Origin of the sequence: Actinoplanes flavus, assembly GCF_017592555.1 — a bacterium.
In the GTDB taxonomy this organism is placed as follows: Bacteria; Actinomycetota; Actinomycetes; order Mycobacteriales; family Micromonosporaceae; genus Actinoplanes; species Actinoplanes flavus.
In genome coordinates this window covers 1-112,056 of record NZ_JAGFNS010000013.1, presented here as the reverse complement: position 1 = coordinate 112,056, position 112,056 = coordinate 1, and the positions used below count along the sequence as shown (strand labels likewise).

Here is a 112,056-nt window from a genome sequence, read left to right as displayed (position 1 = left end):
GGCGGTCGCTGGGCGGCGAGAACAAGTACGCCGTCGCCAAGAACACGCTCGCGAAGCGTGCCGCGGCTGACGCGGGTATCGAGGGCCTCGACGCGCTGTTCACCGGTCCTACCGCGCTCGCCTTCGTGAACGGTGACGTGGTCGAGGCGGCCAAGGGCCTCCGTGCCTTCGCCAAGGCCCACCCCGTTCTCGTCATCAAGGGCGGTGTCTTCGAGGGCAAGGCCATCACGGCGGACGAGGTCAACAAGCTTGCTGACCTCGAGTCCCGTGAGGTTCTGCTGGCCAAGCTGGCCGGCGCCATGAAGGCCAACCTGAGCAAGGCCGCTGCCACCTTCCAGGCGCCCCTCACCAAGACGGTGCGCACGGTCGAGGCTCTGCGGGCGCAGCGCGAGCAGGCCGGTTCCACCGAGGCCTGATGCCTCGCGTGAACCGTTAAACGTCAGAAAACTTAGGAAAGGTTGCCTCACATGGCGAAGATCAGCACCGAAGACCTGCTCGAGGCCTTCAAGGAGATGACCCTCATCGAGCTCTCCGAGTTCGTGAAGGAGTTCGAGACCGTCTTCGACGTCAAGGCTGCCGCTCCGGTCGCCGTTGCCGCCGCCCCGGGTGCCGCCCCGGCCGAGGCCGAGGCCGAGAAGGACTCCTTCGACGTCGTCCTCGAGTCGGACGGTGGCAAGAAGATCCAGGTCATCAAGGTCGTGCGTGAGCTGACCGGCCTGGGCCTCAAGGAGGCCAAGGACGCCGTCGAGGGTGCCCCGAAGGCGATCCTCGAGGGTGTCAACAAGGAGAAGGCCGAGGCCGCCAAGGCCAAGCTCGAGGGTGAGGGCGCCAAGGTCACCCTCAAGTGATCTAACGCTCCACAGTGTCATCGGTCGATGGCGGGGATCCGTTCCGGGTCCCCGCCATCGCTGTTTCTCCAGCCGTCCGGGCAGCTCAACGGTGTGCCGTCGAGCCGCCTTCGCAGCGAGTGGCAAAGCCTGTCAAAGTTCGCCATCCGCGCGTCGAGGCCCCCTCGGTGCGCCGGGCGGATGACCGCGGCCGTCCGACCCGCGGCACAGCCCTTGACTGTGTGTCGGCGGACAGGCACGCTGACATCAGCAAGTTTCCGCGCTTGCGACAGCCGCCCGCTGGGTAACGGATCTACTGCCGATACCTGTCGGACTGGCACCAGAGGGGTAGTTGCCGCGTTTCTGAGCGGCCCCGTCCCGGCCCTGACCGTAGAGGTCCAGGTCAGCCGTGACGGTGGCATGTTCCGCAGGCCACCTCAGGTGTGGGCTGGACAGCGGTTAGCCAAGCGGCTACACTGCTAGTTTGCGCTGCCTTCTGTCTTGATGCCTCTCGGGATATCCATGTGGATAACTTCCCGGGGGCTCATTGGAGTGCACGCAGACCAGTTGCATCAGCAACTCAGCCGCATAGCAGCACCGGTCCTCGGAAGGACGCATCTTGGCAGCTTCCCGCCCTGCGAAGACCAGCCGTACGTCGAGCGCTTACGCACCCCGCCGGGTCTCTTTCGGCCGGATCACCGAGCAGCTAGAGGTCCCCAACCTCCTCGCACTCCAGACCGAGTCCTTCGACTGGCTGGTCGGCAATGAGGCTTGGCAGGCCCGGACGACGGACGACCCGCACGCCCACTCGGGCCTCGCAGAGATCCTCGAAGAGATCAGTCCCATTGAGGACTTCTCCGGCACCATGTCGCTGTCCTTCTCGTCTCCGCGCTTCGACGAGGTGAAGGCCTCGATCGAGGAGTGCAAAGAGAAGGACCTGACCTACTGTGCCCCGCTGTTCGTGACCGCGGAGTTCACCAACAACACGACTGGCGAGATCAAGAGCCAGACCGTGTTCATGGGTGACTTCCCGATGATGACCCCCAAGGGGACGTTCGTCATCAACGGCACCGAGCGGGTCGTGGTGAGTCAGCTCGTCCGTTCGCCGGGCGTGTACTTCACCAAGGAGCCGGACAAGACCTCCGACCGCGACCTCACCAGCGTCAAGGTCATCCCGAGCCGGGGTGCCTGGCTGGAGTTCGACATCGACAAGCGCGACACGGTCGGTGTCCGTATCGACCGCAAGCGCCGGCAGGCCGTCACCGTCCTGCTGAAGGCGATCGGCTGGTCCGCCGACCAGATCCGCGAGCGCTTCGGCTGGTCCGAGCTGCTCATGACGACGCTGGAGAAGGACCACATCGCCGGGCAGGACGAGGCCCTGCTCGACATCTACCGCAAGCTGCGCCCGGGCGAGCCCCCCACCCGGGAGAACGCGCAGACCCTGCTCGACAACCTCTTCTTCAACCCGAAGAGGTATGACGTCGCCAAGGTCGGCCGGTACAAGTTCAACAAGAAGCTCGAGATCGACGTGCCGATCGTCCGTGGCACGCTGACCGAGGAAGACGTCGTCCGCACCGTCGAGTACCTCTGCCGGCTGCACGCCGGTGAGGACGGTTACGAGGCCGACGACATCGACCACTTCGGCAACCGGCGCCTGCGTACGGTCGGCGAGCTCATCCAGAACCAGGTCCGCGTGGGCCTCTCCCGGATGGAGCGGGTCGTCCGCGAGCGGATGACGACCCAGGACGTCGAGGCGATCACGCCGCAGACCCTGATCAACATCCGGCCGGTCGTGGCCGCGATCAAGGAGTTCTTCGGCACCTCGCAGCTGTCGCAGTTCATGGACCAGACGAACCCGCTCGCGGGTCTGACCCACCGTCGCCGTCTGTCGGCGCTCGGCCCGGGTGGTCTGAGCCGTGAGCGGGCCGGCTTCGAGGTTCGCGACGTGCACCCGTCCCACTACGGCCGGATGTGCCCGATCGAGACCCCTGAGGGCCCGAACATCGGTCTGATCGGCGCGCTCTCGACGTTCGCGCGGGTCAACCCGTTCGGCTTCATCGAGACGCCGTACCGGAAGGTCGAGAACGGTGTCGTCAGCGACGAGGTGCACTACCTCACCGCCGACGAGGAAGACCGGTTCATCAAGGCCCAGGCGAACGCCGTGCTGTCCAGCGACGGCACCTTCGCCGAGGACCGCGTCCTGGTCCGCCGTAAGGGCGGTGAGGTCGACTACGTGCCCGGCACCGAGGTCGACTACATGGACGTCTCGCCGCGGCAGATGACCTCGGTCGCGACCGCGATGATCCCCTTCCTCGAGCACGACGACGCGAACCGTGCCCTCATGGGCGCGAACATGCAGCGTCAGGCCGTGCCGCTGGTCAAGGCGGAGTCGCCGCTGGTCGGCACCGGCATGGAGTACCGCGCCGCGGTCGACGCCGGTGACGTGGTCGTCGCCGAGGTCGGCGGTGTCGTCGAGGACCTGTGCGCCGACTACGTGACGGTGCACCAGGACGACGGCCACCGGCGTACCTACCTGCTGCACAAGTTCCGCCGGTCGAACGCGGGCTCCTGCGTCAACCAGAAGCCGATCGTGTTCGAGGGCGACCGCGTCGAGGCCGGCCAGGTCATCGCCGACGGTCCCTGCACCGACGAGGGCGAGATGGCGCTCGGGCGCAACCTGCTCGTCGCCTTCATGTGCTGGGAGGGCCACAACTACGAGGACGCGATCATCCTGTCGCAGCGCCTCGTGCAGCAGGACGTCCTCACCTCGATCCACATCGAGGAGCACGAGGTCGACGCCCGCGACACCAAGCTGGGCCCGGAGGAGATCACCCGCGACATCCCCAACGTCAGCGAGGAGATGCTCGCTGACCTGGACGAGCGCGGCATCATCCGGATCGGCGCCGAGGTCGTCCCCGGCGACATCCTGGTCGGCAAGGTCACCCCGAAGGGCGAGACCGAGCTGACCCCGGAGGAGCGCCTGCTCCGCGCCATCTTCGGTGAGAAGGCCCGGGAGGTCCGGGACACCTCGCTGAAGGTTCCGCACGGCGAGACCGGCACGGTCATCGGCGTCCGGACGTTCTCCCGCGAGGACGGCGACGAGCTGCCCCCGGGTGTCAACGAGCTGGTCCGGGTCTACGTCGCCCAGAAGCGGAAGATCCAGGACGGCGACAAGCTCGCCGGCCGGCACGGCAACAAGGGCGTCATCTCCAAGATCCTGCCGGTCGAGGACATGCCGTTCCTGGAGGACGGCACCCCGGTCGACATCGTGCTCAACCCGCTGGGTGTGCCCTCGCGTATGAACATCGGCCAGGTCCTGGAGACCCACCTCGGGTGGATCGCCAAGACCGGTTGGTCGGTCGAGGGTGAGGACGAGGACTGGAAGCGTCAGCTCCGCTCGATCGAGGCTCACGAGTCTCCCGCCGACAGCAACGTCGCGACTCCGGTCTTCGACGGCGCCCAGGAGGAGGAGATCAAGGGTCTGCTCGAGTCGACGCTGGTCAACCGCGACGGCAAGCGGCTGGTCAACGGCGACGGTAAGGCGCAGCTGTTCGACGGTCGCTCCGGTGAGCCGCTGCCGGACCCGATCTCGGTCGGCTACGTCTACATCCTCAAGCTGAACCACCTGGTCGACGACAAGATCCACGCTCGGTCGACCGGCCCGTACTCGATGATCACGCAGCAGCCGCTGGGTGGTAAGGCGCAGTTCGGTGGCCAGCGGTTCGGCGAGATGGAGTGCTGGGCCATGCAGGCCTACGGGGCGGCCTACGCCCTGCAGGAGCTGCTCACCATCAAGTCCGACGACGTCCTGGGCCGAGTGAAGGTCTACGAGGCCATCGTCAAGGGCGAGAACATCCCGGAGCCGGGAATCCCGGAGTCGTTCAAGGTGCTTCTCAAGGAGCTCCAGTCGCTGTGCCTGAACGTTGAGGTGCTGTCCAGCGACGGTGTGGCGCTCGAGATGCGTGAGACCGACGACGAGGTCTTCCGGGCCGCGGAGGAACTCGGCATCGACCTGTCCCGTCGCCCGAACGAGGGCGTCAGCAGCGTCGAAGAGATCTGACGGAGAGCGTCCTCGGCCGGCCCCGATCACTCGGGGCCGGCCGGGGACGCCCCCGCCGGCCTTGAATTCACCCGAGCAACGAAACACGAGGGATAGTCCAAGTGCTCGACGTCAACTTCTTCGACGAGTTGCGCATCGGCCTTGCTACCGCTGACGACATCCGGCAGTGGTCGCACGGCGAGGTCAAGAAGCCCGAGACGATCAACTACCGCACCCTCAAGCCCGAGAAGGACGGACTCTTCTGCGAGAAGATCTTCGGTCCGCAGCGGGACTGGGAGTGCTACTGCGGTAAGTACAAGCGCGTCCGGTTCAAGGGCATCATCTGTGAGCGCTGTGGCGTCGAGGTGACCCGCTCCAAGGTCCGGCGTGAGCGCATGGGCCACATCGAGCTGGCCGCTTCCGTCACCCACATCTGGTATTTCAAGGGCGTCCCGAGCCGGCTGGGCTACCTGCTCGACCTGGCTCCCAAGGACCTCGAGAAGATCATCTACTTCGCCTCGTACGTGGTGACGAGCGTGGACGCCGAGGCGCGTCACCGCGACATGTCCACGATCGAGAACGAGATCTTCGCCGAGAAGCGCCAGTCCGAGAACGGCCGCGACTCCGAGATCGAGAAGCGTGCCGCCAAGCTGGAGCAGGATCTCGCCGAGCTCGAGGCCGAGGGTGCCAAGGCCGACGTGCGCCGCAAGGTCAAGGAGGCCGGCGAGCGCGAGATGCGCCAGATCCGCGACAAGGCGCAGCGCGAGATCGACCGCCTCGACGAGGTGCTCGACACCTTCCGCAAGCTCGACTCCAAGCAGCTGGTCACCGACGAGCTGCTCTACCGCGAGCTGCGCGACCGCTTCGGTGAGTACTTCACCGGTGGCATGGGCGCCGAGGCGATCAAGGCCCTGCTCGAGAACATGGACCTGGACGCCGAGGCGGAGAACCTTCGGGAGATCATCCGCACCGGTAAGGGACAGCGGAAGATCCGGGCGCTCAAGCGGCTCAAGGTCGTCGCGGCGTTCCTGAACACCCGCAACTCGCCGCTCGGCATGGTCCTGGACTGCGTCCCGGTCATCCCGCCGGACCTGCGCCCGATGGTGCAGCTCGACGGTGGCCGTTTCGCGACCTCCGACCTGAACGACCTGTACCGCCGGGTCATCAACCGGAACAACCGCCTCAAGCGACTGATCGACCTGGGCGCGCCCGAGATCATCGTGAACAACGAGAAGCGGATGCTCCAGGAGGCCGTCGACGCGCTGTTCGACAACGGCCGTCGTGGCCGGCCGGTCACCGGTCCGGGTAACCGCCCGCTCAAGTCGCTGTCCGACATGCTCAAGGGCAAGCAGGGCCGGTTCCGTCAGAACCTGCTCGGCAAGCGGGTCGACTACTCCGGTCGTTCCGTCATCGTCGTCGGCCCGCGGCTCAAGCTGCACCAGTGCGGCCTGCCGAAGCAGATGGCGCTGGAGCTGTTCAAGCCGTTCGTGATGAAGCGCCTGGTGGACCTCAACCACGCGCAGAACATCAAGTCCGCCAAGCGGATGGTCGAGCGGCAGCGCCCGGTCGTGTGGGACGTCCTCGAAGAGGTCATCTCCGAGCACCCGGTCCTGCTGAACCGTGCGCCGACCCTGCACCGTCTGGGCATCCAGGCCTTCGAGCCGCAGCTGGTCGAGGGCAAGGCGATCCAGATCCACCCGCTCGTCTGCACCGCGTTCAACGCGGACTTCGACGGTGACCAGATGGCGGTCCACGTGCCGCTGTCGGCCGAGGCGCAGGCCGAGGCCCGGATCCTGATGCTGTCGTCGAACAACATCCTCAAGCCGGCCGACGGCAAGCCGGTCACCATGCCCACCCAGGACATGGTCATCGGTCTGTACCACCTGACCCACCTCACGCCCGGCGCCAAGGGTGAGGGCCGGGTGTTCAGCTCGGACGCCGAGGCTCGGATGGCGTACGACAACGGTGAGCTGCACCTGCAGGCGCCGGTGAAGATCCGCCTCCGGGACGTCGTCGGGGTGGACAACGGCGCCAAGGGCGAGGCCTGGGTCGCGCCGGAGGAGTGGGTCGAGGGTGACCCGGTGCTGGTCGAGACCACGCTGGGCCGCGTCATCTTCAACGAGACGCTGCCCCCGGGCTACCGGTACGTGAACTACGAGATCCGCAAGGGTCAGCTGTCGGCGATCGTCAACGACCTCGCCGAGCGCTTCCCCAAGGTCGCCCTGGCCGCGACCCTGGACGCGCTCAAGGAGGCCGGCTTCCACTGGGCCACCTGGTCCGGTGTGACGATCGGCATGGGCGACGTCATCGGTCCTCCGCGCAAGCCGGAGATCCTCGCTCGGTACCAGGTCGAGGCGGACCGCATCGACAAGCAGTACCAGCGTGGTCTGATGACCGGTGAGGAGCGCCGCGGCGAGCTCATCGAGATCTGGACCAAGGCGACCAACGAGATCTCCAAGGAGATGGAGACCGCGCTGCCGCAGGAGAACCCGCTCTGGGTCATGATCAACTCCGGCGCCCGCGGTAACCTCCTCCAGCTCCGGCAGATCGCCGCGATCCGTGGTCTGGTGGCCAACCCCAAGGGCGAGATCATCCCGCGTCCGATCACCTCGTCGTACCGTGAGGGTCTGACCGTTCTGGAGTACTTCATCTCCACGCACGGTGCCCGTAAGGGTCTGGCTGACACCGCCCTGCGTACCGCCGACTCGGGTTACCTGACCCGTCGTCTGGTGGACGTCTCGCAGGACGTCATCATCCGCGAGGAGGACTGCGGCACCGAGCGCGCGATCCCGATGCAGGTGGGCGAGCGCGAGGCGGACGGCACCCTGGTCGTGCACGTGCACGCCGAGACCGGTGTGCACGCCCGTACGCTGGCCGACAACATCGACGACGCCGACGGCAACCGCGTGGTGTCGCGTGGTGACGACCTCAACTCGATCCTGGTCGACAAGCTGGTCGCGGCCGGCGTCGAGACGGTCCGGGTGCGCAGCGTCCTCACCTGTGAGTCGAAGCTCGGCGTGTGCGCGGCCTGCTACGGCCGTTCGCTGCCGACCGGCAAGTCGGTCGACATCGGCGAGGCCGTCGGCATCATCGCGGCCCAGTCCATCGGTGAGCCCGGCACGCAGCTGACCATGCGTACCTTCCACACCGGTGGTGTCGCGGGTGAGGACATCACCCAGGGTCTGCCGCGTGTGCAGGAGATCTTCGAGGCCCGTGTGCCCAAGGGCAAGGCGCCCATCGCCGACACCCCGGGACGCGTCCGCATCGAGGACGGCGAGCGCTCGCGGAAGATCATCGTGGTGCCGGACGACGGCAGCGACGAGATCGTCTACGACAAGATCTCGAAGCGGGTCAAGCTCCGCGCCCACGACGGCGACCACGTCAACGTCGGCGAGAAGCTCACCGAGGGCACCATCGACCCGCACGAGCTGCTCCGCATCATGGGCCCGCGCGCGGTCCAGGTCCACCTGACCAGTGAGGTCCAGGAGGTCTACCGCTCGCAGGGTGTGCTCATCCACGACAAGCACATCGAGATCATCATCCGCCAGATGCTCAAGCGGGTGACGGTCATCGACTCCGGCGCGACCGAGTTCCTGCCGGGTGTGCTGGTCGACCGGGCGCTCTTCGAGTCGGAGAACCGCCGGCTCGTGGGCGAGGGTGGCGAGCCCGCCGCCGGCCGTCCGGTGCTGATGGGTATCACCAAGGCCTCGCTGGCGACCGACTCCTGGCTGTCGGCGGCCTCCTTCCAGGAGACCACCCGGGTGCTCACCGACGCTGCGATCAACTCGCGCAGCGACTCGCTGGTGGGCCTCAAGGAGAACGTCATCATCGGTAAGCTCATCCCGGCCGGTACCGGTATCTCCAAGTACCGCAACATCCGGGTCGAGCCGACCGAGGAGGCCAAGGCGAAGGTGTACTCGATGACCGGGTACCCGGAGACCGACTACGGCTTCGGGCCGGCCAGCGGGCAGGCTGTGCCGCTGGACGACTTCGACTTCGGGTCGTACCGCTAAGGGTTTCTCCGCATGGGGCGGTCGCGCGATGCGCGGCCGCCCCATGGGCGTTTCTAGGATGGTGGCGTGACGCTTCCCGTTGTTCCCACCCGTCACCCGATGGACCCCGAGCCGGTGCCGATGACGAAGGCCCGGGCGGTCTTCGCGCTGGGCCTGGTGGGACTGCTCACCGGACCGCTGGTGGGTGGGGTGATCCCGGCCACGCTGGCGTTGCTCCTGGCTCGCCAGTCGGCTCGTCAGGCGTACGCGGCGGGGGGTTATCTGACCGGCTCGGCCTGGATCCGGCGGGGTCGTCAGCTCGCCTGGACCGGCCTCGTGCTGGCCGCGACGGCCCTGGTGGCGGCCCTGATCGCGGGGCTGTTGCACCTGGCGGCGGCGCCCGGTGGGCAGGATTTCGCGCCCGGCACCGATTGACCGGCACGGTTCGGAGGGGCTCGGGTGGGCTGCACGGCCGCCCGTACGGGTGACATGCTTGGTCATATGACGCAGCCCCCGGGTCAGCCCTACCAGCCGTCCTACGGCCCCTCGTACGGTCCTGGGCCCGGCTACGGGGCGCCGTCGCCGTACGGATCTCCCTATGCCCTCCAGCCGCCTCCGCCGCCGGTCTCGGCGGGCTGGCAGCCGGAGCGGCTGGAGCAGGTGACCGGGACCGAATTCGGTCTGGTCCATCTTCGCGTCGCGCCGATCACATCGGGGCCGGCCATCGGCTCGCTGGCCGCCGGCATCGCCGCGATCGTGGTCTCCTTCGCGGCCCTCTGCTTCGGCGTCTCCGGTGCCGAGGCGGGCTGGGGCGGTTGGGTCGCCGGAGCGTTTGCGCTGCTCAGCGTCCTGGCGTGCGGGGGAGCGGTGGGTGCCGCGGTGATCGCCAGGCGGCAGATCGCGGGCACCGGCGAGCCGTGGCGGGTCCGTTTCACCGGCCGTGGCCTGACCACCGGCGGGATCATCTGCGGCCTGATCGGCGCTTCCCTGGCGTTGCTGTCGTTGACGCTGGGGCTGACGTTGCAGTTGTCATGAGCGGACAGCGGCTCTCGTGGCCGTGGCCGGGCCCGGATCCGGCACCGCGGCGATGGTGCGCCGAGCGACCCGGTACACTGGTATACGGAGATGTCCATCGTGGGAGCCTGGGCTCATTTTGACCTGGGTGCGCAGGGTGGGTAGTCTTTCCCCTCGTGCCCGGGCTCGCCCGGGCAACTCGTGCGTGCACCCGTTTCGGAACGTGCGACGGGTTAGAGCACCACGACGGGCAGGGTCGGTGAAGGCCCTGCTCACACAGACAACATCCGGAACGCGTGAACCTTCACGCGCGATGGGACCGTGAGCCGGACGACACGCCCGACCGCGGGTGCCGGACGCTTCCTCAGGGAAGTGGCCGGCACACAGAGGCAGAAATACACGGTGCGGCCGTAAACAGGAAGCGGCCGAAGGGAGCGGAGAAACCCGGTGCCCACGATCCAGCAGCTGGTCCGCAAGGGCCGCCAGGCGAAGACGAGCAAGACGAAGACGCCGGCGCTGAAGGGAAGTCCTCAGCGGCGCGGCGTGTGCACGCGCGTGTACACCACTACCCCCAAGAAGCCCAACTCTGCGCTGCGCAAGGTCGCTCGTGTGAAGCTCAGCAGCCAGATCGAGGTCACGGCGTACATCCCGGGCGTCGGTCACAACCTGCAGGAGCACTCGATCGTGCTCGTGCGTGGTGGCCGTGTGAAGGACCTTCCGGGCGTCCGCTACAAGATCGTTCGTGGTTCGCTGGACACCCAGGGTGTCCGCAACCGCAAGCAGGCCCGCAGCCGTTACGGCGCGAAGAAGGAGAAGAGCTGACATGCCGCGTAAGGGACCCGCTCCGCGCCACCCTGTGGTCGCTGACCCGGTGTACAACTCCCCGCTGGTAACGCAGCTGGTCAACAAGATCCTCATCGGCGGCAAGCGTCAGCTCGCCGAGCGCATCGTGTACGGAGCTCTCGAGGGCTGCCGCGAGAAGAGCGGTGGCACCGACCCGGTGGTCATCCTCAAGCGCGCCATGGACAACGTGAAGCCGACCCTCGAGGTCCGCAGCCGCCGCGTCGGTGGCGCGACCTACCAGGTTCCGGTCGAGGTCCGCACCCCGCGTCAGACCACCCTCGGTCTGCGCTGGCTGGTCCAGTACTCCAAGGCCCGCCGCGAGAAGACCATGATCGAGCGCCTGCAGAACGAGCTGCTCGACGCCAGCAACGGCCTCGGCGCCGCGGTCAAGCGTCGCGAGGACACTCACAAGATGGCGGAGTCCAACAAGGCCTTCGCGCACTACCGCTGGTAAGACCCTGCTGCGGGCCCGGCTTCCGGCCGGGCCACGGCAGTCGTACCGGTCCTAGAGACGACGACGAAGAAAAGTAGGGATGGAAGTGGCCGCCGCAGACGCGCTCGCCAAGGTACGCAACATCGGCATCATGGCGCACATCGACGCTGGTAAGACCACGACGACCGAGCGAATCCTGTTCTACACCGGCATCACGTACAAGATCGGCGAGGTCCACGAGGGCGCCGCCGTCATGGACTGGATGGAGCAGGAGCAGGAGCGCGGTATCACCATCACTTCCGCCGCCACCAAGTGCGAGTGGAAGGGTCACACGATCCAGATCATCGACACGCCCGGCCACGTCGACTTCACGGTCGAGGTCGAGCGGTCGCTGCGCGTGCTCGACGGCGCGGTGGCGGTCTACGACGGCGTTGCCGGCGTGGAGCCCCAGACCGAGAACGTCTGGCGTCAGGCCGACAAGTACAACGTCCCGCGGATGTGCTTCGTCAACAAGCTGGACCGGACCGGCGCGGACTTCTTCCGCTGCGTGCAGATGATGATCGACCGGCTGAACGCGACGCCGCTCGTGCTCCAGATCCCGATCGGGCTCGAGGGTGACCACATCGGTGTCGTCGACCTGATCGAGATGCGTGCCCTCACCTGGCGTGGTGAGACCCAGAAGGGTGAGGACTACGCGATCGAGGAGATCCCGGCCGACCTCGCCGACCAGGCCGCCGAGTGGCGCGAGAAGCTGCTCGAGACCCTGGCCGACGTCGACGACGCGGTGATGGAGAAGTACCTCGAGGGCGAGGAGCTCTCGGTCGAGGAGATCCGGTCCGCCATCCGGCGTGCCACGATCGCCAGCAAGGCGAACCCGGTCCTCTGCGGTTCGGCCTTCAAGAACAAGGGTGTGCAGCCGATGCTGGACGCCGTCGTCGAGTTCCTGCCGTCGCCGCTGGACATCCCGGCCATCGAGGGCACCGCGACCGACGGCGAGACCCCGATGCAGCGGAAGCCGTCGAACGACGAGCCCTTCTCGGCGCTGGCCTTCAAGATCCAGACCGACAAGCACCTCGGCAAGCTCACGTACGTCCGGGTCTACTCCGGCACGCTCGAAACCGGTACCCAGGTGATCAACTCCACCAAGGACCGCAAGGAGCGCATCGGCAAGATCTACCAGATGCACGCGAACAAGCGTGAGGAGCGCACCACCGCGCAGGCCGGCGACATCATCGCCGTCCAGGGTCTGAAGCAGACCACCACCGGTGACACGCTCTGCGACCCGGCCAAGCCGGTCATCCTGGAGTCGATGACCTTCCCGGAGCCGGTCATCCAGGTCGCCATCGAGCCGAAGACCAAGTCGGACCAGGAGAAGCTGGGCACCGCGATCCAGCGTCTGGCCGAGGAGGACCCGACCTTCCGCGTCTTCAACGACGAGGAGACCGGGCAGACCATCATCGCCGGCATGGGCGAGCTCCACCTCGACATCCTCGTCGACCGTATGCGGCGCGAGTTCAACGTCGAGGCGAACATCGGTAAGCCGCAGGTGGCGTACCGCGAGACGATCCGCGGCACCGTGGAGAAGCTCGACTACGTGCACAAGAAGCAGACCGGTGGTTCGGGTCAGTACGCGAAGGTCATCGTCAAGGTCGAGCCGCTGTCGCTCGACGCCGACGGCCCGACGTACGAGTTCGTCAACGCCGTGACCGGTGGCCGCGTGCCCAAGGAGTTCATCCCGTCGGTCGACGCCGGTGCGCAGGACTCCCTCCAGTACGGCGTTCTCGCCGGCTACCCGCTGGTGGGCGTCAAGTTCACGCTGCTGGACGGTCAGTACCACGAGGTCGACTCGTCCGAGATGGCGTTCAAGATCGCCGGCTCCATGGCGATGAAGGAAGCGGCCCGCAAGGCCGACCCGGCTCTCCTCGAGCCGATGATGTCCGTCGAGGTCACCACCCCTGAGGACAACATGGGTGACGTCATCGGCGACCTCAACTCCCGGCGTGGCATGATCCAGTCGATGGAGGAGCGCCACGGCGCCCGCGTCGTCAAGGCTCTGGTCCCGCTTTCGGAGATGTTCGGCTACGTCGGCGACCTCCGGTCGAAGACTGCGGGCCGGGCGAGCTACAGCATGCAGTTCGACTCCTACGCCGAGGTTCCCGCGAACGTGGCTAAGGAGATCATCGCTAAGGCCACCGGCGCCTGACGCGTTGAGGCACGTGCGGCCTGTCGAGGGCCGCACGTGCACGAGCAGTCGACAGAGTCCTGAGCGCCTTATCGGCGTGCCGGGCGAAAAGTAATGATCAGTCCACAGGAGGACACCAGTGGCGAAGGCGAAGTTCGAGCGGACTAAGCCGCACGTCAACATCGGCACCATTGGTCACATCGACCACGGTAAGACGACGCTGACTGCGGCCATCACGAAGGTCCTGCACGACGAGTTCCCGGACCTGAACCCGTACACCCCGTTCGACGAGATCGACAAGGCGCCGGAGGAGAAGGCCCGCGGCATCACGATCTCGATCGCGCACGTCGAGTACCAGACCGCGGCGCGCCACTACGCGCACGTGGACTGCCCCGGCCACGCCGACTACATCAAGAACATGATCACCGGTGCGGCGCAGATGGACGGCGCCATCCTGGTGGTCGCCGCCACCGACGGCCCGATGCCGCAGACCAAGGAGCACGTGCTCCTGGCCCGCCAGGTCGGCGTTCCGTACATCGTCGTCGCCCTGAACAAGAGCGACATGGTCGAGGACGAGGAGCTCCTGGAGCTCGTCGAGCTCGAGGTCCGCGAGCTGCTCAGCACCTACGAGTTCCCGGGCGACGACCTGCCGGTCGTGCGCGTGTCGGCGCTCAAGGCGCTCGAGGGCGACCCGGAGTGGACCGGCAAGCTCATGGAGCTGATGAACGCGGTCGACACCGCGATCCCGCAGCCCGAGCGTGAGACCGAGAAGCCGTTCCTCATGCCGATCGAGGACGTCTTCACGATCACCGGCCGTGGCACCGTGGTGACCGGTCGCGCCGAGCGTGGCATCCTCAAGCCGAACGAGGAGGTCGAGATCGTCGGTATCCGCGAGAAGTCGACCAAGACCGTCTGCACCGGCATCGAGATGTTCCGCAAGCTGCTCGACGAGGCCCGCGCGGGTGAGAACGTCGGTCTGCTGCTCCGCGGCATCAAGCGCGAGGACGTCGAGCGCGGCATGGTCGTCGTGAAGCCGGGCACCACGACTCCGCACACGGAGTTCGAGGGCCAGGTCTACATCCTCTCCAAGGAGGAGGGCGGCCGGCACACCCCGTTCTTCCAGAACTACCGCCCGCAGTTCTACTTCCGTACCACGGACGTCACCGGCGTCGTCACGCTGCCCGAGGGCACCGAGATGGTCATGCCCGGCGACTCCACCTCGATGGCCGTGAAGCTGATCCAGCCGATCGCCATGGAGCAGGGCCTGAAGTTCGCGATCCGTGAGGGTGGCCGCACCGTCGGCGCCGGAACGGTCACGAAGATCATCAAGTGATAGCGGGGGTTGTTCACGTTGCGTTTTGTCGTGAGCAACCCTCACTGGTGACCCCGATTAGCATTGCCGGATTGAATCCGGCATACTAGTCAGGTTGCGTCCGCGCGGGGTGGGTGCCGCTCAGCAGTTAGCGCTGCTTGATCAGGTACCCACCCTCGCCGGGTGTCCGGGTGTGTTCCTCTGCCACCCAGTGACACCTCAGATCCCCGTGATCGACTGGAGTGCCAGCACTCCGCGTGGGCTCCTTATGCCGAGGGGCGCGACACGCCCGACCGCGGGGGTCGGACAACGCAGGATCAACCGTCCTGCGGGCATGCGGAGGTCAACCCGCTTCCGCAGGTAGCGGCATCGAGAGAAGGAAACAGAAGCCACCATGGCGGGACAGAAGATCCGCATCCGGCTCAAGGCCTATGACCACGAGGTCGTCGACTCCTCGGCGCGGAAGATCGTCGAGACGGTGACGCGTACCGGGGCGCAGGTCGCGGGCCCGGTGCCGCTGCCCACGGAGATCAACCGTTTCTGCGTGATCCGTTCGCCGCACAAGTACAAGGACTCGCGCGAGCACTTCGAGATGCGCACGCACAAGCGTCTGATCGACATCATCGACCCGACTCCGAAGACGGTCGACTCGCTCATGCGCCTCGACCTGCCGGCTGGCGTCGACATCGAGATCAAGCTGTAGGGATCGCGACTAATGGACAGGCAAGTTAAGGGGATCCTGGGCGCCAAGCTCGGCATGACCCAGGTCTGGGACAACAACAAGGTCGTCCCGGTGACCGTGGTTCAGGCCGGCCCGTGCGTCGTGACCCAGGTCCGCACCGATGAGAAGGACGGCTACTCGGCTGTCCAGCTGGCGTACGGCGCCATCGACCCGCGCAAGGTCAACAAGCCGGAGAGCGGCCACTTCGAGAAGGCGGGCGTCTCGCCGCGCCGTCACGTGGTGGAGCTCCGGACGGTGGACGCCGGCGAGTACGAGCTCGGCCAGGAGGTCACCGTCGACACGTTCGCGGTCGGCCAGCCGATCGACGTGACCGGCAAGACCAAGGGCAAGGGCTACGCCGGTGTCATGAAGCGGCACGGCTTCCACGGTCTGCGCGCGAGCCACGGTGTCGAGCGCAAGCACCGCTCCCCGGGTTCGATCGGCGCCTGCGCCACCCCGGGTCGTGTCTTCAAGGGCGTCAAGATGGCCGGTCGCATGGGTGGCAAGCGCTTCACCGTGCAGAACCTGGTCATCCAGGCCGTCGACACCGAGCGCAACCTGATCCTGGTCCGCGGCGCGGTGCCCGGTCCCAAGGGCGCGCTGATCCTGGTCCGTTCCGCGGCGAAGAAGAAGGGCGGTGCCAAGTGAGCTCGGTTGACGTGATCAACGCTGAGGGCGCGAAGGCCGGCTCGGTCGAGCTTCCCGGCAACGTCTTCGGCGTGGAGCCGAACATCCCGCTGATGCACCAGGTCGTCGTGGCGCAGCTGGCCGCGGCCCGCCAGGGTACGCACAAGGCGAAGACGCGCGGTGAGGTCGCCGGCGGCGGCAAGAAGCCGTACAAGCAGAAGGGCACCGGCCGCGCCCGTCAGGGCTCGATCCGGGCGCCGCAGTTCACCGGTGGTGGCGTCGTGCACGGCCCCGTGCCGCGCGACTACAGCCAGCGGACCCCCAAGAAGATGAAGGCCGCCGCACTGCGTGGCGCCCTCTCGGACCGGGCCAGTGAGAACCGCGTGCACGTGGTCGAGTCGTTCGTCACCGGCGAGAAGCCGTCGACGAAGACCGCGATCGCGACGCTGCGCAAGGTCGCCCAGACCACCAAGGTGCTGGTCGTCCTGGACAGCCAGGACGAGCTGAACTGGGTGTCGCTGCGGAACGAGCCGACCGTCCACCTCATCGAGGCCGGCCAGCTCAACACCTACGACGTGCTGGTCGCCGACGAGGTGGTCTTCACGAAGGCCGCGCTCGACGAGTTCCTGGGCGGCTCCGAGAAGTCCGAGGAGGGCGACAAGTGAGCACGATCGCCGACCCGCGCGACATCATCGTCGCCCCGGTGGTCTCCGAGAAGAGCTACAGCGTTCTCGACCAGAACTGGTACACGTTCGAGGTCCGCCCGGACGCGAACAAGACCCAGATCAAGATCGCGATCCAGCAGATCTTCAACGTCCGCGTGCTGACCGTGAACACCGCGAACCGCGAGGGCAAGCGCAAGCGCACCCGCAGCGGCTGGGGCCAGCGTAAGGCCACCAAGCGCGCGATGGTGAAGCTGGCTGACGGTGACCGTATCGAGGCCTTCGGCGGCCCGGTCAGCTAAGGGGTTTGTGAATCATGGCAATCCGTAAGTACAAGCCGACCACGCCGGGCCGTCGCGGCTCCAGCGTCGCCGACTTCGCCGAGATCACCCGGTCCACGCCGGAGAAGTCTCTGCTGGTTCCGCTGCCCAAGAAGGGTGGCCGCAACGTCCACGGTCGCATCACCACGCGGCACCAGGGCGGTGGCCACAAGCGGCAGTACCGGCTGATCGACTTCAAGCGGAACGACAAGGACGGCGTGCCGGCCAAGGTCGCTCACATCGAGTACGACCCCAACCGCACCTCCCGCATCGCTCTGCTGCACTACGCCGACGGTGAGAAGCGCTACATCCTCGCGCCGAAGGACCTCAAGCAGGGCGACCGCGTCGAGTCCGGCGTGGGCGCGGACATCAAGCCGGGCAACAACCTGCCCCTGCGCAACATCCCGGTCGGTACGACGATCCACGGTGTGGAGCTTCGTCCCGGCGGTGGCGCCAAGCTGGCCCGTTCGGCCGGCGTCGGCATCCAGCTGCTCGGCCGTGAGGGTGTGTACGCCACGCTGCGTATGCCCTCCGGTGAGATCCGTCGCGTCGACGTCCGCTGCCGCGCGACGATCGGCGAGATCGGCAACGCCGAGCAGTCGAACATCAACTGGGGTAAGGCCGGCCGTATGCGGTGGAAGGGCAAGCGCCCGACCGTCCGTGGTGTCGCCATGAACCCTGTCGACCACCCGCACGGTGGTGGTGAGGGTAAGACCTCCGGTGGTCGTCACCCGGTCAACCCGGCTGGTAAGCCGGAGGGCCGTACCCGCCGCAAGGGCCAGGAGAGCGACAAGCTGATCGTTCGCCGCCGCTACGCCACCCGCAAGCGCGGGTAACGGGAGTTAAAGATGCCTCGCAGCCTCAAAAAGGGCCCGTTCGTCGATGACCACCTGCTCAAGAAGGTGGAAGTCCAGAACGAGAAGAACTCGAAGAACGTCATCAAGACCTGGTCGCGGCGTTCGACGATCATCCCCGACATGCTCGGGCACACGATCGCCGTGCACGACGGGCGCAAGCACGTCCCGGTGTTCGTCACCGAGGCGATGGTCGGGCACAAGCTCGGCGAGTTCGCTCTGACCCGCACGTTCAAGGGTCACGAGAAGGACGACCGCAAGAGCCGTCGTCGCTAAGCAGATACACGGATCTGAGGAATTAGGAGCTACAGCGATGCCAGTCAAGGGCGACGCTCCGGTGCTTCCGGGCGCGCGGGCGGTTGCGCGGCACGTGCGCATCTCGCCGAACAAGGCGCGCCGGGTGGTCAACCTCGTCCGCGGTCTGCCCGCGAAGGAGGCGCTCACCGTCCTGCAGTTCGCGCCGCAGGCCGCCAGCGAGCAGGTCTACAAGGTCCTCGCCAGCGCCGTCGCGAACGCTGAGAACAACGAGCGGCTCGACCCCGACGCTCTCCTCGTGAGCGAGGCGTTCGTCGACGAGGGTCCGACCCTCAAGCGGTTCCGTCCGCGGGCGCAGGGCCGGGCGTACCGGATCCGCAAGCGCACGTGTCACATCACCATCGCGGTCGAGGCGGTCCAGGCGGCCCGCCCGGCGAAGAAGGCCGCGGCCAAGAAGGCTGCGCCGAAGGCCGAGTCCCAGAGCACGGAGGGTGCCGAGTAATGGGTCAGAAGGTTCACCCCACCGGGTTCCGCCTCGGCATTTCCACCGACTGGAAGAGCCGCTGGTTCGCGGACAAGCTCTACAAGGACTACATCGGCGAGGACGTCAAGATCCGCCGCATGATGTCCCAGGGCCTCGAGCGTGCCGGCATCTCCAAGGTGGACATCGAGCGCACCCGGGACCGGGTCCGCGTCGACATCCACACCGCCCGGCCGGGCATCGTCATCGGCCGTAAGGGTGCGGAGGCCGACAAGATCCGCGGGAAGCTCGAGAAGCTCACCGGCAAGCAGGTCCAGCTGAACATCCTCGAGGTGAAGAGCCCCGAGTCGGATGCCCAGCTGGTCGCGCAGGGTGTCGCCGAGCAGCTGTCCTCCCGGGTCAGCTTCCGGCGGGCGATGCGCAAGGCGATGCAGTCGGCCATGAAGAACCCGATCTGCAAGGGCATCCGGGTGCAGGTCTCCGGCCGTCTCGGCGGCGCGGAGATGAGCCGCACGGAGTTCTACCGTGAGGGTCGCGTTCCGCTTCACACGCTGCGTGCCAACATCGAGTACGGCTTCTTCGAGGCCCGTACCACGTTCGGCCGCATCGGCGTGAAGGTCTGGATCTACAAGGGCGACGCCGTTCCGGGTCGTGAGGTCGTCACCGAGGCGCCGGCTCGTCCGCGCCGGGACCGTGCCGACCGTGCCGAGCGTCCGCGTCGTGGCCGTTCCGGTTCGTCCGGCACGACCGCGGGCGGCACCGAGGCCGGCCGGGCCGCTCAGGCCCAGGCGTCCGCCGACAACACCGCCGCTGCTCCGGCTGCGGCTGAAACGCAGCAGGAGGGCTGAGCCATGCTGATGCCGCGTAAGCCCCCGAAGGGCTTCCGCAAGCCGCACCACCCGGACCGCAGTGGCGCGTCCAAGGGCGGCAACCGGGTCGTCTTCGGCGAGTTCGGTATCCAGGCGCTGGAGCCCGCGTACGTGACGAACCGGCAGATCGAGTCGGCGCGTATCGCGATGACCCGCCACATCAAGCGTGGTGGCAAGGTCTGGATCTCGATTTTCCCGGACCAGGCTCTGACCAAGAAGCCGGCCGAGACCCGGATGGGTTCCGGTAAGGGTTCTCCGGAGTGGTGGGTCGCGAACGTCAAGCCGGGTCGCATCCTCTTCGAGATGTCCTTCCCGAACGAGACGGTCGCGCGTGAGGCGATGCGCCGCGCGATCCACAAGCTCCCGATGAAGTGCCGCATCGTGACGCGCGAAGTGGGTGAAAGCTGATGGCAGCGGGCGTTAAGGCAGCCGAGCTGCGCGAGCTTCCTGAAGAGGAGCTGGTCGCGAAGCTGCGGGAGGCCAAGGCGGAGCTGTTCAACCTTCGTGTGCAGCGCGCGACCGGGCAGCTCGACAATCACCGTCGACTGCAGGTCGTCCGCAAGGACATCGCGAAGATCTACACGATCATGCGTGAGCGCGAGCTTGGGCTCTCGGTCGCGCCGGATGAGGTGACGGCATGAGTGAGAACACCACCACCGCTCCGCGCGCTCAGCGCAAGGTGCGTGAGGGTCTCGTGGTCAGCGACAAGATGGACAAGACCGTCGTCGTCGAGGTCGAGGACCGCGTCAAGCACGCGCTGTACGGCAAGGTCATCCGCCGTACCCGCAAGCTGAAGGTGCACGACGAGCAGAACTCGGCCGGCGTCGGCGACCGGGTTTCGATCATGGAGACTCGTCCGCTCTCCGCCACCAAGCGGTGGCGCATCGTGGAGATCCTCGAAAAGGCCAAGTGAGTGCGCTGGGCCGGCTCCGGCCGGCCCAGCGGACCATCGTTCCGCCAAGCTTCGGGCCTGCGGCCCGGAGAACTGGCAGACATAGGAGACAGACGTGATCCAGCAGGAGTCGCGACTGCGCGTCGCCGACAACACGGGTGCCCGGGAGATCCTGTGCATCCGGGTGCTCGGTGGCTCCGGTCGCCGTTACGCGAGCATCGGCGACGTCATCGTGGCCACGGTCAAGGACGCCATCCCGGGTGCCGGTGTGAAGAAGGGTGACGTCGTCAAGGCGGTCGTCGTCCGCACCGCCAAGGAGAAGCGCCGTCCGGACGGCTCGTACATCCGTTTCGACGAGAACGCCGCCGTCATCATCAAGGACGGCGGGGACCCCCGCGGTACCCGCATCTTCGGCCCGGTCGGGCGCGAGCTGCGCGACAAGCGGTTCATGAAGATCATCAGCCTGGCGCCGGAGGTGCTCTGACCGTGAAGATCAAGAAGGGCGACACGGTCGTCGTCATCGCCGGCAAGGACAAGGGCGCCAAGGGCAAGGTCATCGCGGCCTACCCGACGCGGGACAAGGTCCTGGTCGAGGGCGTCAACCGCGTCAAGAAGCACGAGCGCATCCGCACGAACCAGCGCGGTTCGAAGACCGGCGGCATCGTCACTCAGGAAGCCCCGATCCACATCTCGAACGTGCAGGTGCTGGACGGCGACGGCAAGCCGACCCGAATCGGCTACAAGATTGACGAGAACGGCAACAAGGTCCGGATCGCGCGTACGACCGGTAAGGAACTCTGATGACTGCCGCCACCGAGACCAAGACGCTGCCGCGCCTCAAGCAGAAGTACCGCTCCGAGGTCGCGCCGGCCATCAACGAGCAGTTCAAGTACGGCAACCCCATGCAGATCCCCGGCCTGGTCAAGGTCGTCGTGAACATGGGTGTCGGCGAGGCTGCCCGGGACTCCAAGCTGATCGACGGTGCGGTCCGTGACCTGACCACCATCACCGGCCAGAAGCCGCTGGTGCGCCGGGCGACCAAGTCCATCGCGCAGTTCAAGCTGCGTGAGGGCATGCCGATCGGCGCGAAGGTCACCCTCCGCGGCGACCGGATGTGGGAGTTCCTGGACCGGCTGCTGTCGATCGCGCTGCCGCGTATCCGTGACTTCCGCGGTCTCGACGGCCGGAAGCTGGACGGGCACGGCAACTACACCTTCGGTCTGACCGAGCAGTCGGTGTTCCACGAGATCGATCAGGACCGGATCGATCGGCCGCGGGGCATGGACATCACGGTGGTCACCACCGCCACGACCGACGACGAGGGCCGGGCGCTGCTCAAGCTCCTGGGCTTCCCGTTCAAGGAGAACTGAGCATGGCGAAGAAGGCGCTGATCCTGAAGGCTGCCGCGAAGCCCAAGTTCGCTGTGCGTGCCTACACCCGCTGCCAGAAGTGCGGTCGTCCGCACTCGGTCTACCGCAAGTTCGGCCTGTGCCGGGTCTGCGTGCGGGACATGGCCCACCGCGGTGAGCTCCCCGGCGTGTCCAAGGCCTCCTGGTAACTTCCGTCCTCCGGCCCGCCGTCCGCGGCGGGCCGTCAGGCGGACCCGAATGTAATGCCGCTTCGCCGTAGGCCTGAGCCCGGCTCGGGAACCCCGGCGAGAAAGGTTGACGAATACCCATGACGATGACGGACCCGATCGCAGACATGCTCACGCGTCTGCGTAACGCCAACCAGGCGTACCACGACAAGGTGACGATGCCCTACTCGAAGATCAAGGCGAACATCGCCGAGGTCCTCAAGGCTGAGGGTTACATCGCCTCGTGGACGTCTGAGGAGCCCGAGGAGGGCGCGGTCGGCAAGCGTCTGGTCGTTGAGCTCAAGTACGGCCAGAACCGCGAGCGCAGCCTCGCCGGCATCAAGCGCGTCTCGAAGCCGGGCCTGCGGGTTTACGCCAAGTCCGACGAGCTGCCCCGCGTGCTCGGTGGCCTCGGTGTCGCGATCATTTCGACGTCCCAGGGACTGCTGACCGACAAGCAGGCCCGCAAGCGGAGCGTGGGCGGGGAAGTCCTCGCCTTCGTCTGGTAACTGGAGACTTAGACATGTCGCGAATCGGACGTAAGTCGATCCCGGTCCCGGCCGGCGTCGACGTCACCATCACGGGGCAGACCGTCAAGGTCAAGGGCCCCAAGGGCGAGCTCTCGCACACCGTCGCCGAGCCGATCACGGTCTCGCAGGACGGCGGCGAGCTGGTCGTCAACCGCCCGAACGACGAGCGCAAGGCCAAGGAGCTGCACGGCCTTTCTCGTACCCTGGTCGCCAACATGATCATCGGCGTCACCGAGGGCTACAAGAAGACGCTCGAGATCAACGGCACCGGTTACCGCGTGACCGCCAAGGGCAAGGACCTCGAGTTCGCCCTGGGCTTCTCGCACCCGGTCCTGGTTCCGGCGCCGGCGGGCATCACCTTCTCCGTCGAGAAGCCGACCCAGTTCACCGTCACTGGTATCGACAAGCAGCTGGTGGGCGAGGTCTCCGCGAACATTCGCAAGATCCGTCCGCCGGAGCCCTACAAGGGCAAGGGCGTCAAGTACCAGGGCGAGGTCATCCGCCGCAAGGCTGGAAAGGCAGGTAAGAAGTGACCGCCACGCTGCTCAAGCGCCGCAACGGCGGCGGCGTCGCCGCCAAGCGTGCCGTCGGCAAGGCGCGTCGGCACTTCCGGGTCCGCAAGAACGTCCGTGGTACGGCCGAGCGTCCCCGCCTTGTCGTCACCCGGTCCTCGCGGCACATCACCGCGCAGATCATCGACGACCTCAAGGGCCACACGCTGGCTTCGGCGTCCACCCTCGACACCTCGATCCGGGGTGGCGAGGGCGACAAGACCGCCCAGGCCGGCAAGGTCGGTTCGCTCCTCGCCGAGCGCGCCAAGGCCGCGGGGATTTCCAAGGTCGTCTTCGACCGGGGTGGCAACAAGTACGCGGGCCGGATCGCCAAGCTCGCGGACGCCGCTCGCGAAGCCGGACTCGAGTTCTAGGAGGGATTGACCAATGCCTGGTCAGCAGCGCCGAGGCGGCGGGTCCGGCGGTAACACCGAGGGTGGCAACCGCAGGGACAACCGCCGTGAGGGCGGCCGCGGCAACGCGCCCGTCGAGAAGACCCCGCACCTGGAGCGGGTCGTCGCGATCAACCGTGTCGCGAAGGTCGTCAAGGGTGGTCGTCGCTTCAGCTTCACCGCCCTGGTGATCGTCGGCGACGGTGACGGCACCGTCGGTATCGGTTACGGAAAGGCCAAGGAGGTGCCCGCGGCGATCGCCAAGGGCGTCGAGGAGGCCAAGAAGCACTTCTTCAAGGTCCCGCGGATCGGTGCGACCATCCCGCACCCGATCACCGGCGAGGCCGCCGCGGGTGTCGTGCTGCTCAAGCCGGCTTCCGCCGGTACCGGTGTCATCGCCGGTGGCCCGGTGCGTGCCGTTCTGGAGTGCGCCGGCATCCACGACATCCTGTCGAAGAGCCTCGGCTCGTCGAACCCGATCAACATCGTGCACGCGACGGTGGCCGCGCTGAAGGGCCTCGAGTCGCCGGAGAAGGTCGCGGCTCGCCGTGGCCTGCCGGTCGAGGACGTGGCGCCGGCGGCCATGCTGGCGGCGCGTGCGGAAGCGGCGGTGCACTGATGGCGCGCTTGAAGGTCACCCAGATCCGGTCCGGTATCGGCCGTAAGCAGAACCAGCGGGAGTCCCTGCGGTCGCTCGGCCTGAAGCGGATCAACGATGTGGTGGTCAAGGAGGACCGTCCCGAGATTCGGGGCATGATCTTCGCCGTGAACCACCTCGTCACTGTCGAGGAGGTCGAGTAAATGGGGATCAAGGTCCACCACCTTCGCCCGGCGCCCGGTGCGAAGACCGCCAAGACCCGCGTGGGTCGCGGTGAGGGTTCGAAGGGCAAGACCGCGGGCCGCGGTACCAAGGGCACCGGGGCTCGGAAGAACACCCCGGCGTCGTTCGAGGGTGGGCAGATGCCTATCCACATGCGGCTCCCGAAGATCAAGGGTCTGGGCAACCGGCCCCGCAACAAGGTCGTCTTCCAGGTGGTCAACCTGGACCGGCTGGCCGAGCTGTTCCCGAACGGCGGCGAGATCGGCCCGGCCGAGCTCGTCGAGGCCGGCGCGGTCCGCAAGGGCCAGCCGGTGAAGGTTCTGGGCTCGGGCGAGCTGGGCGGCGTGTCGCTGACCATCTCGGCGCACGCGTTCAGCGAGTCGGCCAAGGAGAAGATCGCCGCGGCCGGTGGTTCCGCTACCGAGCTGTAGGGCGTGAAACGGTGAGAGGCCGCGGCGCCGGGGAAACCCGGCACCGCGGCCTCTTCCGTTGTTCCCCGAGTGGCGTAAACGGCCCTGTGCGGCGCGTGAGGCCCGGATCGCGCCGGAGACGCCTTGCCCATCGGGTGAGCGGCCAAAGTGCCGTGACGGCCGTCTCAGGCCGTTTGAGGGGAATCCCGAATGGAGAGAGCGGCCGTCTTCGATGGATTGCGGACGCCGTCCGGCCCGTACCGTAGGGTGGAGCGGGCATTTCGATCGGGCGCGCAAGCACCCGGTTCAGCCATGAAGCCGGACACTTGTGTTGTACTGGGACATCGGCCGGTGCGATGCCGGTGGTTGCGCTCTCGGCCTTGCTGATACAGTGCTCCGCTGGCGGCCTATACGGCTGCTCAATGATGTGTGCCCGAAGTTCCGGGATACCGCAACCCAGAGTGTGGCGACCACGCAGGAGGATCAGTTGTTGTCCGCCTTCTCGAGCGCGCTTCGGACGCCTGACCTGCGGAAGAAGCTACTCTTCACGGTAGCGATTGTGGGGATCTACCGTTTCGGTGCCACATTGCCCAGTCCGGGCGTGTCGTACTCCAACGTTCAGGCCTGCATCAAGCTCACCGAGTCCGACACGAACGGCGTCCTCAACCTGCTGAACCTGTTCAGCGGCGGCGCGCTCCTGCAGTTGTCCGTGTTCGCGCTGGGCATCATGCCGTACATCACGGCGTCGATCATCCTGCAGCTGCTCACCGTGGTCATCCCGCGGTTGGAGCAGCTCCGCAAGGAGGGTCAGTCCGGCCAGGCGAAGATCACGCAGTACACCCGCTACCTGACGCTCGGCCTCGCCGTGCTCCAGGCGTCGGCGTTCGTGGCGCTCGCCCGTACCGGTCAGCTGTTCAACAACATGTGCGACCAGGACGACCCGGCCTACCAGATCATCCCCGAGAACACCGGCATCCCGATGTGGCTCACCCTGAGCCTGCTCGTGATGACGATGACCGCCGGCACCGGTGTGGTCATGTGGCTCGGCGAGCTGATCACCGACCGCGGTGTCGGCAACGGCATGTCCGTCCTGATCTTCACCTCGATCGCGGCCCGCCTCCCCGGTGAGGGCTGGAGCATCAAGGAGTCCAGCGGCACCGCCAAGTTCTTCCTGGTGATCGGCCTGGTCCTGGTCATCATCGCGCTGGTCGTCTTCATCGAGCAGGCGCAGCGCCGGATCCCGGTCCAGTACGCCAAGCGCATGATCGGCCGGCGGATGTACGGCGGCACCTCCACCTACATCCCGCTCAAGGTGAACCAGGCGGGTGTCGTCCCGGTCATCTTCGCGTCCTCGCTGCTCTACCTGCCGCAGCTGTACCTGCAGTTCTTCGACCAGAACAAGCTCAAGGGCTACCAGATCTGGATCCAGAACTACCTGGCCAACCCGACCCACTGGCTCTACATCGCGGTCTACTTCCTGCTGATCATCTTCTTCACGTACTTCTACGTGTCGATCACGTTCAACCCGACTGAGGTCGCGGAGAACATGAAGAAGTACGGTGGTTTTGTTCCGGGTATCCGCCCGGGCAAGCCGACCGCCGACTACCTGGACTTCATCCTCAGCCGGATCACCCTGCCGGGTGCGCTGTACCTTGGCCTGATCTCGGTCCTGCCGAACTTCTTCTTCATCTGGCTGAACCAGCAGCAGTACCAGAACTTCCCGTTCGGTGGTACAGCGGTGCTGATCATGGTGGGTGTGGGTCTGGAGACGGTGAAGCAGATCGAGAGCCAACTCATGCAGCGGAACTACGAAGGGTTCCTCCGGTAGTGGCGACGCGGGGCCGGGGGGCTCTGGCGTCGGTGGGCGTGGTTTCTCAGGACCGAAGCGAGGCGATGTAGGTGCGGCTGGTACTGGTGGGCCCCCCGGGGGCCGGCAAGGGGACCCAGGCTGAGTTCATCGCCGCCCATCTCGCCGTACCGAAGATCTCGACCGGGGACATCTTCCGGGCGAACGTGTCGCAGGGGACGCCGCTGGGCGTCGAGGCCAAGCGCTACATGGACGCCGGGCAGCTGGTTCCGGACGAGGTCACCATCAACATGGTGCGCGACCGGCTCGCCGAGCCGGACGCGAGCGACGGCTTCCTGCTCGACGGCTTCCCGCGTACCGTGCCGCAGGCCTCGGCCCTGGACAAGCTGCTGGCGGACCTGGGCACGGCGCTGGACATCGTGATGGAGCTCGTGGTCGACGACGACGAGGTCATCCGGCGACTGTCCGGCCGGCGTACCTGCCGGGGCTGCGGCAAGATCTGGCACGTCGAGTTCGACCCGACCAGCAAGCCGGACATCTGCGACCGCTGCGGCAGCGAGCTGTTCCAGCGCGACGACGACAAGGCCGAGACGATCGCCAACCGTCTCGTGGAGTACGCGGACAAGACCGCGCCCCTGGTCGACTTCTACGGCGCCCAGGGCAAGCTGGTGGGCATCGACGCCACCGGCCCGGTGGAGGACGTCACCGTGCGCGCGATCGACGCTCTCCGGTCGTACGGCGGCTGATTCCGCCGATCGAGTCACCGAGCCGCCCCGGGGTCTCCCGGGGCGGCGGCATTTCTAGGACGAAGAGGGTTAGGCTCACCGCCATGCGCCGCCAAGAGCTGAACATTCAGCTGAAGACGCCCGAGCAGATCGAGAAGATGCGGGCGGCCGGTCTGGTCGTCGCCGCGGCTCTGGACGCGATGCGCGCAGCGGTCGCGCCGGGTGTCTCCACCGCCGATCTGGACGCCATCGCGGAGAAGGTGATCCGGGACGCCGGCGCCATCCCGTCGTTCAAGGGCTACCACGGCTTCCCGGCGTCGATCTGCGCGTCGGTGAACGAGCAGGTGGTGCACGGCATCCCGAGCGCCGGGCAGGTGCTGCGGGAGGGCGATCTGATCTCGCTGGACTGCGGCGCGATCCTGGAGGGCTGGCACGGCGACTCGGCGATCACGGTCGGGGTGGGCGAGACCGACCCGGCGCTGCTGCGGATGGCCGAGGTGGCCGAGGACGCGATGTGGGCCGGGATCGCCGCGGCGGCCCGCGGCATCGCCAACGGCCGGGGCAGGCTGACCGACATCTCGTTCAACATCGAGCGGTCGATCCGCAAGGCCGGCCGGTACGGGATCGTCGACGGCTACGGCGGCCACGGCATCGGCACCGAGATGCACCAGGACCCGCACGTGCTCAACCACGGCAAGCCGGGCCGGGGCATCCGTCTCGAGGTGGGCCTGGCCCTGGCGATCGAGCCGATGATCACGATGGGCTCACCGCGGACGGTGGAGCTGGAGGACGGCTGGACGGTGGTGACCCGGGACGGGTCGCGGGCCGCGCACGTCGAGCACACCATGGCGCTGATGGAGGACGGGGTCTGGGTGACCACGGCCCCGGACGGCGGGCGCGCCCGTCTGGGTGAACTGGTGACCGCCCGGCAGCCATAGATCGCGGTGGTCCGTTCCTGGCATGCTGTGACGCATGGGGCATGAGGGGATGCGGGCCGGCGACAGCGACCGGCAGAAGGTCGCCGACCGGCTGAAGGCGGCGCTCGACGAGGGCCGGCTGGATCTGAGCGAGTACGACGAACGCGTCCAGCGGGCCTACGCGGCGAAGACCTACGGGGACCTGGACGGCCTGCTCGACGACCTGCCCGGCACCGTCCCGGTGGAGAAGTCGCAGGTCGTACCCCATGAAGGGGTTTCTGAGCCGGTTGCCGCGCCGGTCTCGAAGCATCAGGGCCGGTCCGGTTTCCCCGGCATGCTGGCGATCTTCGTGGTCTGCACCCTGGTCTGGGCGATGAGCAGCCTGGGCTCGGGTGAGCTCCAGTACTTCTGGCCCGGCTGGGTGTTGATCCCGGTCGCCTTCGCCTTCTTCGCCCAGTTCGGGAAACGACGCCACTGAGGCCGATATGGTCGAGTTGCCTGTCACGAACACGCCCGACAGCGGGTTACGCAACCCTCGGTTTGGCGTCGCTGTTACGGGCGCGTAGACTGGCTCGCTGGCGCGTAGCGTCCACTCCCTCATGTCCTCAAGCGCTTCGAGGAACCGGGGGGAGCCGTGGCTGGTCCGGGTCATTTCGGCCCGGAAACGACGTTGCGCAAGCCTGCCCCAAGAACCCGATGTCAGGTAGCGGAGGACATGCCAAAGAAAGACGGAGCCATCGAGATCGAAGGCCGAGTGATCGAGCCCCTGCCGAACGCCATGTTCCGCGTTGAGCTCGCCAATGGTCACAAGGTCCTGGCACACATCTCCGGGAAGATGCGCCAGCACTACATCCGCATCCTTCCCGAGGACAGGGTCGTCGTCGAGCTGTCGCCGTACGACCTGACCCGTGGGCGCATCGTCTACCGCTACAAGTAACCAAGGGTCGCGGGGTTTTCCCAACCCGTCTGACTGAGAGTTAAGGCAAACCGTGAAGGTCAAGCCGAGCGTCAAGCGGATCTGCAACAACTGCCGGGTCATCCGGCGGCACGGCCGGGTCATGGTCATCTGCTCCACCGACCCGCGCCACAAGCAGCGCCAGGGCTGAGTCCCGCGCAGGATCCGCACCACTGAAGAAGCTCGTCCCGGTCGTGGCTGTCCACGGCTGTACCCCCGGTCGGAGGCCGGGGCCCGCCAGGGCAGGTGGGGTGGGACGGGCACAGACCTCCGCGATCACAACGAGGAGTACGCCCAGCAATGGCTCGTCTCGTCGGCGTCGATCTTCCCCGCGAAAAGCGGATGGAGATCGCGCTCACCTACATCTACGGCATCGGCCGTACGCGCGCGGTCGAGGCACTGACCGCGACCGCGATTGACCTGAACAAGCGCGCCAAGGACCTCTCGGACGAGGAGCTGGTTCAGCTCCGCGACTACATCGAGGCCAACTTCAAGGTTGAGGGCGACCTGCGCCGCGAGGTCGCCGCGGACATCCGCCGCAAGGTCGAGATCGGCTGCTACGCCGGTATCCGCCACCGCAAGGGTCTGCCCGTCCGGGGCCAGCGGACCCGTACCAACGCTCGTACCCGCAAGGGTCCGAAGCGCACGGTCGCCGGTAAGAAGAAGCCCGGTCGGAAGTAATAGGAGCGCACTGACTTATGCCACCGAAGGCACGCGCTGGGGCCGCTGTAAAGAAGGTCCGGCGCAAGGAACGCAAGAACGTCGCCCACGGGCAGGCGCACATCAAGAGCACCTTCAACAACACCATCGTGTCGATCACCGACCCGACCGGTGCGGTCATCTCCTGGGCCTCGTCCGGCCAGGTGGGCTTCAAGGGCTCCCGCAAGTCGACCCCGTTCGCCGCGCAGCTCGCTGCCGAGGCGGCCGCCCGTCGTGCCATGGAGCACGGCATGCGCAAGGTCGACGTCTTCGTGAAGGGCCCCGGCTCCGGCCGGGAGACCGCCATCCGTTCGCTGCAGGCCGCCGGCCTCGAGGTCGGGCAGATCTCCGACGTCACGCCGCAGCCGCACAACGGATGCCGCCCGCCGAAGCGCCGCCGGGTTTAAGGAGGAGCTGAGATGGCTCGCTACACCGGAGCGGACTGCAAGCGGTGCCGCCGCGAGAAGATGAAGCTGTTCCTCAAGGGCAGCAAGTGCGACGGGCCGAAGTGCCCGTTCGAGTCGCGTCCCTTCCCGCCCGGCCAGCACGGCCGTGGTCGGACCAAGGAGACCGAGTACCTGCTCCAGCACCGTGAGAAGCAGAAGGCGCGTCGCGCGTACGGCGTGCTCGAGAAGCAGTTCCGCGGTTACTACGAGGAGGCTGTCACCAAGCCCGGCAAGACCGGTGAGGTGCTGCTCCAGATCCTCGAGTCCCGTCTGGACAACGTCGTCTACCGGGCCGGCTACGCCGCGTCCCGCGACATGGCCCGGCAGCTGGTCAAGCACGGCCACTTCCTGGTCAACGGCGTGAAGGTCGACATCCCGTCGTACCGGGTGAAGGAGAAGGACATCGTCACCCTGCGCGAGAAGTCGAAGGAGCTCACGCCCTTCGTCGTCGCGCAGGCGCAGGCGGGTTCCCGTCCGGTCCCGGCGTGGCTGGAGCCGATCCCCAGCGAGATGAAGATCCTGGTCCACACGCTTCCGGCCCGCGGTGTCATCGACACCCAGGTCCAGGAGCAGCTGATCGTGGAGCTTTACTCCAAGTAACAGGGTTGCCCGGCGCTTCTTCGAGGCGCCGGGCAAAACGGACGGCCATCAAATAGCGGGTGGCCCGACAGAAAGAAGAACAGCGTGCTCATCAGCCAGCGGCCGACCCTCTCGGAGGAGTCGCTCAGCGAGACCCGCTCCCGGTTCACCATCGAGCCTCTGGAGCCGGGCTTCGGCTACACCCTCGGTAACTCACTGCGGCGGACCCTGCTGTCGTCCATCCCGGGCGCGGCGGTCACCAGCATCAAGATCGACGGCGTGCTGCACGAGTTCACCACGATCCCCGGTGTCAAGGAGGACGTGGTCGAGCTGGTCATGAACGTCAAGGAACTGACCGTCAGCTCCGAGCACGACGAGCCGGTCAGCATGTACCTGCGCAAGCAGGGCCCGGGCGACGTGACCGCCGGCGACATCCAGCCCCCGGCCGGTGTCTCGGTGCACAACCCCGATCTGAAGCTGGCGACCCTGAACAGCAAGGGCCGCCTGGACATGGAGCTGACCGTCGAGCGCGGTCGTGGCTACGTCACCGCGGCGCAGAACAAGAACGCCGGCGCCGAGATCGGCCGGATCCCGGTCGACTCGATCTACTCGCCGGTGCTCAAGGTCACCTACCGCGTCGAGGCGACCCGTGTCGAGCAGCGCACCGACTTCGACCGCCTGATCATCGACGTCGAGTCGAAGGCGTCGATCTCCCCCCGGACCGCGCTGGCCTCGGCCGGCTCGACCCTCGTCGAGCTCTTCGGCCTCTGCCGTGAGCTGGACGAGACCGCCGAGGGCATCGACATCGGCCCGTCGCCGCAGGACGCGCAGCTCGCTGCCGACCTGGCCCTTCCGATCGAGGAGCTGGACCTCACCGTCCGGTCGTACAACTGCCTCAAGCGTGAGGGCATCAACTCGGTGGGCGAATTGATAGGGCGTACCGAGGCCGACCTTCTGGACATCCGGAACTTCGGCCAGAAGTCGATCGACGAGGTCAAGATGAAGCTCGCCGGAATGGGCCTGGGCCTGAAGGACAGCGCGCCGTCCTTCGACCCCGCGCACGTGGTCGACTCGTTCGGCGACGTGGACTACGACACCGACGACTACCGCGAGACCGAGCAGCTCTAAGAGCTCGGCTGCGCCACATTTCAAGGAGCATCGGAAATGCCCACGCCCACCAAGGGTGCCCGCCTCGGCGGCAGCCCGGCTCACGAGAAGCTCATCCTGGCCAACCTGGCCACCGAGCTCTTCCGGCACGGGAAGATCAAGACCACCGAGTCGAAGGCCAAGCGGCTGCGCCCGCTGGCCGAGCAGCTGGTCACGAAGGCCAAGCGCGGCGACCTGCACGCCCGTCGCCGGGTGCTGACCGTCGTGAAGGACAAGGACGTCGTGTACGCCCTGTTCGAGCAGATCGCTCCGCGGTACTCCAACCGCCCCGGTGGGTACACCCGCATCACCAAGATCGGCCCCCGCAAGGGTGACGCCGCCCCCATGGCGGTCATCGAGCTGGTCGAGGAGCTGCAGGTCGCGGCCACCACCTCCGGCCCGTCGAAGGAGGCCCGCAAGGCCGCCGCGCAGCAGGCCAAGGTCGAGGCGCTCGCGCCCGAGGAGGAGGTGCCCGCCAGCACCGACGCCGACCAGGACGCCGAGCCGCCGGTGAACGCTTCCGGTGACAAGGGCGCCGAGGGCCCGGGCGACCAGGCCGAGGGCGACGACACCAAGGCCTGAGTTCGATCATTGAGAGGCCCGGCACCCACTCTGGGTGCCGGGCCTTTCTCTGCACGACCATTCATTCGTACGGGCGAGGACGGTAATGACGGAGACGATTCGGCTGCGGCTGGACGTGTCGTACGACGGCGCCGACTTCTCCGGCTGGGCGGCACAGCCGTCACGCCGTACCGTCGCCGGGGTTCTGACCGAGGCCTTCGCCCGCCTGCTGGGGCCGGAGACGGCCCTCGGGCTCACCGTGGCCGGCCGCACCGACGCCGGGGTGCACGCCACCGGCCAGGTCTGCCACGTGGATCTGCCGGCCGACCGCTGGACCGAGCTGGAGTCGTCGCTGTTGCGGCGTCTCGCCGCGCTGATGCCGCCGGACGCCCGGGTACGGGCACTGGCGCCGGTGCCGGACACCTTCGACGCCCGGTTCTCGGCCACCTTCCGGCGGTACGAGTACCGCGTCGCGGACACGCCGTGGGGCCCGGAGCCGCTGCGCCGTCACGACACGCTCGGCTGGGTGCGCCCGCTCGACCTGGACCGGCTCAACGCCGCCGCGGCCGGGCTGCTGGGTGAGCACGACTTCGCGGCGTTCTGCAAGCGCAAGGAGCACGCCACCACGATCCGGGCGATCAACCGGCTGGACTGGCGCCGCGACCCGGACGGGGTCTGCGTGGCGACCGTGCAGGCCGACGCGTTCTGCCAGGCCATGGTGCGCAGCCTGGTCGGGGCGATGCTCACGGTGGGGGACGGGCGCCGGGATCCGGAGTGGCCGGCCGCGCTGCTCACGCTGCGGCAGCGGTCCAACGACGTGGTGGTGGCTCCGGCGCACGGGCTCACCCTGGTGGCGGTCGGGTATCCGGGCGAGGCGGAGTACGCGGCCCGCGCCGAGGCGACCCGTCGGCTGCGCGCCTGACCCGGACCTCAGGGGCGGCGGGACAGGACCGTCTCGCTCAGGTGGACGTCGAGCAGGTCGTGGGTGAGCTGGTCGAGCCGCGGTTCGTCGGCCGGGACCAGGGCGCCGTCCGGGCCGGTGATCACGCAGTACATCAGGTAGTGGCCGCGGGTCCGCCACACCACCGGGGTGCCCGCGCCGGTCGCCTCGCCGGACATCTGCGCGAACCCGCCGTCACCCGACTCGACCAGGTGACGGACCTGATCCGCGACGGCCGTCGCGCCGGTGGCGTCCGGCAGGTTCAGCATGCCGGCGGTCACCCGGTAGTCGGCGTACGGGACGGTGAGAGCGGCCCGGACCGCCTGCGAGCACCCGTACCGCTGAAGGGTGAAGCGCAGGGCGCCGGTGACCGCGACCGTGCAGTCGGCCGTGAGGCCGGTCTCCCGCACGCCGAAGGCGATGGAGCCGCCGGGGAAGACCTCGGCCTCGGTGAGCGGCTCGGGATCCACCGCACGGGAGGCGATGAGCTGGTCGATCTCGGCGGCGGCGAGCCGGCGCGGGGTGGCGTCACGCTCGTCGGCGACGAACAGGACGCCCAGCATCACGCAGATGCCGAGCACGATCAGCGCGGCCAGACCGCGGGTCAGCAGGTGAGCGGTCCGATACGGTTCACGCCAGGCGTGCCGTTGGGACCGGGCCGGCCGTCGATGGCGGCTCGGCGTGGAAAGCCGGATCAGGCCGGGGGTGGCGTGCCGCATGCGCTCAAGCTAGGCGCGCACACTGATCTATGAACGCACACGGTGTCCGCCACCCCGCCGCCGTCGTGTCCTCCGTTGCGCGGGAGACTGGGCCGGTGAGCGCCGACCACTACTTCTCCGCCGAGCCGGACGCGCCGATGCGCCGCGGTGAGATCGAGTTCAACGTCGCCGGCCGGGACTACCGTCTGGCCGTCGCCTCCGGGGTCTTCTCGGCCGGCCGGCTCGACCCGGGCACCGCGGTCCTGCTGCGCAAGGCCGGGCTGCCGGGCGCCGTCACCGAGGGCACGCTGCTCGACCTGGGCTGCGGCTACGGCCCGATCGCGTGCGTGCTGGCCAGTGAGGCGCCGGGCGCCACCGTCTACGCCGTCGACGTCAACGCGCGGGCCCGTGACCTGGCGAGCGAGAACGCCGAACGGCTCGGTCTGGCCGGCCGGGTGCTGGTGCGGGCCCCGGAGGAGGTGCCGGCCGACGTCACCTTCACCGAGATCTGGAGCAATCCGCCCACCCACATCGGCAAGGCCGGGCTGCACACGCTGCTGGAGCGCTGGCTGCCCCGGCTCGCCCCGGACGGGGTCGCCTGGTTGGTGATCAACCGGAACCTGGGTGGCGACTCGCTGCACTCCTGGCTCGCCGGGCTCGGCTGGACGGTCGAGCGGACGGCCAGCCAGCGCGGTTTCCGGGTGCTGCGGGTCACCGGAAAATCGACTGACTGATCCGGTCCGTACAGGGAGGATGCCCGGCATGGGTTACGTGGATGTCGCCGGTGCCGGGTTCGTGCTCCCGGACGGGCGTGAGCTCTTCACCGACGTGTCGTTCCGGGTCGGCGAGGGCGCGAAGGTGGCGCTCGTCGGACCCAACGGCGCCGGCAAGACCACGCTCATGCGGATGGTGGCGGGTGACATCCCGACGCAGAGCGGCGTGATCGCGCGGTCCGGTGGGCTCGGTGTGATGCGGCAGTTCATCGGGATGATCGGCGACGACCGCACCCTCGAGGATCTCGCGCTGTCGCTGGTGCAGCCGGCGCTGCGCGCGGCGGGCGAGCGACTGCGCACGGCCACCGCGGCCCTCGACGAGACCGAGAAGACCCAGATCGCGTACGCGAACGCGCTCGCCGGCTGGGGTGAGGTCGGCGGGTACGACGCCGAGGTGCTGTTCGACACGGTGGCGGTGTCCATCCTCGGCCGGCCATGGGAGGAGACCCGGCACCGGATCGTGCGGACCCTCTCCGGCGGCGAGCAGAAGCGGTTCGCCCTCGACCTGCTGCTCCGCGGCGCCGACGAGGTGCTGCTGCTGGACGAGCCGGACAACTTCCTCGACGTGCCCGCCAAACGCTGGCTGGAGCAGCGGCTGCGCGAGTCGAACAAGTCGGTGCTGTACGTCTCGCACGACCGGGAGCTGCTGGCCCAGACCGCGGACCGGGTGGTCGCCGTCGAGGGTGGCGGCGCGTGGACCCATCCGGCCGGGTTCGCCTCCTGGCACGAGGCCCGGGTGCACCGGCACGAACGGCTCGAGGAGAACCGGCGGCGCTGGGACGAGGAGCACGAGAAGCTCAAGGAACTCGTGCTCACGCTGCGGAACAAGGCGGCCTTCAACGACGGGCTGGCCTCGCGCTACCAGGCCGCGCAGACCCGGCTCCGCAAGTTCGAGGAGGCCGGGCCGCCGCCACTGCCGCCCAAGGACCAGGCGGTGAAGATGAACCTGCGCGGTGGGCGTACCGGGAAGCGGGCGGTCATCTGCGAGCAGCTCGAGCTGGAGAACCTGACGTTCCCGTTCGACTGCGAGATCTGGTACGGCGACCGGGTCGCGGTGCTGGGCGCCAACGGCACCGGCAAGTCGCACTTCCTGCGGCTGCTCGCGGCCGGCGGCAGCGACCCGGATCTGGAGCACAAGCCGGTGGACGGGGCGCCGCTGGCGTACGTGTCCCACGACGGGGTGGCGAGGCTCGGCGCCCGGGTCCGGCCGGGGCACTTCTCGCAGACCCACGACCGGCCGGAGCTGGTGGAGAAGACGCTCGTCGAGATCCTGTGGCGGGGCGACGAGCACCGCTCCGGGACGGACCGGGCCGGCGCGATGAAGGCGCTCAACCGGTACGAGCTGGCCGCCCAGGGCGACCAGCGGTTCGGCACGCTCTCCGGTGGACAGCAGGCACGGTTCCTGGTGCTGCTGCTGGAGTTGTCGGGGGCCACCCTGCTGCTGCTCGACGAGCCGACCGACAACCTGGACCTGGCCTCGGCGGAAGCGCTGGAGGAGGGGCTGAAGGCGTTCGACGGCACGGTGATCGCTGTCACGCACGACCGCTGGTTCACCCGCTCCTTCGACCGTTTCCTGCTGTTCAGGGGCGACAACGAAGTTGTGGAGGTCCCTGAACCGGTCTGGGACGTCCGCTAGTTTTCCTGTCACGGACCGGTTAGGGTCCGATTACCACCAACCCCACGGGAGTCCGGGCACCGGGCTGAGAGGGGGGCTGAAGCGGCCCCCGACCGTCGAACCTGATCCGGATAATGCCGGCGCAGGGAGGAGTGCTTCATGCACGTGGCGTTCCCTCGCATACATGTCATAACCGACACGTTGGACGTTGTCCGTGGTGTCGCCGGGCTTGACGACATCGCGGTGCAGATCCGGGTGAAATCCCACGACGCCGCGGCGTACGCGCTGGTCGTCGCGGCCCTGGAGATCTGCCGCCCGGTCGGCACGATGGTCCTGGTCAACGATCGGGTCGGGGTGGCGCTGGCAGCGGGCGCGGACGGCGTCCACGTCGGCGCCGACGACCTGCCGGTCGAGGCCGCCCGCCGGGTTCTCGGGCCGGGCGCGATCGTCGGCGCCACCTGCCGGACACCCGCGGCCGCGCGCGCGGCCGTCGCCGCCGGAGCGAGCTACCTCGGCGCCGGGCCGGCGTTCCACACCACCACCAAGGACGGGCTGCCACCACCGCTCGGGCCGGCCGCGATCGCCGCGGTCGCCGAGGCGGTTCCGGGTACGCCGGTCCTCGCGATCGGTGGGATCACCGCTGACCGGGTGCCGCTTCTCGCGGTGCACGGGGTGGCGGCGGTCTCCGCCTTCGCGGCGGACCCGAAGGGAGCTGCCGCGGAATTCCTGGCGGTTCTGCCATGACCGCCGGTTCCGCCGCGGCCCCGGACCCGCTTGCGGGCGGCGCCCGGTCCGGCCCGCGCGTCGCCGTCGTCGGCGGCGGCATCATCGGGCTCGCCGTCGCCGCCGAGCTGCTCGACCGTGGGGCCGACGTCACCGTCTACGACCCCGCGCCTGGCGGGACGGACGGCGCCTGGCACGTGGCCGCCGGGATGCTCGCGGGCGGCCGTGAGTCGGCTTTCGAATACCCGCACCTCGCCCGGCTGCTGGAGGCGTCCCACGAGCTGTGGCCGTCGTTCGCGGCGGGGCTCGGTGACGTCGGCTTCGACGAGGCGGGCACGCTGTCGGTGGCGCTGACCGCCGATGACGTGGCCGATCGCGCACGCGAGTGGAAGCACCAGAAACTGGCCCGGCTCAGTGGCTCCCAGCTGCGGGACCTCGAGCCGGCACTGTCGCCGCGGGTGCGGGCCGGGGTCTTCGCACCGGCGGACGTCCAGGTCGATCCGCGCAAGGTGGTGGCGGCGCTGCGCTCGTCGCTCACCGGCCGCATCGTCGAGCGGCGTGTCACGGACATGTCCGGACCGGACGCGGACGTGACGGTCGTCGCGGCCGGCTGCGGGACCGCCGCGCTCACCGGGCTGCCGATCCGGCCGGTCAAAGGCCAGGTGCTGCGCCTGCGCGGCGAACCCGGCCTGCTCCGCCACGTGATCGAGGGCGCGGCCGACGGACGGCACGTCTACCTGGTCCCGCGCGCCGACGGCGAGGTCGTGGTCGGCGCCACCCAGGAGGAGCGGGCCGACCGGCAGCTCACCGCGGGCGGCGTGCACGACCTGCTGCGGGCCGCCCTCGACCTGGTGCCCGGCCTGGCCGAGCACGAGATCACCGAAGGGACCGTGGGCCACCGGCCGGGCAGCCCGGACAACGCGCCGCTGCTCGGGTTCCTCGACGACAGCCGCCGCACCGTGGTCGCGGCCGGCCACCACCGCAACGGGATCCTGCTCGCCCCGATCACCGCACGACTCATCGCCGACCTGGTGCTCACCGGTTCGGCGGACCCACTGCTCGAAGCGTTCGCGCCCGGGAGGTTCGGATGAAGCTGACGATCAACGGCCAGACCCAGGACCGGTCCGGCACCTGCTCGGTGGCGACCCTGGTGGCCGAGATCATCGCGGCCCAGCGCGGGGTCGCCGTGGCGGTCAACGGGACGGTCGTGCCGCGTTCCGCCTGGGGGCGGGTCGATCTCGCCGACGGGGACCGGATCGAGGTCCTCACCGCGGCGCAGGGAGGGTGACGATGTTCCTTCCGGAGAACGGGCTGATCCTCGGCACCGGCGGGGCGAACAGTCTCGCCGCCCTGGAGGAGGCCGTCGTCGCGTCCGAGACCACGCTGGTCACCGTGGCGCTGCGCCGGGTCGACGCGGCCGGGCCGGGACTGCTGCCGATGCTCGACCGGCTCGGCGTACGGGTGCTGCCCAACACGGCCGGCTGCTACACCAGCGGGGACGCGGTCAAGACCGCCCAGATGGCCCGGGAGGCGTTCGAGACCGACCTGATCAAGCTGGAGGTGATCGGCGACGAGCGGACCCTGCTGCCGGACGGTGTGGAACTGCTCAAGGCCGCGGAGATCCTGGTGGCGGACGGGTTCACGGTCCTGCCGTACACCAGCGACGACCCGATCCTGGCCCGCCGCCTGGCCGACGCCGGGTGCGCCGCCGTCATGCCGGCCGGTTCGCCGATCGGCTCCGGTCTGGGCATCTCCAACCCGCATCACATCGAGTTGATCGTGCAGGGCGTCGACGTGCCGGTGGTCCTCGACGCCGGGATCGGCACCGCCTCGGACGCCGCCCTCGCCATGGAGCTCGGCTGCGACGCGGTCCTGATCGCCAGTGCCATCACCCGCTCCGACGACCCGGCGGCGATGGCCGCGGCGATGCGGCACGCGGTCACGGCCGGGCGGCTCGCCCGCGCCGCCGGGCGGATCCCACGCCGCTTCCACGCGCTGGCGTCCACCCAGGACGACGGGATCGCCGAATGGTGACCCCCGGCGGGCTCGTCGTGCTCACCGATCGGCGGTCCGCCGCCGGGCCGTTGCCCCAGGTGGTCGCGGCGGCGGTCCGCGGCGGCGCGGCGTGGGTCGTTCTGCGGGAGCGCGATCTCCGGTACGCCGAACGCGCGGCCCTGGCAGCCGAGTTGCGATCGTCGCTGCCCCCGGGCCGGTTGATCGTCGCCGGGCCGGACCCGTTGGGCGGCGACGCCGTGCACCTGGCCGGTGGTGATCCGCTGCCGTCCGGGGTTCCGCTGGTGGGCCGCTCCTGGCACGGGACCGAGCCGCTGTCCGGCGTGGACTACGTGACGGTCTCGCCGGTCTATCCCACCGACTCCAAACCGGGGTACGGTCCCGCGCTCGGGGTCACGGGGGCCACCGAGCTGTGTGCGCCGGTGCCCTGGCTGGCGCTGGGTGGGATCGACTCGCCGTCGCGGGCGGCCGAATGCGCGGCGGCCGGGGCCGCGGGGATCGCGGTGATGGGCGCGGTGATGCGCTCGGCCGACCCGGAGTCCACGGCCCGGGAACTGGCGACCGCGTTCGCCGCCGCCCCGGCCGCCGCCGGTCGAGGGGGTGGGTGGTGACTCCGCCGGTGGTGTTGACGATCGCCGGGTCGGACTCCGGTGGGGGCGCCGGGATCCAGGCGGACCTGAAGACGTTCGCGGCGCTGGGGGCGTTCGGCACGTCGGTGATCACGGCGATCACCGCGCAGAACACGCTCGGTGTCACGGCCATCCACCCGGTGCCCGCCGAGATCGTGGCCGCGCAACTCGACGCCGTGCTGTCCGACCTGCCGGTGGCCGCCGTGAAGGTCGGGATGATCTCCGACCCGGCGGTGGCCAAGGTGATCGCCGCCCGGGCCGCGGAGCTGCCGAACCTCGTCGTCGATCCGGTTCTGGTGGCCACCGCGGGCAGCCGGCTCGGCGAGGTCGATGTGGTCGGGGTGCTCACGGCGTACCCCTGCGTCTTGACACCGAACCGGCACGAAGCCGGCGCCCTCCTCGGAAGGGTGATCGAGACGGCCGAGGAGATGGTCTCGGCGGCGGCCGAGCTGGCGGCGCGTGGCCCGCGTGCCGTCGTGGTCACCGGGAGTGAGCTGGCGCTGGATGTCCTGCACTACGCGGGGGAGACCACGCCGCTGCGCGGGGAGCCGGTGGCGACCGTGAACAACCACGGCTCGGGCTGCACGTTCTCGTCGGCGATCGCGGTGCGGCTGGCGGCCGGCGATGCGGTTCCGGAGGCGGTCGCGGCGGCCAAGGAGTACGTGAACCGCGGCCTGCGTGGTGGCGCTCAGTGGCGGCTCGGGGCGGGACCCGGGCCGCTGGACCACTTCGGCTGGTCCGTCTAGATCTTCCGGCCGGGGCGGCGGTCGAGGATGCCCGCTGCCATGTGATGCCGGGTTTGTACTACTTTGGGAGGTCTCGTGAGGCGCAAGGTCTACGTGGAAGGTCCCCGCCCGGACATCCGGGTGCCGTTCACCGAGGTGGTGCTCACCGGCGACCACCCGCCGGTGCGGCTCTACGACACATCCGGCCCCGGCAGCGAACCCGCGGTCGGGCTGCCGCCGCTCCGGAAACCCTGGCAGACCGGCCGCACCCAGCTGGCCAGTGCGCGGGCCGGGGTCGTCACGCCGGAGATGGAGTACGTCGCGGTCCGCGAGGGCGTCGCGCCGGAGGTGGTCCGCGACGAGATCGCGGCCGGGCGGGCCGTGCTGCCGGCCAACCGGAACCACCCCGAGTCCGAGCCGATGATCATCGGGTCCCGGTTCCTGGTGAAGGTCAACGCGAACATCGGCACCTCGGCGGTCACCTCGTCCATCGACGAGGAGGTCGAGAAGCTCACCTGGGCCACGCGATGGGGCGCGGACACGGTGATGGACCTCTCCACCGGGCCGCACATCCACGAGACCCGCGAGGCGATCGTCCGGAACTCCCCGGTGCCGATCGGAACCGTGCCGCTCTACCAGGCGCTGGAGAAGGTCAAGGGTGATCCGCTCAAGCTGACCTGGGAGATCTTCCGGGAGACCGTCATCGAGCAGGCCGAGCAGGGCGTCGACTACATGACGATCCACGCCGGGGTGCTGCTGGCCTACGTGCCGCTGGCCGCGGAACGGATCACCGGGATCGTCTCCCGGGGCGGGTCGATCATGGCGGCCTGGTGTCTCGCCGAGCACCGGGAGAACTTCCTCTACACGCACTTCCGGGAGCTGTGCGAGATCTTCCGGGAGTACGACATCACGTTCTCGCTCGGGGACGGGCTGCGGCCCGGGTCGATCGCGGACGCCAACGACGAGGCGCAGTTCGCCGAGCTGCGGACCCTCGGGGAGCTGACGCACATCGCGTGGGAGTACGACGTCCAGGTCATGGTCGAGGGGCCGGGACACGTGCCCATGCACAAGATCAAGGAGAACGTGGATCTCCAGCAGGAGCTGTGCTCGGGGGCGCCGTTCTACACGCTCGGGCCACTCGCCACCGACATCGCGCCCGCCTACGACCACATCACGTCGGCCATCGGGGCGGCGATGATCGGGATGTTCGGTACGGCGATGCTCTGCTACGTGACCCCCAAGGAGCACCTGGGGCTGCCGAACAAGGAGGACGTCAAGGCCGGGATGATCGCCTACAAGATCGCGGCGCACTCGGCCGACCTGGCCAAGGGGCACGCGGGGGCGCAGGAGTGGGACGACGCGCTGTCCCGGGCCCGGTTCGACTTCCGCTGGGAGGACCAGTTCGAGCTGGCCCTCGACCCGGAGACCGCCCGTTCCTACCACGACGAGACGCTGCCGGCGGCTCCGGCCAAGACGGCGCACTTCTGTTCCATGTGCGGGCCGAAGTTCTGTTCCATGCGGATCAGCCACGAGATCCGGGCGGCGGGGATGAAGGCCAAGTCCGAGGAGTTCGTCTCGGCCGGCGGGCGGGTGTATCTGCCGGTCACGCCCACGGCCTAGCGGTGCGGCGGGGGGGGCGCCCGGGGGGGGCCCCCCCCCCCCCCCCCCGCCCCCGGGGGGGGGGGGGGGGGGGGGGGGGGGCGGGCCCCCCCCCCCCCGCGTCCGTTCAGACCGGATGGTGGTGGCCGCGGTACCTCTCGACCCGCTACGGGTCAGTTGCCGAGGCCGTTCACCCAGTCGACGTAGTCCTCCTCCTTGCGGCCGCCCATCGCGCCGCGCTGGGCCGGGGCGGGAGCGACCGGCGGCGGGGCGATCGGCTGGGGCTGCGGCAGCGGGGCGCTGATCGGGGTCGGCTCGGGAGTGAGCGGGGCACGGCTCGCGACCCGCGGGTGCCCGGCCGTGAAACCGTTGAACGAACCGCTGTCACCGGTCAGGGCCGGGGACGGCGCGGGGGCTTCGGGCGTGCCGCGTCGCGTACGCCATCCGCGCCGGAGGCCGGCGCCGCGCTTGGCGGGCTGCTGTCCGGAGAAGCGCGGCTCGGCGTCGGCGGAGGCCGCGCCGGAGGTGTAGGTGGCGCCGGGCGATGCCGCGGCGAGGTCCTGCAACGGGTGCGGGCGGTCGCCGGCGCCCACGGCGAACACGCCGGTGTCGGACGGCCGCAGCTGCTCCTCGGGGCGCTGGGCCGCGGCCGCCGCGGCGGCCGCGATCGCCGACTGCACCGGTACGTCGCGGCGCGGCAGGCTGGCGCGGCCGGAGACGGGCTCCGGCTTGGCGTCGGCGGGCGAGTCGTCGGCGGGGGCGTCCGGCTCCGCGGCGGGGGCCGGCTCGGAGCCGCCACCGCGGACGATCGCGGCCAGGACCGAGCCGAGCACACCGGCGCCGGCCGCGGTCATCGCCGCCCAGTACGGGCTGAGCTCGAAGCCGGCCGCCGAACCGGGGCCGGCGATCAGGTAGGCGACGGTCAGCAGGACCGGGCCGGTCAGGCCGCTGAGCGCCACCGCGAGGGTGGACAGTTTCCGGCTCCGGGCCACCAGCCCGAGGATCAGGCCGGTGAGCAGCGCCAGCACGGGCATCGTGACGAACGGCGTGTGCTCGGTGGCGGCGGCCGGGATCAGCCGGCCCTCGAGCACGCCCAGGCGGGCCGCGACCGGGCTCTGGCCGGGCAGCAGGGACGGCACGACGGAGATCAGCGCGACGACCCAGACGACGACGCTCAGGGTGGCGACGCTCCAGCGGGCCACCGGCTTCGCGGCGGCGGCGGCCGCGGCGAAGATGCCGACCGCGGCGGCGAGCACGGCACAGATGCCGATGACGACGACCGGCTGCACGCCGGCCACCTGGGCGGCGCGGGCCGGCTGCATGGTCAGCGGCAGGACGGCGAGGGCGCCGACGCCGGCGGCCAGGCCCATCGCGAGGGAACCGGCGGCACCGACCGGGCGGGGCGACCAGCGGGGCCGGAGTCCGGTGGCGACCACGGCGCCGAGCGCCGCGGCGGTCATCGTGATCCACGCGACCCAGGCGAGTTGTGCTGTCCACTGATCACGCTGGGTGACTTCCAGAGTCTGGTCGAGCCGCACCATGCCGAGTCCGTAAGCGATGCCGAGTTGACCTGCCCCGACGACGGCGGCGGCCATGGTGGTGGCGGCTAACAGCTTCAGCCAGCTCCGAAATGCCATGCCGGGCACGTTACGGAATGTTCCGCAGGATGCGCCAGTCCGGGTCGTCCTTCTTAAGGCGGCCTAAAGTCGTAACCGTCTATGATCGATAAACTTCTATTGACAATTGGTTACCTACGGTAATCTCCGGGCGAACGGCGAGCGACTTGCCAGAACGATGGTCCGGAGTGGACACTGTCGCGCACCGGACAACGAGTCCGTCGTGTCGTGCCAAACCTTGCCACCGTGGTCGCGGGACGAAACTCCCAGATAGTGGTTGGAACGAATATGGTGTCCGGTGACCGTGACTTCACGGATGGTTACGTGTGACGTATTCGTGCACGTCAGTGCTGGTGACGAGATCGGTGCACGGGTTTCACCCGGACGGGCGGGCCGGTTCCGGGAGGTTCCAGACTTCCCAAAGGCCCCGGCGTTCTGATGAAATCGCCGCGCCGGAAACGCGGGCGCCGGACGGGGCCGGACCGCGACCGCCGACAGACCGGCTCCAACCGTGGTGCGGAGCGGTGACGACCGCGAAGGAGATGTCGTGAGCACGGGATCCTCGACCCTGGCTGCGCGACGTGGTGGCTTCCTCGGTCTGCGCAACGCACGACTGCGCGCGAAACTCGCCGGTCTGCTCGTCATCCCGCTGGCCGCGGTGCTCGCGCTGGCGACCGTACGGCTCATGGAGGTCGGCGAGCGCGCCACCGACGCCGAACGGGTGGCCCAGCTCGCCGACCTGGGCACCGGCCTCGCCACCCTGACCCGGGCGCTGCACGACGAGCGGATGGCCGCCGTCGAATACCTGTCCGGGCTGGACGTGCCGGAGACCGGATACCGCGAGGCGATCAAGGCGGTGGACTCGCAGACCCGCGTCCTGCGCGCCGACCGTGCCGAGATCACCGAGGTGCCGGCCCGGGTCGACGACCGCCTCGACCTGATCGATCAGCACCTGACCGGGCTCGCCGCGCTGCGGGTCGCGGTCAGCGGGCGGACCGGGGAGGACCCGGCCGGCGCCAACCAGCGATACAGCGACACCCTGGCCGTCCTGTCCGGCTACGAGTCGCTGCTCAGCCAGGTCGCCGAGCCGGGACCGGTCGCCGACGGGCTGCGCTCGCTCGCCGCCTTCTCCGAGCTGGAGACCGCGGTCGCCGAGCAGGGCGCGGTGGCGTACGTGGCCCGGGTCACCGGCAACCTCGACGCCGACCGGCAGAAAGCGCTCACCACCGCCCAGGTCACCCGGGCCGGGGCGCTCGCCGACTTCCGCGCGGGCGCCGCCCGGGAACAGATCGCCCTGGTCGACTCGGTCATCGGCGACGAGGCGGTGACCCGCGCCGACGAACTGTCCACCCGGCTCACCGGACCCACCGCCGCCGGAGCGGCCGAGATCACCGAGGCCTTCGGCGACGTCACCGAACTGCTGCGCGGCGCCGAACGGCAACTGGAGGAGCAGGTCGTCGCGGCCGCCGAGGACGAGAGCGAGAGCACCGGACGGCGGTCCACCATCGAGTTCGTGCTGGTGCTGCTGGTCGTGATCGCGGCCGTGGCGCTCGCCGTCTACCTCGGCCGCTCGCTGCTGCTGTCGGTCCGCCGCCTGCGGGAGGGCGCGCTCGCCGTCGCCCACCGGGACCTGCCCGACGTGGTGAGCCGCCTGCACGACGCCGAGAACCTCGGTGAAGGCGGCGTCGAGCGGATCCTGGCGCAGACCCGGGACCCGATCGAGATGCCCGAGCAGGACGAGTTCGGCCAGGTCGCCGAGGCGTTCAACATGGTGCACCGGGAGGCCGTACGGGTCGCGGCGGAACAGGCGGCGCTGCGTACCAGCGTCTCCACGATGTTCCTGAGCCTGGCCCGGCGCAGCCAGTCCCTGGTCGACCGGATGATCGGCGAACTCGACCAGATCGAGCGGATGGAGGAGGACCCGAAGCGGCTCGCCCGCCTCTTCGAGCTGGACCACCTCGCCACCCGGATGCGCCGCAACGACGAGAACCTGCTGGTGCTGGCCGGCGCCGAGGTCGGCACCCCGCGCCGCGAGGACGCGCTGCTGATCGACGCGCTGCGGGCCGCCCAGTCCGAGGTCGAGCTCTACCACCGGATCGAGTTCGGCACCCTCGACACCGACGTGCTGGTCGCCGCGGCCGCCGTCAACGACGTGGTACGCCTGATCGCCGAACTGCTGGACAACGCCACCCGCTTCTCCCCGCCGAGCACCGTGGTGGTGGCGCACGGCGGCCGCTCCGGCGATCACGCCGTGGTCCAGGTGGAAGACCGAGGGCTGGGCATCTCCGCCGACCAGATGGAGCAGCTCAACCGGCGGCTCAGCGAGCCGTCCGAAGTGGATGTGGCCACCTTCCGCCTGATGGGCTTCGCGGTGATCGGGCGGCTGGCGTCCCGGCACGGCATCCGCGTCGAGCTGCGGCCCGGCCCCGAGGGCGGCACCCTCGCCGAGGTGATCCTGCCGGCCGACATCGTGGTGCTGCCCGGCGCGCCGGCCGCCCCGCCGTCCCGGGCCGCCAGCTGGACCCGGCCGGGCCCGCCGCCGCAGGCGCCCGCCGGCATGCCGCGCACCGTGGAGAGCCGGCCGCCGATCCGTACCGCCGCGCCCGTCTCGCCGCCGGTGCGCACCTACCCGGCCGTGGCGCCCGTCGAACCGGACTTCGACCCGACCCCGGACCGGCCGCCGCTGCCGACCCGTACGCCCCAGCCGGCCGACGCCCCGGCCCCGGCTCCCGCTCCGGCCCCGGCCCCGATTCCTGCTCCGGCTCCGGCCCCGGTCGCCTTGCCGCCGGTCGCCTTGCCGCCGGTCGCCTTGCCGCCGGTCGCCGCGCCGCCGGTCGCCGCGCCGATCCGGATGGAGGTCCAGCACAGCTGGTTCGCCGGTGATCCGCCGGCCACCAGCCAGCAGGGCATGCCGACGGCCGGATACGCGCCACCGCCGACCGCGGTCACGGTCAAATCCGAGCCGGTCGAGGCCACCATGCCGAAACCACGCTCGTCCGCCGAGGACCGCTGGCGCACCGCGGCCGACGAGGGCTGGCAGCGGGCCATGGCGGCCTCCGCCCCCCAGGACGGCGGCACCACCCGGTCCGGCCTGCCGAAGCGGGTACCACAGGCGCAACTCGTACCCGGTGGGGTGCACGAGATCCCACGGGCACAACATCGTCGCAGTCCCGATGAGGTTCGCGGCCTGCTTTCCGCGTACCACAGGGGAGTGCAACGAGGGCGGACGGACGGCGTGGCCGAAACCGCCGCCGCGGCAACACCGGCTCCTAAGGAGAGGGAACAGTGACCAGGCCCCCCACCATGCAGGACATGGGCTGGCTGCTCAGCAACTTCGCGGACAGCGTCGCCGGCATCGCGCACGTGGTCGCGGTCTCGGCCGACGGGATTCTGCTGGCCTCGTCCCGGGATCTGCCCCCGGACCGGGCCGACCAGCTGGCCGCGATCACATCCGGCGTGGTCAGCCTCACCGACGGCGCGTCCCGGATGTTCAGCGCCGGCGCGGTGCAACAGACCATCATCGAAATGGAGAGCGGCTATCTTTTCCTGATGTCCATCAGCGACGGTTCCTCGATGGCCGTCCTGGCGGCGCGCAGTTGCGACGTCGGCCAGGTCGGTTACGAGATGGCCCTGCTGGTGGAACGCGTCGGTGCGGCCCTGTCGCCGGCGCCCCGCGAGGCCGTCAGTTACTAGCGCCGGGTCCGACAGACCCGGCGGAGACGAGGTGACCGCGTCATGACAGAGCCGCAGGATCCCCGGGGCAACCTGGTGCGGCCGTACGCGGTCACCCGTGGCCGGACCGAACCGATCCGGGACATCCCGATCGAGGCGGTCCTGATCGCCAGTACGGCGGCCGTGCAGGAGGCACGGTTCGCCGGGCACGACAAGTACCGCATAGCCGTGCTGTGCGAGCCGAAGGCGCTGTCACTCGCCGAGTTGGCGGCGCACACCCGGCTGCCCCTGGGGGTGGCCCGGGTGCTTGTCGCCGACATGGTGGCCGACGGGCTGCTTCAGCTGCACAGTGCCGCTCCCAAGACGGGGTTCACGGAGCGGATGGACCTCTTGGGAAGGGTGTTGGGTGGACTTCGCAAGCTCTGAGCGGACGGGGCCGCATCCCGCGGAGATCACGTCCGCGAAGATCGTCGTCGCGGGTGGTTTCGGTGTGGGGAAGACGACCCTCGTCGGGGCGGTCTCCGAGATCGAGCCGCTGACCACCGAGGCGGTGATGACCGTGGCCGGTGCCGGTATCGACGACGCGTCGAAGGTGCCAGGCAAGGAGAGCACCACGGTCGCGATGGACTTCGGCCGCATCACGATGGCCGACGACCTGATCCTCTACCTCTTCGGAACCCCGGGTCAGACCCGGTTCTGGTTCATGTGGGACGAGCTGATCCGGGGTGCGGTCGGCGCCGCGGTGCTGGTCGACACGCGACGGCTCACCGACGCCTTCGCACCACTGGACTATTTCGAGAACCGGCATCTGCCCTACCTCGTCGCGGTCAACTGCTTCGACGGCGCGCCACGCTACGAGCCCGGCGAGGTGCGTGAGGCGCTCGCCATCCCGGCGCGGGTGCCGCTGCTGATGTGCGACGCGCGGCATCGCGAGTCGGTCAAGGCCGTGCTGATCGGGGTGGTCGAGCATGCGATGGCGACCCTGGTTGCCGAGCACGAGGCCGCGGCGGTCGGCTGATCCACGCCGGGCGCACACCTTCCCCGATCTGGTCCTGCGGACCGATCGCCTGGTGCTGCGGGGGCTGCGCGAATCGGACGCCGGCGACGTCGTCGCCGGCGCCGCGGACGAGCTCACCCAACGGTGGCTGCCGTTGCCCCGGCCCTACACCGAGCGGCACGCGCTGCTGCTCATCAACCGGCTGGCCCCGGGCGCCCGGGCCACCGGCCGGGGCCTGGTCCGCGCGGTCGAGCACGCGGGCGTCCTCGCCGGGGTGATCGACCTCAAACGCGCGGACTGGATGGCCCGCTCGGTCGAGATCGGCTACTGGGCCATGCCGGCCGTCCGCGGCCGCGGCGTGACCACCGAGGCGGTCACCGTCCTCACCCGCTGGGTGCTGCACGACGTCGGCTTCGAACGCGTCGAGCTCCGCGCCGCCCCCGGCAACCACGCCTCCCACCGGGTCGCCGTCAAGGCCGGCTTCGTCGCCGAGGGCGTCGCCCGCAACGCCGGCACGCTCCGCACCGGCCGTACCGACCTGACCGTCTACAGCCGCATCCGCAGCGACCCCTGAAGATCGAAATCAGGATGTCGTGGCCGGGTGGGGGGTCCAGACCGCTGCTCCCGCCGAGGGCCCGGCGTGACTCGCTGGCCGCTGGCGCGTCCAGACCGCTCCCCACCCCGGGCGACGTGCGTGAGCGGTCGCGCTCCCCCCGACCCCGGCCCGCTTCGCCCGGCGCTCGTGAGAGGGCTGGTGGTGGGGCTGTTTCGAGGGCCCGGGACAGCACTGAGGACCGGCCGGGGGTTCGGGGTCGAGGGCGACCGCTCACGCACGTCGCCGGGTGGGGGTGGCCGTTCAGGAGCCGCCAGGCGACTGGCCGCCCGCGCCCGGCCCTCGGCGGGAGCAGCGGTCTGTACCACCCACCCGGCCACGACGTCCTGGTTCTGATCCTCAGGTGGGGATGCGGTAGCCGCGCTTGACGACCGTCTGGACCACGCCCGGGAGGGCGAGGCCGGCGCGGAGACGGGCGACGGCCATCTCGACCGCGTGTTCGTCGGCGCCGCGGGGGAGCGCCTGGAGGAGGGCGGCGCGGGACAGGACGCGGCCGGGGGAGCCGGCCAGGGCGCGCAGCACCGCCATCGGGGCGGGCGCGAGCGGGCGCAGTTCGCCGTCGACGATGGCGGCGTGGCCGCGCAGGGTCAGGGAGTGGCCGGAGACCTGCAGGGTGACGGCGCGTTTGGGCAGCTCGTCGACGATGGTGCGGACCAGCGAGTTCAGGCGGGCGCGGCCGGGAACGACCACCGGAATGCCGTGCCGGCGCAGCGGGGCCGAGGTGACCGGGCCCACGCAGGCGGCCAGGACGTCGTCGCGGAGAGCGTCCAGGAGGGCGTCGGCGCCGGTGCCGGCGGCGCGCAGCACGGCCTGGACGGCGGCGGCCGAGGTGAACGTCACGGCGTCGACCAGACGGGCGATGATCAGGTCGACCAGGCGGTGCAGCGGCGCCGGATCGGTGGGCGGCGCCCAGCGGTAGACCGGCAACTCGATCACGCGGGCGCCGGCCGACTCGAGCGCCTCGGTGTACTCCGGCTGGCTCTCGCCGTGCAGCTGCATGGCCACCGTCCGGCCGTCGACGCCGCGCGCGGTCAGATGCTCGACGACCTCCTCGTAGCCCTCGCCGTCCGGTGACCAGTCGTCGCGCAGGCCGGCGGACCGGACCGCGGCCTTGGCCTTCGGACCACGGGCGACCAGGTAGGCGCCGGACAGCACGGCCCGCAGCGGCTCGGCCAGGCCCCAGCCCTCCGCCGCTTCCAGCCAGCCGCGCATGCCGATACCGGTGTTGACCAGCACGATGTCGGGTGGACTGTCCAGACAGGCGCGGGTGGCGGCCCGCAGTTCGGCGTCGTCGGAGATGGGGACGATGCGCAGCGCGGGAGCCACCACGACGCGGGCGCCGCGCGCCTCCAGAAGGGTGGACAGCTCGTCCTTGCGGCGGTCCGCGGTCACGCCGACGGTGTAACCGGACAGCGACGCGGCCGGCTCCGCCAGTGCGGCAGCCGTCAGCACCGCGCGCCGGGCGCCCGGGGTGCGGTCGATCATCCGATCCCCGGGCCGAGAAGTCGCGGCGTGGCCGAACGGTCCACCGAAGGGCACGCTCGAAGCCCGCCGTCCTCAGCGTCGACCCGCTCCCATGCCACGCTTGCGGTCCTCGCCGTACCTCCGTCCGGGGCACGCCGCGACTCCTCCTCACCGAACCGGGCAACCGGTCCGGCGAACACCGTCAGGTCCGTCCTCAACCCTGACGGTGGTCTCTCCATGGTGCGCCCGAGAGCCCGGCTTCGGCCACCGCCGTGCCGCGTCGTCGGGAGTTGCGCACCGTTGGCCATGACCGAAGCGTGCCGGGGGCGAATTTCGGCATAGCGTCCCGTTTGTTTCAGGCCTGCTAAGTCGCCGCGGTGGGATACGCCACCCGCGTCGGGCGTGTCCGTGGCGCGGAGTATGCTTGCTCTGCTTGGGGTTCCACAGGGCTGAGTGTCTGCAACTAGGATGCTCGCCGGTTCACTGGTGCCCTGAACACCGCCTGTTTTGACCGCTCGCCGCGTAGCCGGGTATTGTTGCCTGCTGTTGTGCGACTGTTGCGAGTGGTCCCTGTGCGGGGTCGCTTGACGCATCTGCTCGATGCGACCAGCGCGCGCCCCCAGACCGACGACGAGACAAGGTAATTCTGTGCGTACGTACAGCCCGAAGCCGGGTGAGATCGAGCGTCAGTGGCACATTATCGACGCTTCTGACGTCGTTCTGGGCCGCCTGGCTACCCACACGGCCAACCTCCTGCGCGGTAAGCACAAGCCGACGTTCGCCCCGCATGTCGACACCGGCGACTTCGTGGTGATCATCAACGCCGGCAAGGTGGCGCTTACCGGTAACAAGCGTCAGACCAAGGTCGCCTACCGGCACTCCGGCTACCCCGGTGGTCTGAAGCAGGTCGGCTACGAGGAGCTCCTGACCAAGCGTCCGGAGAAGGCGATCGAGCTGGCCGTCAAGGGCATGCTCCCGCACAACAAGCTCGCGCGGCAGATCATCAAGAAGCTGAAGGTCTACCCGGGCGCCGAGCACCCGCACGCCGCTCAGCAGCCCCAGCCGTTCGAAATCAAGCAGATCGCGCAGTGAGCGCGGGAGAAGGCAGCAGCATGTCCGACATCATCGAGCCCGAGGTCGTCGAGACCGTCGAGGAGCCCGCTGAGACGGTCGTCGTCGTTGAGACGGCCGCGCCGGCCCCGGTCCGCGCCCCGCGCCCCGGTGACCGTCCGGTCCAGACCGTCGGCCGCCGCAAGGAGGCCATCGTCCGGGTGCGCCTGGTGCCCGGCACCGGCAAGATCACCTGCAACGGTCGTGACCTGGAGAACTACTTCCCCAGCAAGGTGAACCAGCAGCTCATCCGTGAGCCGCTCGTCACCGCTGAGCGCGCCGAGCAGTTCGACGTCATCGCCAACCTGCGCGGCGGCGGCATCACCGGCCAGGCCGGTGCCCTGCGTCTCGCCATCGCCCGGGCCCTGATCACCGTCGAGCCCGACGACCGCCCGGCCCTGAAGAAGGCCGGCTTCCTGACCCGTGACGCCCGGGTCAAGGAGAGCAAGAAGTACGGTCTCAAGAAGGCCCGTAAGGCTCCGCAGTACTCGAAGCGCTGATTTTTTCACGCCTCGTCTGAAACGACGGCCGAGTTCGTCCCCCATCCGGGGGATGCGCTCGGCCGTCGATGTTTCCCACCTCTCCTCCCCCTCCCCAACTAGCCGTTCCGGTACTCCTGGCCAGCCGATCGCTGATGCAGGCTTGAGGCCACATTTACCGGCGAAAGGAAGCCGCCATGGGGCGACTCTTCGGCACCGACGGCGTTCGCGGTCTCGCGAACGGCGATCTGCTCACCCCCGAACTGGCCCTCTCGGTCGCGGTCGCGGCCGCCCGGGTGCTGGTCGAGACGGACAGCAGCCACCAGCCGCTCGCCATCGTGGGCCGTGACCCCCGGGCCAGCGGCGAGATGCTGGAAGCCGCTGTCGTCGCGGGGCTGACGAGTGCCGGGGCCAACGTGGTGCGGGTCGGTGTGCTGCCCACCCCGGCGGTCGCGTACCTCGTCGGGCAGACCAACGCCGACCTCGGTGTGATGCTGTCGGCGTCGCACAACCCCATGCCGGACAACGGCATCAAGCTGTTCGCGGCCGGTGGCACCAAGCTCCCCGACGAGCTCGAAGAGGCCATCGAGAAGGCGATCGAGGACGGGCACGGGCTGATCGGCCGCCCCACCGGCGCCGGTATCGGCCGGGTCCACGACCTGCTGGACGGGGCCGAGCACTACATCAAGCACCTGGTCGAGTCGATCCCGCACCGGCTCGACGGCATCAAGGTCGTCGTCGACTGCGCGAACGGGGCGGCCAGTGAGGTCGGGCCGGTGGCGTACCGGGAGGCGGGGGCCGAGGTCATCGCCATCCACGGCGAGCCGGACGGGCTCAACATCAACGAGGAGTGCGGCTCCACCCACCTCGACAAGGTCATCGAGGCGGTGCTGCGGGAGGGCGCGGACCTCGGCCTGGCGCACGACGGCGACGCCGACCGGTGCCTGGCCGTCACCGCCACCGGTGAGGTCGTCGACGGGGACCAGATCATGGCCATCCTGGCGCTGGCCATGCGCGACAACGGCACCCTCACCGACGACACCCTGGTCGCCACCGTGATGAGCAACCTGGGTCTGCGGATCGCCATGAAGCAGGCCGGGATCACCCTGCTGGAGACCAAGGTCGGCGACCGGTACGTGCTGGAGGAGCTGCAGAACGGCGACCTGGCCCTCGGCGGCGAGCAGTCCGGCCACATCGTGATGCCGGCCTTCGCCACCACCGGCGACGGCGTGCTCACCGGCCTGCACCTGATGGCGCAGATCGCGGGCTCGGGCAAGTCGCTGGCCGACCTGGCGGCGGTCGTGCACAAGCTGCCCCAGGTGCTGATCAACGTGCGCGTCGGCGACCGGGACGCGGGCGCCTCCGCGCCGACCGTGCAGGCGGCGGTGGCCCTCGCCGAGAACGAGCTGGGCGAGACCGGCCGGGTGCTGCTGCGCCCGTCCGGCACCGAACCGCTGGTCCGGGTCATGGTGGAGGCCGCCACCGAGGAGACCGCCCGGACCGTCGCCGAGCGGATCGCCGACGAGGTGCGGGCGGCCAGCCCTAGCTCTTGAGCCTGCGGACCGCCTCGTCGATCACCTCGGGGCGTTTGCAGAAGGCGAAACGGATGAGGTGCCGGCCCGCTTCCTGATGGTCGTAGAAGACCTGGGTCGGCACCGCCACCACCCCGCTGCGGCCGGGCAGGGCACGGCAGAACTCGATGCCGTCCGTCCCGCCCAGCGGCCGGATGTCGGCGGTCACGAAATAGGTGCCCTCGGACGGCAGCACGGCCAGGCCCGCGTCGGCCAACCCGGCGACCAGACGGTCCCGCCGGTCCCGCAGGCCTGCCGTGAAGCCGGTGAAGTAGGAGTCCGGCAGGCTCAGCGCCACGGCCACCGCGGGTTGCAGCGGCGCCCCGTTCACGAACGTCAGGAACTGCTTGACCCGCAGCATCGCGGAGACCAGGCGAGCCGGGCCGGTGGCCCAGCCGACCTTCCACCCGGTGCAGGAGAAGGTCTTGCCGGCCGAGGAGATCCGCAGGGTGCGCTCGAGCATGCCGGGCAGCGTGGCGAGCGGAACGTGCGGCGACGCGGCGTCCGGGAAGACGAGATGCTCGTAGACCTCGTCGGTGACCGCGAACACGTCGTGCTCCCGGCACAGGCCGGCGATCAGCTCCAGCTCGGCCGGGGTGAACACCTTGCCGGTCGGGTTGTGCGGCGAGTTGAGCAGCACCAGGCGGGTCCGGGGACCGAACGCCTCACGCAGCTCGTCGGGGTCGAACTCGAACCGCCCGGCCGGGCCGGGGCGCAGCGTGACCGGGCGGCGGACGGCGCCGGCCAGGGTGATCGAGGCGGCGTACGAGTCGTAGTACGGCTCGAAGCACACCACCTCGTCGCCCGGCTCGCAGAGCGCCAGGATCGCCGCCGCGATCGCCTCGGTGGCGCCCGCCGTGACGGCGACCTCGCCGTCCGGATCCCGGGTCAGGCCCCAGAACCGCTGCTCGTGGGCGGCGATGGCGGACCGCAGGCCCGGGATGCCGGCGAGCGGAGGGTACTGATTGGCGCCGCCGGCCAGGGCCTCGGCGGCCGCGGCCAGCATCTCCCCGGGGCCGTCGGTGTCCGGGAAGCCCTGGCCCAGGTTGACCGCGCCGGTGCGGGCGGCCAGCGCCGACATCTCGGTGAAGATCGTCGTGCCGAACGGGCGCATCCGTTCGACCAGCGGGTCGGACGTCAATTGATCACCAGTTTGTAGCAGCTCGCGGTGGCCAGGCCGCCCTGCGCGCTCTGCTTCACGATCTCCTCGCCGTCCACCGTGGCCCGGCAGCCGATGTCCCCGGCGTCGGTGCCGGTGCGCACGGCGACCACGGAGACCAGCGAGGTGCCCTTCATGGTGGTGGAGATCTTCCACGGCAGCTTGGCGTTGGCCACCCGTTTCGGCGCCGCGCCGAGCTGGTCGACGTAGAGGATCTCGGCCGGGCCGTCGCCGGTCACCTCGTAGGTGACCTTGATCTCCCGGCCCTCCCCGATGCCCGGCAGTTCGGTCGGGAGATCGGTGGGCAGGCCGGGCAGCTCCGGGAAGTCGGTCGGCAGACCGGGGAAGTCCGGCGCGTCCTCGGGCAGGGTGGGCAGCGTCGGGTCGACGATCGGCGCGGCCAGTTCCTCGGCCTTGTCGGCGGCCCGCTGCACCAGGATCACCGCGGTGGTCACCACGCCGCCGCAGAGCAGGAGGGCGACGGCCAGGATGAGAGCGATCAGCGGGGCGTTGCTGCGCCGCGGCCCGGACGGGCCCGGCATCGGATAGCCGGCCGGTGGGTAGCCACCCGGCGGATAGCCGCCGGCCGGGGGGTAGCCGCCGCTCGTCGGCGCCTGCGGTGGGTAGCCGCTGGCCGGGGGGTAGCCGCCGCTCGTCGGCGCCTGCGGTGGGTAGGCGCCGGTCGGGTCCGGGTAGGGGCTCGCCGGGTCCGGGTAGGCGCCGTAGTCCGGTGGCCGGCCGGGTGGGGCGTAGTTGACCGGCGGGAACTCCGACGTGGGCGGATAGTCCTCCGGCTGGGGCGGCGGGGCGTGCCCGGGCGTGAACTGAGGCGGCCGTGGCGGTTGGCGGGGCTCGCTCGGATCGCTCATCTTTCCTCCCGGTGAGGGCACCGCTCCAGACGGTACGCCAGGACCGCACGTCCAGATCACTCACCCGTACGGGCACCGATTCCCGCCCTAGAGTTCCGATCAAGTGCCATGCTCATAACTGCGGGTACCGAGCATGACGTTTGAGCGAAAGTCGGCTAGGCTGCCTCCCCATGTGTGGGATCGTGGGTTACGTAGGCAATCGACCGGCGCTGAGCATCGTCATCGACGGGCTCCGGCGCCTTGAATACCGCGGGTACGACTCGGCCGGCGTCGCCATCATCGACAGCGAACTGGTCAAGACCGAGAAGAAGGCGGGCAAGCTCGCCAACCTGGAGAAGGCGCTCGCCGAACGGTCCGGCGACGGCATCGAGGCCGGAACCACCGGTATCGGCCACACCCGCTGGGCCACCCACGGCGGCCCGACCGACCGCAACGCCCACCCCCACCTGTCCGCCGACGGCCGGGTCGCCGTCATCCACAACGGCATCATCGAGAACTTCGCCCGTCTGCGCGCCGAGCTCGAGGCGACCGGTGTGGAGTTCCGCAGCGACACCGACACCGAGTGCGCGGCCCACCTGCTCGCCGCCGAGATGCGCGCGCTGCGCGAGGCCGGTGGCGAGGACGGGCCGGCCCTGCTCGCCGAGGGCATGCGCCGCGTCGTCCGCCGCCTGGAGGGCGCCTTCACGCTGCTCGCCGTCGACGTCGACGTGCCGGACGCGGTGGTCGCCGCCCGGCGTAACTCGCCGCTCGTGGTCGGCCGCGGCAACGGGGAGAACTTCCTGGCCAGCGACGTGTCGGCCTTCATCGAGCACACCCGTGAGGCGATCGAGCTGGGTCAGGACCAGGTCGTCCTGATCACCCCGGCGGGCATCGAGATCACCGACTTCGCCGGGGCGCCGGCGACCGGCAAGGAGTTCCACATCGACTGGGACGCCTCCGCCGCCGAGAAGGGCGGTTACGACTACTTCATGCTCAAGGAGATCGCCGAGCAGCCGCAGGCGATCGCCGACACCCTGCTCGGCCGGCTCTCCGAGCGTGGCGAGATCCTCCTGGACGAGGTGCGCCTCACCGACCAGGACCTGCGTGACGTGGACAAGGTCTTCATCGTGGCCTGCGGCACCTCCTTTCACGCCGGCATGATCGCCAAGTACGCCATCGAGCACTGGGTCCGCATCCCCTGTGAGGTGGAGCTGGCCAGCGAGTTCCGTTACCGGGACCCGATCCTGGACCGGTCCACCCTGGTGATCGTGATCAGCCAGTCCGGCGAGACCATGGACACCCTCATGGCGCTGCGGCACGCCAAGGAGCAGAAGGCCCGCGTCCTGGCGATCTGCAACACCAACGGATCGACCATCCCGCGGGAGTCGGACGCCGTCCTCTACACCCACGGCGGCCCGGAGATCGCGGTCGCCTCCACCAAGGCCTTCCTCACCCAGCTCGCCGCCTGTTACCTGATCGGGTTGCACCTGGCCCAGATCCGCGGAGTCATGTACGCCGACGAGGTCGCCGCGGTCGTCGAGAAGCTCCGCCAGACGCCGGACGGCATGCGCACGCTGCTCGACCGGATGGAGGAGGTCCGGGAACTGGCCCGTGACCTGCGGACCGCCCCCGCGATCCTGTTCATCGGCCGGCACGTCGGCTTCCCGGTGGCGCTGGAGGGCGCGCTCAAGCTCAAGGAGCTCGCCTACATGCACGCCGAGGGCTTCGCCGCCGGTGAGCTCAAGCACGGCCCGATCGCGCTGATCGACGAGGGCACCCCGGTGGTCTGCGTGGTCCCGTCGCCGGCCGGGCGCGGGGTGATCCGCGACAAGGTGGTCTCGAACATCCAGGAGGTGCGGGCCCGTGGCGCCCGGACCATCGTGATCGCCGAGGAGGGTGACGAGGACGTCCGCGCCTTCGCCGACCACCTCATCCCGGTCCCGCACACGCCGACGCTGCTCGCCCCGCTGATGACCACGATCCCGTTGCAGATCCTCGCGTGCGAGATCGCGACGGCCCGGGGTCACGACGTGGACCAGCCGCGCAACCTGGCCAAGTCGGTCACCGTCGAGTAGTCCGCCGTTCACGGTCCTCTCCGAGAGCTCACGGTTTCTTCCCGAGAGCCCACGGTTCGTCCCCGAGGGCTCACGGCTTTTCGCCCAGGGTGAGCCGGGCCAGCGCGTCCAGCGCGGGCCGGCCCGGCTCCCAGTAACCGAGGTGGCCGGCGTCGGCCTGGCTGGTGAAGACCCGGCCACCGAAACCGGCGTCGGACGGGCTCCGGCCGAACCACAGATCGTGCGACCGGTCCGGCAGGCCGAGATCCGGGACGAGCAGCTCGCGCGGGGAGACCGCGGCGTACTGGATCACGTCGGTGCGCGACGTCGTGGACCAGATCTGATCGGCGGCCACCTTCAGCCCGGCGGCCGAGTCGACGCCGACGCCCGGCGAGCCGACGAAGACCAGCCGGTCGGCGGCCAGCCCCTCGCCGGCCGCCGCGGTGCCCACCACCAGTGAGCCGTAGCTGTGTCCCAGCAGGGTCTGATGCGCGGGCGGCCCGTCGTGGGTGACCCGCAGGCTCTCCTGGAACCGCCGCAGGCCCGCCGAGCCGTCCACGGCCTGCTTCGCCGACCAGGCCTCGTGCAGGAAGTCCGGAGCGTCGTAGCCCAGCCACAGCACGGCGCTCGTGGTCCGGGCCGGATCCAGTTCACCGGCGCGCGCCGAGACCCGCTCGGCCCGGGTCAGCTCGCCGCCGAGCGATCCCAGGTCCGACGTCATGCCGGGCACGTGGGTGAGGATGTGCGAGGCCCGGTCCGGGTCGCCGAGCGCCACCACCGCCCGGCCGTCGCCGTCCAGGCCGAGCGACACCAGGTAGGCGCGCGGACCGGAGTCGTCCGCCAACCGGGCCCGCAGCCGGTCCAGAGCCGCCTCGTGACGGTCGCTCCCGCTGTGCCGGTCCCGTTCGTCGAGGAGCAGCCGGTTGGCGATGTCCCGGTCGGCGACCGGGATCCCGTCGGCGCCGGCGAACGCGGCCGGGTCGGTGACCAGCAACCAGTTCCGCTGGGCGGGGGTCCAGGCGTCCCACCACCGCCGCACCTCGGCCGGGGTGGCGGTGCAGGCCGGGAACGACGTGACCACCGGGGTGGGCGGAACGTCGGCGAACCCGGCCAGCCGGGCCGCGGCGGACGCGTCCGCCTCCGCCGCCACCGCCAGCGCGGTCGCCAGGTCGGCGGCCACCGACCGGACGGCCGCCTGTTCGGTGGGGCGGCCCCGGACCGTACCGGAATCGTCGATCGACAGGCCGGACCGCCGCGCACCGGCCCGCGCCCGGTCGAGCAGCGCGCGGGCCCGGCCGAGGGCCGCCGCGAACTCGCTCAGCGCCTGATCGGCCCGCCAGCAGAACACCCGGAACAGCGCCAGCCGGCGGCGCAGGCCGTCGAGCCGGGTGACGGCGGCGTCGGCGGCCGTGCCGGACCAGGCGGCCCGCAGTCTCGCCGGGAGCAGGCCCAGCTCGGCGCCGAGCACCCCGGCCAGGGCCGCCCACCGGCGCCAGGCGAGCGCGGTGGCCAGCCAGCGGGACGGGTCGGTGGCGCGCAGCCGGGCATAGGTGATCGCGGCGGTGCTCATCGGGACCGCCGGAAACGGTCGGCCGCGCGGTGGTCGGCGTCCTCGTAGGCCGTGGCGGCCGCCTCGACATGGCCGGCCGCACCGGACACCTCCGCACCGAGCTGCCGGAGCAGGCGCTCGGTGGCGTCGGCCGCCAGCTCCGCGGCGCTGCTGGTGGCCCAGCGCGGGGCCGGAGCCGCGGCGGGAACGGAGCCGGCCGCGCCGGTCACCCGGGCGCCCACCTCCTCCACCGTGGCGGCGGCGCGGCGCAGGCCCCAGGCGTCGACCTCGAAATCGGAATCCATCGGGCAACCTCCAAGCGGGACAGCGGGGGATGCGCCGACGCTAGAGGCCCGCGGAGATCACCGGGGCGGCCTGTGGACAACCTGTCCACAGGGCTTTCCGTCGTGCCCGGGACCTGGTAGAGGCCTGGGAAGTCACCCGTGGCACCGCTAGGGTGACCGTTGTGATCGTGTCTGTCGGCATCGACGTCGTCCTGGTGGACCGCTTCGCCCGCGCGCTGGAACGGACCCCGCTTCTCGGAGACCGGCTCTTCACCGAGCCCGAGCGGCTGACCTCGTCCGGGAACCCGCGGTCCCCCGAGTCCCTGGCCGCCCGGTTCGCGGCCAAGGAGGCCGTCGCCAAGGCGCTCGGGGCGCCGGCCGGCCTGCGGTGGCACGACTGCGAGATCGTCACCGATCCGGACGGGCGGCCGTGGTTGACGGTCTCCGGTACGGTCGCCGCCGCGGCGACCGAGCGGGGCATCGCCCGATGGCACCTGTCGCTGTCGCACGACGGCGGCATCGCGTCCGCGATGGTGGTGGCCGAAGCCGGATCTTGATCAGGAGGACACATGCGGCGGGCATGGCGGGTGACCGATGTGCGGGCGGCTGAGAAGACGCTGATGGCGACGCTTCCCGAGGGCACCCTGATGCAGCGGGCGGCGGCCGGTCTGGCCCGGCGGTGCGCCCTCCTGCTGGAGGAGACCGGCGGGGTCTACGGCGCCCGGGTGCTGCTGCTGGTCGGCAGCGGTGACAACGGCGGCGACACCCTCTACGCCGGCGCCGCCCTGGCCCGGCGCGGCGCCCAGGTCCGGGCGCTGCTGCTCACCCCGGAGCGGGTGCATCTGGCCGGGCTGGCCGCGCTGCGCCAGGCCGGTGGGTTCACCACCGGTGACCTGCCCACCCGTGCCGACCTGATCCTGGACGGCATCGTCGGGATCGGGTCGAGAGGCGGCCTGCGTTCCCAGGCCGCGGCGATCGCGCGCGGGCTCGGGGCGCTTCGCGGGCGTACCGGTGAGCGTGCGCTCGTGGTGGCCGTGGACGTGCCGAGCGGGGTGGCGGTGGACACCGGCGACGTGCCCGGCGAAGCGGTGACGGCCGACGTCACGGTCACCTTCGGGTGTCTCAAACCGGCCCACGTGCTCGGCCCGGCCGCGGTCCGCTGCGGTCACGTGGATCTCGTGGACATCGGTCTCGGCCCGGTCCTGCAGGCCGACCCGGCGGTCCGGGTGCCGGAGGCCGCCGACATCGCCGCCTGGTGGCCCCGCCCCGGCGCCACCTCGGACAAGTACACCCGCGGCGTGGTCGGCCTGGCGACCGGCTCGGTCAAGTACCCGGGCGCGGCCCTGCTCTCCGCGGCGGGCGCCCTGGCCGGCCCGACCGGGATGGTGCGGTACGCCGGCTCCGCCCACTACGACGTGGTCCGCGCCCACCCGACGGTGGTCGCCTCCCGCAAGGTGGCCGACGCGGGCCGGGTGCAGGCGTGGGTCTGCGGCTCGGGGCTGGGCACCGGCGACGAGGCGCGTACCGAACTGCGCAGTGTGCTGGCCACCTCGCTGCCGGTGCTGCTCGACGCGGACGCGATCACCCTGCTGGTCGGCGGCGAGCACGCCGAGGACCTGCGCCGGGACGCCCCGCTGGTGATCACCCCGCACGACGGCGAGTTCAAGCGGCTGGCCGGGGAGGCGCCCGGTGCGGACCGGGCCGGGGCGGCCGCCCGGCTGGCCGCGTGGACCAACGCCGTGGTGCTGCTCAAGGGTGACCGGACGATCGTCGCCACCCCGGCGGGGGAGATCTGGGCGAATCCCACCGGCAGTCCGGAGCTGGCCACCGCGGGCACCGGGGACGTGCTGGCCGGGCTGCTCGGTTCGCTGCTCGCGGCCGGTCTGCCGGCGGTCCGGGCCGCGGTCATGGCGGCCTACGTGCACGGCCTCGCCGGGCGCCGGGCCGCCGTGGACGGACCCGTCACGGGCTCGGACGTGGCGTCCGCCCTGCGACCGGTCCTCGTCGATCTCCTGGGCTGACCGCAGGAAACTGTCATACGCCTCAGTAGGGTGGATGACATGTGGCAGGCCGAAGTCCGCGTCGATCTGGACGCGATCCGGGACAATGTCGCTTCGCTGTGCGCCCGCACCTCCGCCGAGGTGCTGGTGGCGGTCAAGGCGGACGGCTACGGGCACGGCATGGTGCCGGCCGCCCGGGCCGCGCTCGCCGGCGGCGCCACCTGGCTCGGTGTCGCCACCCTCGACGAGGCGCTGACGCTGCGCCGGGCGGGCGTCGAGGCGCCCGTCCTGGCATGGCTGCTCACTCCCGGGCTCGATCTGCACGAGGGGATCGAGGCCGGGGTCGACCTGAGCGCCGCGACCACGGCCATGCTCGGCGAGCTGGCCGCCGCCGCCCGCCGGGCCGGCCGCCCGGCCCGGGTGCACCTCAAACTCGACACCGGCCTGGCCCGGGGCGGCGCGGTCGCCGCCGAGTGGCCCGCGCTGTTCGAGGCGGCGGCCAAGGCCCAGGCCGGTGGCGACATCGAGGCGGTCGGCGTGTGGAGTCACCTCGCCTGCGCCGACGAGCCCGGTCACGAGTCGGTCGACCGGCAGCTCGCCGCCTTCCGCGAGGGCCTGGCCCTGGCCGAGACGTTCGGGATCAGCCCCCGTTACCGGCACATCGCCAACTCGGCCGGCACGCTGACCCGGCCGGACGCGCACTTCGACCTGGTCCGGGTCGGGATCGCGGCGTACGGTCTGTCGCCCGTCGCCGGGAAGACGTACGGTCTGCGTCCCGCCATGACGGCCCGTGCCCGGGTGATGCTGACCAAACGGGTGCCGGCCGGTCAGGGCGTGTCGTACGGGCTGACCTACACGACGTCCCGGGAGACCACCCTGGCCGTGGTCCCGCTGGGCTACGGCGACGGGGTGCCCCGCCACGCGTCCAGCTCCGGCCCGGTCCGGGTGGGTGGCGTCACGGCGCGGATCGCGGGGCGGGTCTGCATGGATCAGGTGGTGGTGGACGTGGGCGACGAGCCGGTGGCCGCCGGTGACGTGGCGGTCCTGTTCGGGCCGGGCGACGACGGCGAGCCGACGGCCGACGACTGGGCCGCCGCGACCGGCACGATCAACTACGAGATCGTCACCCGGTTCGGCAGCAGCCGGATCCCACGGCACTACGACGGGGAGGTCGCTCCGTGAAGCGGTCGAAGGCCGCCAAGCGGGCGGGCATATTCGGGGCCGCGGTGGGTGTGGCCGCGGCCGGTCTGGCCACGGCCTTCGCGGTGGAGCGGGCGCTGGTGCGGCGGTCGGTCAACGCGCCCGGCGACCCCTACGTCGAGGAGCCGTTCGGCGACCAGCCGCACGACCGGTCACTGACGGTCACCGCGGCCGACGGAACCGATCTGCACGTGGAGATCATCGAGCCGGCCGGCGCGAGCACCGAGCCGACGATCGTCTTCGTCCACGGGTTCGCGCTGGACATGGGCACCTTCTACTTCCAGCGCAAGGAGCTGGCCGCGCGCGGCACGCACCGGCTGGTCTTCTACGACCAGCCCGGCCACGGCCGGTCCAGCAAGCTCAAATCGGGGACGTACGATCTGGCCGCCCTGGGCCGCTCGCTGGCCGCGGTGCTGGAGGAGACCGTGCCCGAGGGCCGGATCATCCTGGTCGGCCACTCGATGGGCGGGATGACCATCATGGCGTTCGCCGAGCAGTTCCCGGCCTGGTTCGGCAACCGGGTCACCGGCGTGGTGCTGATCTCCACCTCGGCCGGGCTGTTCGACAAGGCCAAGCTGGGCATCACCAACGTGGTGGCCCGGGTCAGCGCCCCGTTCTTCCCGCTGTGGGACAGGGCGGCGCAGCTCGGCGGCGGCACCATCGACCGGGCCCGGGTCGCCTCCTCCGACCTGGCCTGGCTGCTCACCCGGCGGTACGGGTTCGGTGAGTCCCGGCCCAGCCCGTCGCTGGTGACCTTCGTCGAGAGCATGAATTCGAAGACGTCGGTGGAGACGCTCACCAAGTACCTGCAAACCCTCTACACGCACAACCGGATCCCGGCGCTGTCCGCGCTGCGCGGCGTCCCAGTGCTGGTCGTGGTGGGGGACCGGGACTATCTGACCCCGGTCACCCACTCCAAGGAGATCATCGAGAACCTGCCCGAGGCCGAGCTGCTCACCATCGAGAACAGCGGCCATGTGGTGATGCTGGAGAAGGCCGACCAGGTCAACGCCGCGCTGATCCCGTTCCTGGAGAAACTCACGTGAAGCTGAAGACGGTCGACGACACCCGTGCGTTCGGGCGGCGGCTGGCCGGCCTGCTGCGCCCCGGTGACCTGGTGCTGCTCACCGGCCCGCTGGGCGCCGGCAAGACGGCCCTGGCCCAGGGGATCGGCGCCGGCCTGGGCGTGGAGGGCCCGATCACCTCGCCGACGTTCGTGATCGCGCGGGTGCATCGCGGGCCGGTGCCGCTGGTGCACGCCGACGCGTACCGGCTGGGCGACCGGCCGGACCCGCGCGCCGAGATCGACGACCTCGACCTGGACGCCTCGGCCGACGACGCGGTGACCGTCGTCGAGTGGGGTGTCGGCCTGGTGGAGCAGCTCAACGACGAATACCTGCAGGTCCGTCTGGACCGGCTGGACGACGACACCCGCATCGTGGAGTTGTCGCCGCACGGCGGCGACTGGGCACACCGACTGGAGAGCATGTGAACCTGACCGAGCTGCTGCCCGCCGAGTGGCGTGCCGAGCTGACCCCCCACCTCGACGACGCCGCGACCACCGCCCTGGGCGCCTGGGTGGCCGAGGAGTACGCGACGCAGACCATCTACCCGCCGGTGGAGGACCTGTTCGCGGCGTACCGGCTGTGTTCCCCGGAGCAGACCCGCGTGCTGATCCTGGGCCAGGACCCCTATCACGGGCCCGGGCAGGCGCACGGTCTCAGCTTCAGCGTGCGCGACGGGGTCCGCCGGCCACCGTCGCTGAGCAACATCTTCAAGGAGCTCAACGAGGACCTGAACGTGCCCAAGCCGGCCGGCGGCGACCTGACCGGGTGGGCCCGGCAGGGTGTGCTGCTGCTCAACGCGGTTCTGACGGTCCGGGCCGGCAAGGCCGGATCGCACGGCAACAAGGGCTGGGAGGCGTTCACCGACGCCACCATCAAGGCCCTCAACGAGCGTGACGAGCGGATCGTCTTCATGCTCTGGGGCAGCTATGCGAAGAAGAAGGCGGCGCTGGTCACCAACCCGGCGCACGCGATCCTGGAGGCCGGCCACCCGAGCCCGCTGAACCGGGTCGGGTTCCTCGGCAGCCGTCCGTTCAGCGCGGCCAACAAGGCGCTGGCCGACGGCGGACGGCCGGTCATCGACTGGGACCCGCGGGCCACCGTCTAGGGTCACCCTGTGCTGGTACTGGCTCTGGACACCGCAACCCCCGCCTCGACGGCCGCCCTCGTCGAGGTGACCGTGGACGGTCTGGCCGGGGTGGCGGAGCGGCGCACCGTCGATCCGCGCGCCCACGGGGAGAAGCTCGCCCCGGAGATCGCCGCCGTGCTCGCCGACGCCGGGCTCCGGCCCCGCGACGTCACCGCGATCGTGGCCGGGGTCGGGCCGGGGCCGTTCACCGGGCTGCGGGTCGGGCTGGCCACGGCGGCGAGCATGGGGCAGGCGCTGGGCATCCCGACGTACGGGGTGTGCTCGCTGGACGCCCTCGGGCGCGCGGCGGGGCCCGGCCGGGTGCTGATCGCCACCGACGCCCGGCGCCGCGAGGTGTATTTCGGGACGTACGCGGACGGCGAGCGGGTGACTGGGCCGGAGGTGGCCAAGCCGGCCGACGTGGCCGCCCTGGTGCGCGGCGCCACCGGTGGCTCGCTGCCGGCCGGGGTGCTGGTCGGCGCCGAGGAGGCGGGCGGCGGCACGTCGATGGCCGGGCTGGTGGAGCGGGCGGCCGGTGAGGGCGCCCTGAAGTACGGGGACGTGTTCGGCGTGCCGGTCGAGGAGCATCTGCTCTACCCGCCGGGGGCGGCGCTGGTCGCGCTCGCGGCCGAGCGGATCCGGGCGGGCGCGCCGAGCGAGGCGCTGACGCCGCTCTACCTGCGCCGCCCCGACGCGGTCGAGCCGTCCGCCCGCAAGGCGGTGCTCACCTGATGGGCGCCGACCATCCGGCGACCGCGACCGCAAAAGAAGCGGACGCGGCGACCGCGGGCGTAGAAGAAGCGGACGCGGCGACCGCGACCGCGAGCGCAAAAGAGGCGGGCGCGTACGTCATCGAGCGTTTTCGCTGGTGGCACATCGACGAGGTGATGCCGATAGAGGAGGACCTCTTCGGCCCGGAGAAGTGGTCCGCCGCCATGTTCTGGAACGAGCTGGCCACCCGCCAGTTCTACCTGGTCGCCACGGAGGCGGACGGCGCGGTGGCCGGTTACGCCGGACTGTCCGTCGTGGACGAGCACGAGTCCTGGGTGCAGAACATCGCGGTCCGCCGGGACGCGCAACGGCGGGGGATCGGCCGTGTCCTGCTGGAGGCGCTGCTCGCCGAGGCGGCCCGGCGCGGGGCCCGCAAGACGCTGCTGGAGGTGGCGGTGGACAACGCGGCCGCGCAACGCCTCTACGCCGAGTACGACTTCGAGCCGGTCGGTATCCGGCGCGGCTACTACCAACCCAGCAACACGGACGCCCTGGTGATGATGCGCGATGCGTGACGAACCCCTGGTCCTCGGGATCGAGACCTCCTGCGACGAGACCGGTGTCGGCATCGTGCGCGGGCACACCCTGCTCGCCGACGCGCTGGCCTCCAGCGTGGACCAGCACGCCCGCTTCGGTGGGGTGGTGCCGGAGGTGGCCAGCCGGGCGCACCTGGAGGCGCTGGTCCCGACCATGCAGCGGGCCCTCGACGAGGCCGGGGTGACCCTCGCCGACGTCGACGCGATCGCCGTCACCAGCGGGCCCGGCCTGGCCGGCGCGCTGCTGGTCGGGGTGGCCGCGGCGAAGGGCTACGCTCTCGCCGCCGAGAAGCCGATCTACGGCGTGAACCACCTGGCCGCGCACGTGGCGGTGGACACCCTGGAGCACGGTCCGCTGCCCGAGCCGGCGGTGGCGATGCTGGTCTCCGGCGGCCACTCCTCGCTGCTGCTGGTCGACGACCTGACCGCGGGTGTGACGCCGCTCGGGGCGACCATCGACGACGCGGCCGGGGAGGCCTTCGACAAGGTGGCCCGGCTGCTCGGCCTGGGCTTCCCGGGTGGGCCGATCATCGACCGGGCGGCTCGCGAGGGCGATCCGGCGTCGATCGCGTTCCCGCGGGGGCTGACCGCCGCGAAGGACCTGGCGGCGCACCGGTTCGACTTCTCCTTCTCCGGGCTCAAGACGGCGGTGGCCCGCTGGGTGGAGAGCCGGGAGCGGGCCGGCGAGCCGGTGCCGGTGGCGGACGTCTCGGCGAGCTTCCAGGAGGCGGTCTGTGACGTGCTGACCGCCAAGGCGATCGACGCCTGCCGGGCGAACGGGGTGGGCACCCTGGTCATCGGCGGTGGGGTGGCGGCGAACTCGCGACTGCGCGTGCTCGCCGAGGAACGGGCCGCGAAGTACGGGATCGCGGTCCGCGTACCCCGTCCGGGTTTGTGCACCGACAACGGCGCGATGGTCGCGGCACTCGGCTCGCATCTGGTGAAGGCCGGCGTCGCTCCGAGCCGCCTGGACCTGCCCGCGGATTCCGCGATGAGTTTGACCGCGGTGAGCGTGCCGGGGTAGGAAGCGTTCATGATCGCGCGGATGTGGGAGGTGCGGGCCTCGCGCAGTGGCTTCGACGAGCTGCTGGCCTGGGTCTGCGACACGGCGGTGCCGGCTCTGGAGGTACTGCCACAACATGTGTCGAGTGACGTCTATTCGTCCACCGATCATCGCATCGTCGTCATCACCAAATGGCGCAATACCCCCGAGAGCCTGCTGACGCCGCCGGAGAAGCTGGTGGCACGCGCTCCGCACGTCTGGGATTTCACCCCGGTCGATCGCTGACCCTCGCCGTCGGCGCGTCGCGGCCCTTACCGTCGGGGCCTGATGCGAAGACTGCCCGTCACCGATCCCGGCACACCCGACTCCCGGTCCGCCACTCGATATCTGTTCTGGCTGATCCGGCGTTCCCGGCTGACGGTCGCGGCGGCGGCCCTGCTGGCGATCGCCTGGATGGGCTGTCAGGCCCTGGTGCCGGCCCTGGTCGGCCGGGCCGTCGACGCCGCCGTGAACCGCGACGCCGCGGCCCTGCTCGCCGGGGCGCTGCTGCTGTTCGGCGTCGGTGTGGTGCAGGCGCTGACCGGCATCACCCGGCACCGGTTCGCGGTGACCAACTGGCTGGCCGCCGCCTTCCGGACGGTGCAGGTGGTGGTCCGGCAGGCGAACCGGCTCGGCTCCACCCTGCCGCGGCGGCTGGACGCGGGCGAGGTGGTCGCGATCGGCACCTCGGACATCACCCACATCGGCGGCGCCGTGGACATCACCTCGCGCGGCGCCGGCTCGCTGCTGGCCGTGGTCACCATCACCGTGGTGCTGCTGCGCACGTCGGTGCCGTTGGGCCTGATCGTGCTGGTCGGGGTGCCGCTGCTGATGCTCGTGGTGGGTCTGCTGATCCGGCCGCTGCACCGGCGGCAGAAGGCGTACCGGGAGAGCCAGGGCCGTCTGACCGGCCGGGCCGCGGACCTGGTCGGCGGGCTGCGGGTGCTGCGCGGCGTGGGCGGGGAGTCGGCCATGGCGGCGCGCTACCGCGCCGAGTCACAGGCGCTGCGCGCGGCGGGGGTACGCACGGCGCGCGTCGAATCGCTGCTGGAGGCGGCCCAGGTGCTGCTGCCCGGGGCGTTCCTGGTGCTGGTCACCTGGCTGGGCGCCCGGTTCGCGGCGGACGGGCGGATCACCGTGGGGCAGCTGGTGTCGTTCTACGCGTACGCCGCCTTCCTGGTCGCCCCGCTGCGCCAGCTCACCGACGTGCTCGACAAGATGACCCGCGGTCACGTGTCGAGCCGCCGGGTGGTGGCCGTGCTGCGGGTGGTGGGCGACCTGCCGGATCCACCGGCGCCGGTCCCGCTGCCGTCGGGTGAGCTGGCCGATTCCGGGTCGGGGGTGCGGATCCCGCCGGGCCGGCTGACCGCGATCGTGGCGTCCACGCCGGCCGACGCGGCCCGGATCGCCGACCGGCTCGGCCGGTACGCCGAGGGCGCCACGATGGACGGAGTGCCACTGTCGGCGGTGGCCCTGGCCGAGGTGCGGAACCGGATCCTGGTCGTCGACAACGACGCCCGCCTCTTCTCCGGCCGGCTCGGATCCGATCTGGACCCGGACGGCCGTGGTGGCGTCGCCCGGGCGCTCGCGGCCGCCGCCGCCACCGACATCGTCGACGCGCTCCCGAACGCCCTGGACACCGTGACAGCCGACCGCGGCCGCTGCTTCTCCGGTGGCCAGCAGCAGCGGCTGCGCCTGGCCCGCGCGCTGCTCGCCGACCCCGAGGTGCTGATCCTGGTGGAGCCGACGAACGCCGTCGACGCGCACACCGAGGCCCGCATCGCCGAGCGGCTGCGCGCCGCCCGCAGCGGCCGGACCACCGTGGTGTGCACGTCCAGCCCGCTGGTGCTGAGCCGCACCGATCACGTCTGCTACGTCGAGGACGGCCGGCTGGTGGCCGCCGGCCGGCACCGGGACCTGCTCCGCGGTGAACCCGGCTACGCCCGGATGGTGCTGCGCGAGGAGAAGCAGTGACCCGCCTGCTCCCGGTGGCGAGCGCCGCGCAGGCCCGCCGGTACGCCGCCGACCTGATCCGCCGCTACCCGGCCATGTTCCGCGCCACGGTCGGCCTGCACGCGGCCGCCGCCCTGGCCGGGCTGGCCGGCCCGCGACTGCTCGGCGACATGGTGCAGGGCGTCCACGACGGCGTGCCGCTGGACCGGCTGGACCGGCTGGCCCTGATGATCGCCGGATTCGTGCTGGCGCAGGCGGTGCTGATCCGGTTCGCCCATCTGGCGTCGGCCCGGCTGGGGGAGCGGGTGCTGGCCCGGCTGCGGGAGGAGTTCGTGACCCGGGTGCTGGGCCTGCCGCTGTCCACGGTGGAGGCGGCCGGCTCGGGTGACCTGCTGACCCGCACCACCCGGGATGTCGACGCACTGTCCAAATGCGTCCGGTTCGCGGTACCGGAGACCCTGATCGCGCTGATCACCCTGGTTCTTGTGGTGGCGGCGCTGCTGCTGGTCAGCCCGGTGTTCGCGGTGCCGCTGCTGATCGGGGTGCCGATCATGACGGTGGGCACCCGGTGGTACCTGCGGCACGCCCCGCGCGGCTATCTCCGGCAGAACGCCGCCTACTCGGACGTGACCGAGGGGCTCACCGAGACGGTCGAGGGGGCCCGGACGGTCGAGGCCATGCGACGGCAGCGGCAGCGGGCCGGGCGTACCGACGCGGACCTGCGGCGGTCGTGGCGGGCCGAGCGGTACACGCTGCGCCTGCGGACCGTGTGGTGGCCGGTCATCGAGATCAGCTACGTGCTGCCGATGGTGCTGACCCTGCTCGCCGGCGGCCTGCTCTACCTGCACGAAGCGGTGACCCTGGGTGAGCTGACCGCCGCGGTGGTCTACGTGCAGCAGCTGGTCGATCCGCTGGACCGGCTGGTCGGCTGGCTGGACGAGCTGGAGGTGGGCGGCGCGGCCCTGGCCCGGTTGCTGGGCGTGACCGCCGGGCCGCAGCCGCAGCCGGCCGGGACCGCCGCGCCGGACGGGAGCCGGGTCGAGTTGCGCGGCGTCCGGTTCGGCTACGAGCCCGGCCGCGAGGTGCTGCACGGCGTCGACCTGGTCCTGGAACCGGGTGAGCGGCTCGCCGTCGTCGGTGTCTCCGGCGCCGGCAAGTCCACCCTGGGCCGCCTGCTCGCCGGCGTGTACCAGCCCACCTCGGGAACCATCACGGTGGGCGGGACGCCGCTCGCGGCTCTGCCGCCGGAACGGCTGCGCGCCGAGGTCGCGCTGGTCACCCAGGAACACCACGTCTTCGTGGGCACGCTTCGCGACAACGTCGCGATGGTGCGTCCCGGCGTCCAGGAGGGCGAGGTACGGGCAGCGCTCACCGCCGTACAGGCGCTGCACTGGGCGGACGCGCTCCCGGACGGGCTGGACACCGTCGTCGGCGCCGGCGGGCACCCGCTCTCCCCGGCCCAGGCGCAGCAGGTGGCCCTGGCCCGGCTGGTGGTCGCCGACCCGCACACCCTGGTGCTCGACGAGGCCACCGCGATGCTGGATCCGCGGGCCGCCCGGGATCTGGAGCGCTCGCTGGCCGCGGTGGTCAGCGGCCGGACCGTGGTGGCCATCGCGCACCGGCTCTTCTCGGCGCACGACGCGGACCGGGTCGCCGTCGTGGAGGACGGCCGGATCACCGAGCTGGGGCCGCACGACGAGCTGGTGGCCGCGGGCGGGGCCTACGCGGCGCTGTGGCGGTCCTGGCAGGGCGGCACCGAGCCGGCCGAGGTGTCCGAGCACGGGCCCCCCCCCCCCCCGCAACGCACCGGGCGCGCGCCGGCGCGCGCCCCCTTCACCGCAATGCCCGACCCGGTCAGAAGCCCGGACCGTGCTGGTGGCCGTGCCCGTGACCGCCGTGGCTGTGGCCGTGCCCACCGGCGGCGGCCGGAGCGGCCTCGGCCGGCTTCTCCACCACGAGGCTCTCGGTGGTCAGCAGGAGACCGGCGATCGAGACGGCGTTGGAGACCGCGTTGCGGGTCACCTTCACCGGGTCGATGATGCCGGCCGCGGCCAGGTCGACGTACTCGTCGGTGGCCGCGTTGAGGCCGTGGCCCCAGCCCAGCTCGCCGACCTTGCCCACCACGACGTAGCCGTCGTGACCGGCGTTCTGCGCGATCCAGCGCAGCGGCTCGACCAGCGCCTTGCGGACGATGCCGACGCCGAGCGCCTCCTCGCCGCTGAGGCCCAGGCCGCCCTCGAGCTCCTTGGCGACCTGCGCGAGCGCGGCGCCGCCGCCCGGGACGGTGCCCTCCTCGACGGCCGCCTTGGTCGCCGCGATGGCGTCCTCGATGCGGTGCTTGCGCTCCTTCATCTCGACCTCGGTGGCCGCGCCGACCTTGATCACCGCGACGCCGCCGGAGAGCTTGGCCAGCCGCTCCGAGAGCTTCTCCCGGTCCCAGTCGGAGTCGGACGCCTCGATCTCCTTGCGGATCTGCGCGACCCGGTCGGCGACGTCGGACGAGTTGCCGCCACCGTCGACGATCGTGGTGTTCTCCTTGTCGACGACGATCCGCCGGGCGCTGCCCAGCGACTCGATGCCGACCTGGTCGAGTTTGTAGCCCAGCTCGGGGGCGATCAGCTCGCCACCGGTGGCGATCGCCAGGTCCTGGAGGATCGCCTTGCGGCGGTCACCGAAACCGGGCGCCTTCACCGCGGCGACCTTGATGGTCTTGCGCAGCGAGTTGACCACCAGGGTGGACAGGGCCTGACCCTCGACGTCCTCCGCGACGATCAGCAGCGGCTTGCCGGTCTGGAGAACCTTCTCCAGCAGCGGAAGCAGCTCCTCGATGCTGGAGATCTTCTGAGTGGTGAGGAGGATGTGCGCGTCCTCCAGCACCGCCTCCTGCGACTCGGCGTCGGTCACGAAGTTCGGCGAGATGAAGCCCTTGTCGAACTGGAGACCCTCGGTCACCTCGAGCTCGGTCTGCAGCGCCGAGCCCTCCTCGACGGTGATCACACCGTCGCGGCCGACCCGGTCCATCGCGTCGGCGATGAGCTTGCCGATGTTCGCGTCCTGCGCCGAGATGGTGGCGACGTTGGCGATCGCCTTGTGGTCGGCGACCTCGACGGCCTTGGCCAGCAGCGCCTTGGACACGGCCTCGGCGGCCTGGTCCATGCCCCGCTTGAGGCCGATCGGGTTGGCGCCCGCGGTCACGTTGCGCAGGCCTTCGCGGACCAGCGCCTGCGCGAGAACGGTCGCCGTGGTGGTCCCGTCACCGGCGACGTCGTTGGTCTTGGTCGCCACCTCCTTGACGAGCTGGGCGCCGAGGTTCTCGTACGGGTCGGTGAGCTCGATCTCCTTGGCGATGGTCACGCCGTCGTTGGTGATCGTGGGAGCGCCGAACTTCTTGTCCAGGACGACGTTGCGGCCGCGCGGGCCGAGAGTGACCTTGACCGTGTCGGCGAGCGTGTTGACGCCGTGCTCCAGGAGGTGCCGGGCGTCGTCAGAGAAGCTGAGGATCTTCGCCATGTATTGGTCCCTTCACGCACCGGCGCCCTGCCCCGAGAATCGGAACAGGGCGCCTGCACAGACTGAGGGTCATTCAGAACCCACATCGAGTTGCAAAGGGCCGCGGTTAAGCGGCCTGGCCCCAACCGTTCTGAATGATCCTCATCGGTTAGGTCTTACTTCTCGATGACCGCGAGGACGTCGCGGGCGGAGAGCACCAGGTACTCCTCGCCGGCGTACTTGACCTCGGTGCCGCCGTACTTCGAGTAGAGCACCACGTCGCCGACCTTGACGTCGAGCGGAACGCGGTTGCCCTTGTCGTCGATCCGGCCGGGGCCGACGGCGAGGACGGTGCCCTCCTGCGGCTTCTCCTTGGCGGTGTCGGGGATCACGATGCCGGACGCGGTGGTGGTCTCGGCCTCGTTCGCCTGGACCACGATGCGGTCCTCGAGCGGCTTGATCGCAACCTTGGTCGCGGTAGTCACGGGCATACCCTCCTGGGTACAGGTTTCGCCGGCCTTGAACCAGGCCGGTCAATGCCTCATGCCACCGGGCGGGGCCGTCGTCGCGGGTGCCGGTCCGCCTGGTGCCTAACCGCACGGACGGGCCGGGCGGCTGGCACCCTCATGGTGAGAGTGCTAACCGGAGACTATGCCGGAACTAGCACTCCGTCAACCAGAGTGCCAACCTGTCACGCCAGGGAGAATGCCTGACGTGACACCTGAGTTGTTGCAACTGTTGCGGACCCCGGAGGGGTCGAAAGCCCTGGCCGTGGCGGCCGAGGTGACCGGCGGTGAGCCGCTCGCCGCGGCCTCGGCCGTGCGGGCCCGGGGCTTCGGCGCGGAACTCGCCGCGGCCGCCTTGACCCAGGCTAGTTTGCGCGAGCGCGCCGCAGGCAAGTTCGGCCCGGACGCCGCCGCGATGTTCTTCACCCGGGCCGGCCTGGAGCAGGCGACCCGCGCGGCGGTCGCGGACCGGCGGGCGGCGCGGCTCGCCGCCGCCGGCGTCGAGACCCTCGCCGATCTGGGATGCGGGCTGGGCTCCGACGCGCTGGCGGCGGCCCGGCACGGCATCTCGGTGTACGCGGTGGACGCCGACCCGCTGACCGCCGCCCTGGCCGCCGCGAACGCCGAGGCCACCGGGCTGTCCGGCCGGATCACCGTGGAGTGCGCGGACGCCACCACGGTCGACGTCGAGCGGTACGACGCGGTCTTCGCCGACCCGGCCCGCCGCCAGGCCGGCCGGGGCCGGGTGTTCGACCCGAAGGCCTACTCGCCGCCCTGGGACTTCATCGCCGGCCTGCCCGTACGGGTGCCCCGCACGGTGCTGAAACTGGCGCCCGGCATCGACCACGCTCTGCTGCCGCCGGGCGCGGAGGGGGAGTGGGTCAGTGTCGGCGGCGACCTGGTGGAGGCGGCCTTCTGGTGCGGCCCGCTGGCGTCCGCGCAGCGCCGGGCCACCCTGATCGACGGCTCGGCGGTGACCGAACTGACCGGCTCGGGCGTGGAACGGGCGCCGGTCGGCCCGGTCGGGGCCTGGATCTACGACCTCGACCCGGCGGTGATCCGTTCCCATCTGGTGGCCGAGTTCGCCGCGAGCGTGTGCGGGTGGCTGGCCGATCCGGAGATCGCCTACGTCTACACCGACGAGCCGGTGGACACACCGTTCGCCCGCCGCCTCGGGGTGACCGACGTGCTGCCCTTCTCGCTGAAGCGGCTGCGGGCGCTGCTGCGCGAGCGTGGCGTCGGGGTCCTGGAGATCCGCAAACGCGGTTCGGCGCTGGTGCCCGACCAGTTGCGCAAGGACCTCAAGCTGTCCGGGCCGAACACGGCGGGCCTGCTGCTGACCCGGGTGGACGGGGCTCCCACGGCGCTTCTGACGACAACGGCGTAACGGGTCGGAATCGGGCGTGCGCGGAGATCGGCCGCGGTAGTACCGTCCGCGCATGGCCAAGAAAGCGGCCGGTACGCCGGCCACCGCCTTGCTCACCGCGGAGCGGGTGGCGCACACCCTGCATCCGTACGACGTGTCGCCGGACGCCCCGCAGTACGGAGCGCTGGTGGCCGAGGCCCTCGGGGTCGAACCGCACCGGCTGTTCAAGACGCTGGTGGCCGAGGTGGACGGGCGGCTCGTGGTCGGGGTGGTGCCGGTGACCGGCGATCTCGACCTGAAGGCGCTGGCGTCCGCGGCCGGCGGCAAGCGCGCGGTCCTGGCCGACCGGGCCGCCGCCGAGCGCAGCAGTGGGTACGTGCGGGGCGGGATCAGCCCGCTCGGCCAGCGCAAGCGGCTGCCCACCGTGATCGATGACTCGGCCGGCGGACTGGAGACGATGTACGTCTCGGCCGGCCGCCGTGGGTTGCAGGTGGCGCTCGCGCCCGTCGATCTCATCCGCCTGACCGGTGCGACGGTCGCCCCGATCCGAGCGGCCGGATCTTAGTACCCGGTCGTTCTTCGCGGTTCGGCGCCCGATCGGGGAAAATACTACTTAGCGTTACGGTATGCCGATCGTGGGGCGACATCGGGGGTCTGACGGCGCCCTGGTGGCACCGCTGTGTTGCCGGATTGTTATCCCTCGTTACGAGATAGACGGCCATTGCGGCTTGTGTTCTCGGCCACGTTGGGAATACGTTGCCGGGCACAACAAACCGGTTCCTAATCCATCGGCGCTACCCAGAGACACGGTGCTCCCAGGTGCCAGGTCTCTGAAAATCCGACACAAGGCCCCGGATTTACCCCCCGAAAGGAAATAAGGGATGCGTAAGGGACTGTTCGCCCTTGCCGCGGTCGGCCTGATGGCCGGCAGCATGGCCGCTTGCGGCACCGAGGACGGTGGCGACACCGGCACCGACACCGGCGCCAAGAGCTCCGCGGGCAAGGTCGGTGTGATCCTGCCCGACACCAAGAGCTCGGCTCGTTGGGCGACCGCCGACCTCAAGTACCTGACCGAGGCGTTCAAGGCGGCCGGTGTCGAGGCCGACATCCAGAACGCCGAGGGTGACAAGACCCGGTTCACCACGATCGCCGACGGCATGATCGCCAGCGGCGTCAAGGTCCTGGTCATCGTCAACCTGGACTCCGGCACCGGCAAGGCCGTCCTGGAGAAGGCGAAGACCGCGGGTATCGCGACCATCGACTACGACCGCCTCACCCTCGGCGGCGGCGCGAACTACTACGTGTCGTTCGACAACACCGAGGTCGGCAAGCTCCAGGGTCAGGGCCTGGTGGACTGCCTCACCGAGAAGAAGGCGACCAAGCCGGTCGTGGCGTACCTCAACGGTTCGCCGACCGACAACAACGCCACCCTCTTCAAGCAGGGCTACGACTCGGTGCTCAAGCCGAAGTTCGACTCCGGCGAGTACGTCAAGGGTCCGGACCAGGACGTTCCGGACTGGGACAACGCTCAGGGCGGCACCATCTTCGAGCAGCAGCTGACCTCGAACAAGAACATCGCCGGTGTCCTGGCCGCCAACGACGGTCTGGGCAACGCCGCGATCCAGGTGCTCAAGAGGAACAAGCTGAACGGCAAGGTCCCGGTGACCGGCCAGGACGCCACCGTCGAGGGCCTGCAGAACATCCTCGCCGGCGACCAGTGCATGACGGTCTACAAGGCGATCAAGAAGGAGGCCGACGCGGCCGCCGAGCTGGCGATCGCCCTGGCCAAGCAGGAGACGCCGAGCACCGCGACCAAGACGGTCGTCGACCCGGAGAGCAAGGCGGAGGTCAAGTCCGTCCTGCTGACCCCGCAGTCGATCACCGCGGCCAACGTGAAGGACGTCGTCGCCGACGGCTTCGTCACCAAGGAAGAGCTCTGCACCGCCGACTTCGCCGAGGCCTGCACCAAGGCCGGCATCAGCTGATCATCGGCTGACCACCGAAAGCCGCACTTCAACGGCTGAGGCCGGCGCCGCCCGCGCTCGCGTGGGCGGCGCCGGAGTCGGTTCTGACAGAACCTCCCGTTGCCGGCGCCGCCACGATGAGGTGGCGCAGCCACGACGAAACCGGTCACCGAACGAAGGAGAACCATCAGTGGCCGCGACACCCCTCCTGGAGCTGCGCGGGATCGACAAGAGCTTCGGTCCCGTCCAGGTCCTCCACGACGTCGGTCTGAGCGTCTACCCGGGCGAGGTAACCGCCCTGGTCGGCGACAACGGCGCCGGAAAGTCCACGCTGGTCAAGTGCATCAGCGGCATCTACAGCATCGACGCGGGCACGGTCACCTTCGAAGGCCGGGAGGTGACGGTCCACAACCCCCGGGACGCCGCCGCCCTCGGTATCGAGGTCGTCTACCAGGACCTCGCGCTCTGCGACAACCTGGACATCGTCCAGAACATGTTCCTCGGCCGGGAGAAGAAGCACGGCATCGTCCTCGACGAGGCGACCATGGAGGAGATGGCCGGCGAGACGCTGCGCAGCCTCTCCGTACGGACCGTGAAGTCGCTGCGCCAGCTCGTCTCCAGCCTCTCCGGCGGCCAGCGCCAGACCGTGGCGATCGCCAAGGCGGTGCTCTGGAACAGCCGGGTCGTCATCCTCGACGAGCCGACCGCCGCCCTCGGTGTGGCGCAGACCGCCCAGGTGCTCGAGCTGGTCCGCCGGCTCGCGGACAACGGCCTCGGCGTGGTGCTGATCTCGCACAACATGAACGACGTCTTCGCGGTCTCCGACCGGATCGCCGCCCTCTACCTGGGCCGGATGGCCGCCCAGGTGAAGGCCGCCGACGTGACCCACTCCCAGGTCGTCGAGCTGATCACCGGCGGCCGCAGCGGCAACCTCGGCCTGCCCCCGGAGCGGCCCTCCGACTTCATCGACATCACGCCGGGAGAGGTCAAGTGACCACCACGACTGAGACGGCCGGTGGCATCCAGGTCGTCAAGCCCACCGTCGCCAGCTACATCCGGGACTACTTCGCCCGGGTCCGTGGCGGCGACCTCGGCACCCTCCCGGCCGTCCTCGGCCTGCTGGTCCTGGTGCTGATCTTCGGCACCGCCCGGAGCGAGACGTTCCTCAGCGCGCTCAACTTCGCGAACCTGTTCAACCAGAGCGCCCAGATCGTCTTCATCGCCATGGGCCTCGTCTTCGTGCTGCTGCTCGGCGAGATCGACCTCTCCGCCGGTTTCGCCAGCGGCGTCTGCGGCGCGGTCATGGCGATCCTGCTGACCACCCACGGCCTGCCCTGGTATGTGGCGATCCCGGCGGCCATGGCCACCGGCATCGTCATCGGCCTCGTACTCGGTGTGCTGGTCGCGAAGCTCGGTATCCCGTCCTTCGTGGTCACGCTGGCCGCCTTCCTCGGCTTCCAGGGCGTCCTGCTGACCCTGCTCGAGGGCGGCAAGAACATCTCGATCACCGACGAGTTCGTCAAATCGCTGAACAACGGCACCCTGTCGGTGCGCGACAGTTGGATCTTCGCGGTCATCGGCGTGGCCGGCTTCGCCGCGGCGCAGCTGTTCCGCTGGCGGGGCCGGGTCTCCCGCAACCTGGTCGCCGAGCCGTTCGGCATCGTGGTGGCCCGGATCGCCGGGGTCGCGCTGCTGGCCTTCTCCGCCACCTATGTGCTCACCCTGGAGCGGGCCGTCAACAAGGCGATCACCTCGCTCAAGGGCACGCCGATCGTCGTACCGATCATCGTGGTCTTCCTGGTGATCTGGACCTTCGTCCTGGCCCGGACCACCTACGGCCGGCACGTCTACGCGGTCGGTGGCAACACCGAGGCGGCCCGCCGGGCCGGCATCCCGGTCGACCGGATCCGCATCTCGGTCTTCGTGATCTGCTCGTTCATGGCATCGATCGGCGGAATCCTGGTCGTCAGCCGGCAGAGTTCCGTCGACCCGAACACCGGTGGCAGTAACATCCTGCTCTACTCGGTCGGTGCGGCGGTCATCGGTGGCACCAGTCTCTTCGGCGGCAAGGGTAAGATCATCTATGCGGTCATCGGTGGTGCCGTGATCATCGTCATCGAGAACGGCATGACCCTGCTGGGCCTCAACTCCGGCGTGAAGTTCATCTTCACCGGCCTCGTGCTGCTGGCGGCGGCGAGCGTCGACGCCCTGGCCCGGCGCAGAGCAGCGGCAACGGGTAGTTGATGATGCAGGATCCCGTGCGGGGGACGGGACGCTGATGCGGGCCGGGCCCAGCCAGGAAGAGGTACGCCGGCACAACCTCGGGACGTTGCTGCGCTACGTGCACATGCACGGCGCCACGTCCCGGGCGGAACTCACCACCCGGCTCGGCCTCAACCGCAGCACCATCGGAGCTCTCACCGCCGAGCTGATCGGCGCGGGCCTGGTCAGCGAGGCGGCGCCCCGCGAGACCGGCCGGGCCGGGCGACCCTCACTGGTCGTCCGGCCCGAGTCGGGACGGGTGTACGCCTACGCGCTCAGCATCGAGGTGGACCGCCTGCGCGCCGCCCGGATCGGGCTCGGCGGCCGGATCCTCGAGCAGTACGAGACCGAGCGCCCACCCGGGATGACCGCCCCCGAGGCGGTCCGCCCGCTCTCCCGCTTCGTGGCCACCATGCGCTCCGGAACCCCCGACGACGGCCGCTGCGTGGGCACCGGCCTGGCGGTCGCCGGGATGGTCCGCCGTGAGGACGGCATGGTCCGCCTCGCCCCCACCATCGGCTGGGTGGAGGAGCCGGTCGGCGCGGCCGTCCGCTCCGAGCTCGGCGAGTTCGGCCGGCTGACGGTCGGCAACCACGCCGACGTGTGCGCGCTCGCCGAACACGCGCGCGGGGCCGCGGTCGGCTCGGAGAACGTCATCTACCTGTACGGGGACGTCGGCGTCGGCGCCGGGATCGTGGCCGGTGGACGCCGGGTCACCGGGCACGGCGGGTACGGCGGCGAGGTCGGTCACATGGTCGTCAACCCGTACGGGCGGCCGTGCAGCTGCGGCTCCCGCGGCTGCTGGGAGACCGAGATCGGCGAGCACGCCCTGCTCCGCCTCGCCGGGCGCGACGACCGGAGCGGCCGGGACGCGGTCCTCGCCGTGGTGGACGCCGCGATGCGCGGGGACAGCCAGGCCCAGCACGCGCTGCGGCAGGTCGGCGACTGGGTCGGGTTCGGCGTCGGCAACCTGGTCAACATCTTCAACCCCGAGGTGGTCATCTTCGGGGGCACCCTGCGGGACGTCTACCTGGGCGCGGCGGCCCAGATCCGCAGCCGGCTCAACGCCGTGGGACTGCCCGCCTGCCGGGAGCACGTCCGGTTGCGCACCCCGGAACTGGGCACCGACGCGGCCCTGATCGGCGCGGCCGAGCTGGCCTTCGACCACCTGCTCGACGACCCTCTCGTGTCCTGAGTAGCCGATCACCCGGAATCCACCGGTGATAGCGGGAGATCTATGCTGCCCGCCATGCTCCCGCGTCAATCGAATCTGGACCCGGCGGCCGCGTACCCGAAGATCACCGACCTGCGGGCCGCGCTGGACGCCGGGGACTGGCCGGCCTGCCGGGAGCTGCTCGACGCCTCCGAACAGGCGGAACGCACCTACCTGATCACGGCCGTCTCGGATGAGAAGGGCCTGGAGGACTTCCTGCGCGGAGTGCTGCGCGGAGACCCCGGCGACGGTACGGCGGGCGCGCTGCTGGGCCGGCATCTGACCGAGGCGGCCTGGGACATCCGTACCAGGGTGCGGGCCGAGCACGTGAGCCGGGAACAGTTCGTGGCGTTCCGGGCCGGGCTCGCCGAGGCCGAGCGGGTGCTCGTCGACGCCGCCGCCCGCAGCCCGCACGACCCGGCCGTCTGGACCGCCCGGCTGGTCACCGCCCGCGGTCTGCGACTCGGCCTGCCCGAGATCCGCCGCCGCTACGGCCGGCTCGCCGAGATCGATCCGCACCACCTGCCCGGCCAGCAACAGGTGCTGCAGAGTCTCTGCACCAAGTGGTACGGGGACGCCGCGCTGACATACGAGTTCGCGAAGGAGGCGGCCGCCGCCGCGCCCGCCGGAGCGCCGAACCCGGTCCTGCTGGCGGAGGCCTACCTCGAGCACTCCGACGAGGTCACCGACCTCGACCGGGTGCGGGCCGAACTGCGCGAGGCCGCCATGCGCTCGGTGTGGCACCCGGACTTCCGGCGCACCCACGGCTGGGTCCGGACGATGAGCACGTTCGCGATGGCGTTCTCCCTGCTCAACGACCAGGAAGCAGCGTCGTCGCTGTTCCGTGCGCTGGGCAAGCTGGGATCCCGGTGGCCGTGGGAGTACCTCGGCGATCCGGCCGCGACGATCGAGAAGTTCCGGGCACGGGCGGGAGGCGACACGTGATCAAGCGGTTGGAGGTCGACGGCGTTCCGGCGGTCCTGGCCCCGACGAGCGGGCCGACGCACGCCGGCCTGGTCTTCCGGGTCGGCACGGCCGACGAGCCACTGGCCCGGCGTGGTGTCACCCGGCTCGTCGAGCACCTGGTCACCGACGGGCTGGGCACCGACGGGCAGCAGCTCGGGGCCACTGGGGCCGAACACACCTACTTCCACATGCAGGGCTCGCCCGCCGAGGTCGCCGAGTTCCTCAGCGGCGTGTGCGCGGCGGTGCGGAACCCGCCGATGGCCCGGCTCGCCACGGTGCGCCGGCTGGTCCAGGGCACCCCGCCGGACCGCGACCCGCTGCCCATGTGGCGGCACGGCGCCCGCGGCTTCGGGGTGCCCAGCTACCCCGAGTGGGGGCTCGCCGGGCTCACCGAGGACGACGTACGGGAGTGGATAGCCCGCTACTTCACCAGGGAGAACGCCGCGCTCTGGGTGGCCGGTGAGGAGATCCCGGAGGGGCTGGCACTCGACCTGCCGTCCGGTGAACGGCGGGCCGCCCCGACCGTCACCACCGAGCTGCCGGTCACCCCGGCCTACTTCTCCCGTACCGGCGGGACCGTCGCCTGGGACACCGTGGTCCGCCGGGAGGCCCGGGCCGCGGTCTTCGCCACCGTGCTGGAACGCCGGATGATGAGCGACCTGCGCCGCCGCGACGGCATCTCCTACCAGCCCCACACCGAGTACGTTCCGCGCGCCGACGGCACCGCCCGGATCATCGCGGTCGCCGACGCGCTGCCGGAGAAGCAGGAGGCGGCGCTCGGCGGGCTGATCGACGTGCTCGCCGCCATGCGGGCCGGGCAGATCGACCCCGACGAGGTCTCCACCGTCGTCAAACTGACCTGCGAGGGACTGCGCGACTCCGAGCTGCGCGGGGCCCGCCTGCCGGGGCAGGCGTTCAACCTGCTCTCCGGCCGGGAGGTGCAGACCCTCGACGAGGCGCTGGCCGAGGTGCGGGCGGTCACCGTCGAGGACGTGACCGAGGTGGCGGCCGCCGCGTACGACGCCGGGCTGCTGATGACCCCACCCGGGAGCAGCGCCGACTGGGCCGGCTACACCGCTGCCCCCGAGATGTCGGAAGCCGCGCTTCCCGGCCGCGTGCACCGTGGGCGCAAGGACCGCGGTCTGCGCCTGATCAGCGGGGACGACGGGATCAGCGTGACCGGGTACGGCCAGATCGCGTCGGTCCGCTGGGACGAGTGCGCGCTGCTGCTCGCCTGGCCGGACGGCGGGCGGCGGATGATCGGCCGGGACGCGGTGACGGCCCGGATCGAGCCGACCCTCTATCGGGGCGCCGACCGGGTGGTACGGGAGATCGACGCCCGGATCCCGGCCCGGCTGCGGATCGACATGCCACCCCGGGACCGCGTCGCCATCCCGCAGCCGGAGGCCCCGCATGGCGAGTCGCGGCTGGCGGCCTGGCGGGCCCGGTGGGGGCCGTACTTCGCCTTGCTCTTCTACGGCCCGTTCGTGCTCCTGGGCGTGGGCGCTCTGGTGTGGTTGCTGGTCGAATCCGTGACCGAGCGCCGGTTCCAGGGGCAGGCCGTGCTGGGGGCCGTCGGCCTGACGGCGATGTTCGGGTGGCTCTCCCTCGACTCGGTGGTCGAGCTGCGCCGGCGCTGGGCGGTGAGAAGGCTGCTGCGCCGCAGATGATCCACATCTATAGTGCGCGCCATGATCAGTTCGACCGCCGTGGTGCTCGACCGGGCCGCCACCCAGCCGGAGATCGCGAGCCTGCGGGTCGCCCTGTCCCGGCGTGACTGGCCGGCCTGCCGGGAACTGATCGAGCCGGCCGAGCCGATGGCCGCCGCCCCGCCCGGGTCGCCGCACGGCGTGCTGATCGCCGAGGCGCACATCGAGCACATCTTCGGCGGTGACCGGGACGCCGTCGGCTACCTGTCCGACCCGGCGGTCCGGGCCGAGATCTACGGGGCCGCGCAGCGGTCGATCGGGCATCCGGACTTCCGCCCCGGGTACGGCTGGGTGGACGCGCTGAGCACCTTCGCGTTCCTGTTCACGCTGCTCGACGACCGGCGCTCGGCGGCCGCCGCGTTCACCGCGCTCGGCGACCGGGCCACCGCGTTCGGATGGGACCGGGTGGGCCGGGACGTCGAGTCACAGATCCGCGAGGCCCGCGCCTGGGCGTACGAGGGGGCGTCGTGATCACCCACACCGAGGTCGACGGGATTCCCGCTCTGGTCGCGCCGACCACCGGCCCGATGCACGCCGGTCTGGTCTTCCGGGTCGGCCTCGCCGACGAGCCGCTGGCCCGGCGCGGCATCACCCACCTCATCGAGCACCTCGCGCTGTTCTCCTTCGGGGTGGCCGACTACCACTACAACGGGTCCACCGGCGTCGAGCACACGTTCTTCCACATGCAGGGCGCCGAGGCCGACATCGTCGCGTTCCTCAACGGCGTCTGCGCCGGGCTGCACGACCTGCCGATGCACCGGCTCGCCACCGAGAAGGAGATCCTGCGGACCGAGGAGAACGGCCGTGGCGAGAGCGCGGCCGACGCCCTCGCGCTGTGGCGGCACGGGGCCCGCGACCACGGCATGCCCGGCTACCCGGAGTGGGGCCTGACCGGGCTCACCCCCGACGATCTGCGCGCCTGGACGGCCCGCTACTTCAACCGGCGGAACGCGGCGCTCTGGATCGCCGGGCCCGGCGTGCCCGCCGGGCTCCAGCTCGATCTTCCCGAGGGCACGCGCCGGCCGGCGCCCACGCCCTCCTCCGCCCTTCCGGTGCGCCCGGCGTACTTCGCCGGCGGCTCCAACGTGGTGGCCTGGGACGCCGTGGTGGACCGTGGCCCGAGCACCGCGGTCTTCGCCGACGTGCTGAAACGGTCGCTGTTCCGGTCGCTGCGCCAGGAGAGCGGGCTCTCCTACCACGTGCACACCGAGTACCACCCGCGCGCCGGCGGCCGGGCACTGCTCACCGCGGTCGCCGACGCGCTGCCGGAGAAACAGGGCGCCGTGCTCGGCGGGTTCGTCGACGTGCTCGCCGCCGCCCGGCTCGGGCAGATCGACGAGGCCGAGGTCGCCACCGTCGCCGGTCAGCACCGGGAGGAACTCACCCGCGCCGAGGAGACCGGCGTCCGGCTGCCCGGCCAGGTGTTCGACCTGCTCGACGGCCGCCCGGTGCGGAACCTCGACGAGGTGCTCGCCGAACTGGACACGGTCACCCGGGACAGCGTCGCCGCGGTCGCCGCCGCGGCCTGCGCCGACGGGCTGCTCATGACGGCCGGGCGCAGCGAGGCCGACTGGGCCGGGTACACGGCCGCGCCCACCGGATCCGAGCGGACCGTCGACGGCACCGCCTACCCGGCGCTCGGCGAACCCGGGATCCGCCTCGTCGCCGGGGAGACCGGGGTCAGCCTGGCCGGCGGGGACTCGGTCGCCACGGTGCTGTTCGCGGAATGCTCGGCGGTGCTCCAGTGGCCGGACGGAGCCCGGCGATTCGTCGGGCACGACGCCGTTCACGTGCACGTCGAGCCGACCCTCTTCCCGAGCGGCCCGGCACTGGTCGCCGCCCTGGACGCCCGCACCCACCCGGACCTGCGCGTGCCCATGCCGGCCCGCGGCCCGGACCGGATACCGCGCCCGCCCGCGCCGAAGCCCGCGGAGCGGCCGCCCAGTGCCGCCGAGCGGATGGTGACCGGGGCGATCCGCCGCATCCGGGGACGGTGAGCGGGCCGCGCGCGAGGCAGGATGGTGATGTGAGGGCATCGGTACGCGCCGGACTGGCCGGGATCGCGGCGGCCGCCGCCGCGCTCGGCGTCGCCGAGCTGGTCGCGGCCGCGACCAGCTCCCGGTCCGCGCCGCTGGTCGCGGTCGGCGGCGTGGTGGTCGACCACGTTCCGGCGCCGGTCAAGGACTTCGGCATCGCGGTCTTCGGGACACACGACAAGACCGCACTGCTCATCGGTACGGGCCTGCTGCTCACCGGGTACGCCTACGGGGTCGGCGTGCTGGGCCGGCGGCGGTGGGCGCTCGCGGTCGGCGGGATCGCGCTGTTCGGGGCGGTGGGCGCGGCGGCGGCGCTGACCCGTCCCGGGGCCGGTCCGGGCGCGGTGCTGCCGGCCCTGGTCGGCGCGGCCGTGGCCGTCCTGGTCCTGCACCACCTGCTGCGACGGGCACGGGCCGTCGAGCCGGCCGCCGTGGGTGCGGCCGAGCCGGTGAGTGGGCAGCCCCGCCCGGCGGCGGGCGACGGCCCGGACCACGACGACGCCGGCGCCCGCCGGACGGGACACGTCGTTGCGGTCGGGGACCCGCGAACCCCGTACGAGAGAGAAGGAAGCCGCCGCCGATTCGTCCGTGATCTGGGGATCGTGGGTGTGATCGCGGCGGCCGGAGGCGTCGGCGGCCGTCTGCTCACCTCGAGGCGCGCGGTGAGCGCGGCCCGGCGGTCGATCGCGCTCCCGGCGCCGGTGGAGCCCGCCCCGATGCCGCCCGCGGCCGTGCAGGCGCCCGGCGCGGCGCCCTGGGTCACGCCGAACCGGACCTTCTACCGGATCGACACCGCCCTGGTCACCCCGCAGGTCGACCCGGCAACGTGGGAGCTGCGGATCCACGGGATGGTGCGCAATCCGATCACCGTCACCTTCGCCGATCTGCTGCGCCGTCCCATGATCGAGCGCTACCTGACGATCGCCTGCGTGTCGAACGAGGTGGGTGGCGACCTGATCGGCAACGCGCTCTGGCTCGGCACCCCGGTCAAGGCGCTGCTCGACGAGGCGGACCCGCTGCCCGAGGCCGATCAGGTGGTGCAGCGGTCGGTGGACGGCTGGACCTGCGGGACGCCGACCGCGGTGCTGCGCGACGGCCGGGACGCGCTGCTGGCTATCGGGATGAACGGCGAGGCGCTGCCGGTCGAGCACGGCTTCCCGGTCCGGATGGTCGTTCCCGGACTGTACGGCTACGTGTCCGCCTGCAAATGGATCACCGAGATCGAACTGACCAGGTTCGCCGACTTCGACGCCTACTGGGTGCCCCGGGGGTGGTCGGCGCAGGCGCCGGTGAAGACGCAGTCGCGCATCGACACCCCGCGCGACGGCGCTGAGCGTCCGGCCGGACCGGTCACGGTCGGCGGCGTCGCATGGGCGACACATCGCGGCATCGCCAAGGTCGAGGTGCAGGTCGACGACGGGGAGTGGCGCACCGCCACGCTGGCCGCGGCGACTTCCGCGGACACCTGGCGGCAGTGGAGCCTCACCTGGGACGCCTCCGCCGGACGGCACACCTTACGGGTACGCGCGACCGATCTCGATGGGGTGACACAGACCTCGGAGGAGGCCCTGCCGGCACCCGACGGGGCGACCGGCTGGCACCAGGTGACAGTCGACATCGGGTAGTTGAAAGCCGCACTTTCGGTCCGACTCGGGAAAGCAAGTCGCTCATACGGTGGCTTGCATGTCCACCAATGCGGTTGAAGAACCGCTGAACCACTCGACACGGTCCTCCGCGGAGGACCGTGCCGGAAGCCGTGTGGTGATGCCGCGCGCCGGGCGACGTCAGGCCGCCGGAGCCTGCCGTTGCACGGGTACCGCCGTTTTGTGGGGCCGTCCGAGGCGTGCTTCGAGCCGGGTCAGGTCGACCCGTCCGTGACGATCGGCAAGGTCCTCCCAGCCGACCGCGAGCAGCCGCAGCCGCTCCGATTCGCTGAAACCTCCCCAGACACCGTACGGCTCGCGAACGGCGAGGGCGTGCGCGGCGCACTCCGCCCGGACCGGGCACGCGCCGCACATCGTCTTGGCCTTTGCCTCGCGACGACTGCGGGACGACCCGCGCTCGCCGTCGGGGTGGAAGAACTGTGCACTGTCCCGGCCCCGGCAGAGCCCGAGTCTCTGCCAATCCCACAGATCGGCGATGGGCCCGGGCAGTCTGCGAACGTTCGACATCAACACCCTCCTCCCGCGCGGCACCGCGGAGCGTTCGTCGTGAGGGGCCTGACTCAGGCCTTTCGCGGGTGTACCCCGGCTATCGCCGGCTCACACGCAACATGTCGATGTCTTCGCGAGCGGTATGGCAAAGGGGTGGCAAGTCATACCTTTCTTTCCCGTTTTTTCCATCTAAAGCGCGTAATGCTGCGGCCCTCGCGTGATCTCCTCTGAGAGAGAAGGAGGATCACTGTGCGTACCGTCCTCGTGTGCGTCCGAACCCCGCTGGCGGCCCAGACCGTCGCGTCCACCGCGGCCCGGCTCGGCATGACCGGCGTCGTCCGGACCGCGGTCAGCGAGACCGAGGCCATGATCCGACTGGCGGAACGGCCCGCCGAAGTGGTCCTGGCCGACACCGCCGTGACCCGGCCCGACAGCGTCGGCTTCACCCGGCGCGTACTTGCCCGCGCCCCCCAGGCACAAGTGGTGCTCTTCGGTGCCGAAGACCCGCGGGTGGCGGCGGCGGCCGTCGCCGCCGGAGCCCGGGGCGTCATCCGCGGCGTCGAGCACGACCTGGTCAGTGTCGTCGCGAAAGCGCTGCTCCTGCTCCTGCTACCGGTACGCCCGCAAGGCATGCCGATCAACGGCTCGAACGCGCAGCCGGCCACCGTGGCCGGCGGCGTCCGCAACAACAACTCGCCCGGCGCGCGGGGGCAGTATCAGCAGGGGCCGGGCGGCATCGGCGTGCACAACGCCGCGGCGGTGCCGGCCATGCTCGGCCCCAACGCGCCGATGGTTCCGTCACAGCGCGGCGACGCCCCGATCGATCCGGCCACCGGCCGGCCGATGGTGGCGTGGCCCGGCAACGAGGCGGGTGTCGGGATGACCGACGCGCAGCCCGCCGGTCGGCGGCTCACGCTCACCGAGCGTGAGTTGCAGGTGCTACGGGGGATGGCGGACGGGAAGAGCAACGCCGAGATCGGCCGGGAACTCTTCGTCTCGGAGGACACCGTCAAGACGCACGCCCGGCGGCTGTTCCGCAAGCTCGGCGCCCGGGACCGCGCACATGCGGTCGCGGCCGGCTTCCGAGCGGGGCTGGTCGCTTAAGAAGATCGTTTTGGTACGAGGGGGCTGGTCACCCTCGCAAAACGCCGCCGGTGGGGAGGCGAGCGATTCTTCGACGTCCGTGGGGTTTGCGGACGGCGGAGAATCGCCCGCCTCCCCACCGGCTACCAGGCGTTCTGCCGCGGAGCGAAGCGGAGCCTAGTCGGCATCGTCCGTGCCTTCGGTCAATGTGTCGTGGACGCCGTCGGCGTATCCACGCGCGTACTCCCAGGTCACGTAGTGGTCGGGGTCCGGATCGTAGGCGGGCTCGTGCACCCGCGGACGGCCGCTGCTCAGCAGATGGCGCAGGTTGCCGCGCAGCAGGTCCCAGTCGAAGTAGTGCGGCTCGTGGCAGTCCTCGCACTCGATCACCAGCCCGCGGATGCCCGTCGGACTGAGCAGCGCCTGATAGATCTCCAGGTCGGAGAGGTCCTCCAGGACATCCTGCCGCTCGTCCTCGGTCAGCGGTTCGGACTCGGCGTCCTCGTTGAGGTCGTCGAGACCGGCGGCCGGGTCGGTCGGGTCGCCGTTGAACGGGTCGATCGGCTCATCTTGCACCCTCATACCGTACTCACCTCCCGCGTGTGTGTGCTGGCCCGCACGTTCTGTCCGCCGCCCGGGTGCCGCGCCCGGGATGGGTAGGATGATGAACTCCGCCTCTTCTCTAGGGATGATTTGTGGAAACTGACAGCGCTCGTACCGTTCCTCTCGGTCTGACCTTCGACGACGTGCTGCTGCAGCCCGGCGAATCGGACGTCGTGCCAAGCCGGGTCAACACCGTTACGCGCCTGACCAGAAACGTCGAGCTGTCGATCCCGCTGCTCTCCGCGGGCATGGACACCGTCACCGAGGCGCGGATGGCGATCGCCATGGCCCGGCAGGGCGGCATCGGCGTGCTCCACCGCAATCTCTCCGTGGAGGACCAGGCGGCCCAGGTCGACCTGGTGAAGCGCTCCGAGTCCGGCATGATCACCCACCCGATCACCTGCGGGCCGGACGACACGCTGCGCCAGGTGGACGCGCTCTGCGGCCGGTACCGGATCTCCGGCGCCCCGGTGGTCGACGGCGAGGGCGTGCTGGTCGGCATCGTCACCAACCGGGACATGCGGTTCGTCAGCGACCTCGACGCCAAGGTGCGCGACGTGATGACGAAGGCGCCGCTGATCACCGCCCCGGTCGGGGTGAGCAAGGACGAGGCGCTGGCCCTGCTGGCCCGCCACAAGGTGGAGAAGCTGCCGCTGGTCGACGAGAGCGGTCACCTGCGCGGGCTGATCACCGTGAAGGACTTCACCAAGAGCGAGCAGTACCCGAACGCCGCCAAGGACCCGCAGGGCCGGCTCCGGGTCGCGGCCGCCGTCGGTGTGGGCGACGAGTCGTACAAGCGGGCCCGTGCCCTGATCGACGCGGGTGTGGACGTGGTCATCGTCGACACCGCGCACGGTCACCAGCGTGCCGTGCTGGAGATGGTCGCCCGGCTGAAGAAGGACACCACGATCGACATCGTGGGTGGCAACGTCGCGACGTACGCGGGGGCCAAGGCCCTGGTCGAGGCGGGCGCCGACGCCGTCAAGGTCGGTGTCGGGCCGGGCGCGATCTGCACCACCCGGATCGTGGCGGGCGTCGGCGTGCCGCAGATAACCGCCATCATGGAGGCGTCCCGGGCCTGCCGTCCGGCCGGCGTCCCGGTCATCGGCGACGGCGGCATCCAATACAGCGGCGACATCGCCAAGGCGATCGTGGCCGGCGCCAGCACCGTGATGCTGGGCAGCCTGCTGGCCGGCTCGGAGGAGAGCCCCGGCGAGCTGATCTTCGTGAACGGCAAGCAGTTCAAGTCGTACCGGGGAATGGGCTCGCTCGGCGCCATGCAGTCCCGTGGCCAGGCCAAGTCGTACTCGAAGGACCGTTACTTCCAGCAGGATGTGAACGAGGACAAGCTGGTTCCCGAGGGCGTCGAGGGTCAGGTGCCCTATCGTGGTCCTCTGTCCAGGGTGGCGCACCAGCTCATCGGCGGGCTGCGCGCGGCCATGGGCTACGTGGGCGCGGAGACCATCCCCGACCTGCAGGAGCGGGGACAGCTCATCCGGATCACGGCGGCCGGGCTCAAGGAGAGCCACCCGCACGACATCCAGATGACCGTCGAAGCTCCGAACTACCACTCGCGCTAACCCACCCCTTAAGGACTGCCTGCCATGCGTGACGTCGTGGAGATCGGCCTGGGCAAGACCGCCCAGCGTGGCTACCACCTGGACGACATCGCCATCGTTCCGAGCCGTCGCACCCGCGACGTGGACGACGTGTCGACCGAGTGGAAGCTCGACGCGTACCCCTTCAAGATCCCCTGCGTCGCGCACCCGTCGGACGCCACCCAGAGCCCGGACTCGGTGATCGCCCTGGGCCGCCTCGGCGGCCTGGGCGTGCTCAACGCCGAGGGCCTGTGGACCCGCTACGAGGACCCCTCCAAGATCCTCGAAGAGCTGGCCTCGCTGGACGAGGACGCCGACGCCACCAGGCGGCTCCAGGAGGTCTACTCCGAGCCGATCAAGCCGGAGCTGATCGGCGCGCGGGTGCGGCAGATCCGCGAGGGCGGCGTCACCGTGGCCGTCCGGGTGTCGCCGCAGCACACCCTGGCGCTCGCCCCGGTGATCCTCGACGCCGGCGTGGACCTGCTCGTCATCCAGGGCACCCTGGTCTCGGCCGAGCACGTCTCCACCACCGACGAGCCGCTCAACCTCAAGGAGTTCATCGCCGACCTGGACCTGCCGGTCATCGTCGGCGGCTGCACCGACTACAAGACGGCCCTGCACCTGATGCGGACCGGCGCGGCCGGCGTCATCGTCGGTGTCGGCGCCGACGAATGGTCCACGACGGACACCGTGCTCGGCATCCGGGTGCCGATGGCCACCGCGATCGCCGACGCCGCGGCCGCCCGCCGCGACTACCTGGACGAGACCGGCGGCCGGTATGTGCACCTCATCGCCGACGGCGGCATCGCCACCTCCGGCGACATCGCCAAGGCGATCGGCTGCGGCGCCGACGCGGTCATGCTGGGCGAGCCGCTGTCGCTCGCCGAAGGCGCCCCGGCCGGTGGCGCCTGGTGGCACTCGGCCGCCAGTCACCCGGCCCTGCCGCGCGGTGGGTTCTGCATCGCCGGCGAGCCCGACGGCACCCTCGAAGAGGTCCTGTACGGCCCGGCCGACCGCCCGGACGGCCAGCTCAACCTCTTCGGCGGCCTGCGGCGCGCGATGGCCAAGTGCGGCTACCGCGACGTCAAGGAGTTCCAGAAGGTGGCACTGGTCCTCGACCGTGCTTGATTGCTCCGCTGTGCTTGATGGCTCCGCTGTGCTTGCTTTGCTCCGCTTCGCTCCGCGGCAAACGCCTTGTAACCGGTGGCGAGGCAGGTGATTTCCCGCCGCCAGCACACCCCGCTGGCGTCGGCAAATCACTTGCCTCGCCACCGGCGGCGTTTTGCGGGGGAGGGTGAGTGCACCGCCGTCCAGCTCAGCGTGAGCGTTCCGTGGCCGGGGTTCCGTAGGTGGATCTTTGCGGCTGGCTCTGGGGGCTGTTTCGCGGGGCTGGCGACAGCCCTGAGAGCGAGCCGGACCCCGGGGGCCGTGCGGCGTCAGCCGCCCGGGTCGGTCCGTGCGGCGTCAGCCGTTCGGGTCGGTCCGTGCGGCGTCAGCCGCACGGGCAGGTGGACCACCGATCTCCGCCCGGCGGGCGCGGCACGGGCGGGAGTGGGCGGGGGATCGCGGCTCTGTCGTACGAGATCTAGGGTTTCGGGGGTCTGGTCTTGCCGTTGAGCCAGGCCTCGAAGAAGGCGTCGAGATCCTTGCCGGAGGCGGTCTCGGCGGCTTCGATGAACTGTTCCGTGGTGACGTTGCCGTCGCGATGGTCGGCGGCCCAGGATTTGATCAGCTTGAAGAAGGCCTCGTCGCCGATGGTCTTGCGCAGCGCGTGGACGGTCATGCCGCCGCGTTCGTAGACGGCGTCGCTGAAGATGCGGCGCGGGCCGGGGTCGCCGGGGGTCTCGGTCCAGTCGAAGGCGCGGTAGCTCTGGTCGAAGATCTGCTGCGCCGTCTTGCCGCCGGTGTGCTCCGACCACAGCGCCTCGGCGTAGGTGGCGAAGCCCTCGTTGAGCCAGATGTCCTGCCAGCGGCTGAGCGCCACGCTGTCGCCGAACCACTGGTGGGCCAGCTCGTGCGCGACCACCCCGGTGTTCTCGCCGGAGTCGAAGAAGGTGTTGCCGTAGACCGGGCGGGCCTGCGTCTCCAGGGCGTAGCGGATCTCCTCCTCGTCGACCACCACGCCACCGTTGGCCCGGAACGGGTACGGCCCGAACTGTGTCTCCAGGAAGTCGGTGATCTCGCCGGTGCGGGCCAGCGACTTGGCGGCCGGGCCGTTCGCGGGCAGCGACTCGGGGATCGCCGTGATCATGGGCCGCCCGGCGTGCGTGCCGGTGGTGATCTTGTACTGCCCGATCACGACGGTGGCGAGATAGCTGGCCATCGGCGACTCCTCGGACCAGCGCCAGGTGGTCCAGCCGTCCACCGTGTCCCGGTTGCCGGCCACCCCGTTGCCGAGTGCCTCGACGCCGTCCGGCACGGTCATCGCCAGCTTGAAGGTCGCCTTGTCCGACGGGTGGTCGTTGACCGGGAACCAGGTGCTCGCCGACTCGGGCTGACCCAGCGCGATCGCGCCGTCCTTGCCCACGCGCAGCCAGCCGCCCGCGCCGAGGGTCTCGTTCTCCAGCTGCTTCGGCACGCCGCCGTAGCTCACCACGGTGGTGAAGGCGCGGCCCTTCGGGATGCCGGCGGCCGGGGTGACCACCAGCTCGTTGCCGGCGGCGGACACGGTGGCCGGGGCGCCGTCCACCAGGACGGTGGTGGCTTTCAGGTGTGCCAGGTCAAGATTGAACCGGGACAGGTCCTGCGTGGCGGTGGCCGTGATGGTGGCGGTGCCGTCCAGCTTGCCGGTCGCCGGGTCGTAGCGCAGCGCCAGGTCGTAGCCGCCGACGTCGTAGCCCCCGTTGCCGTAGGTGGGGAAGTACGGATCGCCGGCGCCGACCGCGCCCGGCCCGAAGCTGGCGGCCGGGGACGCCGACCGGGCCGTCTCCGGCTCGCGCTCGCCGCCGGTGCACCCGGACAGCAGCAACAGGAGGATCAGCCCGCCGGCCCGTCGTTTCATGGTCTGAAGATTACGTCCACTACTTGTCCACCAGTTTGGGGTGTGCCTTCAGGTAGGCGACGTGGGTGCCCTGGGAGAGCGCCTTCAGGAAGCCCTTGCCCTCGGCTTTGAGCTGCTCACCGAGGTAGCCGCCGCCGCTGCCGACGCCGCCGCCGGGAAGCGACACGGTGGTGATGTCCTGCGCGGTGAGGTTCCGGAGGGCGTACGCGTACTCGAACGGCGTACGGCCGCCCACGTAGACCAGGGCCTCGCCGAGCGCGTTGATCAGCCCGCCCAGTTTCGACGGGTCCTCCATGCCCTGCGCCATCGCCTTGGTGAGGATCGCCTCGACGAGCTGCCGGTGGTGCCGCTGGCGGTCGTAGTCGCCGTTGGGCAGCCCGTAGCGCTGCCGGGCGTAGTCGAGCGCCTGCCAGCCGATCAGGTGCCGGTTGCCGGGCAGGTAGGTGGCCTGCGGCCCGCTGTAGTCGCTGCCGGACTGCGTCCGCATCGTGCCGTCCGGCCGGCGGTGCCGGGACTTCACCTTCTGATCGACCACCACGTCGATGCCGCCGAGTTTGTCGACCAGCTTGTCGAGGCCGCGGAAATTGAGGATCGCGCCGGCGTGGAAGGTCTTGATCCCGGTGTACGCGCTGAGACTCTTCGTGAGCAGTTCGTAACCCTGCTCCACGCTTTTCTTCTTCGAGCCCGGGATGCGCGAACCGCGGCTCATCGCTTCGGTGATCTTGTATTTGCCGCCCCGGAAACCGGATTTCTTGTACGCCGGCATCTGGACCCGCAGATCACGTGGCAGCGAATACAGATAGGCGGACTCGAGGTCGGCCTCCACGTGCAACAGCATGATCGTGTCGGCGTGCGGCTCGTAGCCGGGGATGCTCAGCCGGGTGTCGACGCCGATCAGCACCAGGTCGAGCGGCCCTTTGATGTCGGCGCCGGGTGACGGTGCCGGCGGTGCCGACGGGGCGCTCACCGTGGGCACGGCGCTCGCCGAGGGGGCGGCCGGCGCCGCGGCCGGCTCGGCGGGGCCCCGGTTGACCGCGATGGCGACGCCCACTCCGGCGACCAGCGCGAGGCCGGTGCCGGCCACGATCGACCAGGTGATCTTGCTGTTCCGCATAGCGCGAACAGTAAATGAGATCACGGTAGTGCTCAATGCCACGTGGGTATTGCCGAATTTAAGATCACCGGTAGGCTTGCGCGGCCGATTCGTCGATCGACGGATCGACTCATGGGGAGGCCGTCCGAGTATGAAATCCACTCACCGGCGCGTCGTCGTCGGTCTGGCTGCCGCTGCCCTTCTCGCGGGCGCCAGCTTTGCTCCCACCGCCAACGCCTCGGTCACCGGTTCCAGCCGCGAGCTTCCGGTGCGCCTGGTCGTGGGCCTGCGCGCGGGTGTCGACGCCGACGTCGACCTGCCCAGCCTGAGCCGTCTCGGCCTGGCCAAGGCCGACGCCAAGGGCTCGATGGCCCGCAGCCTGCTCAGCGAGATCCGGGCCAAGTCCATCGAGGTGCCGAAGGCCCAGGCCGTCGCGGTCACGGCGGCGCTCAAGCTCGACCCCAACGTCTCGTACGTCCAGGTCGACCCGATGGCCAAGAAGCTGGACGTGGCGCCGAACGACCCGTACTTCACCGCCGGCCGGCAGCCCGAGCTGGGGCAGCTGCGGGTGCCGACGGCGTGGGACACCACCACCGGCGCGGAGGTGACGGTCGCGGTCCTGGACACCGGCGTGACCGCCACCGGCGACCTGGCCGGCAAGGTGCTGTCCGGCTACGACTTCCACAACCGGGACAGCAACGCGACCGACGACGAGGGGCACGGCACGATCGTCTCCTCGCTGATCGCCGCCACGCCGAACAACGGGGCCGGGATCGCGGGCGTCTGCGCCAAGTGCAAGATCCTGCCGGTCAAGGTGCTCAGCAGCCAGGGCAGCGGAAGCTACTCGCAGATCGCGCAGGGCATCATCTACGCGGTCAAGCGGGGCGCGAAGATCATCAACATGTCGCTCGGCGGCAGCCAGTCGTCGGCCGTCCTCAAGGACGCGGTGGCCTGGGCCAACGGGCAGGGCGCCCTGGTCGTCGCGGCGGCCGGCAACGACGGGACCAGCGCCTACAGCTACCCCGCGGCGTACGCGGACGTGCTCGCGGTCGGCGGCACCAACACCCGGAACAAGTCGAATCCCGGTGAGCGGGTCGAGTTCTCCAACCACGGCAGCTGGGTGGACGTCTCGGCGCCCGCCATCACCGCGGCCATGCAGCGCAACGGCACGTACTGCTGGGACAGCCGCGACTCGTGCTGGCTGACCATCCGGGACAGCTCCGGCGCCATCGTCTACGACGACTACGAGATCCAGGGCACCTCGTTCTCCTCGCCGCTGGTCGCCGGGGTGGCCGCCCTGGTCAAGTCGAAGAACCCGAACTACAGCGGGTGGAGCATGCAGCGGGCGATCACCAGCTCGGCGCGGCCGAACGGCAACTGGAACCGCTACGGCATGGTCGACGCGGCCGCCGCGCTGACCAGGGGCACCGACACCAAGGCGCCGACCGGCACCGGCACCAGCCCGGCGCAGAACGCCAAGGTCCGCGGCAACGTGGCGATCACCCCGCTCGGCCTGAAGGACGACTGGTCCGGTATCCGGGCCGTCGACCTCTACGTCGACGGCAAGTGGCACAGCTGGGACTACACCGCCCCGTTCGCCCCGGTGCTGAAGACGGCCGGCCGCAACGGCGCGATCAAGGTGCAGCTGCGGGTGCACGACAAGGCCGGCAACACCGCCTGGCTGCCGGCCCGGACGGTGATCGCGGACAACGTGCTCCCGACCGTGTCGATCTCCAAGGCCCCGTCGAACAAGGCCAAGGTCAAGGGCACCGTCAAGGTGTACGTGAAGGCCGCCGACAGGTCCGGGATCAGCAAGGTCCAGCTGCTGGTCAACGGCAAGGTGGTGGCGACCGACACGAAGGCCGGCTACGTGCTGTCGTTCAAGGTCGCGAGCCAGAAGAAGACGATGAAGGTCCGGGTCCGCGCCTACGACAAGGCCGGCAACGTGCGGTACACCACGATTCGCACCTACTACCGGGCCTGACGCGGCCGGGGTGCTCATCCGGTGAGTAAACTCGCCGGGTGAGTACCCCGCGTCCCGTTCTCGTCGTCGACTTCGGCGCCCAGTACGCTCAGTTGATCGCCCGCCGGGTCCGCGAGGCCCGTGTCTACTCCGAGATCGTCCCGCACTCGATGCCGGTGGCCGAGATGCTGGCGAAGAACCCCGCCGCGATCATCCTGTCCGGTGGCCCGTCCAGCGTCTACGAGCCGGGTGCTCCCACGCTCGACGCCGGCCTGTTCGATCATGATGTGCCGGTCTTCGGCATCTGCTACGGCTTCCAGGCGATGGCCCAGGCTCTCGGCGGCACGGTGGCGCACACCGGCTCCCGGGAGTACGGCCGGACCCTCCTGGAGAGCCGCGGCGGCACCCTGCTGCGCGAGCTCCCGGCCGACCTGCCGGTGTGGATGAGCCACGGCGACAGCGTCGCGGTCGCGCCTGACGGCTTCACGGTCACCGCCTCGACCCCGGGCGCGCCCGTCGCCGCGTTCGAGGACCTCACCGCCAAGCGGGCCGGTGTGCAGTTCCACCCCGAGGTGGCGCACACCGAGCAGGGCCAGGAGATGCTCAAGCGCTTCCTGTACGACATCGCCGGCATCGAGCCCACCTGGACGCCGAGCAACATCATCGAGGAGCAGGTCGCTCTGATCCGTTCCGTCGTCGGCGACAAGCAGGTCATCTGCGGCCTCTCCGGCGGTGTCGACTCGGCCGTGGCCGCGGCGCTGGTTCAGCGCGCGATCGGCGACCAGCTCACCTGCGTGTTCGTGGACCACGGGCTGCTGCGTTCCGGCGAGGCGGAGCAGGTCGAGAAGGACTACGTCGCCGCGACCAACGTCCGGCTCGTCGTGAAGAACGTCGAAGAGCAGTTCCTCTCCCACCTCGACGGTGTGGAGGACCCGGAGCAGAAGCGCAAGATCATTGGGCGCGAGTTCATTCGTACGTTCGAGGCGGCCGCCCGTGAGCTCGACGCCGAGCGGCACATCGAGTTCCTGGTGCAGGGCACCCTCTACCCCGACGTGGTGGAGTCCGGCGGCGGCACCGGCACCGCCAACATCAAGTCGCACCACAACGTCGGCGGCCTGCCCGACGATCTCCAGTTCGCGCTCGTCGAGCCGCTGCGCACCCTGTTCAAGGACGAGGTGCGGGCCATCGGGAAGGAGCTGGGCCTGCCCGACGAGATCGTCCAGCGGCACCCGTTCCCCGGCCCCGGCCTGGCGATCCGGATCATCGGCGCGGTCGACCGGGAGCGTCTCGACATCCTGCGGGCGGCCGACCTGATCGCCCGCGAGGAGCTGGCCGCCTCCGGGCTGGACCGGGAGGTCTGGCAGTTCCCGGTGGTGCTGCTCGCCGACGTGCGCAGCGTGGGTGTGCAGGGCGACGGGCGGACGTACGGGCACCCCGTGGTGCTGCGGCCGGTCTCCTCGGAGGACGCCATGACCGCCGACTGGTCCCGCCTGCCGTACGACCTGATCGCCAAGATCTCGAACCGGATCACCAACGAGGTTCGCGAGGTCAACCGGGTGGTGCTCGACGTGACGAGCAAGCCCCCGGGCACCATCGAGTGGGAGTGACGGACAGTAGTGGATCAATCGCCCAGGGCGGCGTAAGCCGCCCTGAGCTGCGATTACGCACCGCTATCCCACTGTCAGGAAGTTGACAGAAGTTCTTGAGAGGTCACATATTCCGGGCAGAATGCCGCCCGTGACCCCCGCACTGGAACCGCTCCGCAGGATCGCCGCCTACGCCGTCGCGCGCGACGGTGACGGCCGCGTGCTCCTGGTCCGGGCATCGTCCCGATCCGGCACCCCCGGCGTCTGGTCGCTGCCCGGCGGCGCCGTCGATCACGGCGAAGATCCCAACCACACCGTCGTCCGCGAGACCGCGGCGGAGACCGGCCTCTCCGTCGCCGTCACCGGGCTCCAGGACGTGCTCGCCGACATGCGCTCGATGCCGCACCGCGGCGTCACGATCCACACCGACCGGCTGGTCTACACGGTCTCGGTCCGGGGCGGCAACCTCGTCGACCGGGTCGGCCACCCCACCGACCTGGCGCGATGGCACACCCTGGAGGAGGCGGAGAAGCTCAAGCTGCGGCCCTTCACGGCGGCCGCCCTCGGGCTGTCCGCCGACGCCGGCGACCTGCGGCCCGAGGAGGCGCCGGTCTTCCCTTCCTTCTATGCGTACGAGGGGCCGGACGGGCTGCACCGGGCGCAACGGTTCGCGGCCTACGCGATCGCCACCGACCCGTACGAGAACCTGCTGCTCACCCGGATCTCCGAGGGCTATCCGGGAGCCGGCTGCTGGCACCTGCCCGGCGGCGGCACCGACTACGGCGAACAGCCCGGCACCGCCCTGATCCGCGAACTCGTCGAGGAGACCGGTCAGCAGGGCCGTCTCGTCTCGCTGCTCGGCGTGGCCAGCCACCGGGACGCCGCCTCCCTCGGCCCGGAGGGCTACCCGATCGACTGGCACGGCGTCCGCGCCTTCTACCGGGTCGTCGTCGACCAGCCGACCGAGGTGACCATCCACGACGTCGGCGGCTCCACCTCCGAGGCGCGCTGGATGCCGCTCAAGGAGGTCGCCGAACTGGCCCACGACCAGCTCACCGAGGTGACCGCCGATGCCTTGCGGGCGGCGCGGCTAATCTAGGTCCTTTCGCTCGATCCACGAGACGGGACCTTGGCACGGTGAAGATCAGGAGAAGGGCCGCGGCGTACGGCGTGTGCCGGGCGGTGGACGGGCGTGTGCTGCTCACCCGCGGATCCGCCGAGGCCGCCTTCCCCGGCGTGTGGTCCCTGCCCGGCGGCGGCATCGACCACGGCGAGCACCCGGACGACTCGGTGCTCCGGGAGTTCGGTGAGGAGACCGGCCTGCGGGTGCGGATCACCGGGCTGCGTGCCGTGCTCGCCGACCTGGCCCGGCTTCCGGACGGCTCGGTCGAGCACACCGACCGGATCCTCTACGACGTCGAGGTGACCGGCGGCGACCTGCGCCCCGAAGCGGCCGGCACCACCGACGCCGCCGAGTGGCTCACCCCGGCCGAGGTGGCGGCGCGCCCGCTGCTGCCCTTCACCGCCGGCATCCTCGGCGTGAGCTTCGAGGCCGCCGAGGTCGAGGTGCCCGCCGGCGAGCCCGAGCGCACCGGCCGGGTGCAGCGCTTCGGAGCGTACGCCCTGGCCAGCGACCCGGCCGGGCGAATCCTGCTGACCCGGATCGCGGACGGCTACCCCGGCGCCGGCCGGTGGCACCTGGCCGGCGGCGGCACCGACTTCGGCGAGACCCCGGAGCGCGCGGTCGCCCGCGAGCTGTACGAGGAGACCTCCCAGCGGGGCCGGATCGCCGGTCTGCTGGGCGTCTCGCACCGGTACGACCCGGCCGCGCTCGGCCCCGAGGGAGTGCCGCTCGACTGGCACGTGATCCGTGTCGTCTACCGGGTCACCGTCGACCGGCCGACCGCCGCCGAGGTCACCGAGGCGGCCGGCGGATCCACCGCCGACGCGGGCTGGTTCACGCTCGAACAGCTCGACGGACTGCCGCTCACCGAACTGACCCGGGATGCGCTGGGCCGCACGGGCTAAAATCGTCACACGGAAGGTCGATGAGTTGTCCGTAGCTCCACGCGAGGGATCCAACGGGCAGCTCTCGTCGTTGCACTCCAGGATCGTTCGCCCTCTCGCCAATGCCGTCCGGCTGTGCGATGGTGTAACCCGCAATTTCGCCGGGCTCGCGACTACCCGGCGGAACAACCGAACTCCATGGAGGAAGCACGTGCCGAGTACCCCTTGGCACCGGCGTCGTACGGCGGATAGTCCCCGTCCCGCCGGGCGTCGTTGGGCTGGCCGGCTGCGCCGCGGCGGGACTCTCGCGCGGCAAGCCCTGATGGTTCGGGTGGGCCGCCGTTCCGCCGAGACCGGCCGGGCCGCCACCGCGACCCGGGCCGAGGTGCTGCACATCGGTTCCGATTCGGTGCGGACTATCACCATTCCCGCACCGGGGGTTCCTGTGGAGCTGTCCGTCGCCGGGGCCGACCCGGCACCGGCTTCCATTCCCTTGCTGCCGGGTGAGCGCACCATGTCCCGCCGTGCGAGCTTCGCCCTCGTCAACGCCTGCACCCTGTCCAGCCTCGGCCTCGGCCTGCTGGCGATCTTCCTGGCCATGGACGGCAAGGTGCAGATCGCCGCCGCCTGCCTGGTGGCGTGCGTGGTGTTCGACGGCCTGGACGGCGCTCTCGCCCGCAAGCTCGGCGTCGCCAGCCCGTTCGGCGCGCAGATGGACTCGCTGGCCGACATGTGCTCGTTCGGCCTGGCCGCGCCGGTCGTGGTCTACGCGTCGCTCGCCGACGAGGTGCCGCAGGCCGCCGCCGCGATCGCGACCGCCCTGGTGGCCGGTTGCGCCGCGATCCGGCTGGCCCGGTTCAACGTCTCGCCGAAGGACGGCCGCTTCTTCTGCGGCGTGCCCACCACGATGGCCGCCGCGGTCCTGGCGCTCACCGTGCTGATCGGCCTGCCGCTTCCCGGCATGGTGCAGCTGGCCGGCGTGACGCTGCTGGCCTTCGCGATGGTCTCCAGCTTCCCGTACGCGAAGCTCGCCCGCCTCCTGAAGCTGCCGCCGTGGCTGTGGCTGCTCCCGATCGTCGGCGCCCTGCTCCAGCCGCGGATGACGTTCGTCCTGATCGTCGCCACCTACCTGGTCAGTGGCCCGATCCTCTGGATGCGCGCCAAGCGCGTCTGACCGACCGCAGCAGAAAGGGCCGTCTCCCGTCCGGGAGGCGGCCCTTTCTCGTGCTGCCGGTCGGGTTCGGCCGGCCTCGGCCGAACCCGACGCACTCAGGCGTTGGTGAAACGGGCGATCACGGTGGCGCCGCCGACGACCCGCTCGCCGACGGAGACCAGGGCCTCCGCGCGGTCGGCGGGCAGGTAGACGTCGGTGCGGGAGCCGAAGCGGATGAGGCCGTAGCGCTCACCCTTGGCCAGCAGCGTGCCGACCGGCGCGCGCTGCACGATGCGGCGGGCGATCAGGCCGGTCCGCTGCGCCACCACGACGGTGCCCTGGTCGGTGTCGAGAACCGTGTAGGCGGCCACGTTGTGCTCGGCCGCCGCGGTCGCGGCGTTGGCGTAGCCGCCCTCCTCGACGAAGTAGTCGGCCACCCGGCCGGCCACCGGAGCACGGTTGACGTGCACGTCGAAGACCGACAGGAACACCGCGATCCGGAGGAACTCGCCCGGGCCGAAGCGCTCGTCGCGCAGCCGCTCGACCGACAGCACCTTGCCGTCCGCGGAGGAGATGATCGCCGACGGGTCGGTCGGGACGTCCCGCTCGGGGTCGCGGAAGAAGGCCGCCACCGGGGCCGCGGCGAGCGCCGGCACCAGCCAGAGCTTCGACTTCGGCCGGGCGCGACGGGCCAGCACGGCCAGGCCGAGCGCGATGCCGGCTGCGGCGACGCCGTTGGAGTCGATGTGCATGGTGCGGGTCACCGGGACGCTCGACGTCCGGTACGCCGGGGCCAGGCCGGCCGCCGTCGACACCTCGGCCGGACTGAACCGGAGCTTGTGCACCCGCAGCGGCGGCTGGTTGCGGACCACCAGGTCGGAGCCGACGCCGAAGAGCGCGCCCTGACGGAAGAGCTCCGCCGCGGCGCCGGCGGTGCGGCCCGGGCCGGCGGGCACGGCGACCGAGAGGACGGCCCCGTCGGCCAGGTACTTGCCGAGCTGGTCGATCAGGGCGCGGGCCTCGTCGGCGGTGCCGGTCAGCGGCTCACCGACGATCACCACGTCGGCCGGCTGGGCCTCGGCGAGGGATTCGACGATCTTCACCCGATCGGCGACCCAGCTGCCCAGACCGGTGATGTGGCCGCGCAGCAGATCACTGCTGCTGTCGCGGCCGGGGACCAGAGTGAGGGTGTCGCCGGGCAGCAGCGCCTCGACGGCGGCGGCCACCACGGCCGAGGCGTGGTCGGCGCCGACCAGCAGCGCGGACGTGGCCGCGTTCTGCCGGGCGAACTCGGCGGTCAGGGCGCGGGCTGCCCGGGCACCCACGCCGGGAACGGGCGTGACGGACACGGTCGGAAACGCGGTCATTCAGCGAGCATATTGCCCCGCCCACCGGTCGTTGACCGATGGGCGGGGCGGAGGGCTCAACCGGCCGGGTGCTCGCGCTCGAACTTCCGGGCCGGATCGTCGAGCAGCTCCTGAACGATCGAGGCGTGCATCTCCGGCGGCAGATCGCCGGGGACCTCGACCGCGGCCGGCGCGGCCACCGGCTCGGGCTGCGGCTCGCGGCGGCCGGAGCGGATCGCGCCGAGCAGGCCGACGACCCCGAAGAAGATCAGTCCGCCGGCCACGATCCAGCCCACCCGGGGCAGGTTGACCGTGAGCACCTGGGACACCGCCCACCAGAAGGCGACCGCCAGGAAGATCAGGCCGAAGGTCAGGGACACGCCATCCATACGGTGCGGCCTCATCGGACCACCTCCAGGTTTCCGGCCTCGACCCGGACGTCGAGTTGCAGGGTGCCACCGCCGGCGCCGTCCGCGCCCAGGTCGTCGGCCTGGCGGGTGCTGCTGTCGTTGTACTCCTCGTCGAACAGGACCAGCCGGCCGCCGTCGACGCCCGCGGTCACCGAGGCGTCCACGTTCGGCGGGAGCAGGACCCGGAGCTGGCCGAGCTTCATGCCGGCGGTGATCGCCTGGGTCTGCCCGGTGAAGTCGACCGAGCGCAGGTCCAGGGTCACGTTGCCGACGTCGAACGAGTACTCGTCGGCGACCGCCGCGAGGCTCGTCGGGCGGTAGACGCTGGGCGTCCAGTCACGGCCGAACCGTTCCAGCCCACTGGACACGGCGAGCGCGAAGCTGAGCACCAGGGCCAGCGCGATCAGGCCCCGGGCCCGGCCGAACCAGGCGCCGACGATCAGACCGAGCGCGGTGGTGGTCAGGGCGGCCGCGAAGTAGGCGGAGATGGCCACGTCGACGCCGCTCATGTCGATCGCGGCGATCAGCCCGGTCACCATGACGACCGCGAAGAACGTCAGCCGGCCCAGGATCGAGCGTTCCCGCGGCGGCTTCGGCGGCTTCGGCGGGCGCGGCGGCATCGGCGGCGCCGGCGGGAAAGCGGTGGGCGGGCCGGCGAACGGGCCGTGCGGCGCGAACGGCGGACGGAACCCGGTGGCCGGAGCCGGCCTGCTCACCGGTTCGCCGGCCGGCTCGGCCGCGGGCGGCGCCACGAACGCCATCGTCGGATCCTCCGTGGCCGGCGGCGGCGGGGCGTCCGGTGGTGGTGGCGCGGCGGTCGGGAACGGAGCCGCGCCACCCCTTTTGATCAGCAGGAACGCGCCCAGGACCACGGCCGCCGCGAGCATGCTGGCCCGGGCGCCGGAGTTGACGATGAAGGCGAAGGTCAGCAGGGCGGCGCCGCCGAGCAGCACCACCGACAGCGGCGCCATCCCGGAACGGCCCTTGCCGAGCAGCGACTCGACCGGGGAGGAGGTGTCGCCCTCGGACGGGATGATCAGCCAGCCGATCAGGTAGAGCAGCACACCGGTGCCGCTGAGCACGCCGAGCACGCCGAGCAGCACCCGCCACAGGACCGGATCGGTGTTGGTGGCCCGGGCCAGGGCGCCGCAGACGCCGGCCACGTAGCGGCCGTTGCGGGGGCGGACGAGCTGCTGGCGGGACCAGGCCGCGGCGGCCGAGGCGACCCACGGCGGCACGTTGGAGCCGGGCGGGAAGCCCTCGGGCTGGTCGGAAGGTGCCTGGTCACCCTTGGGACCGGCACCGGGCGCTTCATCGTTCATGTCTCGATCCTGGTCCGCCGGCCGCCCCAGCCGCCTCCGGAGACGACCCTGAGGCCACCCTGAGAAATCCGGCGCGGATGCCGGGGAACTTCCCCGTGGCCCGCGCGTACATCACGTGTGACGATCGGAGGGTGACTATCCCCGCCCCGCCGCCGCCCCGCAGGCTGTACCGGCCGCGTGACCAGCGCATCGTCGCCGGGGTCGCGGCCGGGCTGTCCCGCCACCTCGGCGTGCCGGTGATCGCCGTCCGGATCGCGCTCGTCGTGCTGCTCGGATTCAACGCCCTGGGCCTGCTGCTCTATGCGGCGTACTGGGCGGTGCTCCCCCAGGAGGCGCGCGGCGACGAGAAGCCGGTCCACCGGGACCTGTCGGCCCTGCTGCCGTTCGCGGCCATCGGTCTCGGCGTGGTCCTGTTGCAGGCGCAGCTCTTCGGTGACTCGGTGAGCACCACGGCCGGCTGGATGATCGCGGTGATCGCGGTCGGCGCCGGGGTGATCTGGCACCAGTCCGACCCGAGCCGCCGCGACGCGTACACCGACAATCCGGCCTCGGCGCCGTGGTTCGCGGCCATCGTCTCGGAGAACGACCGGCGGTCCTTCCTCTTCCGGTTCATCGGCGGCGGGATCCTGGTCGCGGTCGGCATCATCGGCGTGGTGGCGGTGTACGCCCCGTCCGGCTCCCTCTCCGCGGTGTTCAACGGGGTGATCTTCGCCTTCGTCGGCCTGCTCGGCGTCGGTGTGGTGGTGGCGCCCCTGGTCTGGCGCACGTTCGGGCAGCTGCGCGCCGAGCGGGAGGGCCGGATCCGGGAGCAGGAGCGGGCCGAGCTGGCCGCGATGATCCACGACCAGGTGCTGCACACGCTGGCCCTGATCCAGCGCAACTCCACCGACATCAAGGAGGTGCAGCGCCTCGCCCGAGGGCAGGAGCGCAGCCTCCGCAACTGGCTCTACCGGCCCACCGCGTCGCCGACCGAGCGGTTCGCCGCCGCGCTGGAGCAGGCCGCGGCCGAGGTCGAGGACACCTACGCCATCACCGTGGAGACCGTCGTGGTGGGCGACACCGAGTGTGACGACCGGGTGGCGGCGCTGGTCGCGGCGGCCCGGGAGGCGCTGGTGAACGCGGCCCGGCACGCCGGGGTGCAGACGGTTTCGCTCTATGCCGAGGTGGAGGAGGATGAGCTCAGCGTCTTCGTCCGCGATCGGGGCGCCGGTTTCGACATGGGCGGTGTGGCGGAGACCCGGCACGGTGTCCGTGGTTCGATCATCGGGCGGATGCGGCGGCACGGTGGCCGGGCGGAGATCCGCAGCGCACCCGGAGACGGTACGGAGGTGCGGCTCATGCTCCCTGTCACGAGGGAGAGTGTGACCGCCGGTAAGGAGTCAGCGCGATGACCGAGCCCGTTGTCGAGCCGGAGGCCCGTCGGCTCAACGTCTTCCTGGTCGACGACCATGCGATGTTCCGCGCCGGGGTGCGGGCCGAGCTGGGCGTGCACGTCGACGTGGTGGGCGAGGCCAGCACGGTGAGCGAGGCGATCAGCCGGATCTCGGCGGTGCAGCCGGACGTGGTGCTGCTGGACGTGCACATGCCGGACGGCGGCGGCCGGGCGGTTCTGGAGGCGGTCCGGCGGACCCATCCGCAGGTCCGGTTCCTGGCGCTGTCGGTGTCGGACGCCGCGGAGGACGTGATCGGCCTGATCCGGGCCGGCGCCCGGGGCTATGTGACCAAGACGATCTCGCCGGACGAGCTGGCCGCCGCGGTGCGCCGGGTGGCCGACGGCGACGCGGTCTTCAGCCCACGGCTGGCCGGCTTCGTGCTGGACGCCTTCGCCTCCCGGCCGGACGTGCCGGTCGCCGACCCGGAGCTGGATCAGCTGACCAACCGTGAGCGGGAGGTGCTGCGGTTGCTCGCCCGGGGGTACGCGTACAAGGAGATCGCCAAGGAGCTGTACATCTCGATCAAGACGGTCGAGACCCACGTCTCCAACGTGTTGCGCAAATTGCAGATGAGCAACCGTTACGAATTGTCACGATGGGCGGCCGATCGGCGCCTCGTCTGACCCGCCGGGAGAGCCGGACGGGGAAGCTTCCTATAAGCTGCGCTGCGCGCCCGACCGAAAGTCCGGTACGTATGCCCAGTTCCGACTGGCCGAATAGGTATAAACAGTCGCTGATGAGGCTTTTTGTGGACGTAGGCGGCGAATATCGGCTTGATAACGGCTCTCCGGGTTTTCGTGTCTCTGTGTCACAGTGGCACCTACTCACACAACCCCCGTGAGCGCCCCTGAAGGAGGCACTCCCATGCCTGGGATACGCCCGTGGAAGATGGCGGCCGGTGCGGCCGCCATCTCCTTGTTGGTCGCCGGATGCGGAGGTGGCGACTCGGACGATGCGAGCGCCAACTCGAACACCATCGTGATCGGCATCTCCGAGCCTGAGCACCTGCTTCCGACGAACGCCACCGACGACAGCGGCTCGCAGGTGCTGTCCTCGCTGTTCTACCCGCTGGTGGAGTTCAACGCCCAGCAGGAGCCGGTCGAGGTGGCCGCCGCGAGCATCACGCCGGACAAGGCCAACCGGGTGTGGACGATCAAGCTCAAACCAGGCTTCACGTTCCACAACGGCGAGCCGGTCACCGCGCAGAACTACATCGACGCGTGGAACTACGGCGCCTACGGCCCGAACGCCCAGACCGGTGGCTACTTCTTCGAGCGCATCGACGGTTACGCCGACCTGAATCCGCTGGATCCGGACAAGGACGGCCCGCAGAAGCCCCCCGCGCCGAAGGCCGACACGCTTTCCGGCCTGGAGAAGGTCAACGACCTGACCTTCACCGTCAAGCTGTCCGCGCCGTTCTCCAGCTTCAAGTCGGTGCTCGGCTACTCGGTGTTCCACCCGCTGCCCAAGGCCGCGTTCTCCAAGCCCGGCGTGATCGCCGAGGGCTTCGAGGACCAGATCATCGGTAACGGGCCCTTCAAGCTCAAGGGCAAGTGGGAGCACGACAACGAGGTCGTCGTGGAGAAGGTCAGCGACTTCAAGGGCCAGGTCCCGAAGATCGACGGCATCACCTGGAAGATCTACCAGGACGACCAGACCCAGTACGCGGACCTGGTCTCCGGCAACGTCGACGTGCAGATGAGCATCCCGATCGAGGCGCTCTCCAAGGCGTCCGCCGACCTGGGCACCCGCTTCCAGATGAGCGAGAACTCGGGGTTCGACTTCATCGGCTTCCCGACGTACGAGAAGGACTTCGCCAAGCCCGAGGTCCGCAAGGCGATCTCGATGGCGATCAACCGGGAGGAGATCTCCGATCAGATCTTCCTCGGCTCCCGCGTCCCGGCGAAGTCCTTCGTCTCCCCGGTGGTCCGCGGTTACCGCGAGAACATCTGCGGCGAGGCCTGCGAGTACAACCCGAAGAAGGCCAAGGATCTGTACGACAAGAACGGCGGCCCATCCGAGATCAAGATCACCTATAACGTCGACGGTGGTCACAAGGCCTGGGTGGACGCCACCTGCAACCAGATCAAGGCGTCGCTGGGTGTGAACTGCACCGGTTCGCCGGAGCCGAAGTTCTCGGTCCTGCAGCAGAAGGCGCGGGCCCATGAGCCGATCGGCCTGATCCGTCTCGGCTGGATCATGGACTACCCGCTGATGGAGAACTACCTCGGCCCGCTCTACAGCACCAACGGCTCGTCGAACCACTACGGCTGGTCGAACAGCACCTTCGACCAGCTGATCAAGCAGGGTTCGCAGGCGCATACGCCGCAGGCCGCGATCAAGAAGTGGCAGCAGGCGGAGGACATCCTCGTCCAGGAGATGCCGGTCATCCCGCTGCGCTTCATGCAGAACGTGTACGGCTACTCGGAGAAGGTTCAGAACGTTCAGATGGACCTTTTCAAGAAGGTCGACCTCTACGAGATCGAAACGATCGCCTGATCTGACCACACGGCTCTGGTGGCGTCACGGAAGACATGCGACCGTGACGCCACCGCTGTGTTGCCCCACTTCATCGTCGTCGCCGTGCTCACGAGGCCGGCGCTGTGCCGCGGAAGAGGCCAAGACCCGTAATGTTCCGCTACATCGTGCGGCGCTTACTACAGATGATCCTGACGTTCTTCGGGGCCACCTTCGTAGTCTTCGCGCTGATGTTCGCCAACCAGGACGACCCCATCCAGGCGCTGGTCGGCGAGAAACAGGCGAGCGACAGCCTGCGTGCTGCGCTCACCGAGCGGTACCACCTGGACGAGGGTTTCCTGACCCAGTACTGGTACTACATGAAAGGCCTGCTCACCGGTGATCTCGGCAAGTCGCTGACCGGTCGCGACATCTCCGAGATGCTGGCGGACGCGTGGCCGGTCACCATCCGGCTGGCGCTCCTGGCCGTCCTCATCGCCGCCGCGATCGCCGTCACCACCGGTGTCTACGCCGGCATCCGGCGGGGCGGCCTCTTCGACAACGGCACCCTGCTGATGACCCTGCTCCTGCTGGCCATGCCGATCGTGGTGCTCGCGCCGCTGGCCCAGCTGGTGTTCGCGATGGAGTTGCGGTGGTTCCCGGCCACCACGACCAAGGACGCGACACCGTACGAGCTCCTGCTGCCCGCCATCGTGCTGGCCACCACGGTCATCGCCACCCAGCTGCGGGTCACCCGGACCTCGGTGGTGGAGAACCTGCGGGCCGACTACGTGCGCACCGCCCGCGCCAAGGGGCTGGCCCCCCGCCGGGTCACCTGGGTGCACGTGCTGCGCAACTCGCTGATCCCGGTGATCACCCTGATCGGTGTCGACCTCGGCGTGCTGATGTCCGGCGCGATCGTCACCGAGGAGGTCTTCAACATCCCGGGTGTCGGGTTCAACCTGGCCCGGGGCATCCGTACCGAGGACGGTCCGCTCGTGGTCGGCTTCGTCAGCGTACTGGTGATCATCTTTTTGGTCGTGAACCTCGCCGTCGACCTGCTCTACGCCGCCCTCGACCCGAGGATCCGTTATGAGTGACGCCAACCTGATCACCGTGGCCGAGGCGCCGGACGTCTCCGGACGATCCCGGAGCCTGGCCGGCGACGCCTGGGCGGACCTGCGGCGCAACAAGATCTTCTGGATCTCCGCGGTGCTGGTCGTGGTGATCCTGCTGATGGCGTTCGTGCCGTCGCTGTTCACCTCGGCCGACCCCGGCGCCTGCGCGCTGTCGAACAAGCACAAGGGACCGAGCGGCGGCGCCATCTTCGGGTACGACTTCCAGGGCTGCGACGTCTTCGCCCGGACCATCTACGGCACCCGCGCCTCGATCGAGGTCGGCATCCTGTCCACCCTGATGGCCGGCCTGCTCGGCCTGATCTTCGGGTTGTCCGCCGGCTACTTCGGAGGGACCACCGACGCGGTGCTGTCCCGGGTCACCGACATCATGCTGGGCGTGCCGTTCCTGCTCGGCGCGGTGGTCTTCTCCGGCCGGCTGTCCGGCAGCGAGGACGACGGCGTCTGGGCGGTGACCCTCACCCTGGGCGTGCTCACCTGGACGTCGGCGGCCCGGGTCATGCGGTCCTCGGTGATCGCGGTGAAGAGCCAGGACTACGTGGCGGCCGGCCGGATGCTCGGCGCGAGCCCGGGCCGGCTGATGTTCCGGCACATCCTGCCCAACTCGATGGCGTCGTTCATCGTGGTGCTGACCATCCTGCTGGGCACCAACATCGCGGCCGAGGCGACGCTCTCCTACCTGGGTGTGGGGCTCAAGGGCGACGCCGTCAGCTGGGGCCTGCAGATCGCCGAGGCGCAGGACTACGCCCGGATCGCGGCCCACCCGCTGATCTGGCCGTCGGTCTTCCTCGCCGCCACCGTGCTGGCCTTCATCATGCTGGGCGACGCCATCCGCGACGCCTTCGACCCGAAGTTGCGGTGACCTCCTCCATGACTGACATCAAGGCGACCATGGACGCCCTGCCCGGACTCGACCACCGGGCGCCCCTGCTCCAGATCGACGACCTGCACGTCGAGTTCCGGACCCGGGACGGCGTGGCCAAGGCGGTGAACGGCGCGAGTTTCTGGCTGTCCCCCGGCGAGACCCTGGCGATCCTGGGCGAGTCCGGCTGCGGCAAGTCGGTGACCGCTCAGGCGATCATGGGCATCCTGGAGAGCCCGCCCGGGCACATCACCGCCGGCGAGATCCGCTACCGCGGCGTCGACCTGCTGAAACTGCCCGAGGTGCAGCGTCGCAAGGTCCGCGCCAACCGGATCGCGATGATCTTCCAGGACGCGCTGTCCGCGCTGAACCCGGTCTACACGGTCGGCTTCCAGCTGGCCGAGCTGTTCCGGGTGCACCGCGGCATGTCCCGGTCGGACGCCCGGAACCGGGCCGTCGACCTGCTCGACCAGGTCAAGATCCCGGGCGCGCGGAGCCGGGTGAACGACTACCCGCACCAGTTCTCCGGCGGTATGCGGCAGCGCGTCATGATCGCCATGGCGCTGGCGCTCGACCCGGAGGTGCTGATCGCCGACGAGCCCACCACGGCGCTCGACGTGACGGTCCAGGCGCAGATCATGGGCCTGCTCGCGGAGCTCCAGCGGCAGCGCAACATGGGCCTCATCCTGATCACGCACGACATGGGCGTGGTGGCCGACGTCGCCGACCGGATCTCCGTGATGTACGCGGGCCGGGTCGTCGAGGAGGCGCCGGTCCACGACATCTACGCCCGTCCCGGCCACCCGTACACCCGGGCGCTGCTCGAGTCGATCCCGCGGCTCGACCTCAAGGGCCGGCAGCTCAACGTGATCCGCGGCCTGCCGCCGGCGCTCACCGACATCCCGCGCGGTTGCGCCTTCAACCCCCGATGCCGGTACGCCAAGGACCCCTGCCGCCAGGATCCGGCGCCCCCGGCGTACGCCATCGCGCCGCACCGCACCGCACGCTGCCACTTCTTCCGGGAGGTCCTCGGTGAGTGACGTCGTTCTCGAGACCAGGGGACTGGTCAAGCACTTCCCGGTCACCCAGGGCATCGTGTTCCGGAGCAAGGTGGGCGCGGTCCGCGCGGTCGACGGCATCGACCTGCAACTGCGCCGGGGCGAGACGCTCGGTGTGGTGGGCGAGTCCGGCTGCGGCAAGTCCACTCTGGCCAAACTGCTGGTCGGGCTGGAGAAGCCGACCTCGGGTTCGATCATGGTGCGCGGTCAGGACATGACCCGGCTCGCCGGTTCGGCCCTGCGCCGGGCGCGCCGCAACATCCAGATGGTGTTGCAGGACCCGTACACCTCGCTCAATCCGCGGATGACGGTCGGCGACATCATCGGCGAGCCGTTCGAGATCCACCCCGAGGTGGTGCCGAAGGGCAAGCGGCAGCGGGCCGTGCAGGACCTGCTCGACACGGTCGGTCTCAACCCCGACCACGTCAACCGGTACCCGCACCAGTTCTCCGGCGGCCAGCGGCAGCGGATCGGCATCGCCCGGGCGCTCGCCCTGAAACCGGAGATCATCGTCTGCGACGAGCCGGTGTCGGCGCTCGACGTGTCCATCCAGGCCCAGGTGATCAACCTGCTGGAACGGCTCCAGGACGACTTCGGGTTGTCGTACATCTTCATCGCCCACGACCTGTCGGTGGTCCGGCACATCTCCGACCGGGTCGCCGTCATGTACCTCGGCAAGATCGTCGAGCAGGGGCACGACGTGGCGATCTACGACCAGCCGACTCACCCGTACACCCAGGCTCTGCTCTCGGCCGTGCCGGTCCCGGACCCGCGCCTGCGCGGAAGGCGCGACCAGATCGTGCTGGAGGGTGACGTGCCGTCGCCGGCCGATCCGCCGTCCGGCTGCCGTTTCCGGACCCGCTGCTGGAAGGCGCAGCACGTCTGCGGCGAGCAGGAGCCGTTGTTGCAGATCCGGGAGCGGTCGCCGCACCCCAGTGCCTGCCATTTCGCCGAGATCCGGTACGCGGCGAGTCGCTGATTCGTACGGCAGCGGGCCGGGAGATCACTGATCTCCCGG

General features: G+C 70.4%; 114 protein-coding genes, 1 pseudogene and 1 riboswitch (1 of these 116 only partly in view). Of the genes and pseudogenes, 99 read left to right on the top strand and 16 right to left on the bottom strand.

Annotation, left to right across the window (positions count from 1 at the left end):
* The 43 genes from rplJ to truA form a co-directional block, all read left to right on the top strand.
* Nucleotides 1-416: the 3' portion of a 50S ribosomal protein L10 gene (gene rplJ, locus J5X75_RS20975; RefSeq protein ID WP_208469109.1), read on the top strand. It extends 130 nt beyond the left edge of the window; only the last 416 of its 546 coding nucleotides appear in the window; its start codon lies off the left edge, out of view; its stop codon occupies nucleotides 414-416.
* Nucleotides 417-467: 51 nt separating this feature from the next.
* Nucleotides 468-848, top strand: a complete 381-nt coding sequence (gene rplL, locus J5X75_RS20970) for a 50S ribosomal protein L7/L12 (RefSeq protein WP_208469107.1) — start codon at nucleotides 468-470, stop codon at nucleotides 846-848.
* Nucleotides 849-1,446: 598 nt separating this feature from the next.
* Nucleotides 1,447-4,887, top strand: coding sequence for a DNA-directed RNA polymerase subunit beta (gene rpoB, locus J5X75_RS20965; protein ID WP_208469106.1), 3,441 nt, complete (start codon nucleotides 1,447-1,449; stop codon nucleotides 4,885-4,887).
* Between the two features lie 101 nt (nucleotides 4,888-4,988).
* Nucleotides 4,989-8,879, top strand: coding sequence for a DNA-directed RNA polymerase subunit beta' (locus J5X75_RS20960; protein WP_208469105.1), 3,891 nt, complete (start codon nucleotides 4,989-4,991; stop codon nucleotides 8,877-8,879).
* Nucleotides 8,880-8,978: 99 nt separating this feature from the next.
* Entirely contained in the window at nucleotides 8,979-9,293 is a 315-nt protein-coding gene (locus J5X75_RS20955; protein ID WP_208469290.1) for a hypothetical protein, read from the top strand.
* Nucleotides 9,294-9,359: 66 nt separating this feature from the next.
* Entirely contained in the window at nucleotides 9,360-9,893 is a 534-nt protein-coding gene (locus tag J5X75_RS20950; protein WP_238488679.1) for a hypothetical protein, read from the top strand.
* A 426-nt stretch (nucleotides 9,894-10,319) separates the two neighbouring features.
* Entirely contained in the window at nucleotides 10,320-10,694 is a 375-nt protein-coding gene (rpsL, locus tag J5X75_RS20945; protein WP_014440718.1) for a 30S ribosomal protein S12, read from the top strand.
* A 1-nt stretch (nucleotide 10,695) separates the two neighbouring features.
* The gene (gene rpsG, locus J5X75_RS20940) at nucleotides 10,696-11,169 is read left to right on the top strand and encodes a 30S ribosomal protein S7 (RefSeq protein WP_208469103.1); all 474 of its coding nucleotides are present in this window, start codon (nucleotides 10,696-10,698) and stop codon (nucleotides 11,167-11,169) included.
* 85 nt (nucleotides 11,170-11,254) lie between these two features.
* A complete protein-coding gene (gene fusA, locus J5X75_RS20935; RefSeq protein ID WP_372450920.1) occupies nucleotides 11,255-13,351 on the top strand; it encodes an elongation factor G in 2,097 nt (698 codons plus the stop codon).
* A 118-nt stretch (nucleotides 13,352-13,469) separates the two neighbouring features.
* Nucleotides 13,470-14,663 carry an elongation factor Tu gene (gene tuf, locus J5X75_RS20930; RefSeq protein ID WP_183222830.1) on the top strand — a complete coding sequence of 398 codons (1,194 nt, stop codon included), beginning with the start codon at nucleotides 13,470-13,472 and terminating at the stop codon, nucleotides 14,661-14,663.
* A gap of 373 nt (nucleotides 14,664-15,036) precedes the next feature.
* Nucleotides 15,037-15,345: a 30S ribosomal protein S10 gene (rpsJ, locus tag J5X75_RS20925; RefSeq protein ID WP_007073037.1), complete on the top strand. Its 309-nt coding sequence runs from the start codon at nucleotides 15,037-15,039 to the stop codon at nucleotides 15,343-15,345.
* Between the two features lie 12 nt (nucleotides 15,346-15,357).
* Entirely contained in the window at nucleotides 15,358-16,011 is a 654-nt protein-coding gene (gene rplC / locus J5X75_RS20920; protein WP_208469101.1) for a 50S ribosomal protein L3, read from the top strand.
* On the top strand, nucleotides 16,008-16,655 hold the full coding sequence (rplD, locus tag J5X75_RS20915; RefSeq protein WP_208469100.1) for a 50S ribosomal protein L4: 648 nt from the start codon (nucleotides 16,008-16,010) through the stop codon (nucleotides 16,653-16,655). The genes rplC and rplD overlap by 4 nt, the downstream gene beginning before the upstream one ends.
* Nucleotides 16,652-16,954 carry a 50S ribosomal protein L23 gene (gene rplW / locus J5X75_RS20910; RefSeq protein ID WP_106315557.1) on the top strand — a complete coding sequence of 101 codons (303 nt, stop codon included), beginning with the start codon at nucleotides 16,652-16,654 and terminating at the stop codon, nucleotides 16,952-16,954. The genes rplD and rplW overlap by 4 nt, the downstream gene beginning before the upstream one ends.
* A gap of 14 nt (nucleotides 16,955-16,968) precedes the next feature.
* Complete coding sequence (rplB, locus tag J5X75_RS20905; protein WP_183222834.1) at nucleotides 16,969-17,808, top strand: 50S ribosomal protein L2; 840 nt, start codon at nucleotides 16,969-16,971, stop codon at nucleotides 17,806-17,808.
* A 12-nt stretch (nucleotides 17,809-17,820) separates the two neighbouring features.
* Nucleotides 17,821-18,102, top strand: coding sequence for a 30S ribosomal protein S19 (gene rpsS / locus J5X75_RS20900; protein WP_014687760.1), 282 nt, complete (start codon nucleotides 17,821-17,823; stop codon nucleotides 18,100-18,102).
* 37 nt (nucleotides 18,103-18,139) lie between these two features.
* A complete protein-coding gene (gene rplV, locus J5X75_RS20895) occupies nucleotides 18,140-18,583 on the top strand; it encodes a 50S ribosomal protein L22 (protein ID WP_208469099.1) in 444 nt (147 codons plus the stop codon).
* Nucleotides 18,583-19,410, top strand: coding sequence for a 30S ribosomal protein S3 (gene rpsC, locus J5X75_RS20890; RefSeq protein ID WP_208469095.1), 828 nt, complete (start codon nucleotides 18,583-18,585; stop codon nucleotides 19,408-19,410). Before rplV ends, rpsC begins: the two co-directional genes overlap by 1 nt.
* A gap of 3 nt (nucleotides 19,411-19,413) precedes the next feature.
* Nucleotides 19,414-19,839, top strand: a complete 426-nt coding sequence (rplP, locus tag J5X75_RS20885) for a 50S ribosomal protein L16 (protein ID WP_014440729.1) — start codon at nucleotides 19,414-19,416, stop codon at nucleotides 19,837-19,839.
* Nucleotides 19,839-20,072, top strand: a complete 234-nt coding sequence (gene rpmC, locus J5X75_RS20880; RefSeq protein ID WP_183222837.1) for a 50S ribosomal protein L29 — start codon at nucleotides 19,839-19,841, stop codon at nucleotides 20,070-20,072. Before rplP ends, rpmC begins: the two co-directional genes overlap by 1 nt.
* Complete coding sequence (gene rpsQ, locus J5X75_RS20875; protein WP_183222838.1) at nucleotides 20,069-20,344, top strand: 30S ribosomal protein S17; 276 nt, start codon at nucleotides 20,069-20,071, stop codon at nucleotides 20,342-20,344. Before rpmC ends, rpsQ begins: the two co-directional genes overlap by 4 nt.
* Before the next feature lie 94 nt (nucleotides 20,345-20,438).
* Complete coding sequence (rplN, locus tag J5X75_RS20870) at nucleotides 20,439-20,807, top strand: 50S ribosomal protein L14 (RefSeq protein ID WP_007073026.1); 369 nt, start codon at nucleotides 20,439-20,441, stop codon at nucleotides 20,805-20,807.
* Nucleotides 20,804-21,124: a 50S ribosomal protein L24 gene (gene rplX, locus J5X75_RS20865; protein ID WP_208469289.1), complete on the top strand. Its 321-nt coding sequence runs from the start codon at nucleotides 20,804-20,806 to the stop codon at nucleotides 21,122-21,124. The genes rplN and rplX overlap by 4 nt, the downstream gene beginning before the upstream one ends.
* Nucleotides 21,124-21,693, top strand: a complete 570-nt coding sequence (gene rplE, locus J5X75_RS20860) for a 50S ribosomal protein L5 (protein ID WP_183222839.1) — start codon at nucleotides 21,124-21,126, stop codon at nucleotides 21,691-21,693. Before rplX ends, rplE begins: the two co-directional genes overlap by 1 nt.
* Before the next feature lie 2 nt (nucleotides 21,694-21,695).
* Nucleotides 21,696-21,881: a type Z 30S ribosomal protein S14 gene (locus J5X75_RS20855; RefSeq protein ID WP_020513598.1), complete on the top strand. Its 186-nt coding sequence runs from the start codon at nucleotides 21,696-21,698 to the stop codon at nucleotides 21,879-21,881.
* A gap of 119 nt (nucleotides 21,882-22,000) precedes the next feature.
* Nucleotides 22,001-22,408: a 30S ribosomal protein S8 gene (rpsH, locus tag J5X75_RS20850; RefSeq protein WP_014440735.1), complete on the top strand. Its 408-nt coding sequence runs from the start codon at nucleotides 22,001-22,003 to the stop codon at nucleotides 22,406-22,408.
* 14 nt (nucleotides 22,409-22,422) lie between these two features.
* A complete protein-coding gene (gene rplF, locus J5X75_RS20845; RefSeq protein ID WP_183222840.1) occupies nucleotides 22,423-22,962 on the top strand; it encodes a 50S ribosomal protein L6 in 540 nt (179 codons plus the stop codon).
* Nucleotides 22,959-23,354, top strand: a complete 396-nt coding sequence (rplR, locus tag J5X75_RS20840; RefSeq protein WP_443607225.1) for a 50S ribosomal protein L18 — start codon at nucleotides 22,959-22,961, stop codon at nucleotides 23,352-23,354. Before rplF ends, rplR begins: the two co-directional genes overlap by 4 nt.
* A 13-nt stretch (nucleotides 23,355-23,367) precedes the next feature.
* Complete coding sequence (gene rpsE, locus J5X75_RS20835; RefSeq protein WP_093618749.1) at nucleotides 23,368-23,991, top strand: 30S ribosomal protein S5; 624 nt, start codon at nucleotides 23,368-23,370, stop codon at nucleotides 23,989-23,991.
* On the top strand, nucleotides 23,991-24,173 hold the full coding sequence (rpmD, locus tag J5X75_RS20830) for a 50S ribosomal protein L30 (RefSeq protein ID WP_183222841.1): 183 nt from the start codon (nucleotides 23,991-23,993) through the stop codon (nucleotides 24,171-24,173). Before rpsE ends, rpmD begins: the two co-directional genes overlap by 1 nt.
* Nucleotides 24,174-24,623: a 50S ribosomal protein L15 gene (gene rplO / locus J5X75_RS20825; protein WP_208469093.1), complete on the top strand. Its 450-nt coding sequence runs from the start codon at nucleotides 24,174-24,176 to the stop codon at nucleotides 24,621-24,623. It begins immediately after the preceding gene.
* A 466-nt stretch (nucleotides 24,624-25,089) separates the two neighbouring features.
* Complete coding sequence (secY, locus tag J5X75_RS20820) at nucleotides 25,090-26,430, top strand: preprotein translocase subunit SecY (protein ID WP_208469091.1); 1,341 nt, start codon at nucleotides 25,090-25,092, stop codon at nucleotides 26,428-26,430.
* A 71-nt stretch (nucleotides 26,431-26,501) separates the two neighbouring features.
* The gene (locus J5X75_RS20815) at nucleotides 26,502-27,155 is read left to right on the top strand and encodes an adenylate kinase (RefSeq protein WP_208469089.1); all 654 of its coding nucleotides are present in this window, start codon (nucleotides 26,502-26,504) and stop codon (nucleotides 27,153-27,155) included.
* Nucleotides 27,156-27,238: 83 nt separating this feature from the next.
* Nucleotides 27,239-28,072: a type I methionyl aminopeptidase gene (gene map / locus J5X75_RS20810; RefSeq protein ID WP_208469087.1), complete on the top strand. Its 834-nt coding sequence runs from the start codon at nucleotides 27,239-27,241 to the stop codon at nucleotides 28,070-28,072.
* A 34-nt stretch (nucleotides 28,073-28,106) separates the two neighbouring features.
* Nucleotides 28,107-28,529 carry a DUF1707 SHOCT-like domain-containing protein gene (locus J5X75_RS20805; RefSeq protein WP_238488677.1) on the top strand — a complete coding sequence of 141 codons (423 nt, stop codon included), beginning with the start codon at nucleotides 28,107-28,109 and terminating at the stop codon, nucleotides 28,527-28,529.
* 237 nt (nucleotides 28,530-28,766) lie between these two features.
* The gene (gene infA, locus J5X75_RS20800; RefSeq protein ID WP_007073013.1) at nucleotides 28,767-28,988 is read left to right on the top strand and encodes a translation initiation factor IF-1; all 222 of its coding nucleotides are present in this window, start codon (nucleotides 28,767-28,769) and stop codon (nucleotides 28,986-28,988) included.
* Between the two features lie 52 nt (nucleotides 28,989-29,040).
* A complete protein-coding gene (rpmJ, locus tag J5X75_RS20795) occupies nucleotides 29,041-29,157 on the top strand; it encodes a 50S ribosomal protein L36 (RefSeq protein WP_014440745.1) in 117 nt (38 codons plus the stop codon).
* A gap of 149 nt (nucleotides 29,158-29,306) precedes the next feature.
* Nucleotides 29,307-29,687: a 30S ribosomal protein S13 gene (rpsM, locus tag J5X75_RS20790; RefSeq protein ID WP_204296038.1), complete on the top strand. Its 381-nt coding sequence runs from the start codon at nucleotides 29,307-29,309 to the stop codon at nucleotides 29,685-29,687.
* Nucleotides 29,688-29,704: 17 nt separating this feature from the next.
* Nucleotides 29,705-30,112 (top strand): 30S ribosomal protein S11, encoded by a 408-nt coding sequence (rpsK, locus tag J5X75_RS20785; RefSeq protein ID WP_014440747.1) that lies wholly within the window; start codon nucleotides 29,705-29,707, stop codon nucleotides 30,110-30,112.
* A 12-nt stretch (nucleotides 30,113-30,124) separates the two neighbouring features.
* Nucleotides 30,125-30,751, top strand: coding sequence for a 30S ribosomal protein S4 (gene rpsD / locus J5X75_RS20780; protein WP_183222847.1), 627 nt, complete (start codon nucleotides 30,125-30,127; stop codon nucleotides 30,749-30,751).
* 84 nt (nucleotides 30,752-30,835) lie between these two features.
* On the top strand, nucleotides 30,836-31,858 hold the full coding sequence (locus tag J5X75_RS20775; protein WP_093618743.1) for a DNA-directed RNA polymerase subunit alpha: 1,023 nt from the start codon (nucleotides 30,836-30,838) through the stop codon (nucleotides 31,856-31,858).
* Between the two features lie 36 nt (nucleotides 31,859-31,894).
* On the top strand, nucleotides 31,895-32,458 hold the full coding sequence (rplQ, locus tag J5X75_RS20770; RefSeq protein WP_208469086.1) for a 50S ribosomal protein L17: 564 nt from the start codon (nucleotides 31,895-31,897) through the stop codon (nucleotides 32,456-32,458).
* Nucleotides 32,459-32,543: 85 nt separating this feature from the next.
* Nucleotides 32,544-33,359 (top strand): tRNA pseudouridine(38-40) synthase TruA, encoded by an 816-nt coding sequence (gene truA / locus J5X75_RS20765; RefSeq protein WP_208469085.1) that lies wholly within the window; start codon nucleotides 32,544-32,546, stop codon nucleotides 33,357-33,359.
* An 8-nt stretch (nucleotides 33,360-33,367) separates the two neighbouring features.
* On the opposite strand, the gene J5X75_RS20760 is transcribed toward truA, so the two are convergent.
* Nucleotides 33,368-34,096 carry a hypothetical protein gene (locus tag J5X75_RS20760; protein ID WP_208469084.1) on the bottom strand — a complete coding sequence of 243 codons (729 nt, stop codon included), beginning with the start codon at nucleotides 34,094-34,096 and terminating at the stop codon, nucleotides 33,368-33,370.
* A 95-nt stretch (nucleotides 34,097-34,191) separates the two neighbouring features.
* Between J5X75_RS20760 and J5X75_RS20755 the strand changes: the two genes are divergently transcribed.
* From J5X75_RS20755 to thiC, 9 genes are all read left to right on the top strand, one after another.
* Nucleotides 34,192-34,809, top strand: a complete 618-nt coding sequence (locus tag J5X75_RS20755) for a class I SAM-dependent methyltransferase (protein ID WP_208469083.1) — start codon at nucleotides 34,192-34,194, stop codon at nucleotides 34,807-34,809.
* Nucleotides 34,810-34,837: 28 nt separating this feature from the next.
* Entirely contained in the window at nucleotides 34,838-36,484 is a 1,647-nt protein-coding gene (locus J5X75_RS20750) for an ABC-F family ATP-binding cassette domain-containing protein (RefSeq protein ID WP_208469082.1), read from the top strand.
* Between the two features lie 34 nt (nucleotides 36,485-36,518).
* Nucleotides 36,519-36,629, top strand: a riboswitch (TPP riboswitch).
* Nucleotides 36,623-37,207 (top strand): thiamine phosphate synthase, encoded by a 585-nt coding sequence (locus tag J5X75_RS20745; protein WP_208469081.1) that lies wholly within the window; start codon nucleotides 36,623-36,625, stop codon nucleotides 37,205-37,207. Its footprint overlaps the riboswitch before it by 7 nt.
* Complete coding sequence (thiO, locus tag J5X75_RS20740) at nucleotides 37,204-38,277, top strand: glycine oxidase ThiO (protein ID WP_208469079.1); 1,074 nt, start codon at nucleotides 37,204-37,206, stop codon at nucleotides 38,275-38,277. The genes J5X75_RS20745 and thiO overlap by 4 nt, the downstream gene beginning before the upstream one ends.
* Nucleotides 38,274-38,474, top strand: coding sequence for a sulfur carrier protein ThiS (thiS, locus tag J5X75_RS20735; RefSeq protein WP_208469077.1), 201 nt, complete (start codon nucleotides 38,274-38,276; stop codon nucleotides 38,472-38,474). The genes thiO and thiS overlap by 4 nt, the downstream gene beginning before the upstream one ends.
* A 2-nt stretch (nucleotides 38,475-38,476) precedes the next feature.
* Nucleotides 38,477-39,220: a thiazole synthase gene (locus tag J5X75_RS20730; protein WP_208469075.1), complete on the top strand. Its 744-nt coding sequence runs from the start codon at nucleotides 38,477-38,479 to the stop codon at nucleotides 39,218-39,220.
* The gene (locus J5X75_RS20725) at nucleotides 39,214-39,810 is read left to right on the top strand and encodes a thiamine phosphate synthase (protein ID WP_208469073.1); all 597 of its coding nucleotides are present in this window, start codon (nucleotides 39,214-39,216) and stop codon (nucleotides 39,808-39,810) included. Before J5X75_RS20730 ends, J5X75_RS20725 begins: the two co-directional genes overlap by 7 nt.
* The gene (thiD, locus tag J5X75_RS20720) at nucleotides 39,807-40,574 is read left to right on the top strand and encodes a bifunctional hydroxymethylpyrimidine kinase/phosphomethylpyrimidine kinase (RefSeq protein WP_208469070.1); all 768 of its coding nucleotides are present in this window, start codon (nucleotides 39,807-39,809) and stop codon (nucleotides 40,572-40,574) included. Before J5X75_RS20725 ends, thiD begins: the two co-directional genes overlap by 4 nt.
* Before the next feature lie 75 nt (nucleotides 40,575-40,649).
* Nucleotides 40,650-42,173 (top strand): phosphomethylpyrimidine synthase ThiC, encoded by a 1,524-nt coding sequence (gene thiC / locus J5X75_RS20715; protein WP_208469069.1) that lies wholly within the window; start codon nucleotides 40,650-40,652, stop codon nucleotides 42,171-42,173.
* 152 nt (nucleotides 42,174-42,325) lie between these two features.
* Here thiC and J5X75_RS20710 read toward each other — a convergent pair whose 3' ends face one another.
* Complete coding sequence (locus J5X75_RS20710; protein ID WP_208469068.1) at nucleotides 42,326-43,789, bottom strand: hypothetical protein; 1,464 nt, start codon at nucleotides 43,787-43,789, stop codon at nucleotides 42,326-42,328.
* Between the two features lie 526 nt (nucleotides 43,790-44,315).
* Here J5X75_RS20710 and J5X75_RS45535 point away from each other — a divergent pair.
* The 5 genes from J5X75_RS45535 to J5X75_RS20685 are packed head-to-tail and all read left to right on the top strand — an operon-like array spanning nucleotide 44,316 to nucleotide 49,011.
* The gene (locus tag J5X75_RS45535; protein ID WP_307798180.1) at nucleotides 44,316-47,057 is read left to right on the top strand and encodes a sensor histidine kinase; all 2,742 of its coding nucleotides are present in this window, start codon (nucleotides 44,316-44,318) and stop codon (nucleotides 47,055-47,057) included.
* Nucleotides 47,054-47,461, top strand: a complete 408-nt coding sequence (locus J5X75_RS20700) for a roadblock/LC7 domain-containing protein (protein ID WP_208469066.1) — start codon at nucleotides 47,054-47,056, stop codon at nucleotides 47,459-47,461. The genes J5X75_RS45535 and J5X75_RS20700 overlap by 4 nt, the downstream gene beginning before the upstream one ends.
* A gap of 42 nt (nucleotides 47,462-47,503) precedes the next feature.
* A complete protein-coding gene (locus J5X75_RS20695) occupies nucleotides 47,504-47,866 on the top strand; it encodes a DUF742 domain-containing protein (RefSeq protein ID WP_208469064.1) in 363 nt (120 codons plus the stop codon).
* Nucleotides 47,847-48,458, top strand: a complete 612-nt coding sequence (locus J5X75_RS20690; protein ID WP_208469063.1) for a GTP-binding protein — start codon at nucleotides 47,847-47,849, stop codon at nucleotides 48,456-48,458. Before J5X75_RS20695 ends, J5X75_RS20690 begins: the two co-directional genes overlap by 20 nt.
* Nucleotides 48,409-49,011: a GNAT family N-acetyltransferase gene (locus J5X75_RS20685; RefSeq protein ID WP_208469061.1), complete on the top strand. Its 603-nt coding sequence runs from the start codon at nucleotides 48,409-48,411 to the stop codon at nucleotides 49,009-49,011. Before J5X75_RS20690 ends, J5X75_RS20685 begins: the two co-directional genes overlap by 50 nt.
* A gap of 378 nt (nucleotides 49,012-49,389) precedes the next feature.
* Here the strand turns inward: J5X75_RS20685 and J5X75_RS20680 are convergent, their stop codons facing one another.
* Nucleotides 49,390-50,535: a uroporphyrinogen-III synthase gene (locus J5X75_RS20680; RefSeq protein WP_208469059.1), complete on the bottom strand. Its 1,146-nt coding sequence runs from the start codon at nucleotides 50,533-50,535 to the stop codon at nucleotides 49,390-49,392.
* 627 nt (nucleotides 50,536-51,162) lie between these two features.
* Between J5X75_RS20680 and rplM the strand changes: the two genes are divergently transcribed.
* The 3 genes from rplM to glmM all read left to right on the top strand — a co-directional run bounded on the left by rplM (nucleotide 51,163) and on the right by glmM (nucleotide 53,656).
* The gene (rplM, locus tag J5X75_RS20675) at nucleotides 51,163-51,606 is read left to right on the top strand and encodes a 50S ribosomal protein L13 (protein ID WP_014440773.1); all 444 of its coding nucleotides are present in this window, start codon (nucleotides 51,163-51,165) and stop codon (nucleotides 51,604-51,606) included.
* Nucleotides 51,607-51,626: 20 nt separating this feature from the next.
* Nucleotides 51,627-52,124, top strand: a complete 498-nt coding sequence (rpsI, locus tag J5X75_RS20670) for a 30S ribosomal protein S9 (RefSeq protein WP_183222868.1) — start codon at nucleotides 51,627-51,629, stop codon at nucleotides 52,122-52,124.
* Between the two features lie 176 nt (nucleotides 52,125-52,300).
* Nucleotides 52,301-53,656 (top strand): phosphoglucosamine mutase, encoded by a 1,356-nt coding sequence (glmM, locus tag J5X75_RS20665; RefSeq protein ID WP_208469057.1) that lies wholly within the window; start codon nucleotides 52,301-52,303, stop codon nucleotides 53,654-53,656.
* On the opposite strand, the gene J5X75_RS20660 is transcribed toward glmM, so the two are convergent.
* Together J5X75_RS20660 and J5X75_RS45530 are read right to left on the bottom strand one after the other, a co-directional pair.
* Nucleotides 53,646-54,788, bottom strand: a complete 1,143-nt coding sequence (locus tag J5X75_RS20660; RefSeq protein ID WP_372450923.1) for a pyridoxal phosphate-dependent aminotransferase — start codon at nucleotides 54,786-54,788, stop codon at nucleotides 53,646-53,648. The two genes, glmM and J5X75_RS20660, sit on opposite strands and share 11 nt — an antisense overlap.
* A gap of 23 nt (nucleotides 54,789-54,811) precedes the next feature.
* A complete protein-coding gene (locus J5X75_RS45530; protein ID WP_208469054.1) occupies nucleotides 54,812-55,702 on the bottom strand; it encodes an MmpS family transport accessory protein in 891 nt (296 codons plus the stop codon).
* Nucleotides 55,703-55,872: 170 nt separating this feature from the next.
* Here J5X75_RS45530 and glmS point away from each other — a divergent pair, with 170 nt between their 5' ends.
* The gene (gene glmS / locus J5X75_RS20650; protein ID WP_208469053.1) at nucleotides 55,873-57,756 is read left to right on the top strand and encodes a glutamine--fructose-6-phosphate transaminase (isomerizing); all 1,884 of its coding nucleotides are present in this window, start codon (nucleotides 55,873-55,875) and stop codon (nucleotides 57,754-57,756) included.
* Nucleotides 57,757-57,826: 70 nt separating this feature from the next.
* Here the strand turns inward: glmS and J5X75_RS20645 are convergent, their stop codons facing one another.
* Both J5X75_RS20645 and J5X75_RS20640 read right to left on the bottom strand, forming a co-directional pair.
* Entirely contained in the window at nucleotides 57,827-59,305 is a 1,479-nt protein-coding gene (locus J5X75_RS20645; protein WP_208469052.1) for an alpha/beta hydrolase, read from the bottom strand.
* A complete protein-coding gene (locus J5X75_RS20640) occupies nucleotides 59,302-59,589 on the bottom strand; it encodes a hypothetical protein (protein ID WP_208469051.1) in 288 nt (95 codons plus the stop codon). The genes J5X75_RS20645 and J5X75_RS20640 overlap by 4 nt, the downstream gene beginning before the upstream one ends.
* 161 nt (nucleotides 59,590-59,750) lie before the next feature.
* Here J5X75_RS20640 and J5X75_RS20635 point away from each other — a divergent pair, with 161 nt between their 5' ends.
* From J5X75_RS20635 to J5X75_RS20580, 12 genes and pseudogenes are all read left to right on the top strand, one after another.
* Entirely contained in the window at nucleotides 59,751-60,125 is a 375-nt protein-coding gene (locus J5X75_RS20635) for a holo-ACP synthase (RefSeq protein ID WP_208469050.1), read from the top strand.
* A 12-nt stretch (nucleotides 60,126-60,137) separates the two neighbouring features.
* Nucleotides 60,138-61,589 carry an NAD(P)H-hydrate dehydratase gene (locus tag J5X75_RS20630; protein WP_208469049.1) on the top strand — a complete coding sequence of 484 codons (1,452 nt, stop codon included), beginning with the start codon at nucleotides 60,138-60,140 and terminating at the stop codon, nucleotides 61,587-61,589.
* Between the two features lie 39 nt (nucleotides 61,590-61,628).
* Nucleotides 61,629-62,750 (top strand): alanine racemase, encoded by a 1,122-nt coding sequence (gene alr / locus J5X75_RS20625; RefSeq protein ID WP_208469048.1) that lies wholly within the window; start codon nucleotides 61,629-61,631, stop codon nucleotides 62,748-62,750.
* Nucleotides 62,747-63,814, top strand: coding sequence for an alpha/beta fold hydrolase (locus tag J5X75_RS20620; RefSeq protein ID WP_208469047.1), 1,068 nt, complete (start codon nucleotides 62,747-62,749; stop codon nucleotides 63,812-63,814). The genes alr and J5X75_RS20620 overlap by 4 nt, the downstream gene beginning before the upstream one ends.
* On the top strand, nucleotides 63,811-64,260 hold the full coding sequence (tsaE, locus tag J5X75_RS20615; RefSeq protein WP_183222879.1) for a tRNA (adenosine(37)-N6)-threonylcarbamoyltransferase complex ATPase subunit type 1 TsaE: 450 nt from the start codon (nucleotides 63,811-63,813) through the stop codon (nucleotides 64,258-64,260). The genes J5X75_RS20620 and tsaE overlap by 4 nt, the downstream gene beginning before the upstream one ends.
* Nucleotides 64,257-64,940, top strand: coding sequence for a uracil-DNA glycosylase (gene ung / locus J5X75_RS20610; protein ID WP_208469046.1), 684 nt, complete (start codon nucleotides 64,257-64,259; stop codon nucleotides 64,938-64,940). Before tsaE ends, ung begins: the two co-directional genes overlap by 4 nt.
* A gap of 9 nt (nucleotides 64,941-64,949) precedes the next feature.
* On the top strand, nucleotides 64,950-65,693 hold the full coding sequence (gene tsaB, locus J5X75_RS20605) for a tRNA (adenosine(37)-N6)-threonylcarbamoyltransferase complex dimerization subunit type 1 TsaB (protein ID WP_208469044.1): 744 nt from the start codon (nucleotides 64,950-64,952) through the stop codon (nucleotides 65,691-65,693).
* A gap of 155 nt (nucleotides 65,694-65,848) precedes the next feature.
* Nucleotides 65,849-66,247 carry a ribosomal protein S18-alanine N-acetyltransferase gene (rimI, locus tag J5X75_RS20600; RefSeq protein WP_238488722.1) on the top strand — a complete coding sequence of 133 codons (399 nt, stop codon included), beginning with the start codon at nucleotides 65,849-65,851 and terminating at the stop codon, nucleotides 66,245-66,247.
* Nucleotides 66,240-67,292: a tRNA (adenosine(37)-N6)-threonylcarbamoyltransferase complex transferase subunit TsaD gene (gene tsaD / locus J5X75_RS20595; RefSeq protein WP_208469040.1), complete on the top strand. Its 1,053-nt coding sequence runs from the start codon at nucleotides 66,240-66,242 to the stop codon at nucleotides 67,290-67,292. Before rimI ends, tsaD begins: the two co-directional genes overlap by 8 nt.
* 9 nt (nucleotides 67,293-67,301) lie before the next feature.
* Complete coding sequence (locus J5X75_RS20590) at nucleotides 67,302-67,556, top strand: hypothetical protein (RefSeq protein WP_183222884.1); 255 nt, start codon at nucleotides 67,302-67,304, stop codon at nucleotides 67,554-67,556.
* Nucleotides 67,557-67,598: 42 nt separating this feature from the next.
* A complete protein-coding gene (locus tag J5X75_RS20585) occupies nucleotides 67,599-69,284 on the top strand; it encodes an ABC transporter transmembrane domain-containing protein (RefSeq protein ID WP_208469039.1) in 1,686 nt (561 codons plus the stop codon).
* Nucleotides 69,281-71,014, top strand: a pseudogene (locus tag J5X75_RS20580) (ABC transporter ATP-binding protein); the annotation flags it as partial. The gene J5X75_RS20585 and the pseudogene J5X75_RS20580, both read left to right, overlap by 4 nt.
* A gap of 103 nt (nucleotides 71,015-71,117) precedes the next feature.
* Here the strand turns inward: J5X75_RS20580 and groL are convergent.
* Both groL and groES read right to left on the bottom strand, forming a co-directional pair.
* Complete coding sequence (groL, locus tag J5X75_RS20575; RefSeq protein WP_208469037.1) at nucleotides 71,118-72,773, bottom strand: chaperonin GroEL; 1,656 nt, start codon at nucleotides 72,771-72,773, stop codon at nucleotides 71,118-71,120.
* A 155-nt stretch (nucleotides 72,774-72,928) separates the two neighbouring features.
* A complete protein-coding gene (gene groES / locus J5X75_RS20570; protein ID WP_014687825.1) occupies nucleotides 72,929-73,237 on the bottom strand; it encodes a co-chaperone GroES in 309 nt (102 codons plus the stop codon).
* 220 nt (nucleotides 73,238-73,457) lie between these two features.
* On the opposite strand from groES, the gene J5X75_RS20565 reads away from it, so the two are divergent.
* The 11 genes from J5X75_RS20565 (at nucleotide 73,458) to J5X75_RS20515 (ending at nucleotide 86,399) form a co-directional block, all read left to right on the top strand.
* On the top strand, nucleotides 73,458-74,645 hold the full coding sequence (locus tag J5X75_RS20565; RefSeq protein WP_208469035.1) for a class I SAM-dependent methyltransferase: 1,188 nt from the start codon (nucleotides 73,458-73,460) through the stop codon (nucleotides 74,643-74,645).
* Nucleotides 74,646-74,697: 52 nt separating this feature from the next.
* Nucleotides 74,698-75,189, top strand: coding sequence for a Cys-tRNA(Pro) deacylase (ybaK, locus tag J5X75_RS20560; protein ID WP_208469034.1), 492 nt, complete (start codon nucleotides 74,698-74,700; stop codon nucleotides 75,187-75,189).
* Nucleotides 75,190-75,505: 316 nt separating this feature from the next.
* Entirely contained in the window at nucleotides 75,506-76,609 is a 1,104-nt protein-coding gene (locus tag J5X75_RS20555; RefSeq protein ID WP_208469032.1) for a sugar ABC transporter substrate-binding protein, read from the top strand.
* A gap of 169 nt (nucleotides 76,610-76,778) precedes the next feature.
* Nucleotides 76,779-77,582, top strand: a complete 804-nt coding sequence (locus J5X75_RS20550) for an ATP-binding cassette domain-containing protein (protein ID WP_208469030.1) — start codon at nucleotides 76,779-76,781, stop codon at nucleotides 77,580-77,582.
* Nucleotides 77,579-78,832 (top strand): sugar ABC transporter permease, encoded by a 1,254-nt coding sequence (locus tag J5X75_RS20545; RefSeq protein WP_208469028.1) that lies wholly within the window; start codon nucleotides 77,579-77,581, stop codon nucleotides 78,830-78,832. The genes J5X75_RS20550 and J5X75_RS20545 overlap by 4 nt, the downstream gene beginning before the upstream one ends.
* 34 nt (nucleotides 78,833-78,866) lie before the next feature.
* Nucleotides 78,867-80,045: an ROK family transcriptional regulator gene (locus J5X75_RS20540; RefSeq protein ID WP_208469026.1), complete on the top strand. Its 1,179-nt coding sequence runs from the start codon at nucleotides 78,867-78,869 to the stop codon at nucleotides 80,043-80,045.
* 54 nt (nucleotides 80,046-80,099) lie between these two features.
* The gene (locus tag J5X75_RS20535; protein ID WP_238488673.1) at nucleotides 80,100-81,008 is read left to right on the top strand and encodes a hypothetical protein; all 909 of its coding nucleotides are present in this window, start codon (nucleotides 80,100-80,102) and stop codon (nucleotides 81,006-81,008) included.
* A complete protein-coding gene (locus J5X75_RS20530; RefSeq protein ID WP_208469024.1) occupies nucleotides 81,005-82,699 on the top strand; it encodes a peptidase M16 family protein in 1,695 nt (564 codons plus the stop codon). Before J5X75_RS20535 ends, J5X75_RS20530 begins: the two co-directional genes overlap by 4 nt.
* A gap of 21 nt (nucleotides 82,700-82,720) precedes the next feature.
* Nucleotides 82,721-83,209: a hypothetical protein gene (locus J5X75_RS20525; protein ID WP_208469023.1), complete on the top strand. Its 489-nt coding sequence runs from the start codon at nucleotides 82,721-82,723 to the stop codon at nucleotides 83,207-83,209.
* Nucleotides 83,206-84,735, top strand: a complete 1,530-nt coding sequence (locus J5X75_RS20520) for a M16 family metallopeptidase (RefSeq protein ID WP_208469022.1) — start codon at nucleotides 83,206-83,208, stop codon at nucleotides 84,733-84,735. Before J5X75_RS20525 ends, J5X75_RS20520 begins: the two co-directional genes overlap by 4 nt.
* Before the next feature lie 29 nt (nucleotides 84,736-84,764).
* Nucleotides 84,765-86,399, top strand: a complete 1,635-nt coding sequence (locus J5X75_RS20515) for a molybdopterin-dependent oxidoreductase (protein ID WP_208469021.1) — start codon at nucleotides 84,765-84,767, stop codon at nucleotides 86,397-86,399.
* 159 nt (nucleotides 86,400-86,558) lie between these two features.
* Here J5X75_RS20515 and J5X75_RS20510 read toward each other — a convergent pair whose 3' ends face one another.
* Nucleotides 86,559-86,945: a WhiB family transcriptional regulator gene (locus tag J5X75_RS20510; protein ID WP_208469020.1), complete on the bottom strand. Its 387-nt coding sequence runs from the start codon at nucleotides 86,943-86,945 to the stop codon at nucleotides 86,559-86,561.
* A gap of 231 nt (nucleotides 86,946-87,176) precedes the next feature.
* Here J5X75_RS20510 and J5X75_RS20505 point away from each other — a divergent pair, with 231 nt between their 5' ends.
* Nucleotides 87,177-88,031: a response regulator transcription factor gene (locus J5X75_RS20505; protein WP_183222899.1), complete on the top strand. Its 855-nt coding sequence runs from the start codon at nucleotides 87,177-87,179 to the stop codon at nucleotides 88,029-88,031.
* A gap of 156 nt (nucleotides 88,032-88,187) precedes the next feature.
* Here the strand turns inward: J5X75_RS20505 and J5X75_RS20500 are convergent, their stop codons facing one another.
* Complete coding sequence (locus tag J5X75_RS20500; RefSeq protein WP_208469019.1) at nucleotides 88,188-88,586, bottom strand: DUF5319 domain-containing protein; 399 nt, start codon at nucleotides 88,584-88,586, stop codon at nucleotides 88,188-88,190.
* Between the two features lie 119 nt (nucleotides 88,587-88,705).
* Between J5X75_RS20500 and guaB the strand changes: the two genes are divergently transcribed.
* Both guaB and J5X75_RS20490 read left to right on the top strand, forming a co-directional pair.
* Nucleotides 88,706-90,193 carry an IMP dehydrogenase gene (gene guaB, locus J5X75_RS20495; protein WP_208469018.1) on the top strand — a complete coding sequence of 496 codons (1,488 nt, stop codon included), beginning with the start codon at nucleotides 88,706-88,708 and terminating at the stop codon, nucleotides 90,191-90,193.
* A gap of 24 nt (nucleotides 90,194-90,217) precedes the next feature.
* Nucleotides 90,218-91,339: a GuaB3 family IMP dehydrogenase-related protein gene (locus J5X75_RS20490; protein WP_208469017.1), complete on the top strand. Its 1,122-nt coding sequence runs from the start codon at nucleotides 90,218-90,220 to the stop codon at nucleotides 91,337-91,339.
* 457 nt (nucleotides 91,340-91,796) lie between these two features.
* Here J5X75_RS20490 and J5X75_RS20485 read toward each other — a convergent pair whose 3' ends face one another.
* Together J5X75_RS20485 and J5X75_RS20480 are read right to left on the bottom strand one after the other, a co-directional pair.
* Entirely contained in the window at nucleotides 91,797-93,212 is a 1,416-nt protein-coding gene (locus J5X75_RS20485) for a M1 family metallopeptidase (protein ID WP_208469016.1), read from the bottom strand.
* Nucleotides 93,213-93,231: 19 nt separating this feature from the next.
* Nucleotides 93,232-94,326 carry an LCP family protein gene (locus J5X75_RS20480; RefSeq protein ID WP_208469015.1) on the bottom strand — a complete coding sequence of 365 codons (1,095 nt, stop codon included), beginning with the start codon at nucleotides 94,324-94,326 and terminating at the stop codon, nucleotides 93,232-93,234.
* A gap of 130 nt (nucleotides 94,327-94,456) precedes the next feature.
* Between J5X75_RS20480 and J5X75_RS20475 the strand changes: the two genes are divergently transcribed.
* The 5 genes from J5X75_RS20475 to J5X75_RS20455 all read left to right on the top strand — a co-directional run bounded on the left by J5X75_RS20475 (nucleotide 94,457) and on the right by J5X75_RS20455 (nucleotide 101,035).
* Nucleotides 94,457-96,289 carry a S8 family serine peptidase gene (locus J5X75_RS20475; protein WP_208469014.1) on the top strand — a complete coding sequence of 611 codons (1,833 nt, stop codon included), beginning with the start codon at nucleotides 94,457-94,459 and terminating at the stop codon, nucleotides 96,287-96,289.
* A gap of 38 nt (nucleotides 96,290-96,327) precedes the next feature.
* A complete protein-coding gene (gene guaA, locus J5X75_RS20470; RefSeq protein ID WP_208469013.1) occupies nucleotides 96,328-97,875 on the top strand; it encodes a glutamine-hydrolyzing GMP synthase in 1,548 nt (515 codons plus the stop codon).
* A gap of 130 nt (nucleotides 97,876-98,005) precedes the next feature.
* On the top strand, nucleotides 98,006-98,953 hold the full coding sequence (locus J5X75_RS20465) for an NUDIX hydrolase (RefSeq protein WP_208469012.1): 948 nt from the start codon (nucleotides 98,006-98,008) through the stop codon (nucleotides 98,951-98,953).
* 38 nt (nucleotides 98,954-98,991) lie between these two features.
* Nucleotides 98,992-99,882, top strand: a complete 891-nt coding sequence (locus J5X75_RS20460) for an NUDIX hydrolase (RefSeq protein ID WP_208469011.1) — start codon at nucleotides 98,992-98,994, stop codon at nucleotides 99,880-99,882.
* A gap of 190 nt (nucleotides 99,883-100,072) precedes the next feature.
* The gene (locus tag J5X75_RS20455; RefSeq protein ID WP_372450916.1) at nucleotides 100,073-101,035 is read left to right on the top strand and encodes a CDP-alcohol phosphatidyltransferase family protein; all 963 of its coding nucleotides are present in this window, start codon (nucleotides 100,073-100,075) and stop codon (nucleotides 101,033-101,035) included.
* Between the two features lie 95 nt (nucleotides 101,036-101,130).
* Here J5X75_RS20455 and J5X75_RS20450 read toward each other — a convergent pair whose 3' ends face one another.
* Genes J5X75_RS20450 through J5X75_RS45525 form a run of 3 tightly spaced genes read right to left on the bottom strand, consistent with a single transcriptional unit; the run spans nucleotide 101,131 to nucleotide 104,092 of the window.
* Nucleotides 101,131-102,381, bottom strand: coding sequence for a phosphatidylserine decarboxylase (locus tag J5X75_RS20450; protein WP_208469010.1), 1,251 nt, complete (start codon nucleotides 102,379-102,381; stop codon nucleotides 101,131-101,133).
* 56 nt (nucleotides 102,382-102,437) lie between these two features.
* On the bottom strand, nucleotides 102,438-102,764 hold the full coding sequence (locus tag J5X75_RS20445) for a hypothetical protein (protein ID WP_208469009.1): 327 nt from the start codon (nucleotides 102,762-102,764) through the stop codon (nucleotides 102,438-102,440).
* On the bottom strand, nucleotides 102,761-104,092 hold the full coding sequence (locus J5X75_RS45525) for a PspC domain-containing protein (protein ID WP_208469008.1): 1,332 nt from the start codon (nucleotides 104,090-104,092) through the stop codon (nucleotides 102,761-102,763). Before J5X75_RS45525 ends, J5X75_RS20445 begins: the two co-directional genes overlap by 4 nt.
* Nucleotides 104,093-104,256: 164 nt before the next feature.
* Between J5X75_RS45525 and J5X75_RS20435 the strand changes: the two genes are divergently transcribed.
* The 7 genes from J5X75_RS20435 to J5X75_RS20405 all read left to right on the top strand — a co-directional run bounded on the left by J5X75_RS20435 (nucleotide 104,257) and on the right by J5X75_RS20405 (nucleotide 112,017).
* On the top strand, nucleotides 104,257-105,483 hold the full coding sequence (locus J5X75_RS20435; protein ID WP_208469284.1) for an ATP-binding protein: 1,227 nt from the start codon (nucleotides 104,257-104,259) through the stop codon (nucleotides 105,481-105,483).
* Nucleotides 105,480-106,148, top strand: coding sequence for a response regulator (locus tag J5X75_RS20430; RefSeq protein WP_208469007.1), 669 nt, complete (start codon nucleotides 105,480-105,482; stop codon nucleotides 106,146-106,148). Before J5X75_RS20435 ends, J5X75_RS20430 begins: the two co-directional genes overlap by 4 nt.
* Nucleotides 106,149-106,389: 241 nt before the next feature.
* Nucleotides 106,390-108,024 carry a peptide ABC transporter substrate-binding protein gene (locus J5X75_RS20425; protein ID WP_238488667.1) on the top strand — a complete coding sequence of 545 codons (1,635 nt, stop codon included), beginning with the start codon at nucleotides 106,390-106,392 and terminating at the stop codon, nucleotides 108,022-108,024.
* A 131-nt stretch (nucleotides 108,025-108,155) separates the two neighbouring features.
* Nucleotides 108,156-109,082, top strand: a complete 927-nt coding sequence (locus J5X75_RS20420; RefSeq protein ID WP_208469006.1) for an ABC transporter permease — start codon at nucleotides 108,156-108,158, stop codon at nucleotides 109,080-109,082.
* Nucleotides 109,075-109,980 (top strand): ABC transporter permease, encoded by a 906-nt coding sequence (locus J5X75_RS20415; RefSeq protein ID WP_208469005.1) that lies wholly within the window; start codon nucleotides 109,075-109,077, stop codon nucleotides 109,978-109,980. Before J5X75_RS20420 ends, J5X75_RS20415 begins: the two co-directional genes overlap by 8 nt.
* Before the next feature lie 8 nt (nucleotides 109,981-109,988).
* Nucleotides 109,989-111,020, top strand: coding sequence for an ABC transporter ATP-binding protein (locus J5X75_RS20410; RefSeq protein WP_208469004.1), 1,032 nt, complete (start codon nucleotides 109,989-109,991; stop codon nucleotides 111,018-111,020).
* A complete protein-coding gene (locus J5X75_RS20405; protein WP_208469003.1) occupies nucleotides 111,013-112,017 on the top strand; it encodes an ABC transporter ATP-binding protein in 1,005 nt (334 codons plus the stop codon). The genes J5X75_RS20410 and J5X75_RS20405 overlap by 8 nt, the downstream gene beginning before the upstream one ends.
* Nucleotides 112,018-112,056: the final 39 nt, after the last annotated feature.

Excerpts from the sequence above, each read along its gene's own strand:
- rpsJ (WP_007073037.1), top strand. The coding sequence starts at position 15,037 with ATGGCGGGACAGAAGATCCGCATCCGGCTCAAGGCCTATGACCACGAG.
- rplC (WP_208469101.1), top strand. The coding sequence starts at position 15,358 with ATGGACAGGCAAGTTAAGGGGATCCTGGGCGCCAAGCTCGGCATGACC.
- glmM (WP_208469057.1), top strand. The coding sequence starts at position 52,301 with ATGGGGCGACTCTTCGGCACCGACGGCGTTCGCGGTCTCGCGAACGGC.
- rpsD (WP_183222847.1), top strand. The coding sequence starts at position 30,125 with ATGGCTCGCTACACCGGAGCGGACTGCAAGCGGTGCCGCCGCGAGAAG.
- J5X75_RS20710 (WP_208469068.1), bottom strand. The coding sequence starts at position 43,789 with ATGGCATTTCGGAGCTGGCTGAAGCTGTTAGCCGCCACCACCATGGCC.
- rplL (WP_208469107.1), top strand. The coding sequence starts at position 468 with ATGGCGAAGATCAGCACCGAAGACCTGCTCGAGGCCTTCAAGGAGATG.
- J5X75_RS45530 (WP_208469054.1), bottom strand. The coding sequence starts at position 55,702 with ATGAGCGATCCGAGCGAGCCCCGCCAACCGCCACGGCCGCCTCAGTTC.
- J5X75_RS20535 (WP_238488673.1), top strand. The coding sequence starts at position 80,100 with ATGCTCCCGCGTCAATCGAATCTGGACCCGGCGGCCGCGTACCCGAAG.
- rpsG (WP_208469103.1), top strand. The coding sequence starts at position 10,696 with ATGCCGCGTAAGGGACCCGCTCCGCGCCACCCTGTGGTCGCTGACCCG.
- J5X75_RS20430 (WP_208469007.1), top strand. The coding sequence starts at position 105,480 with ATGACCGAGCCCGTTGTCGAGCCGGAGGCCCGTCGGCTCAACGTCTTC.
- rplB (WP_183222834.1), top strand. The coding sequence starts at position 16,969 with ATGGCAATCCGTAAGTACAAGCCGACCACGCCGGGCCGTCGCGGCTCC.
- J5X75_RS20485 (WP_208469016.1), bottom strand. The coding sequence starts at position 93,212 with ATGAAACGACGGGCCGGCGGGCTGATCCTCCTGTTGCTGCTGTCCGGG.
- rplF (WP_183222840.1), top strand. The coding sequence starts at position 22,423 with ATGTCGCGAATCGGACGTAAGTCGATCCCGGTCCCGGCCGGCGTCGAC.
- J5X75_RS45525 (WP_208469008.1), bottom strand. The coding sequence starts at position 104,092 with ATGAACGATGAAGCGCCCGGTGCCGGTCCCAAGGGTGACCAGGCACCT.
- J5X75_RS20420 (WP_208469006.1), top strand. The coding sequence starts at position 108,156 with ATGTTCCGCTACATCGTGCGGCGCTTACTACAGATGATCCTGACGTTC.
- ybaK (WP_208469034.1), top strand. The coding sequence starts at position 74,698 with ATGGCCAAGAAAGCGGCCGGTACGCCGGCCACCGCCTTGCTCACCGCG.
- J5X75_RS20410 (WP_208469004.1), top strand. The coding sequence starts at position 109,989 with ATGACTGACATCAAGGCGACCATGGACGCCCTGCCCGGACTCGACCAC.
- J5X75_RS20450 (WP_208469010.1), bottom strand. The coding sequence starts at position 102,381 with ATGACCGCGTTTCCGACCGTGTCCGTCACGCCCGTTCCCGGCGTGGGT.
- rplO (WP_208469093.1), top strand. The coding sequence starts at position 24,174 with ATGGGGATCAAGGTCCACCACCTTCGCCCGGCGCCCGGTGCGAAGACC.
- map (WP_208469087.1), top strand. The coding sequence starts at position 27,239 with ATGCGCCGCCAAGAGCTGAACATTCAGCTGAAGACGCCCGAGCAGATC.
- rpmD (WP_183222841.1), top strand. The coding sequence starts at position 23,991 with ATGGCGCGCTTGAAGGTCACCCAGATCCGGTCCGGTATCGGCCGTAAG.
- J5X75_RS20750 (WP_208469082.1), top strand. The coding sequence starts at position 34,838 with ATGGGTTACGTGGATGTCGCCGGTGCCGGGTTCGTGCTCCCGGACGGG.
- J5X75_RS20490 (WP_208469017.1), top strand. The coding sequence starts at position 90,218 with ATGCGTGACGTCGTGGAGATCGGCCTGGGCAAGACCGCCCAGCGTGGC.
- groL (WP_208469037.1), bottom strand. The coding sequence starts at position 72,773 with ATGGCGAAGATCCTCAGCTTCTCTGACGACGCCCGGCACCTCCTGGAG.
- rimI (WP_238488722.1), top strand. The coding sequence starts at position 65,849 with ATGCCGATAGAGGAGGACCTCTTCGGCCCGGAGAAGTGGTCCGCCGCC.
- rpmC (WP_183222837.1), top strand. The coding sequence starts at position 19,839 with ATGGCAGCGGGCGTTAAGGCAGCCGAGCTGCGCGAGCTTCCTGAAGAG.
- J5X75_RS20955 (WP_208469290.1), top strand. The coding sequence starts at position 8,979 with ATGGACCCCGAGCCGGTGCCGATGACGAAGGCCCGGGCGGTCTTCGCG.
- J5X75_RS20555 (WP_208469032.1), top strand. The coding sequence starts at position 75,506 with ATGCGTAAGGGACTGTTCGCCCTTGCCGCGGTCGGCCTGATGGCCGGC.
- truA (WP_208469085.1), top strand. The coding sequence starts at position 32,544 with ATGACGGAGACGATTCGGCTGCGGCTGGACGTGTCGTACGACGGCGCC.
- rpsK (WP_014440747.1), top strand. The coding sequence starts at position 29,705 with ATGCCACCGAAGGCACGCGCTGGGGCCGCTGTAAAGAAGGTCCGGCGC.
- J5X75_RS20630 (WP_208469049.1), top strand. The coding sequence starts at position 60,138 with ATGCGGCGGGCATGGCGGGTGACCGATGTGCGGGCGGCTGAGAAGACG.
- J5X75_RS20480 (WP_208469015.1), bottom strand. The coding sequence starts at position 94,326 with ATGCGGAACAGCAAGATCACCTGGTCGATCGTGGCCGGCACCGGCCTC.
- J5X75_RS20660 (WP_372450923.1), bottom strand. The coding sequence starts at position 54,788 with ATGCGCCCGTTCGGCACGACGATCTTCACCGAGATGTCGGCGCTGGCC.
- J5X75_RS20415 (WP_208469005.1), top strand. The coding sequence starts at position 109,075 with ATGAGTGACGCCAACCTGATCACCGTGGCCGAGGCGCCGGACGTCTCC.
- J5X75_RS20805 (WP_238488677.1), top strand. The coding sequence starts at position 28,107 with ATGGGGCATGAGGGGATGCGGGCCGGCGACAGCGACCGGCAGAAGGTC.
- J5X75_RS20725 (WP_208469073.1), top strand. The coding sequence starts at position 39,214 with ATGGTGACCCCCGGCGGGCTCGTCGTGCTCACCGATCGGCGGTCCGCC.
- rplV (WP_208469099.1), top strand. The coding sequence starts at position 18,140 with ATGCCAGTCAAGGGCGACGCTCCGGTGCTTCCGGGCGCGCGGGCGGTT.
- tsaD (WP_208469040.1), top strand. The coding sequence starts at position 66,240 with ATGCGTGACGAACCCCTGGTCCTCGGGATCGAGACCTCCTGCGACGAG.
- J5X75_RS20730 (WP_208469075.1), top strand. The coding sequence starts at position 38,477 with ATGTTCCTTCCGGAGAACGGGCTGATCCTCGGCACCGGCGGGGCGAAC.
- J5X75_RS20525 (WP_208469023.1), top strand. The coding sequence starts at position 82,721 with ATGATCAGTTCGACCGCCGTGGTGCTCGACCGGGCCGCCACCCAGCCG.
- rplQ (WP_208469086.1), top strand. The coding sequence starts at position 31,895 with ATGCCCACGCCCACCAAGGGTGCCCGCCTCGGCGGCAGCCCGGCTCAC.
- J5X75_RS20645 (WP_208469052.1), bottom strand. The coding sequence starts at position 59,305 with ATGAGCACCGCCGCGATCACCTATGCCCGGCTGCGCGCCACCGACCCG.
- J5X75_RS20445 (WP_208469009.1), bottom strand. The coding sequence starts at position 102,764 with ATGAGGCCGCACCGTATGGATGGCGTGTCCCTGACCTTCGGCCTGATC.
- J5X75_RS20695 (WP_208469064.1), top strand. The coding sequence starts at position 47,504 with ATGACAGAGCCGCAGGATCCCCGGGGCAACCTGGTGCGGCCGTACGCG.
- alr (WP_208469048.1), top strand. The coding sequence starts at position 61,629 with ATGTGGCAGGCCGAAGTCCGCGTCGATCTGGACGCGATCCGGGACAAT.
- J5X75_RS20540 (WP_208469026.1), top strand. The coding sequence starts at position 78,867 with ATGCGGGCCGGGCCCAGCCAGGAAGAGGTACGCCGGCACAACCTCGGG.
- rpsE (WP_093618749.1), top strand. The coding sequence starts at position 23,368 with ATGCCTGGTCAGCAGCGCCGAGGCGGCGGGTCCGGCGGTAACACCGAG.
- rpsI (WP_183222868.1), top strand. The coding sequence starts at position 51,627 with ATGTCCGACATCATCGAGCCCGAGGTCGTCGAGACCGTCGAGGAGCCC.
- J5X75_RS20590 (WP_183222884.1), top strand. The coding sequence starts at position 67,302 with ATGATCGCGCGGATGTGGGAGGTGCGGGCCTCGCGCAGTGGCTTCGAC.
- rplP (WP_014440729.1), top strand. The coding sequence starts at position 19,414 with ATGCTGATGCCGCGTAAGCCCCCGAAGGGCTTCCGCAAGCCGCACCAC.
- rpsC (WP_208469095.1), top strand. The coding sequence starts at position 18,583 with ATGGGTCAGAAGGTTCACCCCACCGGGTTCCGCCTCGGCATTTCCACC.
- J5X75_RS20475 (WP_208469014.1), top strand. The coding sequence starts at position 94,457 with ATGAAATCCACTCACCGGCGCGTCGTCGTCGGTCTGGCTGCCGCTGCC.
- glmS (WP_208469053.1), top strand. The coding sequence starts at position 55,873 with ATGTGTGGGATCGTGGGTTACGTAGGCAATCGACCGGCGCTGAGCATC.
- rpsM (WP_204296038.1), top strand. The coding sequence starts at position 29,307 with ATGGCTCGTCTCGTCGGCGTCGATCTTCCCCGCGAAAAGCGGATGGAG.
- rplE (WP_183222839.1), top strand. The coding sequence starts at position 21,124 with ATGACTGCCGCCACCGAGACCAAGACGCTGCCGCGCCTCAAGCAGAAG.
- J5X75_RS20950 (WP_238488679.1), top strand. The coding sequence starts at position 9,360 with ATGACGCAGCCCCCGGGTCAGCCCTACCAGCCGTCCTACGGCCCCTCG.
- rpsQ (WP_183222838.1), top strand. The coding sequence starts at position 20,069 with ATGAGTGAGAACACCACCACCGCTCCGCGCGCTCAGCGCAAGGTGCGT.
- J5X75_RS20760 (WP_208469084.1), bottom strand. The coding sequence starts at position 34,096 with ATGCGGCACGCCACCCCCGGCCTGATCCGGCTTTCCACGCCGAGCCGC.
- rpsS (WP_014687760.1), top strand. The coding sequence starts at position 17,821 with ATGCCTCGCAGCCTCAAAAAGGGCCCGTTCGTCGATGACCACCTGCTC.
- infA (WP_007073013.1), top strand. The coding sequence starts at position 28,767 with ATGCCAAAGAAAGACGGAGCCATCGAGATCGAAGGCCGAGTGATCGAG.
- J5X75_RS20585 (WP_208469039.1), top strand. The coding sequence starts at position 67,599 with ATGCGAAGACTGCCCGTCACCGATCCCGGCACACCCGACTCCCGGTCC.
- J5X75_RS20510 (WP_208469020.1), bottom strand. The coding sequence starts at position 86,945 with ATGTCGAACGTTCGCAGACTGCCCGGGCCCATCGCCGATCTGTGGGAT.
- J5X75_RS20425 (WP_238488667.1), top strand. The coding sequence starts at position 106,390 with ATGCCTGGGATACGCCCGTGGAAGATGGCGGCCGGTGCGGCCGCCATC.
- thiS (WP_208469077.1), top strand. The coding sequence starts at position 38,274 with ATGAAGCTGACGATCAACGGCCAGACCCAGGACCGGTCCGGCACCTGC.
- J5X75_RS20745 (WP_208469081.1), top strand. The coding sequence starts at position 36,623 with ATGCACGTGGCGTTCCCTCGCATACATGTCATAACCGACACGTTGGAC.
- J5X75_RS20855 (WP_020513598.1), top strand. The coding sequence starts at position 21,696 with ATGGCGAAGAAGGCGCTGATCCTGAAGGCTGCCGCGAAGCCCAAGTTC.
- J5X75_RS20685 (WP_208469061.1), top strand. The coding sequence starts at position 48,409 with ATGCGATGGCGACCCTGGTTGCCGAGCACGAGGCCGCGGCGGTCGGCT.
- rpsH (WP_014440735.1), top strand. The coding sequence starts at position 22,001 with ATGACGATGACGGACCCGATCGCAGACATGCTCACGCGTCTGCGTAAC.
- J5X75_RS20565 (WP_208469035.1), top strand. The coding sequence starts at position 73,458 with ATGCCTGACGTGACACCTGAGTTGTTGCAACTGTTGCGGACCCCGGAG.
- J5X75_RS20680 (WP_208469059.1), bottom strand. The coding sequence starts at position 50,535 with ATGATCGACCGCACCCCGGGCGCCCGGCGCGCGGTGCTGACGGCTGCC.
- thiO (WP_208469079.1), top strand. The coding sequence starts at position 37,204 with ATGACCGCCGGTTCCGCCGCGGCCCCGGACCCGCTTGCGGGCGGCGCC.
- J5X75_RS20640 (WP_208469051.1), bottom strand. The coding sequence starts at position 59,589 with ATGGATTCCGATTTCGAGGTCGACGCCTGGGGCCTGCGCCGCGCCGCC.